This is a genomic window from Micromonospora sp. Utrum1, assembly GCF_057197805.1.
Genome location: NZ_CM170071.1, coordinates 6271587 through 6381065, shown reverse-complemented (window position 1 = coordinate 6381065; position 109479 = coordinate 6271587). Strand labels below are relative to the sequence as shown.

103 protein-coding genes, 3 tRNA genes, 3 rRNA genes and 4 pseudogenes (2 of these 113 running past the window's edge) are annotated in these 109479 nt (G+C 72.5%); 71 read left to right on the top strand and 42 right to left on the bottom strand.

What is annotated here, in order from left to right; translation table 11 throughout:
- A protein-coding gene (locus AC0OLQ_RS29970; protein WP_484529011.1) for an isochorismatase family protein crosses the window boundary here: on the top strand, positions 1-61 show its 3' end. 596 nt of this gene lie to the left of the window's left edge; the window shows 61 of its 657 coding nt (coding positions 597-657); its start codon lies beyond the left edge, outside the window; it ends in the stop codon at positions 59-61.
- 4 nt (positions 62-65) lie between these two features.
- Positions 66-1052 carry a GlxA family transcriptional regulator gene (locus AC0OLQ_RS29965; RefSeq protein ID WP_484529010.1) on the top strand — a complete coding sequence of 329 codons (987 nt, stop codon included), beginning with the start codon at positions 66-68 and terminating at the stop codon, positions 1050-1052.
- Positions 1053-1061: 9 nt separating this feature from the next.
- Here the strand turns inward: AC0OLQ_RS29965 and AC0OLQ_RS29960 are convergent, their stop codons facing one another.
- The 5 genes from AC0OLQ_RS29960 to AC0OLQ_RS29940 all read right to left on the bottom strand — a co-directional run bounded on the left by AC0OLQ_RS29960 (position 1062) and on the right by AC0OLQ_RS29940 (position 5889).
- Positions 1062-1805 carry a hypothetical protein gene (locus tag AC0OLQ_RS29960; protein WP_484532467.1) on the bottom strand — a complete coding sequence of 248 codons (744 nt, stop codon included), beginning with the start codon at positions 1803-1805 and terminating at the stop codon, positions 1062-1064.
- A gap of 73 nt (positions 1806-1878) precedes the next feature.
- Positions 1879-2595 (bottom strand): response regulator, encoded by a 717-nt coding sequence (locus AC0OLQ_RS29955; RefSeq protein ID WP_357341570.1) that lies wholly within the window; start codon positions 2593-2595, stop codon positions 1879-1881.
- Positions 2565-3767, bottom strand: coding sequence for a hypothetical protein (locus AC0OLQ_RS29950; protein ID WP_484529009.1), 1203 nt, complete (start codon positions 3765-3767; stop codon positions 2565-2567). Before AC0OLQ_RS29950 ends, AC0OLQ_RS29955 begins: the two co-directional genes overlap by 31 nt.
- Positions 3757-4935 carry a sensor histidine kinase gene (locus AC0OLQ_RS29945; protein ID WP_484529008.1) on the bottom strand — a complete coding sequence of 393 codons (1179 nt, stop codon included), beginning with the start codon at positions 4933-4935 and terminating at the stop codon, positions 3757-3759. Before AC0OLQ_RS29945 ends, AC0OLQ_RS29950 begins: the two co-directional genes overlap by 11 nt.
- A gap of 153 nt (positions 4936-5088) precedes the next feature.
- Complete coding sequence (locus tag AC0OLQ_RS29940) at positions 5089-5889, bottom strand: class I SAM-dependent methyltransferase (protein ID WP_484529007.1); 801 nt, start codon at positions 5887-5889, stop codon at positions 5089-5091.
- Positions 5890-5971: 82 nt separating this feature from the next.
- Here AC0OLQ_RS29940 and AC0OLQ_RS29935 point away from each other — a divergent pair, with 82 nt between their 5' ends.
- A complete protein-coding gene (locus AC0OLQ_RS29935; RefSeq protein WP_357341566.1) occupies positions 5972-6418 on the top strand; it encodes an Rv0361 family membrane protein in 447 nt (148 codons plus the stop codon).
- A gap of 316 nt (positions 6419-6734) precedes the next feature.
- On the opposite strand, the gene AC0OLQ_RS29930 is transcribed toward AC0OLQ_RS29935, so the two are convergent.
- Entirely contained in the window at positions 6735-7586 is an 852-nt protein-coding gene (locus AC0OLQ_RS29930) for an alpha/beta fold hydrolase (protein WP_484529006.1), read from the bottom strand.
- Between AC0OLQ_RS29930 and AC0OLQ_RS29925 the strand changes: the two genes are divergently transcribed.
- The 5 genes and pseudogenes from AC0OLQ_RS29925 to AC0OLQ_RS29905 all read left to right on the top strand — a co-directional run bounded on the left by AC0OLQ_RS29925 (position 7585) and on the right by AC0OLQ_RS29905 (position 9245).
- Complete coding sequence (locus AC0OLQ_RS29925) at positions 7585-7707, top strand: hypothetical protein (RefSeq protein WP_484529005.1); 123 nt, start codon at positions 7585-7587, stop codon at positions 7705-7707. The two genes, AC0OLQ_RS29930 and AC0OLQ_RS29925, sit on opposite strands and share 2 nt — an antisense overlap.
- A pseudogene (locus tag AC0OLQ_RS29920) lies at positions 7704-8105 on the top strand (class I SAM-dependent methyltransferase); the annotation flags it as partial. The gene AC0OLQ_RS29925 and the pseudogene AC0OLQ_RS29920, both read left to right, overlap by 4 nt.
- A gap of 58 nt (positions 8106-8163) precedes the next feature.
- Entirely contained in the window at positions 8164-8301 is a 138-nt protein-coding gene (locus tag AC0OLQ_RS29915; protein ID WP_484532536.1) for a hypothetical protein, read from the top strand.
- A gap of 9 nt (positions 8302-8310) precedes the next feature.
- The gene (locus tag AC0OLQ_RS29910; protein WP_484532466.1) at positions 8311-8538 is read left to right on the top strand and encodes a hypothetical protein; all 228 of its coding nucleotides are present in this window, start codon (positions 8311-8313) and stop codon (positions 8536-8538) included.
- Between the two features lie 98 nt (positions 8539-8636).
- Positions 8637-9245 carry a dihydrofolate reductase family protein gene (locus AC0OLQ_RS29905; RefSeq protein WP_484532465.1) on the top strand — a complete coding sequence of 203 codons (609 nt, stop codon included), beginning with the start codon at positions 8637-8639 and terminating at the stop codon, positions 9243-9245.
- Between the two features lie 44 nt (positions 9246-9289).
- On the opposite strand, the gene AC0OLQ_RS29900 is transcribed toward AC0OLQ_RS29905, so the two are convergent.
- The 4 genes and pseudogenes from AC0OLQ_RS29900 to AC0OLQ_RS29885 form a co-directional block, all read right to left on the bottom strand.
- Positions 9290-9679: a hypothetical protein gene (locus tag AC0OLQ_RS29900; protein WP_484529004.1), complete on the bottom strand. Its 390-nt coding sequence runs from the start codon at positions 9677-9679 to the stop codon at positions 9290-9292.
- A 62-nt stretch (positions 9680-9741) separates the two neighbouring features.
- Positions 9742-10236 (bottom strand): SRPBCC family protein, encoded by a 495-nt coding sequence (locus AC0OLQ_RS29895; protein WP_484529003.1) that lies wholly within the window; start codon positions 10234-10236, stop codon positions 9742-9744.
- A 149-nt stretch (positions 10237-10385) separates the two neighbouring features.
- Positions 10386-10862, bottom strand: a complete 477-nt coding sequence (locus AC0OLQ_RS29890) for a hypothetical protein (protein ID WP_484529002.1) — start codon at positions 10860-10862, stop codon at positions 10386-10388.
- Between the two features lie 274 nt (positions 10863-11136).
- Positions 11137-12371: pseudogene (locus AC0OLQ_RS29885) on the bottom strand (IS3 family transposase).
- Positions 12372-12539: 168 nt separating this feature from the next.
- Between AC0OLQ_RS29885 and AC0OLQ_RS29880 the strand changes: the two are divergent.
- Together AC0OLQ_RS29880 and AC0OLQ_RS29875 are read left to right on the top strand one after the other, a co-directional pair.
- Positions 12540-12965, top strand: a complete 426-nt coding sequence (locus AC0OLQ_RS29880; RefSeq protein ID WP_484529001.1) for a DUF4259 domain-containing protein — start codon at positions 12540-12542, stop codon at positions 12963-12965.
- A gap of 560 nt (positions 12966-13525) precedes the next feature.
- On the top strand, positions 13526-13942 hold the full coding sequence (locus AC0OLQ_RS29875; RefSeq protein ID WP_484529000.1) for an NUDIX domain-containing protein: 417 nt from the start codon (positions 13526-13528) through the stop codon (positions 13940-13942).
- Positions 13943-14152: 210 nt separating this feature from the next.
- Here AC0OLQ_RS29875 and AC0OLQ_RS29870 read toward each other — a convergent pair.
- The 3 genes from AC0OLQ_RS29870 to AC0OLQ_RS29860 all read right to left on the bottom strand — a co-directional run bounded on the left by AC0OLQ_RS29870 (position 14153) and on the right by AC0OLQ_RS29860 (position 16669).
- Positions 14153-14228 (bottom strand) — tRNA-Arg (locus AC0OLQ_RS29870).
- A gap of 916 nt (positions 14229-15144) precedes the next feature.
- A complete protein-coding gene (locus tag AC0OLQ_RS29865; RefSeq protein ID WP_484528999.1) occupies positions 15145-16170 on the bottom strand; it encodes an alpha/beta hydrolase in 1026 nt (341 codons plus the stop codon).
- A gap of 88 nt (positions 16171-16258) precedes the next feature.
- Positions 16259-16669, bottom strand: coding sequence for an HPF/RaiA family ribosome-associated protein (locus AC0OLQ_RS29860; RefSeq protein ID WP_484528998.1), 411 nt, complete (start codon positions 16667-16669; stop codon positions 16259-16261).
- 287 nt (positions 16670-16956) lie between these two features.
- On the opposite strand from AC0OLQ_RS29860, the gene ssb reads away from it, so the two are divergent.
- The 3 genes from ssb (at position 16957) to AC0OLQ_RS29845 (ending at position 20348) form a co-directional block, all read left to right on the top strand.
- Complete coding sequence (gene ssb / locus AC0OLQ_RS29855; protein WP_484528997.1) at positions 16957-17694, top strand: single-stranded DNA-binding protein; 738 nt, start codon at positions 16957-16959, stop codon at positions 17692-17694.
- Between the two features lie 93 nt (positions 17695-17787).
- Positions 17788-18801, top strand: a complete 1014-nt coding sequence (locus AC0OLQ_RS29850) for a cobalamin biosynthesis protein (protein WP_484528996.1) — start codon at positions 17788-17790, stop codon at positions 18799-18801.
- Positions 18798-20348, top strand: coding sequence for a cobyric acid synthase (locus tag AC0OLQ_RS29845; RefSeq protein ID WP_484528995.1), 1551 nt, complete (start codon positions 18798-18800; stop codon positions 20346-20348). The genes AC0OLQ_RS29850 and AC0OLQ_RS29845 overlap by 4 nt, the downstream gene beginning before the upstream one ends.
- A 175-nt stretch (positions 20349-20523) precedes the next feature.
- Here the strand turns inward: AC0OLQ_RS29845 and AC0OLQ_RS29840 are convergent, their stop codons facing one another.
- Positions 20524-20925, bottom strand: coding sequence for a rhodanese-like domain-containing protein (locus AC0OLQ_RS29840; protein ID WP_484532464.1), 402 nt, complete (start codon positions 20923-20925; stop codon positions 20524-20526).
- 115 nt (positions 20926-21040) lie between these two features.
- On the opposite strand from AC0OLQ_RS29840, the pseudogene AC0OLQ_RS29835 reads away from it, so the two are divergent.
- The 4 genes and pseudogenes from AC0OLQ_RS29835 to AC0OLQ_RS29820 form a co-directional block, all read left to right on the top strand.
- A pseudogene (locus tag AC0OLQ_RS29835) lies at positions 21041-21742 on the top strand (uridine kinase family protein); the annotation flags it as partial.
- Positions 21732-23084: a M20/M25/M40 family metallo-hydrolase gene (locus tag AC0OLQ_RS29830; protein ID WP_484532463.1), complete on the top strand. Its 1353-nt coding sequence runs from the start codon at positions 21732-21734 to the stop codon at positions 23082-23084. The pseudogene AC0OLQ_RS29835 and the gene AC0OLQ_RS29830, both read left to right, overlap by 11 nt.
- Positions 23085-23162: 78 nt before the next feature.
- Positions 23163-23369, top strand: a complete 207-nt coding sequence (locus AC0OLQ_RS29825) for a hypothetical protein (protein WP_091269681.1) — start codon at positions 23163-23165, stop codon at positions 23367-23369.
- Positions 23370-23480: 111 nt separating this feature from the next.
- Complete coding sequence (locus AC0OLQ_RS29820) at positions 23481-25064, top strand: ATP-dependent DNA ligase (protein ID WP_484528994.1); 1584 nt, start codon at positions 23481-23483, stop codon at positions 25062-25064.
- A 40-nt stretch (positions 25065-25104) separates the two neighbouring features.
- Here the strand turns inward: AC0OLQ_RS29820 and AC0OLQ_RS29815 are convergent, their stop codons facing one another.
- A complete protein-coding gene (locus AC0OLQ_RS29815; RefSeq protein WP_484528993.1) occupies positions 25105-25797 on the bottom strand; it encodes a hypothetical protein in 693 nt (230 codons plus the stop codon).
- 87 nt (positions 25798-25884) lie between these two features.
- Positions 25885-26700 carry an SURF1 family cytochrome oxidase biogenesis protein gene (locus AC0OLQ_RS29810; RefSeq protein ID WP_484528992.1) on the bottom strand — a complete coding sequence of 272 codons (816 nt, stop codon included), beginning with the start codon at positions 26698-26700 and terminating at the stop codon, positions 25885-25887.
- Between the two features lie 136 nt (positions 26701-26836).
- Between AC0OLQ_RS29810 and AC0OLQ_RS29805 the strand changes: the two genes are divergently transcribed.
- Together AC0OLQ_RS29805 and AC0OLQ_RS29800 are read left to right on the top strand one after the other, a co-directional pair.
- Complete coding sequence (locus tag AC0OLQ_RS29805; RefSeq protein WP_484532462.1) at positions 26837-28204, top strand: cobyrinic acid a,c-diamide synthase CobB; 1368 nt, start codon at positions 26837-26839, stop codon at positions 28202-28204.
- Positions 28201-28770 (top strand): GNAT family N-acetyltransferase, encoded by a 570-nt coding sequence (locus AC0OLQ_RS29800; protein ID WP_357343952.1) that lies wholly within the window; start codon positions 28201-28203, stop codon positions 28768-28770. The genes AC0OLQ_RS29805 and AC0OLQ_RS29800 overlap by 4 nt, the downstream gene beginning before the upstream one ends.
- Before the next feature lie 109 nt (positions 28771-28879).
- On the opposite strand, the gene AC0OLQ_RS29795 is transcribed toward AC0OLQ_RS29800, so the two are convergent.
- Positions 28880-31015: a transglycosylase domain-containing protein gene (locus tag AC0OLQ_RS29795; protein ID WP_484528991.1), complete on the bottom strand. Its 2136-nt coding sequence runs from the start codon at positions 31013-31015 to the stop codon at positions 28880-28882.
- Between the two features lie 133 nt (positions 31016-31148).
- On the opposite strand from AC0OLQ_RS29795, the gene cobC reads away from it, so the two are divergent.
- From cobC to cobA, 3 genes are read left to right on the top strand one after another with little or no spacing between them, the layout of a single operon-like run.
- Complete coding sequence (gene cobC, locus AC0OLQ_RS29790; RefSeq protein WP_484528990.1) at positions 31149-32231, top strand: Rv2231c family histidinol phosphate aminotransferase CobC; 1083 nt, start codon at positions 31149-31151, stop codon at positions 32229-32231.
- On the top strand, positions 32231-33301 hold the full coding sequence (cobT, locus tag AC0OLQ_RS29785) for a nicotinate-nucleotide--dimethylbenzimidazole phosphoribosyltransferase (protein WP_484532461.1): 1071 nt from the start codon (positions 32231-32233) through the stop codon (positions 33299-33301). Before cobC ends, cobT begins: the two co-directional genes overlap by 1 nt.
- A complete protein-coding gene (gene cobA / locus AC0OLQ_RS29780; RefSeq protein ID WP_484528989.1) occupies positions 33298-34587 on the top strand; it encodes a uroporphyrinogen-III C-methyltransferase in 1290 nt (429 codons plus the stop codon). Before cobT ends, cobA begins: the two co-directional genes overlap by 4 nt.
- Before the next feature lie 60 nt (positions 34588-34647).
- On the opposite strand, the gene otsB is transcribed toward cobA, so the two are convergent.
- Together otsB and AC0OLQ_RS29770 are read right to left on the bottom strand one after the other, a co-directional pair.
- Positions 34648-37209, bottom strand: coding sequence for a trehalose-phosphatase (otsB, locus tag AC0OLQ_RS29775; RefSeq protein ID WP_484532460.1), 2562 nt, complete (start codon positions 37207-37209; stop codon positions 34648-34650).
- A gap of 94 nt (positions 37210-37303) precedes the next feature.
- Positions 37304-38704 carry an alpha,alpha-trehalose-phosphate synthase (UDP-forming) gene (locus AC0OLQ_RS29770; RefSeq protein ID WP_484528988.1) on the bottom strand — a complete coding sequence of 467 codons (1401 nt, stop codon included), beginning with the start codon at positions 38702-38704 and terminating at the stop codon, positions 37304-37306.
- A gap of 318 nt (positions 38705-39022) precedes the next feature.
- On the opposite strand from AC0OLQ_RS29770, the gene ettA reads away from it, so the two are divergent.
- The 4 genes from ettA to AC0OLQ_RS29750 all read left to right on the top strand — a co-directional run bounded on the left by ettA (position 39023) and on the right by AC0OLQ_RS29750 (position 42516).
- Positions 39023-40699, top strand: a complete 1677-nt coding sequence (ettA, locus tag AC0OLQ_RS29765) for an energy-dependent translational throttle protein EttA (protein WP_484528987.1) — start codon at positions 39023-39025, stop codon at positions 40697-40699.
- Entirely contained in the window at positions 40692-41135 is a 444-nt protein-coding gene (locus AC0OLQ_RS29760) for an acyl-CoA thioesterase (protein ID WP_484528986.1), read from the top strand. Before ettA ends, AC0OLQ_RS29760 begins: the two co-directional genes overlap by 8 nt.
- Positions 41132-41800 (top strand): DUF8185 domain-containing protein, encoded by a 669-nt coding sequence (locus tag AC0OLQ_RS29755; RefSeq protein WP_484528985.1) that lies wholly within the window; start codon positions 41132-41134, stop codon positions 41798-41800. The genes AC0OLQ_RS29760 and AC0OLQ_RS29755 overlap by 4 nt, the downstream gene beginning before the upstream one ends.
- 131 nt (positions 41801-41931) lie before the next feature.
- Positions 41932-42516, top strand: coding sequence for a type III secretion system chaperone family protein (locus tag AC0OLQ_RS29750; RefSeq protein WP_484528984.1), 585 nt, complete (start codon positions 41932-41934; stop codon positions 42514-42516).
- Between the two features lie 37 nt (positions 42517-42553).
- Here the strand turns inward: AC0OLQ_RS29750 and AC0OLQ_RS29745 are convergent, their stop codons facing one another.
- From AC0OLQ_RS29745 to AC0OLQ_RS29735, 3 genes are all read right to left on the bottom strand, one after another.
- Positions 42554-42943: a globin gene (locus AC0OLQ_RS29745; RefSeq protein ID WP_484532459.1), complete on the bottom strand. Its 390-nt coding sequence runs from the start codon at positions 42941-42943 to the stop codon at positions 42554-42556.
- Between the two features lie 79 nt (positions 42944-43022).
- The gene (locus tag AC0OLQ_RS29740; protein WP_484528983.1) at positions 43023-44408 is read right to left on the bottom strand and encodes an MFS transporter; all 1386 of its coding nucleotides are present in this window, start codon (positions 44406-44408) and stop codon (positions 43023-43025) included.
- A 248-nt stretch (positions 44409-44656) separates the two neighbouring features.
- Positions 44657-45712, bottom strand: a complete 1056-nt coding sequence (locus AC0OLQ_RS29735; protein ID WP_484528982.1) for a mechanosensitive ion channel family protein — start codon at positions 45710-45712, stop codon at positions 44657-44659.
- A gap of 287 nt (positions 45713-45999) precedes the next feature.
- Here AC0OLQ_RS29735 and AC0OLQ_RS29730 point away from each other — a divergent pair, with 287 nt between their 5' ends.
- On the top strand, positions 46000-46539 hold the full coding sequence (locus AC0OLQ_RS29730; protein ID WP_357343930.1) for an HNH endonuclease: 540 nt from the start codon (positions 46000-46002) through the stop codon (positions 46537-46539).
- A gap of 7 nt (positions 46540-46546) precedes the next feature.
- On the opposite strand, the gene AC0OLQ_RS29725 is transcribed toward AC0OLQ_RS29730, so the two are convergent.
- The 3 genes from AC0OLQ_RS29725 to AC0OLQ_RS29715 all read right to left on the bottom strand — a co-directional run bounded on the left by AC0OLQ_RS29725 (position 46547) and on the right by AC0OLQ_RS29715 (position 48526).
- The gene (locus tag AC0OLQ_RS29725; RefSeq protein ID WP_484528981.1) at positions 46547-47419 is read right to left on the bottom strand and encodes a class F sortase; all 873 of its coding nucleotides are present in this window, start codon (positions 47417-47419) and stop codon (positions 46547-46549) included.
- Between the two features lie 12 nt (positions 47420-47431).
- Positions 47432-47941, bottom strand: coding sequence for a hypothetical protein (locus AC0OLQ_RS29720; RefSeq protein WP_484528980.1), 510 nt, complete (start codon positions 47939-47941; stop codon positions 47432-47434).
- 114 nt (positions 47942-48055) lie between these two features.
- Positions 48056-48526, bottom strand: coding sequence for an Lrp/AsnC family transcriptional regulator (locus tag AC0OLQ_RS29715; protein ID WP_484528979.1), 471 nt, complete (start codon positions 48524-48526; stop codon positions 48056-48058).
- Positions 48527-48668: 142 nt separating this feature from the next.
- Here AC0OLQ_RS29715 and AC0OLQ_RS29710 point away from each other — a divergent pair, with 142 nt between their 5' ends.
- From AC0OLQ_RS29710 to AC0OLQ_RS29645, 14 genes are all read left to right on the top strand, one after another.
- Positions 48669-49553, top strand: a complete 885-nt coding sequence (locus AC0OLQ_RS29710; protein ID WP_357343971.1) for a tryptophan 2,3-dioxygenase — start codon at positions 48669-48671, stop codon at positions 49551-49553.
- A gap of 11 nt (positions 49554-49564) precedes the next feature.
- Entirely contained in the window at positions 49565-50929 is a 1365-nt protein-coding gene (kynU, locus tag AC0OLQ_RS29705; RefSeq protein ID WP_484528978.1) for a kynureninase, read from the top strand.
- Complete coding sequence (locus AC0OLQ_RS29700) at positions 50926-52260, top strand: FAD-dependent oxidoreductase (RefSeq protein WP_484528977.1); 1335 nt, start codon at positions 50926-50928, stop codon at positions 52258-52260. Before kynU ends, AC0OLQ_RS29700 begins: the two co-directional genes overlap by 4 nt.
- Before the next feature lie 20 nt (positions 52261-52280).
- The gene (locus AC0OLQ_RS29695) at positions 52281-53762 is read left to right on the top strand and encodes a 2-hydroxymuconic semialdehyde dehydrogenase (protein ID WP_484532458.1); all 1482 of its coding nucleotides are present in this window, start codon (positions 52281-52283) and stop codon (positions 53760-53762) included.
- Positions 53763-53827: 65 nt separating this feature from the next.
- Positions 53828-54622, top strand: coding sequence for a 2-keto-4-pentenoate hydratase (locus tag AC0OLQ_RS29690; protein ID WP_484528976.1), 795 nt, complete (start codon positions 53828-53830; stop codon positions 54620-54622).
- Between the two features lie 58 nt (positions 54623-54680).
- Positions 54681-55613 (top strand): acetaldehyde dehydrogenase (acetylating), encoded by a 933-nt coding sequence (locus AC0OLQ_RS29685; protein WP_357343916.1) that lies wholly within the window; start codon positions 54681-54683, stop codon positions 55611-55613.
- Positions 55610-56665 (top strand): 4-hydroxy-2-oxovalerate aldolase, encoded by a 1056-nt coding sequence (gene dmpG / locus AC0OLQ_RS29680; RefSeq protein ID WP_484528975.1) that lies wholly within the window; start codon positions 55610-55612, stop codon positions 56663-56665. The genes AC0OLQ_RS29685 and dmpG overlap by 4 nt, the downstream gene beginning before the upstream one ends.
- Positions 56662-57435, top strand: coding sequence for a 2-keto-4-pentenoate hydratase (locus tag AC0OLQ_RS29675; RefSeq protein WP_484528974.1), 774 nt, complete (start codon positions 56662-56664; stop codon positions 57433-57435). The genes dmpG and AC0OLQ_RS29675 overlap by 4 nt, the downstream gene beginning before the upstream one ends.
- Complete coding sequence (locus AC0OLQ_RS29670; protein WP_484528973.1) at positions 57432-57854, top strand: RidA family protein; 423 nt, start codon at positions 57432-57434, stop codon at positions 57852-57854. The genes AC0OLQ_RS29675 and AC0OLQ_RS29670 overlap by 4 nt, the downstream gene beginning before the upstream one ends.
- A complete protein-coding gene (locus tag AC0OLQ_RS29665; protein WP_484528972.1) occupies positions 57851-58375 on the top strand; it encodes a 3-hydroxyanthranilate 3,4-dioxygenase in 525 nt (174 codons plus the stop codon). The genes AC0OLQ_RS29670 and AC0OLQ_RS29665 overlap by 4 nt, the downstream gene beginning before the upstream one ends.
- Entirely contained in the window at positions 58375-59376 is a 1002-nt protein-coding gene (locus tag AC0OLQ_RS29660) for an amidohydrolase family protein (protein ID WP_484528971.1), read from the top strand. Before AC0OLQ_RS29665 ends, AC0OLQ_RS29660 begins: the two co-directional genes overlap by 1 nt.
- A gap of 182 nt (positions 59377-59558) precedes the next feature.
- The gene (locus AC0OLQ_RS29655) at positions 59559-61022 is read left to right on the top strand and encodes an amidase (RefSeq protein ID WP_484528970.1); all 1464 of its coding nucleotides are present in this window, start codon (positions 59559-59561) and stop codon (positions 61020-61022) included.
- 50 nt (positions 61023-61072) lie between these two features.
- On the top strand, positions 61073-61384 hold the full coding sequence (gene ctaJ / locus AC0OLQ_RS29650; RefSeq protein WP_484528969.1) for an aa3-type cytochrome oxidase subunit CtaJ: 312 nt from the start codon (positions 61073-61075) through the stop codon (positions 61382-61384).
- Entirely contained in the window at positions 61371-61784 is a 414-nt protein-coding gene (locus AC0OLQ_RS29645; RefSeq protein ID WP_357343903.1) for a DUF5130 family protein, read from the top strand. Before ctaJ ends, AC0OLQ_RS29645 begins: the two co-directional genes overlap by 14 nt.
- A gap of 153 nt (positions 61785-61937) precedes the next feature.
- Here the strand turns inward: AC0OLQ_RS29645 and pepN are convergent, their stop codons facing one another.
- On the bottom strand, positions 61938-64484 hold the full coding sequence (pepN, locus tag AC0OLQ_RS29640; RefSeq protein ID WP_484528968.1) for an aminopeptidase N: 2547 nt from the start codon (positions 64482-64484) through the stop codon (positions 61938-61940).
- A 225-nt stretch (positions 64485-64709) separates the two neighbouring features.
- Here pepN and AC0OLQ_RS29635 point away from each other — a divergent pair, with 225 nt between their 5' ends.
- From AC0OLQ_RS29635 to AC0OLQ_RS29620, 4 genes are all read left to right on the top strand, one after another.
- Positions 64710-65333: a mycothiol-dependent nitroreductase Rv2466c family protein gene (locus tag AC0OLQ_RS29635; RefSeq protein WP_484528967.1), complete on the top strand. Its 624-nt coding sequence runs from the start codon at positions 64710-64712 to the stop codon at positions 65331-65333.
- A 120-nt stretch (positions 65334-65453) separates the two neighbouring features.
- Positions 65454-65813, top strand: a complete 360-nt coding sequence (locus AC0OLQ_RS29630; protein ID WP_484528966.1) for a hypothetical protein — start codon at positions 65454-65456, stop codon at positions 65811-65813.
- Between the two features lie 77 nt (positions 65814-65890).
- Positions 65891-67090 (top strand): DUF1015 family protein, encoded by a 1200-nt coding sequence (locus AC0OLQ_RS29625; protein WP_484528965.1) that lies wholly within the window; start codon positions 65891-65893, stop codon positions 67088-67090.
- A 72-nt stretch (positions 67091-67162) separates the two neighbouring features.
- On the top strand, positions 67163-67633 hold the full coding sequence (locus AC0OLQ_RS29620; RefSeq protein WP_357343893.1) for a ribose-5-phosphate isomerase: 471 nt from the start codon (positions 67163-67165) through the stop codon (positions 67631-67633).
- A gap of 37 nt (positions 67634-67670) precedes the next feature.
- Here AC0OLQ_RS29620 and AC0OLQ_RS29615 read toward each other — a convergent pair whose 3' ends face one another.
- Both AC0OLQ_RS29615 and AC0OLQ_RS29610 read right to left on the bottom strand, forming a co-directional pair.
- The gene (locus AC0OLQ_RS29615; protein ID WP_484528964.1) at positions 67671-68045 is read right to left on the bottom strand and encodes a hypothetical protein; all 375 of its coding nucleotides are present in this window, start codon (positions 68043-68045) and stop codon (positions 67671-67673) included.
- A gap of 37 nt (positions 68046-68082) precedes the next feature.
- Complete coding sequence (locus AC0OLQ_RS29610; RefSeq protein WP_484528963.1) at positions 68083-69303, bottom strand: GNAT family N-acetyltransferase; 1221 nt, start codon at positions 69301-69303, stop codon at positions 68083-68085.
- Positions 69304-69402: 99 nt separating this feature from the next.
- On the opposite strand from AC0OLQ_RS29610, the gene AC0OLQ_RS29605 reads away from it, so the two are divergent.
- Positions 69403-69933, top strand: coding sequence for a hypothetical protein (locus AC0OLQ_RS29605; protein ID WP_484528962.1), 531 nt, complete (start codon positions 69403-69405; stop codon positions 69931-69933).
- A gap of 144 nt (positions 69934-70077) precedes the next feature.
- Here the strand turns inward: AC0OLQ_RS29605 and AC0OLQ_RS29600 are convergent, their stop codons facing one another.
- Entirely contained in the window at positions 70078-70332 is a 255-nt protein-coding gene (locus AC0OLQ_RS29600) for a hypothetical protein (protein WP_357343885.1), read from the bottom strand.
- Between the two features lie 145 nt (positions 70333-70477).
- On the opposite strand from AC0OLQ_RS29600, the gene AC0OLQ_RS29595 reads away from it, so the two are divergent.
- Entirely contained in the window at positions 70478-72376 is a 1899-nt protein-coding gene (locus AC0OLQ_RS29595; protein ID WP_484528961.1) for a propionyl-CoA synthetase, read from the top strand.
- Here AC0OLQ_RS29595 and AC0OLQ_RS29590 read toward each other — a convergent pair.
- On the bottom strand, positions 72366-75323 hold the full coding sequence (locus tag AC0OLQ_RS29590) for an Hsp70 family protein (protein ID WP_484528960.1): 2958 nt from the start codon (positions 75321-75323) through the stop codon (positions 72366-72368). The genes AC0OLQ_RS29595 and AC0OLQ_RS29590 overlap by 11 nt on opposite strands.
- Before the next feature lie 467 nt (positions 75324-75790).
- On the opposite strand from AC0OLQ_RS29590, the gene AC0OLQ_RS29585 reads away from it, so the two are divergent.
- Positions 75791-76327, top strand: coding sequence for an alpha/beta fold hydrolase (locus AC0OLQ_RS29585; protein ID WP_484528959.1), 537 nt, complete (start codon positions 75791-75793; stop codon positions 76325-76327).
- Positions 76328-77055: 728 nt separating this feature from the next.
- Here AC0OLQ_RS29585 and AC0OLQ_RS29580 read toward each other — a convergent pair.
- From AC0OLQ_RS29580 to AC0OLQ_RS29570, 3 genes are all read right to left on the bottom strand, one after another.
- Positions 77056-77418, bottom strand: coding sequence for a hypothetical protein (locus tag AC0OLQ_RS29580; protein ID WP_484528958.1), 363 nt, complete (start codon positions 77416-77418; stop codon positions 77056-77058).
- A 371-nt stretch (positions 77419-77789) separates the two neighbouring features.
- On the bottom strand, positions 77790-78500 hold the full coding sequence (locus AC0OLQ_RS29575) for an HAD family hydrolase (RefSeq protein WP_484528957.1): 711 nt from the start codon (positions 78498-78500) through the stop codon (positions 77790-77792).
- Positions 78497-79363, bottom strand: a complete 867-nt coding sequence (locus tag AC0OLQ_RS29570) for a GntR family transcriptional regulator (protein WP_484528956.1) — start codon at positions 79361-79363, stop codon at positions 78497-78499. The genes AC0OLQ_RS29575 and AC0OLQ_RS29570 overlap by 4 nt, the downstream gene beginning before the upstream one ends.
- A gap of 161 nt (positions 79364-79524) precedes the next feature.
- Between AC0OLQ_RS29570 and AC0OLQ_RS29565 the strand changes: the two genes are divergently transcribed.
- The 5 genes from AC0OLQ_RS29565 to AC0OLQ_RS29545 all read left to right on the top strand — a co-directional run bounded on the left by AC0OLQ_RS29565 (position 79525) and on the right by AC0OLQ_RS29545 (position 83217).
- Positions 79525-79956, top strand: a complete 432-nt coding sequence (locus AC0OLQ_RS29565; protein ID WP_484528955.1) for a hypothetical protein — start codon at positions 79525-79527, stop codon at positions 79954-79956.
- Between the two features lie 89 nt (positions 79957-80045).
- Entirely contained in the window at positions 80046-80510 is a 465-nt protein-coding gene (locus AC0OLQ_RS29560; RefSeq protein WP_484528954.1) for a hypothetical protein, read from the top strand.
- A 3-nt stretch (positions 80511-80513) separates the two neighbouring features.
- Positions 80514-81944: an FtsK/SpoIIIE domain-containing protein gene (locus tag AC0OLQ_RS29555; RefSeq protein ID WP_484528953.1), complete on the top strand. Its 1431-nt coding sequence runs from the start codon at positions 80514-80516 to the stop codon at positions 81942-81944.
- Entirely contained in the window at positions 81941-82579 is a 639-nt protein-coding gene (locus tag AC0OLQ_RS29550) for a DUF2637 domain-containing protein (RefSeq protein WP_484528952.1), read from the top strand. The genes AC0OLQ_RS29555 and AC0OLQ_RS29550 overlap by 4 nt, the downstream gene beginning before the upstream one ends.
- Complete coding sequence (locus AC0OLQ_RS29545; RefSeq protein WP_484528951.1) at positions 82576-83217, top strand: GGDEF domain-containing protein; 642 nt, start codon at positions 82576-82578, stop codon at positions 83215-83217. The genes AC0OLQ_RS29550 and AC0OLQ_RS29545 overlap by 4 nt, the downstream gene beginning before the upstream one ends.
- Positions 83218-83234: 17 nt before the next feature.
- Here AC0OLQ_RS29545 and AC0OLQ_RS29540 read toward each other — a convergent pair whose 3' ends face one another.
- On the bottom strand, positions 83235-83522 hold the full coding sequence (locus tag AC0OLQ_RS29540; protein ID WP_484528950.1) for a CPCC family cysteine-rich protein: 288 nt from the start codon (positions 83520-83522) through the stop codon (positions 83235-83237).
- Between the two features lie 38 nt (positions 83523-83560).
- Here AC0OLQ_RS29540 and AC0OLQ_RS29535 point away from each other — a divergent pair, with 38 nt between their 5' ends.
- Genes AC0OLQ_RS29535 through AC0OLQ_RS29525 form a run of 3 tightly spaced genes read left to right on the top strand, consistent with a single transcriptional unit; the run spans position 83561 to position 86654 of the window.
- Positions 83561-85303, top strand: coding sequence for a replication initiator (locus tag AC0OLQ_RS29535; protein WP_484528949.1), 1743 nt, complete (start codon positions 83561-83563; stop codon positions 85301-85303).
- Positions 85300-85518: a helix-turn-helix domain-containing protein gene (locus AC0OLQ_RS29530; protein WP_484528948.1), complete on the top strand. Its 219-nt coding sequence runs from the start codon at positions 85300-85302 to the stop codon at positions 85516-85518. Before AC0OLQ_RS29535 ends, AC0OLQ_RS29530 begins: the two co-directional genes overlap by 4 nt.
- On the top strand, positions 85518-86654 hold the full coding sequence (locus AC0OLQ_RS29525) for a tyrosine-type recombinase/integrase (RefSeq protein WP_484528947.1): 1137 nt from the start codon (positions 85518-85520) through the stop codon (positions 86652-86654). The genes AC0OLQ_RS29530 and AC0OLQ_RS29525 overlap by 1 nt, the downstream gene beginning before the upstream one ends.
- Before the next feature lie 92 nt (positions 86655-86746).
- Here the strand turns inward: AC0OLQ_RS29525 and AC0OLQ_RS29520 are convergent.
- Positions 86747-86820 (bottom strand) — tRNA-Gly (locus AC0OLQ_RS29520).
- A gap of 147 nt (positions 86821-86967) precedes the next feature.
- Here AC0OLQ_RS29520 and AC0OLQ_RS29515 point away from each other — a divergent pair.
- From AC0OLQ_RS29515 to clpX, 5 genes are all read left to right on the top strand, one after another.
- Positions 86968-87041, top strand: a tRNA-Pro gene (locus AC0OLQ_RS29515).
- Between the two features lie 144 nt (positions 87042-87185).
- Positions 87186-88532 carry a trigger factor gene (gene tig, locus AC0OLQ_RS29510; protein WP_484528946.1) on the top strand — a complete coding sequence of 449 codons (1347 nt, stop codon included), beginning with the start codon at positions 87186-87188 and terminating at the stop codon, positions 88530-88532.
- A 174-nt stretch (positions 88533-88706) separates the two neighbouring features.
- The gene (locus AC0OLQ_RS29505; protein WP_088960728.1) at positions 88707-89348 is read left to right on the top strand and encodes an ATP-dependent Clp protease proteolytic subunit; all 642 of its coding nucleotides are present in this window, start codon (positions 88707-88709) and stop codon (positions 89346-89348) included.
- A 10-nt stretch (positions 89349-89358) separates the two neighbouring features.
- The gene (locus tag AC0OLQ_RS29500; protein WP_013288034.1) at positions 89359-90021 is read left to right on the top strand and encodes an ATP-dependent Clp protease proteolytic subunit; all 663 of its coding nucleotides are present in this window, start codon (positions 89359-89361) and stop codon (positions 90019-90021) included.
- A 213-nt stretch (positions 90022-90234) separates the two neighbouring features.
- Positions 90235-91530: an ATP-dependent Clp protease ATP-binding subunit ClpX gene (gene clpX / locus AC0OLQ_RS29495; protein ID WP_357343875.1), complete on the top strand. Its 1296-nt coding sequence runs from the start codon at positions 90235-90237 to the stop codon at positions 91528-91530.
- A 23-nt stretch (positions 91531-91553) separates the two neighbouring features.
- Here the strand turns inward: clpX and AC0OLQ_RS29490 are convergent, their stop codons facing one another.
- Entirely contained in the window at positions 91554-92177 is a 624-nt protein-coding gene (locus tag AC0OLQ_RS29490) for a helix-turn-helix domain-containing protein (protein ID WP_484528945.1), read from the bottom strand.
- Positions 92178-92218: 41 nt separating this feature from the next.
- On the opposite strand from AC0OLQ_RS29490, the gene AC0OLQ_RS29485 reads away from it, so the two are divergent.
- Both AC0OLQ_RS29485 and AC0OLQ_RS29480 read left to right on the top strand, forming a co-directional pair.
- Positions 92219-93052: an EamA family transporter gene (locus tag AC0OLQ_RS29485; protein WP_357343871.1), complete on the top strand. Its 834-nt coding sequence runs from the start codon at positions 92219-92221 to the stop codon at positions 93050-93052.
- 40 nt (positions 93053-93092) lie between these two features.
- Positions 93093-93890 carry a carbon-nitrogen hydrolase family protein gene (locus AC0OLQ_RS29480; RefSeq protein ID WP_484528944.1) on the top strand — a complete coding sequence of 266 codons (798 nt, stop codon included), beginning with the start codon at positions 93093-93095 and terminating at the stop codon, positions 93888-93890.
- 8 nt (positions 93891-93898) lie between these two features.
- On the opposite strand, the gene AC0OLQ_RS29475 is transcribed toward AC0OLQ_RS29480, so the two are convergent.
- On the bottom strand, positions 93899-94126 hold the full coding sequence (locus tag AC0OLQ_RS29475) for a hypothetical protein (RefSeq protein WP_357343867.1): 228 nt from the start codon (positions 94124-94126) through the stop codon (positions 93899-93901).
- A gap of 655 nt (positions 94127-94781) precedes the next feature.
- On the opposite strand from AC0OLQ_RS29475, the gene AC0OLQ_RS29470 reads away from it, so the two are divergent.
- The 3 genes from AC0OLQ_RS29470 to rrf all read left to right on the top strand — a co-directional run bounded on the left by AC0OLQ_RS29470 (position 94782) and on the right by rrf (position 99979).
- A 16S ribosomal RNA gene (locus AC0OLQ_RS29470) occupies positions 94782-96296 on the top strand.
- A gap of 370 nt (positions 96297-96666) precedes the next feature.
- A 23S ribosomal RNA gene (locus tag AC0OLQ_RS29465) occupies positions 96667-99774 on the top strand.
- Positions 99775-99862: 88 nt separating this feature from the next.
- Positions 99863-99979: ribosomal RNA gene (gene rrf / locus AC0OLQ_RS29460) — 5S ribosomal RNA — on the top strand.
- Together the 16S, 23S and 5S rRNA genes form the textbook arrangement of a ribosomal RNA operon.
- An 89-nt stretch (positions 99980-100068) precedes the next feature.
- On the opposite strand, the gene AC0OLQ_RS29455 is transcribed toward rrf, so the two are convergent.
- Positions 100069-100746 carry a hypothetical protein gene (locus tag AC0OLQ_RS29455; protein WP_484528943.1) on the bottom strand — a complete coding sequence of 226 codons (678 nt, stop codon included), beginning with the start codon at positions 100744-100746 and terminating at the stop codon, positions 100069-100071.
- Between the two features lie 70 nt (positions 100747-100816).
- On the opposite strand from AC0OLQ_RS29455, the gene AC0OLQ_RS29450 reads away from it, so the two are divergent.
- From AC0OLQ_RS29450 to AC0OLQ_RS29440, 3 genes are read left to right on the top strand one after another with little or no spacing between them, the layout of a single operon-like run.
- On the top strand, positions 100817-103435 hold the full coding sequence (locus AC0OLQ_RS29450; protein WP_484528942.1) for a valine--tRNA ligase: 2619 nt from the start codon (positions 100817-100819) through the stop codon (positions 103433-103435).
- Positions 103432-104766, top strand: coding sequence for a bifunctional folylpolyglutamate synthase/dihydrofolate synthase (locus AC0OLQ_RS29445; protein WP_484528941.1), 1335 nt, complete (start codon positions 103432-103434; stop codon positions 104764-104766). Before AC0OLQ_RS29450 ends, AC0OLQ_RS29445 begins: the two co-directional genes overlap by 4 nt.
- Positions 104763-105206: a DUF4233 domain-containing protein gene (locus AC0OLQ_RS29440; RefSeq protein ID WP_484528940.1), complete on the top strand. Its 444-nt coding sequence runs from the start codon at positions 104763-104765 to the stop codon at positions 105204-105206. Before AC0OLQ_RS29445 ends, AC0OLQ_RS29440 begins: the two co-directional genes overlap by 4 nt.
- Positions 105207-105231: 25 nt before the next feature.
- Here the strand turns inward: AC0OLQ_RS29440 and AC0OLQ_RS29435 are convergent, their stop codons facing one another.
- A complete protein-coding gene (locus AC0OLQ_RS29435) occupies positions 105232-106479 on the bottom strand; it encodes a VOC family protein (protein ID WP_484528939.1) in 1248 nt (415 codons plus the stop codon).
- Between the two features lie 144 nt (positions 106480-106623).
- On the opposite strand from AC0OLQ_RS29435, the gene ndk reads away from it, so the two are divergent.
- The gene (ndk, locus tag AC0OLQ_RS29430) at positions 106624-107049 is read left to right on the top strand and encodes a nucleoside-diphosphate kinase (protein ID WP_355638731.1); all 426 of its coding nucleotides are present in this window, start codon (positions 106624-106626) and stop codon (positions 107047-107049) included.
- A 109-nt stretch (positions 107050-107158) separates the two neighbouring features.
- Here the strand turns inward: ndk and AC0OLQ_RS29425 are convergent, their stop codons facing one another.
- Positions 107159-107599 (bottom strand): carboxymuconolactone decarboxylase family protein, encoded by a 441-nt coding sequence (locus AC0OLQ_RS29425; RefSeq protein ID WP_357341540.1) that lies wholly within the window; start codon positions 107597-107599, stop codon positions 107159-107161.
- Positions 107600-107894: 295 nt separating this feature from the next.
- Between AC0OLQ_RS29425 and AC0OLQ_RS29420 the strand changes: the two are divergent.
- A pseudogene (locus AC0OLQ_RS29420) lies at positions 107895-108080 on the top strand (hypothetical protein); the annotation flags it as partial.
- 41 nt (positions 108081-108121) lie between these two features.
- Here AC0OLQ_RS29420 and AC0OLQ_RS29415 read toward each other — a convergent pair.
- Positions 108122-108907 (bottom strand): ABC transporter permease, encoded by a 786-nt coding sequence (locus AC0OLQ_RS29415; protein WP_484528938.1) that lies wholly within the window; start codon positions 108905-108907, stop codon positions 108122-108124.
- Positions 108908-108918: 11 nt separating this feature from the next.
- Positions 108919-109479: the 3' portion of an ABC transporter permease gene (locus AC0OLQ_RS29410; protein WP_484528937.1), read on the bottom strand. It continues 210 nt past the right edge of the window; only the last 561 of its 771 coding nucleotides appear in the window; its start codon lies off the right edge, out of view; its stop codon occupies positions 108919-108921.

Below are 109479 nucleotides of genomic sequence, written 5' to 3'. Positions count from 1 at the left end.
CGCGTCTGGCGCCGCGCCGCGACCTGGAGCCGTCGCCGGCGCGGTCCCGGTCGGCGCCTGATCCGATGGCCCGGGTCGACCGACGGCTCCAGCTCGGCGCGTCCGGCGCCGCGCCCCGACCCGGCGCCGTCGTGTTTCTCCTGGTCCCGCAGCTGCACCTGCTGGACCTCGCCGGGCCGGCCCAGGTCTTCTCCACCGCCGCCGACCTCGGGTACGACTACCGCCTGCACTACGTCGCCGCCATGTCCGAGGTGTCGACCGTGCAGGGGGTGTCGCTGCGGGCCACGCCGGACTGGCCTGCGCTGGGCCCCGACGACCTCGTGGTCGTACCCGGGTGGCGGTTGTCGGCGCACGGCCCGGCGGGGCCGGTCGGCCCGGACGAGCTGCGGCGGCTGGCCGACCACCACGCGGCCGGCGGCACCGTGGCGAGCGTCTGCGCCGGCGCCTTCGCGCTGGCCCGGGCCGGCCTGCTCGACGGGCGGCGCTGCACCACCCACCACGACGTGCAGGACGAGCTGGCCCGGCGGCACCCGGCGGCCCGGGTGGTCCGGGACGTGCTCTACGTGGTCGACGACAGGGTGGTCAGCTCGGCCGGCATCGCCAGCGGCATCGACGTGACGCTGCACCTGATCGCCACCCGGCACGGCCCGGCGGTGGCCGCCCGGATCGCCCGCACGCTCGTCGTGTACGCCCGGCGCAACGGCCACGAGCAGCAGGCCAGCGCGATGATGCGGCACCGGTCGCACCTCTCCGACGTGGTGCACCGGGCGCAGGACCTGATCGACGCGCACTACGCCGAGCCGCTGCCGCTGGCGGAGCTGGCCGCCGCCTGCGGGGTGGCCGAACGCAGCCTGAGCCGGCTGTTCCGCCAGGCCACCGGGCTGACCCCGCTCGGCTACCAGCAACTCCTGCGGGTGGAACGCGCCGAGCACCTCATCGGGCACGGCGGCACGGTGGAGGCCGCCGCCCGGGCCGTCGGCTTCACCGACGCCCGGATGCTGCGCCGGCTGCGCGCCCGGGGTCGCCCAGCCGCGCTGCGGCTGGTCGGCTGAGCCCTCGCGTCAGCAGGCGGAGCCGGGGCGGTCCCGCGCCGGGACGTCCTGGCGGGGCCAGGCCGCGGGCTCCGCCACCGCCGGGCGGTAGTAGTCGTCGCGGGACAGGAACTCGACCGGCAGCGAACCGGGCAGGGTCACCGCGCCCCGGGCCGGGCCGGGCGCCGGGCCCATCCGGACCCGCAGGGTGTCCCGCTCCGGCGGCGAGAGGTCCACCAGCTCGGGGCGGGCCAGCCGGTACGCGGCAACCGAGCGGCGTACCTGCCGGGCCAGCGCGGTGACCAGGCCGATCGGGCCGGCGAGCGCCAGCGCGGGCTGCCGGATGGTGCGCAGCGCGTCGCAGACCACCCGCAGCTCGCCGGTGCCGTCCGGGCCCTCGGCCAGCTCCAGCCGGGACGGCCACTGCCAGCGGATCTGGCCGCTGACCAGGCGGGACAGCCGGACCGGGCGCCGGTGCCGGGCGTCCGTCCGGCTGTCCCGCCCGGAGACCAGGGACAGCTCGGAGCCGGTGCAGACGTACGCCAGCCGCCGGTCGGTGAGCGTGACCGTCGCCGGGGTGGGCAGCGCCCAGGACCGGACGTCGTCGGTGGGGCCGAGCAGGTGACCGGCCACCGGCAGCAGATGCTGCCCGAGCAGGTGTTCGCCCGGCTCCGGGATCAGCGCGTGCCGCCGGTCGAACACGGGGCGGGTGGGATCGTCATCGACGTCGAAGCGGTGCGGCCCGATGAAGAAGGGTGCGGCGTCCTCCGGCACGGTCACGACCTCCCGGTCCCGGTCTGCGATACGTCGAGCCTGGCCCACCCGGGTGCGGCTGTCATGACAGCCGTTAGGGGGTCGGCCGGTCGGCGGACGCCTGTGACCGGTAGATGCCGATATCTTCCGGCCGGACGAGGCCGTCCTCGATCGCCCGGGCGAGCAGCGCCGCCTTCGTGGCGGCCGGCCGCCCCGCCCGGGTGTACTTGATCCGCGCCCGGTCCACGTACTGCTTCACGGTGTGCTCGCTGATCCGCATCCGGCGCGCCACCGACGCCTTCGACATCGACTGGAACCACAGCAGCAGGGCCTCGCGCTCCTTGTCCGACAGGGCCGGCCGGTCCGGCCGGGGGTCGCCCACGAGCGCCCCGGCCAGCGCGGGCGGCACGTACGGGCGGTCGTTCGCGGCGGCGAGCACGGTGGCCACGCAGTGCTCCCGCCCCTCGTGCTTGGCCAGGAACGCCACCGCGCCGGCGTCCAGCGCGGCCAGCATGGTCTCCGGGTCGGTGTGCTCGGAGTAGACCACCACCCGGCGACCGGCGGCGCTCAGCTCGGCCAGCTTGTCGAGCACCATCCGCCCGTGCAGCCGCAGGTCGAGCAGGACCACCTCGGCGTCCGGGGCGGCGCGCAGCACCACGTCCGGGTCGTCCCCGGTGGCCAGCACCCGCAGCCCGGGCTCGCCGGCCAGCCAGGCGCGTACCCCGTCGATCACGACCGGATGGTCGTCCACGATCGCCACGCCGACCGGCTGCGCGCCGGTCACGTCCTCCGCCACCGGGTCTGCGTCCATCTGATCTCCCCGTCCCGCTCGTGCAGGTGTTCCACCGGCCCGTCCCCACTCCCGTCGGGCGGGCCGGTCGCGTCCGGCCCGTCGTGGTCGGGCGTGACCAGGCTGACCACCACCTCGTCGGGGCCGGCCACCACGGTCAGCCGGGCCCACCCCCGGGCGCCGGCGAGCGCCGCGGTCGGCGGGTCGGCCAGCCGCCGGCGGACCTCGACCGGCAGCTCCGGCGGCGCCCCGAGCGCGACCAACTCGATCGGCAGGCCGTTCCGTTCCGCCAGGTCGGCGGCGGCGCGCAGCTCGTGCAGCAGCGGATCCGGCACGTCGTCCGACTCGGCGATCAGCCGGCGCAGCCGGGCCGCCGCCAGCAGGGCCCGGTGGCGTACCGCCGGGTCGGCCGGGTCGGCGTCGCCGGCCGCGAGGGCGGCCAGCACCTCCTCCGCCGTGCCGCTGACCAGGGCGAGCCGCGCCTGCCGGTCCCGCCGGGCCCGTTCCGCCGCGTCGCGCTCCGCCGCCACGACCAGGGCCGCCGCGGCGGTGCCGGCCCGGTCCCGGGCCAGCGCGGCGATCGCCGCCGCGCCGGCGAAGACCGCCACCGGCAGTGACGAGGTGCCGTAGACGTACATCGCGTAGCGGCTGAGGTCGGCCGGGGCGGTGGCGTCGTGCAGGACCACCGCGGCCAGGGCGATCGCCGCGTGCGCGCCGAGCAGCGCGAGCAGCCAGCCCAGTGGCCGCCGCCAGAGCACCACCAGGAAGAACCAGGCCAGCCCGCCCCACACCCAGTTGGCCGTCGTGAACAGTTGCCGCTCACCGGCCGCCGCGAAGACCGTCCCGTCGACCACGAGCAGCGCCGCCGCCAGCGGCCGGGCGGGTGGCAGCCCGCCGCGCAGCAGGCGTACGCCGGCCGCGCCGCCGATCGCCGCGGTCACCAGCCAGCCGGCGGCGACCACCGGCGGGGCGGCCAGCCGGGACCAGGCGCCGAGCAGCGCCGGCAGCCCGATCGCCAGGTGCCAGGCCAGCGCGATCACCACCGCCACGATCCGCGCACCCCGGTCCGAGGCGTCGGACACCGCGTGCGCCGCGGCCGCGGCCGCCCCCGGATCGGCGCGCTCCGGCCTCCGCTGCCGTACGGCCGGCCGGGTCGCCGTGCCGGTCCCGGCCGTTCCCGACTCAGTGGACACCCGGCCACTCCAGTCGGATCCGGGTGCCGGCGCCAGGGGCGGAGGTCACCTCTGCGCGGCCACCCACCGTGGCCATCCGGCCGTGGATGGACTCGCGCAGCCCGTACCGGTGGGCCGGGACGGTGGCCGGGTCGAAGCCGGGGCCGTCGTCGGCCACCTCGACCACCACAGCGCCGGCGTCCCGGGCCAAGCGCAGCGTGGCCGCGGCGCCCGGCGCGTGCCGGACCACGTTGGCCAGCGCGGCGGCGGCGCTGTCGGCGAGCGCCGCGGCGACACCCGCCGGCACCCGGCACGGCATCAGCGTCGCGGCCACGGTCAGCTCGGGCAGCCGGGCGAGGACCGTCCGCAGCCGCTCGTCCAGGGCCACCGCGCCGGCCGCCGGCGCCGAGCGCGCGTCGGCCAGGTCGGTGAGGGTACGCAGGTCGGCCGCGCACCGCTCGCGCAGCGCGGCGGACCGGCCGGACACCGCGCCGAGCCCGACCATGGTGAGCGTGGCGAGGACGGTGTCGTGCAGGTCCCGGTTCTGCCGCCGCTCCGCCTCCCGGGCGGCCCGCCCCACCACCGCCTCGTGGGACAGCCGCTGGAAGTCCGTGAAGGCGGCGTCGGCGTGCCCGATCCGGCGGCGCATCACCGCGGTCATCATCGCCGTGCATCCGGTCTGCACCAGCAGCGTCCCGGCGTGCGCCCGCGCCTCCACCGGGTTGCCGGCCAGGGTGGCGCCGGCCGCGTAGCCGGCGGTGACCAGCAGACCGGCCGGGACCGACCAGCGGGTCGGGGCGGTGGCCTGCGCGTTGATCACGGTGGTGCTGGCGAGCACCGCGACCCAGCTCCCCTCGCCGGGCAGCACCTCCGGCGCGACCAGCCAGGGGATGGCCAGCCCGGTCGCGGTGGTCAGCGCCACGTCACCCGACACCAGCGCGCCGGCGATCCCGTACCGGAGCGCGCGTACGGCGTACCAGACGGACCAGGCGGTGAGCGCGACGATCGCCGGGACCAGCAGGGCCACCCGGACCGGCGGGGTGCGCACCGCCAGCGCGACCACCGCGGCGACCACGCCGCAGGTGACCCGGAGCAGCGCCGGCAGGGTGGTGAAGACCAGGGTGAACGCCCCGCCCGCCGGCCGGTCCAGTGGGGACGGCGGCAGGGTCGTGGCGGCAACGACCGGCATCGGGGGAGGTGTCCTTCCGGCAGCGACCCGGTCGGGTCCGCACGGCCTAGATCGACGCCGGAGAATAGCATGCTCGCAGGCAACTGGTCACCCACGGTACGCGGCGCGTCGCTCTACCGGTTCCCGGCCAGTGATGGGCCGGCTCCGAACTGCTCAGACGCGGGCCACCGCGAGCAGGTGCGAGCTGGCACCGAGCACCGCCGGGTCGCGTTCGAACACCTCGGCACAGGCCACCGCGTCGGCGAAGAGTCGCTCGGCCGGGCCGGTGCCGAGCGCGTTCAGCAGCGGCCAGAGCGGACCCTCCAGCCCGTACAGCGCGGGGGCCGGCAGGCCGGCCGCGACGAATTCGTCCACGACCTGCTCCGGGCGGTGGAAGTAGGCCGTGGTGAAGCCGGTCCGGGGGTCGTTCACCCCGGTGGCGTACGCCTCGCGCAGCAGCGAGCGGCTGCGCTCGTCCACCAGGCCCTGCGCGGTCAGGTCGATCAGGGCCGCGTTGCGGCTGATCACCGCCGCGAGCACCGGACCGCCGGGCCGGGTCACCCGGGCCGCCTCGCGCAGCGTGGCCACCCGGTCCGCCCGGTCGGGCAGGTGATAGAGCGGGCCGAGCAGCAGGGTCGCGTCGGCCGAACCGTCGGGCAGCGGCAGCTCCCGGGCATCGCCCACGGTCGCGGTGATCCCCGGGTGTGCCGCCTGGGCCGCCGCCACGTGCGCCGGCACCAGATCGATCAGGTGCACCCGGTGCCCGGCCGCGGCGAGCCAGCCCGCGTACGCGCCGGGGCCACCGCCGACGTCCAGCACCTCGGCTGGCGGGGCGGGAAGCAAGCGGCTGAGCAGGTCGCGGGTGCGGCGTGCCTCCAGCCGTCCCTCGGGCGTCCGGTCGAGCCGGTCCGCCTCGTCGAAGACCTCGGTGTAGTAGCGCCGGATGTCCGGCTCGGCGGGTCGGTGCTGTGGCATGCGTCGATGGTGGACGACGGGTCCCGGGCGGTCACCCGGTTTACCGGGCAGACCGCTGGCGCGGCGCTCCTACCCTGCGACTATGACGTACCAACCGGCCATGGTGCCGCCCAGGAAGTCGAACACGACCCGGGTCGTGCTCACCGTCGTCGGTGTGGTGCTCGCGCTCTGCTGCGTGGGCGGCGTCGTCGGCGGCTTCGCCCTCTACCGCGCGGTGCAGGACGCCACCGGCCCGGCCCGGACCACCGTGGACACGTTCGCCGGCGCGCTGGTCGCCCGCGACTACCCGACCGCGTACGACCAGCTCTGCGGGCGGGTGCGTGACCGGGTCAGCCGGGAGGACTTCGTCCGGCAGCAGTCCGCCCAGCCCGCGCTGACCGGCTACCGCATCGTCGGGTTGAACGTCACGAACAGCAACGGGCGGGTCCGCGGGTCGGCGGACGTGCGCTTCACCCCGCAGAGCGGCACCACCGTGACGCAGGCATTCGTCCTCGTCAAGGAGGACGGCGGGTGGCGGATCTGCGAGTGACGGTGGCGCGACGATCCGCCGTCGTCGCGATCGCCCGGGGGTGACGGTGTGACATCCCACGGGGGACCGGCGCTGAGGGGACGGGACGAAAACACAGGACTCGTGACCAGCGTGTCCGTGTTCACACCCCACAACGGAGTCCATTGGTCTCCGGCGCCGGGCGGGCCACTTCACCCCCCTCCGCCCTCCGGCGTCGGTACCGCGGCTCGCACGGACGACCTGCCCCCCGGTTTCTCCGTGCGAGGTCGCGATCCGCGCTCGATCCGGCGCGGCGAGGCGGCGGCCGCCCCCCGGCCGCCGCCTCACTCATCTCCGCCTACCGGGCGGACGCCTCGTCGGCGCGCCGGCGCAGCCACTCCAGCGCCGACCCGGCGTGGCGCAGCACCGAGATGTGCCCGTCGTCCGGGTAGCGGCGCAGCTCCGCTGCGGGACAGTGCCGGGCCAGCCACTCGGCGTGAGCCACCGGCGCGATCCCGTCCCGCTCGCCGTGCAGCAGCAGCACCGGCGGCGTCACCTGGGCGGGGTCGAAGCCCCACGGGTGCACGTAGGCCAGGTCGTCGTCAATCAGCCCGCCCGGACCGGACCGCGTCGCCGGGCCCACCACGCTGTCGAACCAGGACCACTCGGCGTGCAGCGCGGCCAGGTCGGCCGGGGTGAACTCCGGGTCGTACACGGCGCCCGAGTTCTCGTGCGCCTCCTTGGCCGCCCGTCCCGCGGCGGCCGCCCGGAGCGACGCCACCCCGGCGGGCACCATGCCGACGAACCAGTCCAGGCCGGCCGCGCCGTACGGCGCCAGGGCGGCGCCGCACACCACCGCGACCACCCGGTCGGGCAGGAGCGCCCCGCAGGCCAGGGCGTGCGGACCGCCGCCGGAGTGGCCCATCACCGCGAACCGGTCGAGGCCCAGCGCGTCGGCCACTGCGGCGACGTCGGCGGCCGCGGAGGCGATGTCCCGCCCCGGCAGCGGCGTCGATCCGCCGTAGCCGGGACGGTCGTGGGAGACCCAGCGGAGGCCGAGCCGGTCGGCCGCGGCGAACAGCGGCGCGGGCGGCGCGCCGATGTTCGGCGTGCCGTGGTGCCAGAAGACGGCGAGACGGTCCGACCCGCCGGTGTCGTAGACGTGCAGAGTGCGGCCGTCGCTCAGGCCGAGGTCCGTCTCGGTCACCATGGCCGGAGCGTACGTCGACCCCGCCCCGGCCGCCGACCGGGACCGCACGCCGTTCACCGCCGACAGCCGCCACCACGTCTCGGTGTACGAGCGGGTCGGCGCCGGTACGGTCGGGGCGTGACCGAGGCCGCCCACCTGACCGAGACCCGGTCCGCGTACGACACCGTCGCCGTCGACTACGCCGCGCTGGTCAGCGCCAAGCTGCCCGAGCTGCCGCTGGACCGGGCACTGCTCGGGGCCTTCGCCGAGCTGGTCCGCGCCGCCGGCGGGCCGGTGGCCGACCTCGGCTGCGGTCCGGGCCACGTCACCGCCCACCTGGCGGCCCTGGGCGTCGAGGCGTTCGGCCTCGACCTGTCGCCGCGGATGGTCGCGCTGGCCCGGCGGGCGTACCCGGGGCTGCGCTTCGAGGTCGGCTCGATGACCGGGCTGGACCTACCCGACGGGCGGCTCGGCGGGGTGCTCAGCTGGTGGTCCATCGTGCACACCCCGCGCGAGCTGCTGCCCCGGGTGTTCGCCGAGTTCCAGCGGGTACTCGCCCCCGGCGGGCACGCGCTGCTCGGCTTCCACGGCGCTCGACGTGCACTTCGCCCGGCCCGACGGGATCGCCGGGCTGCTCGCGGAGGCGGGTCTCGTGGTCACCGCGAGCATGTGGGCGGCGCCGGAGCAGGGGCGGCGCCGCCCGTCGGCGTACCTGTTCGCCCGCAAGCCTGGGTAGGGTCGACGCGTGGCGGTGTTCGGGGCGGTTCTGCTGGTCGTCGGCTGTCTCGCCGGGGTCCTCGCGCTCCTGGCCTGGCTGGGGTCGCGGGTGCGGCGCCGCGGCGTCGGCGGCGACGTGATGGGGCCGTTCGACGAGATCTGGCATCCCGCCGCGCACCGGTTCCGCGCCGAGATCAAGGTGTACGAGGAGCGGGTGGTGCCGCCCCGCTCCGGCGAACCGGAGGATGTGGTCTAGGTCACATCCTTGGTTCGGCGGGGCTGTCGAATCGGTTGTTCCTCGGCCGTCGACAGGGTGGAAACCGGCGCGAGGCCGGCCACGAAGGAGGCACCATCATGCGACTCACCATCACCACGTTCCTGACCCTCGACGGCGTCATGCAGGCCCCGGGCGGCGTGGAGGAGGACCGCTCCGGCGGGTTCGACCTGGGCGGCTGGCTGCCGCCGCACTTCGACGAGACGGTCGGCGGATGGATGGGCGAGACCTTCGAGCGGGCCGAGGCCCTGCTGCTCGGCCGCCGCACCTACGACATCATGGCCGCCTACTGGCCGCACGTGACCGACCCGGCCGAGGGCGGGCCGGACAACCCGCTCAACCGGCTGCCGAAGTACGTCGCCACCAACCGGGACGACGAGCTGACCTGGTCGGGTTCGCACCGTCTCGGCAGCGACCTGGCCGCCGCGGTCACCGAACTCAAGAACCGCCCCGGCGGCGAACTCCAGGTGCACGGCAGCGGCGCGCTCGCCCGGTCGCTGATGCGGGAAGGGCTCATCGACACGTACCAGCTGTTGGTCTTTCCGGTCGTGCTGGGGCGCGGACAGCGACTCTTCGCCGACGGCGTGCCCCCGGCGGGCCTGCGGCTGACCGGCACCCGCACCTCCGGCACCGGGGTGACAATGCTGACCTACGACAGCACGGGCGCGCCGAGCTTCGGCAACCTCTGAGGGGCGCGGGCTCCTGGAGGTGGTCGTGTCTCCACTGGGGAGTATCACTCCTGTGGGACGGGATCTCCGGTGAAGGCGTCCAGTACCTGTCGGTCACCGAGTGGCCGATGGATCCTGACCCGCACCCATCGGCCCTCCGCGTAGTCACCGCCCGACCACCACAACGTCGGTTGGCGCGCGGACACGTGCAGGATGAGGTGATCACCCTCGTCATCGGCGTCCGCGCGCACGATCGTGAAGTCGGGATGCACGTCGACGTGTGCGTCAAGGAGCCGAGGGTCGCTGGTGGTGCGGTAGGAATCCACGCGCAGCTCGACATCCTGTGCGCGGCGCAGTTGGTTCACCATCACGGGCAGGCAGAGCAAGAAGATCGCAGCGACGGCGACTGCGCGGACGGCTCTCCGCCTCGAGATGCGCGTCCGGTCGCCGGTCATGCGGCCTCCCTTCGACCTGCTCGCGGTGGTATTGGCTGTACGAATGGCTGTACGGCTGCGCGCTAGGCCGGGTCTTCAAGCGACGCCGGCGCGGCAAGCTCGGCCAGGTGGTGCAGTGAGTTGGCGAGGTGCTCGGGCCCGAACGGCGGGAACTGGAGGTATTCCCGAATGAACTGCGGCACCGCCGACCAGTCGTAGGTGAGCGTCACCTCGGTCTCCGACGGACCGAGCGGCGCAAGCTCATAACGCCAGATCCAGCCGCCGAACTCCAGGCGACCGTCGCCCTTCTCCTCCCCGGTCAGCCAGCCGATGGCGCGCGGCGGGTCGAACACCTGGACCTTGTTGACCACCTGGTAGTCCCCGTCCGGATGGTTGGCGTGATACATGTCCATCCGGAAGATCTGCCCCACCTCGGTCAGCGGCGCCCGGTCGACAGGTTCCTGAACCCAGCCGGTGCCATCGATCGCGGAGTGGGTCGTCGGGTCTGCCAGCACCGCGAACACCTTTGTGGCAGGCGCGGCGACAGTCAGGGTGGCGCTCACGTTCTCCTGGTCCACCGTGTGCAACCTCCTCGTCATCTCGTCTCGAACCTCCCACAGGTGCGGAGGGAAGGTTCCCAACATGCCGACGACGCGGCGAGGCGGAACTCATCGGTCGTCTTGGGGGACCGAACCGACCGTCCACCGGTCGTACGTGGGCACTCTGCTCATCGGGGTGCTCGGTCCGCTGGGTCGGGGTGCCCGCCGGACTGCTCAGCAGCACGCGCCAGAATGGGGCGGGACCGCCAGATCCGCAAGGACAGGCGCAGCAGGTAGAGATGCACCGCTGCCACGACGGCCGTCACCGCAAGCCCGGTCAGCCCGTCGATGGTGCCAATATCCGCCACCAAGACCATGGCCAGTACCACGAGGCTGACGAGATAGATCGCCGTCGCCACCAGGAAGACGAGGCCCAGGGCCGGGACGATCCTCGCGGCCCTCGCCGATCCCTGCCTGAGGAGCTGGGCCACCTTGAGCGCCACCACGACGGCGACGGCCGGGGCCGCCCACATGACGATGGTGACCGGCCGCTGGCCGGTACCCCGCGAGGCATCCCACGCCAGGTAGTCGAAGAACCCGAACAACGGGCCGATGAACCCGAAGGTCAGCACCCAGGTCACGGGCCTAAACACCAGGGTCAGCACGGCGCCGATGCAGAGAAGGCGGCTGACACAGCTCCCCGATGCCGGCGTCCTCACAGCATGGAGTGTGCCGGGCTCAACGCCGCTGCGCTGTCCCGCCACGATCAAGCCTCGACAGGCCGTCTGTTGTACTTCAAACGGGAACGGTAAAGCCGCTGACCTGGGGTGACGGTAGTGCGCCCCGGCAGGATTCGAACCTGCGGCCTTGGGAGTAGAAGAAGATCGCGGTTGGCTGATCAGGTGCCTGTGTCAAGCCCCGGGTTTGATGGAGAGTTGGTTAGCTGGTTTTCAGGGGTGCGGTGACCGGCTGGGTCATCGCGTGTAGTGCCTCGTGTTCGGCGGGCGGGATGTGCCCGAGCTCGCCGTGCAGCCTGCGGTTGTTGTACCAGTCGATGTACTCGACGGTGGCCATCTCCAGGTCGTCGAGCCCGCGCCACGGGCCGGTGTTGCGGACGAGTTCGGCCTTGTAGAGGGAGTTGAACGCCTCGGCCATCGCGTTGTCGTACGAGTCGCCCTTGGACCCGACCGAGGCGACGGCGCCGGCCTCGGCGAGCCGCTGGGTGTAGCGAATCGCTCGATACTGGACTCCCCGGTCCGAGTGGTGGACCAGTTTACGCAGGTCAGCACCCTGACTCTCGCGGCGCCAGATCGCCATCTTCAGCGCGTCGAGAGCCAGATCCGTGTAGAGGCTGGTGGCGACCTGCCAGCCGACGATCATGCGGGAGTGCACGTCGAGAATGAACGCGGCGTACACCCAGCCCACACTCGTGCGCACGTAGGTCAGGTCCGCGACCCACAGCTGGTTCGGATGTTCCGCGGTGAAGTCCCGTTTGACCAGGTCACCGGGGCGTCCGGTCTCGGCTGCGGGCCGGGTCGTGCGCGGCGACTTGTCGCGCAGCAGCCCGCGCAGCCCAGACTCACGCATCAGCCGCTCCACGGTGCACCGGGCCACCGGCACGCCCTGGCGGCGCAGCTCGTGCCACACCTTGCGAGCGCCGTAGACACCGTAGTTGGCCGCGTGGATCCGCTCGATCATCGCGGTCAGCTCCTCATCGCGCCGCGACCGGGCCGAGGCCGGGCGGGTCTTGGCGGCGTAGTAGGTCGACGGTGCGATCTGTGCCGGCGTGTCTTCGAGCGCCTGCAGGACCGGCTGGACACCGTGTTCGACCCGCTGGGAGTCGACGAAGTCGACCTTCATCGCGACGGACGGTCCAACTCCGCCGCGAAGAAAGACGCCGCGGACTTCAAAATCTGATTCGCCCGCCGCAGCTCACGATTCTCCCGTTCCAACACGGCGAGGCGTTCCGCGTCGCTGCTGGTGATGCCCGACCGCTCACCGGCGTCGGTCTCGGCCTTCTTCACCCACGTCCGCAACGCCTCCGGATGAACCCCGAGCTGACCGGCGATCCGACGGATCGCTCCAACCGCGGACGCCGGATCCCGGCGAGCCTCGACCGCCAACCGCGTCGCACGCTCACGCAGCTCATCGTTGTACTTCTTCGGTGCGGGCATCGCTGGTGTTCCTCCCAGGTTTCGATGTCTCCATCAAACCCGGTGCGGGACACTGCTTCCCTGGTCGGCCCGTCTGGCATTGTCGGGTGGCGTCGGCGTCAGCGGGTGGTCTTGGCTGTACGGCTGGCTGTACCGATCCCCTAGCCTGGCATCGTCTGAGGGAGGCGTATGGGTACGTGGGGCGAGGGCCCGTTCGATAGCGATGGGGCGGAGGACTTCCTGGACTCGCTTGAGGAGTTGACGCCGGATGCCCGCCTCGTCGTGGTGGCCCGGCTTCTCCGGTCCGCCGCCGTTCCGCTCTCCAAGTGGCCGCGCGATCTTTGGGACACCGAGGTCATCGCGGCCGCAGCCGTCTTGGCCGTCAACGTGTCCGGCGATGATCCGTTCGGTGCAGAGCAGGAAGTGACGGAGTGGCTTCCGAAGCCACTGCCAGCAGAGCTACTGAGCCTTGGACTGCGCGCGATCGATGAAGCAACCGCACTGGGTGGTCCTTGGGCGCAGAGTTGGACGACCGATCAAAGCCGCGCGGACGCCCTGGACGCCATCGCGCGCATCCGCGGCGTCCTTGCCAGCGCGATGCGGCTGGGCGGGTAGTTACCCATCCTCTCCGGCAAAGTGGTGGCCGCCAGTCTGTCCCCATCCCCCGGATAGGTGCCAAGTACTGCGGCGCGCGGTCGGGGTCAAGGGTGGCCGTAGGCCATCGGCGTGCCGACGCGTAGCGCCCTTGACGCCGGCCGGGTGACGTAGAGGATCGGGTATCCGGGGGATGGGTCACACCCTGGTCCTCGTCGTCATCGAATCGCGGGCAGTTCCCACGGGACTCGTGGGCAAGCAGCTCTGCTGCGCGGCAGCGATCGCCCCGCCCTCGATGGAGAGCAGTCCCGATGGCGATCGTCCCGCCTCAGCCCTTCACACTGGGTCCCCGCCAGCGTGGCCGGCCGGCCCGGCCGATGCCGGCCGGAGGTCGGCAGTAGGCCGGGGCCGGGCCGGCGCGGCCCGCTTGTGGGCCGCCTTGATCTGATAGAGCGGAATTCGGCAGTGCTCGGGCTTGCGTCAGTGTCCTCCGTCGACTGATGCGCGACGCTCGTCCGCCAACTGATCTGCGACACAGTCGGCGCGGTAGGCGGCAGATCCGCATGGGTCAGAATGTGCCGATGACGATCTCCGCTGACGACTCCGGTCGGGTCCGGATTGTGACGGCCGTTCTTCGCGACGGCGATCGGGTGTTGCTGTGTCATCGAAGCGCCGGACGCCGTTGGTATCCCGACGTGTGGGACCTGCCGGGCGGTCATGTTGAGGAGGGGGAGGATCCGAAAGAGAGCCTTGTCCGCGAGCTTCGGGAGGAGTTGGGAATCACGGCATCGGAGCCGTCCAGCCCGCCGATGCATGAGATCCGGACCGCGACGTTCGACATGCAGATCTGGTTGGTCGACAGGTGGACCGGAACACCCGTCAACGCCGCGCCGGACGAGCACGACGCTGTGGCGTGGTTCGAGACGTCCGACCTTGACAGCCTGCGTCTCGCCCATGAGTCGTATCTCTCGATGCTCACCGCCGTGCTCGTCACCTGACGTCGCTCCGGAAGCCAGGGTTGCGTGCTGCGGGGCAGGTCCGGGACGTCCTGCCGGCGCTCCTACGCCCACGTCCTGCCGGAGATCGAGCGGGCTGCCGTGGACGAGGCCCGCGAAGCACCTCTTCGGGTGACTTGGCTGTACGAATGGCTGTACGAGGCCGTGGTGATCGTCGACCGGGAGCGGAAAGCTGCTGACCTGCGGTGACGGTGGTGCGCCCGGCAGGATTCGAACCTGCGGCCTTGGGATTAGAAGTCCCCTGCTCTATCCGCTGAGCTACGGGCGCGCGTCGACGATGTCGCGCCAAGAGGGTACCGCCGACCCGGGCCTCGCCGGGGGAACGGGTGGGCGCGGCCACGTCGCTGCTCAGGGTCCCACGGCCCGGCTCCCGCGGGCACCCCGATAACCGGGTCACGGGCCACCGGCCCCGGGTCGGTCCGTACCCTCGGCGTCGTGCTGCTCGACCAGGAAACCGAGAACGAGATCGCGTATGAGCTGTGCCAGCTCCTCGGCCGCGCCATCCTGCCTGTCGTCGGGTCCGACGGCCCCGGCGCGCCGGCCGGGACCTTCGGCACCGCCTTCTTCTACAGCGAGCTGATCGGCGCGACCGACGACGGCGAGGTGGTGCAGGAGTGGCTGCTCACCGCCGCCGCGACCACCCGGACGCCGTACGGGGAGATCGGGCTGCGGCCGAGCGTCACCGAGCCGGCGGACGGGGCTGCGGAGCCGATCGAGCTGCCCGACTTCGCGAGCCGGTGGCTGCAACTGCCGGAGATCGGCCTGGCCGCCATGCCCACCGGCGGGCTGCACGGGTACGCCGAGGATCGGGGCTGGAGCTGGCGTACCCAGCAGGTGACCGACGCCGTGGCCGCGCCGGCCGACGCGGTCGCCCGGGTCGGCGCGGAGCCCGGCTCGGCGTTCGTGCTGGCGCTCGGCGTCAGTGCCGACGGGTCGCGGCCGCTGGAGGCGGTGATCGAGCGGGTGGCGCGCGACGGCGACGAGGTGCGGGTCAGCCCCGAACTGCCGGCGGGGTACGTGGGCGCGCCGGTGTTCGGCGTCGAGGTGCCCGACGGGGACCTCTCGTTGCGCTGCCTGGGCCTCCTGCTGCCGGCGAACGACGGCGGTCACCCGGTCGCGACGTTCGACCGGATCCGGTCGGCCCTGGCGGCGGCGACCGCCGGCGACCGGCTGACCCGCCCGGCTCAGCTCTCGGTGGTCGCGCCGGCCGGCTCGTCGGCCGGCCGCCGCGGCGCCGGCGTCGCGGGTTCCGGCTCGGTCGGTCCGACGCCGAGGAAGCCGTCCGCCCACCGTCCGACCTCCGCGAACACCTTTTCGCGTACGGCGGGGCCGGAGAGGGTCAGGTCGTGCAGCCCGCCGTCGAAGCGGGCCAGGGTGACGTGCCGGCCGAGCCGGGGCGCCCAGCGCACCATGTGCTCCACGTCGAGCACCGCGTCGGCGAGGGTGGCGGAGTCGTGCCACTTGGTGCCCCGGTAGCTGCGGGTGGAGCAGGCCAGCAGCACCGGCACCGGGATGTCCAGGCCGGCCCGGAGCTGACGCTGGCCGGCGCGGATCGCGTTGATCCAGCCGGCCCGCACCGGGAACCCGGCGAGCGGCTTCCAGGCCAGGTCGTAGCGCCACTCGCCGCGGTGGTCGGCGTGCAGGCTCTCGCCGTACACGGTGCCCAGCCCGAACGGGAGGATGCGCTGCGGCGCCCGGCGGCCCAGCCGGGAGACGGCGGCCGCGAGGGGTCGGCGGACCAGCCAGGGCGCGTTGATGTCGAAGAACGGGCTGTTCAGGAAGATCCCGTCGACCAGGCCGGCCTCGCGGCGGGCGTGTGCCCAGAGCGAGATGATCAGGCCGCCGGTGGAGTGGCCCATGGCGAGCAGGGTGTCGTGCCCCTCGTCATCGCGGATGATCTTCGCGGCGGCGTCCAGCTCGGGGAAGTAGTCGCTCAGGTCGCGGCAGAAGTTCGGGGTCTGGTGCGGTTGCAGGCTGCGGCCGTACTTGCGCAGGTCGAGGGCGTAGAAGTCCCAGCCGCGCTCGGCGAAGAAGTCGGCGACGTGGGTCTGGAAGAAGTAGTCGACGAAGCCGTGCACGTAGAGGACGGCCCGGCCGGTGGGGCGCTCCGCCCGCCGGCGGACCAGGGTCGCGACGACCGGTCCCTCGTCGTCGGTGCCCAGGTCGATCGTCTGCCGCTCGTACGGCGGTCCCAGCACGTCCGGTTCCACGACCGCGACGGTACGCCGCCACGCTACCCGGCGGTAGCCCCCCGCCCCCGTCCCGCCGGCACCGGGCACGGGCGGGGGCGGGGCGGCCTCAGACGGTTTCCGCGTCGGCCCGCTCGGCGGCCTGTGCGGGGATGCCCTCCGGCTGGTCGGTCTCGCGCAGGTGCTTGTTGTGGCGCGGCTCCTGCCGGGTCTTCGCGTCGTTGAGCCGGCGGCGCAGGTCGTCCCGGACGTCGTTGAGCGCGGCGTGCAGGTCCTCCTCGGCGGAGGTGGTGACGATCTTCTGCCGGCCCGCGACCCAGCACTCCAGGGTGACCTTCTGGCCCCGGGCGTTCCGGTCCTTGACCGACACCTCCAGCTCGGTGGCGTCGGCGTGGAACCCGGCGAGCCGGGCGTCGAGGGTCGCGAACTGCTCCGCGATCCAGTTCCGGTCGCCCTGGGAGAACCCGGCGCCGACCCGGAGGCACTCGGCCACGGTCGCGGGGTTCGCCACGGCGCTCATCGGCGGGCCTCGCAGACGTCTCGGAGAAGCATCGTCGCTCCCTTTCTCTCGGTTGATCAAGTTCATACCCAGTCGGTGCGCGTCCGGAACCGCCTCATCGGGTGACCTTCGGATCAGGTTCCGCCGCAGGTCAGGGCGTAGGTCCGGCGGTGCCTAGCAGGTCGGGCCCTGATCAGGTGGTTGTCCACAGGGCGGTCCGTCGTCCACAGCCCGGCCGGGACGGCTGGCCCGGGGCCCGTCGTCGGCCGAGGCTCAGCCGGACAAGCCGAGTTCCCCTGGGAGGGGCGATGTTCGATACGTACGTCACGGTCGTCGGCAACGTGCTGACGGCGCCGGAGTGGCGCCGGACGACCCAGAGCAACACCCTGGTGGCCAACTTCAAGGTCGCCTCGACTGCCCGCCGCCTCGATCGGGAGAGCGGCCGCTGGGTCGACGGCAACAGCCTGCGGGTGCGGGTGAACTGCTGGCGGAAGCTGGCCGAGGGGGTGGCCGCGTCGGTGGCGGTCGGCGACCCGGTGGTCGTCGCCGGCCGCCTCTACACCCGTGACTGGACCGACGACGCCGGCAACCACCGCACCCTCTACGAGTTGGAGGCGGTCGCCGTCGGGCACGACCTGTCCCGGGGTCGCGCCCGGTTTCTGCGCAACCGGCCGAGCATGACGACCAGCACCGTGGAGGACGCCGAGGCGGAGCGCCGGGTGCACGGCGAGGCCACCGAGCCGGTGCCGGACGCGCAGGCCCCGGCGTCGCTCGACGACCGGCCGTTCGACGACGAGTTCCCGCCGCCGGAGTTCGACGCCCCGCTGGTCGGGCTGTCCGGCCGGGTGGAGGCGACGGCGGGTGACCTCGACGAGCTGGCCGACCCCTTCGACGACCGGCCCGACGGCCCGGCCGCCGAGGAGGAGGACGACGAGTTGGCCGCCGAGCCGGCCGCCGGTGAGCCGGACCCGTCCGACGGCGTCGAGGGGGTGACCGGGACCGGACGTGCCCGGCGGGGCCGGCGACAGACGCCGGTGCCCGCCTGAGCCGTCCGGATCGTGCAACGGGGGAGCGGGGTGGCGACGCCGGCGTGGCCACCCCGCCGTACGACTAGGCTGGCCGGCCGGAGGTGGTGACGGGTGCGGCAGGCGACCGCCATGGCGAAGGCGGCGGGACTGGTGGCGGGCTACGCGCTGGACTCGCTGCTCGGCGATCCCCGACGGTGGCATCCGGTGGCCGGCTTCGGCCGGGCGGCCGGCGCCCTGGAGCGGCGGGTCTACCGACCCGAACGGTCGGCCGGCACGGCGTTCACCGCGCTCGCGGTCGGCGCGCCGGTGCTGCTCGGGGTGGCCGCCGGCCTCGCCACGCGGCGTCACCCGGTGGCCCGGGCCGCGCTGGTGGCCGCCGGCACCTGGACGGTGCTGGGCGGGCGCACCCTGCGGCACGAGTCGCGGCTGATGGCCCGGGCGTTGCAGGCGGGCGACCTGCCCGCCGCCCGGGGGCGGCTCAACCACCTCTGCGGGCGGGACCCGTCCGCCCTCGACGAGCCGGAACTGGCCCGGGCCACCGTCGAGTCGGTCGCCGAGAACACCTCCGACGCGGTGGTCGCCCCGCTGGTCTGGGGTGCCGTCGCCGGGCTGCCCGGCCTGCTCGGCTACCGGGCGGCGAACACGCTCGACGCCATGGTGGGTCACCGCTCACCCCGCTACGCCCGCTTCGGCACCCCGGCCGCCCGCCTGGACGACCTGCTCAACCTGGTCCCCGCCCGGCTGACCGGGCTGCTCACCGTGGCCGTGGCGCCGGCCGCGCACGGGGACCGCGCGACCGCCTGGCGGGTCTGGCGACGGGACCGCAACGACCACCCGAGCCCGAACGCGGGACAGTGCGAGGCCGCGATGGCCGGCGCGCTCGGCGTCCGGCTGGGCGGGCGCAACGTCTACTTCGGACGCGAGGAGACCCGGCCCTTCCTCGGGGACGGGCCGCGGCCCGAGGCGCGGCACCTGAAGCGGGCCGCCCGGATCTCGGGCGCGGTCGGGCTGGCCGCGCTCGGCCTCGCGGCGGCGTACCCGGTGACGGTCGGTCGCCTGGTCGGCGCGACCGGCCGCGCCGCGCTGCGCGCCCTCGGCGGGGCGCGTCCGGGGAGCGGGCGGTGAGCGGCGGGCTGCTGGTCGCGGGGACCACCTCCGACGCCGGCAAGAGCGTGCTCACCGCCGGCATCTGCCGCTGGCTGCGCCGCCGCGGCGTCCGGGTCGCCCCGTACAAGGCGCAGAACATGTCCAACAACTCGGCCGTGGTGGTCGGGCCGGAGGGGCGCGGCGGCGAGATCGGCCGCGCCCAGGCCATGCAGGCCGCCGCCTGCGGGCTCGCCCCGGACCTGCGCTTCAACCCGGTCCTGCTCAAGCCGGGCAGCGACCACGCCAGCCAGGTGGTGCTGCTCGGCGAGGCGGTCGACACGGTCACCGCCGGCAACTACCGCGAACTGCGTCCCCGGCTCGCCGAGACGGCGTACGCGGCGCTGGCCGAGCTGCGGGCCGAGTACGACGTGGTGATCTGCGAGGGCGCGGGCAGCCCGGCCGAGATCAACCTGCGGGCCGGCGACTACGTGAACATGGGGCTGGCCCGGCACGCCGGCCTGCCCGCCATCGTGGTCGGCGACATCGACCGGGGCGGGGTGTTCGCCTCGATGTTCGGCACGGTCGCGCTGCTCGACCCGGCCGACCAGGCCCTGGTCGCCGGTTTCGTGATCAACAAGTTCCGGGGCGACCTGGGGCTGCTCCGGCCGGGGCTGGACATGCTGCACCGGGTCACCGGCCGCCCCACCCTCGGCGTGCTGCCCTGGGCGCTCGACCTCTGGCTGGACGCGGAGGACTCGCTCGCGTACGGGCGGGTGCTCGGCCGGCCGGCGGCGCCCCGGGGCACCGAGTGGCTCGACGTGGCGGTGGTCCGGCTGCCCCGGATCAGCAACGCCACCGACGTCGAGGCGCTGGCCACCGAGCCCGGCGTCCGGGTGCGACTGACCATCGAGCCCGCCGAGCTGGCCGCCGCCGACCTGGTGGTGCTCCCCGGCTCCAAGTCGACGGTGGCCGACCTGGCCTGGCTGCGGGAGACCGGCCTGGCCGATGCCGTCCTGGCGCACGCCGCCGCCGGCAAGCCGCTGCTCGGCATCTGCGGCGGGTTCCAGATGCTCTCCCGGGCCATCCACGACCCCGTGGAGAGCCGCCAGGGCAGCGTGCCCGGCCTGGGGCTGCTCCCCGTCGAGATCACCTTCGACCCCCGCAAGACGGTCCGGCGCGCCGCCGGCACGGCCGCCGGGGACGTGCCGGTCCACGGCTACGAGATTCACCACGGCCAGGTCTCGGCCGCCGACCCGGGTCTGCCGCCGCTGCTCCGCTACGCGGACGGCACCGGGGAGGGGGCCCGGTTGGGCGCGTTGCACGCCACCCACTGGCACGGGGCCTTCGAGTCCGACGCCTTCCGCCGCCGCTTCCTCACCGAGGTCGCCGCACAGGCCGGGCGGACCGGGTTCAAGGTCGCCCCGGACACCGCGTTCGCCGCCGCCCGGGAACGCACCCTGGACCTGCTCGGCGACCTGGTCGAGGAGCACCTCGACACCGACGCGCTGTGGCGGCTGATCGAGTCCGGCCCGACCGCGGGCCTGCCGTTCATCCCGCCCGGCGCGCCGACCGCGCCGAGCGTCTGAGCGGCTGATCGAGTCCGGCCCGACCGCGGGCCTGCCGTTCATCCCGCCCGGCGCGCCGACCGCACCTAAAGTCTGAGCCGCGCGGGCGCGCCGGCCGCCTGAGCCGGCCGCGGGCGCCGACGAGCGCGCCAAGACGATCGCCGCCGGGTTGCACCTGAGCCGGCCGGGTGAGCCGTCAGTAGCGGACGTCGGCGGGGCGGTCGGACATCGGCAGCCCTGCCTCCCGCCAGCCCTGCACGCCGCCGATCATGTCGGTGGCCCGGCGCAGGCCGAGCGCCTGGAGGCTGGCCGCGGCGAGGCTGGAGCTGTAGCCCTCGCGGCACACCAGGACGATCTCGCGGTCGTAGCTGGTCGACTCGGGGATGCGCCAGGCGCTGGCCGGGTCCAGCCGCCACTCCAGGACGGTCCGGTCGATGACGATCGCGCCGGGCAGTTCGCCCTGCTCGCGGCGCTGCGCCTCGGTGCGCGTGTCGACCAGCAGGGCCCCGGTGCGGACGGCCTCGACGGTGTCGTGCGGGGTCAGCCGGCGGAGGCCAGCCCGGGCCTGTTCGAGCAGGGCTTCGACGCCCGGGCTCATCACGTCATGGAGCACCCCCCGATGATGCCCACGGCGAAGCCGGCCCGCCCGGCGAACGGCCTGCTGGCCCGCAGGATCCAGCGGACGGGGGACCGCTAGCGTCGGTCGGGTGACGGTGGCGGTGGCGGTGTTCGAGGCGTACGCCGGGTTGGCCCGGCGGGTGCTGGCCGGGCCGGCGCGGTTGGGGCGTACCCGGCTGGTGGCGGTCGACGGGCCGAGCGGCGCGGGCAAGAGCGTCTTTGCGACGCGCCTCGCGGAGGCCGTCGCGGCGCTGCCCGGTGGCGCCCGGCCGCCGGTGGTCCGCACCGACGACCTGCTCGACGGCTGGGACGACCAGCTCACCTTCTGGTCCCGGCTGGAGGAGTGGGTGCTCGGGCCGGTGCGCGCGGGCCGGCCCGGGGCCTACCGCCGCTACAGCTGGGTGCGCCGGAGCTTCCTGGACCGGGCGGTGCCGGTGCCGGCCGGGCCGGTGCTGATCGTGGAGGGGGTGAGCGCCGCGCGGGCGGCGATCCGGCCGGAGCTGACCCTGTCGGTCCTCGTCACCGCGCCGGCCGGGTTGCGGCTGTCCCGGGCGCTCGCGCGGGACGGCGCGGAGATCCTGCCCGAGCTGCGCCGCTGGCACGCCGGGGAGCGGGCGCACTTCGCCGCCGACGGCACCGAGGCCGCGGCGGACCTGGTGGTCGACGGCGCCCCCGACCTGCCGCACGACGCCGACCGCTACTACGTCCGCCGGCTCTGACGCGGCGGGCTCGGACGGCGGGGCCAGGTAAGGGCGGCATACCATTCCGGTCATGACCACACCGATCATGTCCGAGTCCGAGGTGCGGGCCGCCATCGAGCGGGAACTGCCCGGCGTCCGCGCCGACCTCGAGCGACTCGTCCGCATTCCCGGCATCGCCTTCGCGGGCTTCGACCACTCGCACGTGGAGCGTTCCGCCGAGGCGGTGGCGGAGCTGCTGCGCGGCTGCGGCCTCGACACGAAGATCGTGCGCTCCGGCGGCCAGCCGGCGGTGATCGGGACGAAGCCGGCCCCGCCCGGCGCGCCCACCGTGCTCCTGTACGCCCACCACGACGTCCAGCCCGTCGGCGACCTCTCGCTCTGGGAGTCCGACCCGTTCGAGCCGGTGGAGCGGGACGGCCGCCTCTACGGCCGCGGCGCGGCCGACGACAAGGCCGGCATCATGGCCCACGTCGCCGCGCTGCGCGCGTTCGGCGACCAGCTTCCGGTCGGCGTGGTCCTCTTCATCGAGGGCGAGGAGGAGTACGGCTCGGACTCGCTGGAGCGGCTGCTCGCCGAGCACCGCGACGAGCTGGCCTCGGACGTCATCGTGATCGCCGACTCCGGCAACTGGGACATCGGGGTGCCCGCGCTGACCACCTCGCTGCGCGGCATCGTCAACTGCTTCGTCGAGGTGCGCACCCTCGACCACGCCGTCCACAGCGGCATGTTCGGCGGTGCCGTGCCGGACGCGCTCACCGCCCTGGTGAAGCTGCTCGGCACGCTGCACGACGACGCCGGAAACGTGGCCGTCGAGGGCCTGGTGGGCCGGGAGGGCGCCACCGTCGACTACCCGGAGGACCGGTTCCGCGCGGAGGCCGGCCTGATCGAGGGCGCGCAACTCTTCGGCAGCGGCCGGATCACCGACCGGCTCTGGACCAAGCCCGCCCTGGCCATCCTCGGTGTCGACGCCCCGGCCACCGGGGAGGCGCCGAACGCGCTGGTCCCGGCCGCCAAGGCGAAGCTGAGCGTCCGGCTGGCGCCGGGCGACGACCCGAAGCAGGCGTACGCGGCGCTGACCGCACACCTGGAGAAGCACGCGCCGTGGGGCGCGCGGGTGACGGTGACCTTCGAGCACGACGGCGCGCCCTGCGTCATCGACGCCACCGGGCCGATGTTCGAGGCGGCGCGGGCGGCGTTCCGGGGCGCCTGGGACGGCACCGACCCGGTCGACATCGGCGTGGGCGGCTCGATCCCGTTCATCGCCACCTTCCAGGAGATGTTCCCCGCGGCGGCGATCCTGGTGACCGGCGTGGAGGACCCGCACGCCCGGGCGCACGGGCCCAACGAGAGCCTGCACCTGGGCGAGTTCGCGCGGGTCTGCGTGGCCGAGGCGCTGCTGCTGGCGAAGGTCGCCGAGGCGGGCGCGAACCGCCCTTGAGGTGTCGAAACCGTAACTTCGGGGCCGATGTCGGAGTTTGCGGTGTGTCGGGCGACGGGGTGTTATAGCCTCTCGAACATGCGTACGAACGACGAGATGTCGCGGCTCCAGGCCGCCGTCAGTGCTCTGGGGGACGTCGACGTCTCCGCGTGGCCCGAGGACGCGCTCAAGGAACAGCTCGGCGAGCTCTCCGCCGTGCTGGTCACGCTCGACACGCTGCTCACCCGGGTCGCCGACGAGGTGCGCGCCCGCGGCCTGCGGATCGAGGAGCCGGTCTCGGCCTGAGCCAGCCCGCCGATACGGGATCTTGGAGAGTTGACGTTCCTGGGGGACGCCAACTCTCCAAGATCGCTCCGGAAACGCCCCGGTGTCGGGGGTGGCTGGCAGGATGAGGGCGTGCGGTTCCTTGAGCTGGCGGCCACGTCGGCGGCGGTGGGCGCCACCAGCGGCCGGCGGGCCAAGGTGGAGCTGCTGGCCGCCGCGCTGCGCTCGCTCGACCCCGACGAGATTCCGGCGGGCGCCGGCTACCTCGCCGGCGAGCTGCGGCAACGGCAGACCGGGGTGGGCTGGGCGAGCCTGCGTGACCTGCCGCCGCCGGCCGCCGAACCGAGCCTGACCGTGGGCGGCGTCGACGCCGCGATCGAGGAGATCGCGGCGGTCGGCGGCGCCGGTTCGCAGGCCCGGCGGCGGGAGCTGGTCGGCCGGCTCTTCGCCACGGCCACCGCCGACGAGCAGCGGCTGCTGGTCGGCCTGTTCCGCGGCGAGCTGCGGCAGGGCGCCCAGGCCGGCCTGCTCACCGAGGCGGTGGCCCGGGCCGCCGACGTGCCCGTCGCGGCCGTCCGGCGGGCCCTGCTGCTCGCCGGCGACCTGCGGGCGGTGGCGGTCGCGGCGCTCACCGGCGGGGCAGCCGCGCTGGCCGGGTTCGGGCTCCAGGTGGGCCGCCCGCTCGCCCCCATGCTGGCGCAGAGCGCGCCCTCGGTCGACGAGGCGCTCACCGCCACCGGCACCCCTGCGGTGGTGGACGTCAAGCTCGACGGCATCCGCATCCAGGTGCACCGGTCCGGCCAGGACATCGCGGTCTTCACCCGCAGCCTCGACGAGATCACCGGCCGGCTGCCCGAGGTGGTGGCCGCCGTCCGCGCGCTGCCCGCCCGCGAGCTGGTGCTCGACGGCGAGGCGATCGGGCTGGACGCCGAGGGGCGCCCGCTGCCCTTCCAGGAGACCTCCAGCCGGGCCGCCCGGCGCACCACCCCCAGCACCACCGGGCGTACGCCGGTGGCGCCCGCCGTGCTCGCCGCGGCCGAGCGCACCGGCGAGACGGTGCTGACGCCGTACTTCTTCGACCTGCTGCACCTCGACGGCACGGATCTGATCGACCTGCCCGGCCGGGAGCGGTGGGCCGCGCTGGCCGGTGCGGTCGACCCGACGCTGCTGGTCGGCCGGGTGGAGGTGGACGGCCCCGAGCAGGCCGGCGCGGCCTTCGCGGCGGCGGTCGACGCCGGCCAGGAGGGGGTGGTGGTCAAGGACCCGGCCGCACCCTACGACGCCGGCCGGCGCGGCGCGGCCTGGGTCAAGGTCAAGCCCCGGCACACCCTCGACCTCGTGGTGCTGGCGGTCGAGTGGGGCAGCGGCCGGCGGCAGGGCTGGCTCTCCAACCTGCACCTGGGCGCCCGCGATCCGCGCACCGGTGAGTTCGTCATGCTCGGCAAGACGTTCAAGGGGCTCACCGACGAGCTGCTGCGCTGGCAGACCGAGCGCTTCCTCACGCTGGCCGTGGAGAAGGGCGACTGGGTGGTCCGGGTCCGGCCCGAACAGGTGGTCGAGATCGCCTTCGACGGGGTGCAGGCCAGCAGCCGCTACCCGGGCGGGATGGCGCTGCGCTTCGCCCGGGTGGTGCGCTACCGGGACGACAAGACCGCCGCCGAGGCGGACACCATCGACGCGGTCCGGGCCATCCACGCCGGTCGGATCACCGGCTGAGCCGGCCGGAGGCGGCGCGGCACCGCCTCCGGCGCGCGACTCAGCCGATCGAGAGCGATCGGGCGTAGTTGACCTGGTTGTTGATCTGCTGCACCTGGAAGTGGTCGGCCACCGGGATCCGGGCCACGTACTGGTGGTAGCCGTTGGTCACCGTCACCTGCACGGTGCCGTGGTGCCGGGTCTCCTTGATCAGCAGGAAGAGGAGGCTGAACACGGTCAGGCAGAAGAAGCCGAGGACCGCGGCGACGATCGCCCAGGTGGCCACCTTCTCCTCCTTCTGCCAGTGGTCCATCACGTGCCAGGAGGAGCCGGCGAGCGGCAGGACACCGGCCGGGGTACGGATCACCGGCGGCGTCACCATGATCTCGCCGATCTGGACGGCCACCACGGACTGCGCCGGCAGCAGCGGCCCCGGCGGCGCGGAGAACTGCGCCGGGGGCGCGGAGAACTGCGCGGTCGCGGGCAGGGCGGGGAACTGCGCGGGCGCGGCCGGGAACTGGGCGGTGGCCGGCGGGGCGGGCAACGGCGGGGTCACCGGCGGCGCCGGGATCGCGGGCGGCGCCGGGAACTGCGCGGTGGGCGCGGCCGTGACCGGGGGACCCGCCGGTGGCGCGGCCAGCACCGGGAACCGCTCGGTGGGCGGCGCGACGGCCGGCGGCATGGCGGCCCACGGGTCGTACTCCGCCTGGGTTGGCGGCTCGGCGGGCAGTGGCGTCGTGGGATCAGGGGTCACCGCGACCCCCCGCGGTTGACGATCATGCGCGGACCCTACCGCGTCCCCACCGCCCGGTGTGCCCGCCGAATGTCCGGTTCGGCGAGGTCAGGCGGAGGCCGGCTCGGCGGCCCGGTCCACCGGCTTGCCCGGCCCGTCCAGCCCGGCCAGCCGCCGTGCTTCCCGGCGGGCGACCCAGCCGTAGCCGACCAGGCTCATCGCGGCGAAGAGCCACCACTGCACCACGTAGCCGAAGTTCTGCCAGTTGTTGGTGTGCCCGATGGGCACCGCCTGGAAGGCCGGGTCGGCGGCCGGCGTCTGCTGGTCGAGCAGCACGTAGCCGCCGGACACCGGGTAGGGCAGCTGCTTCGCCAGGCGGGGGATGCTGATCCGCCGGGTCTCCAGCTTGCCGTCGCGCCGGTCGACCGCGCCGCCGCCGCTCTCGCTGGACACCAGCCGGCCGGAGACGGTCACCTCGCCGGTCGGCGCGGCCGGCACCGGCGGCTGGGCGGTGGCGTTGCCGCCGGGGACGGGCGGGATCCAGCCCCGGTCGACCAGCACCGCGCTGCCGTCGGCGAGGACCAGCGGGGTGAGCACCTCGAAGCCGACCGTGTTGTCGGCGGTCCGCCCGCGGACCAGGACGATGTTCGCGCTGTCGTACCGGCCGGTGGCGGTGACCCTGGTCCAGGTGAGCCGGTCGGCCGGGGCGGGCCCGGTGGTGCCGGGACCACCGGTCGGGGCGGGCAGGGCGTCGCGCAGCGGCGCGGGCGTCATGGTGGCGCCGGCGTCGATCCGCTCGTTGATCGCCGTCCGGCCCCGGTAGCGGTCGAGCTGCCAGTTGCCGAGGAACACCATCACCGCGGCGGCGACCAGGGTCAACGCGAGATAGCCGAGCCAGCGCGGGGTCAGCAGGAACCGGTACACGTTGGCCAAGGCTACCCGTATGAGCGGTGCCACTGGCCCGCGCCGGGCCCGAACGCGCGGTCGCCGGCCGCCGCACGTCGGTACGGGCGGGTATGGTCACGCGGGCGGAAACCACCCCCCGGACCAGGAGTCGATGATGACCGTCGTGCCGCGCGCCGTGCTGAGCGCGCCCTCCTCGGGGCACGGCACCGGTGCCCTCTCGCTCGGCCTGCTGGCGGCCCTCGCCGACCAGGGGCTGGACGTGGCCGGTTTCAAGATCGGGCCGGACCAGGTGGACGCGGCGTACCTGGGGCTGGCCGCCGGGCGGCCCGGGCGCAACCTGGACCCGCGGCTGGTCGGCCCGGAGCGGGTCGCCCCGCTCTTCGCGCACGGCGCGGCCGGGGCCGGGTTCGCGCTGGTCCAGGGCACCATGGGGCTCTACGACTCGATCGCGGGCCGGCCCGAGACCGAGTCCACCGCGGCCGTGGCGACCGCGCTGCGCAGCCCGGTGGTGCTGGTGGTGGACGTGGCCGCGATGGGCCAGTCGGTGGCCGCCCTGGTGCACGGCTTCCGGGCGTACGACGAGCAGCTCTGGCTGGGCGGCGTGATCCTCAACCGGGTGGCCTCGCCCCGCCACGAGGCGATGCTGCGCGAGGCGCTCGACGACGTGGGGGTGCCGGTCTACGGCGCGCTGCGCCGGCACGAGCTGCCGCCGGTGCTGCCCGCCCGCCGGCACGGGATGGTGCCGGTGGTCCAACGCGACGCCGAGGCGCAGCGGGCGGTCCGCCGGCTCGGCGAGGCGGTTGCCGCCACGGTCGACCTCGACCGGCTGCTGGGGCTGGCCCGGTCCGCCCCGGAGCTGACCGGCACGCCGTGGTCGCCGGAGGCGGCGGCGGGCGCGCCCGCCGGGGAGCGGCCGGTGGTCGCGCTGGCCGGCGGCCCGGGCGGCAGCTACAGCCACCCGGAGACCGCCGAGCTGCTGCGCGCCGCCGGCGCCGAGGTGGTCACCGTCGACCCGCTGCGCGACGAGGCGCTTCCCGCCGGGACCCGCGCGCTGGTCGTCGGCGGCGGGCTCCCGGAGGCGTACGCGGAGCAGCTCTCCACCAACCGCCGGCTCTGCATCGCGGTGGCCGAGTTGGCCCGCACCGGCCGCCCGGTGATCGCCGAGGGGGCCGGCCTGCTCTGGCTGGCCCGCGAGCTGGACGGCCTGCCGATGTGCGGGGTGCTCGACGCGGTCGGGGCCAGCCGGGACGGCCTCGTGGTCGGCTACCGGGAGGCGACCGCGGCCGGCGACAGCGTGGTGGCCCGGGCCGGCGGCACGGTGGTGGGGCACAAGCAGCACGCCGCGGTGCTCACCCCGCGGGCCGGCGAGCGGGCGGCCTGGCACTGGGAGGGCGGCGCCCCGGAGGGCTTCGTCTGGCGGGGCGTGCACGCCTCGCAGCTCGTGCCGCACTGGGCCGCGTACCCGGAGATCGCGGCCCGGCTGGTCGCGGCGGCCCTGGCTCCCGCGGAGGCCCCGGCGTGATCGGGCAGGTGGCGGTGCGCCGCTTCCCGGCGCTGACCGTCTCCACCCCGCGCACCGAGGTACGCCGGCTGGTCGCGGCGGACGCCGAGGCGGTCGACGAGGTGTTCGCGGACCGGCAGACCCAGCGCTGGCTGCCGCTGGTCGACGCGGCGGGGCAGATCGACGGGCGGGCCTGGTGCACCGAGCTGGCCCGGCAGCGCCGCGACAGCGGCGACGGTGACCACTGGGCGGTGGTCCGCCGCGAGGACCGGCGGGTGGTCGGCTGCCTCTGGACCCGCCGCACCGACTGGGGCGCCCGGCTGACCGAGGTGTCCTACGCGATCGCCCCGCACGCCCGCGGCTTCGGCCTGGCCGCCGAGGCGGTCGACGCGGTCGCCATCGCGCTGATCCTGGAGCACGGCTTCCAGCGCGTCGAGCTGCGCGTCGCCCCCGGCAACGTCGCCTCCCGCCGGGTGGCTGAGAAGGCCGGCTTCGGCTACGAGGGCCTCCTCCGCAACGCCGGCTTCGTCCGCGGTGCCCGAGTGGACCTGGAACTCTGGTCCTTCGTCTCCGCCGACCTCCGCTGACCCCCAACGAAAGTTGATCAAGAGGTTTACGTGCGGAATCGCCTGATTCCTGACGCAAACCTCTTGATCAACTAGCCCGGGCGCACCCCCGGACGGTTCGGGGCCGGGGTCAGCCGACGATCTGGTCGGACGGTGGGGTGAACTGGCGGGTGGGCTTGCCCTTGAGCGCGTCGCGCAGGGTCATGGCCACCGCGTCGACGGGCACCTGGGACAACCCGTCACCCACCGCGTTGAACGGGTTGTCCGGGTCGGCGATGAAGCTCGCCGCGGCCAGCTCCGGGGTGTAGCCGGCGAACCAGGCGGACCGGGTGCTGTCGGTGGTACCCGTCTTGCCGGCGACCGGGCGGCCGACCGTGCCCCGCACGCTGTCCGCGGTCGACCAGCCGCCGCAGCCCCCCTTGGCCGGAGTGTCGCCGGTCGGGCAGCGGGCCGCGTCGGTGGCCGCCCGGGCTGCGTCGGCGCTCACGACCTGTCGGCACCGGGGCTTGGCGACCTCCCGCTGCACCCCGCCCGGCGTGCGGTACGTGGCCGGCGTGCCGTCCCGGTTCATGATCGAGTTGACCGGGATGGCCTCGCAGTACCGGCCGTCGGCCGCGACCGCGGCGTACGCGTTCGCCACCTCCAGTGGGGTGGCGTCGGAGACGCCCAGGGTGAACGCACCCCACTTGTTCGCCTTGTCCGGCGCGGCGTGCTCGCGGTCCACGTCGGTACGCCAGCGCAGCCCGAGCTGCTCGGCCAGCCGCACCCCCTTCTCCGCGCCGACCCTCTCCTCCAGCTGCACGAAGAAGGTGTTCACCGACTTGCCGAAGCCGGACCACATGGTCTGCACGCCGGTCATCGCGCCGCTGGCGTTGACCGGGGCCCACCCGTCGTAGACGGACGACTGATACTTGAAGGGCGAGTTGATGGTGTCGGAGAGCTTCGTCCCGGAGTTGAGCGCGGCGAGCATCGTGAACATCTTGAACGTCGATCCGGCCTGGTAGCCCGGAAGCGTGCCCCCGCCGAGCAGCGGCGCGACCGTGTTCGGATAGTTCGCCTTGACCGTCGGTCCGGCCTCCGGGTTGGAGCTGTTCGGGTTCTCGCTCAGGTCGAGCGAGTAGGTCCGGTTCACCGCCATGGCCTTGATCCGCCCGGTGCCCGGCTCGGCGACCACGATGCCATTGGCGAACGCGCTGCCCGTGCCGTCCTTGGCACCCACGTTCTTCTCCGCCGCCTCCTGGATCTTCGGGTCGAGGGCGAGCACGATCCGGTAGCCGCCCCGGCGCAGCTTGTCCATCCGCTCCAGCCGGTTCTCCCCGAACGCGGGCTGCGAGCTCCACCAGTTCTTCAGGTAGTCGCAGTAGAAGCCCCATGTCGCCCGGTACTTCTCGAGGAGCGCGGCGCAGTCATTCGGCGGGTTGGTGAGCCGCAGCTTGATCGGCTCCGCCTTGGCCGCCGCCGCGGCGTCCGGCGAGAGGTAGCCCAGACGGGTCATGTTGTCGAGCACGTAGTTGCGCCGGGCGGTGGCGTCCTTCTGGTCGGAGGTGATCGGGTCGTACTCCGAGGGGGACTTGACCAGGCCGGCCAGGGTGGCCGCCTCGACCGGGCTGAGGGTGGCCGGGGTCTTGGAGAAGAAGATCTGCGAGGCCGCGTAGATCCCGTACGCCCGGTGGCCGAAGTAGGCCGAGTTGAGGTAGCGCTCGAGGATCTGCTCCTTGCTGACGTGCTTCTCGATGTCCAGCGCCATGCGCATCTCCTTGACCTTGCGCAGGCTGGTCTGCTGGGTGGCCTCCTGGACCTCCTTCGGCGTCTTCGCGCTGTCCCGCAGGGCCATCCGGACGTACTGCATGGTGATCGTCGAGGCGCCCTGGGAGACGCCGCCGGACCGGGCGTTGGACACGAAGGCGCGGGCCACGCCCTTCGGGTCGACGCCGTGGTGCTGGTAGAAGCGGTTGTCCTCGGCGGCGACGATCGCCTGCTGGATGTTCGGCGACATCTCCTCGATCTTGGTGTACTGCCGGTACTCCTCGTAGAACATCGTCAGCACGGTCTTGCCGTCCGGCGCGTACAGGTATGAGGTCTCGGCGGGCAGCGCGGTCTTCAGGATGCTCGTCTTCTGCTCCACTGCGTGTGCGGTGGCCTTGGCGCCGAGGCCGGTGACGGCGGCCAGCGGATAGGCCGCGGCGGCGACCACGATGCCGGCGATGAGCCCGGCGCGGAGAAGGGGCACGGCACGACCAGCGGAGGCAAGGGGTCGGTTGCTCACATGGTCAAGCTATGACATTTCCGATTCGGAAATGAGAAGAATTCATAAACGGGCGAGGGGGTCCAGCAGTGGTGACGCGGCCCACGCCGGGATCCGCTGTCCCGCGCGGCGGCTTCCCGGCAGGATCGCGGACATGCGTGCTCAGCTGATCGGGACCGACGCTCCGGCGGGTGAGCCCGACCTCGGCCACCACGGGGACGCCGAGGCCACCCCCGGCCTGGTCGACCTGGCGGTCAACGTCCGCCGCGCCCCGATGCCGGAGTGGCTGGCCGACCCGCTGGTCGCCGCCCTGGGCGCGCTGGCCGCGTACCCCGACCCCGGCCCGGCCCGGGCCGCCGTCGCCGCCCGGCACGGGCGTCCCCCGGAGGAGGTACTCCTCACCGCCGGCGCCGCCGAGGGCTTCGTGCTGATCGCCCGGGCGCTGCGCGACGCCCGGCGACCGGTGGTGGTGCACCCGCAGTTCACCGAGCCGGAGGCCGCCCTGCGGGCCGCCGGCCACTCCGTCGAACGGGTGCTGCTCGACCCCGCCGACGAGTTCCGCCTCGACCCGGCCCGGGTGCCCGCCGACGCCGACCTGGTGCTGCTCGGCAACCCCACCAACCCCACCTCCGTGCTGCACCCCGCCGAGGCGCTCGCCGCGCTGGCCCGCCCCGGCCGGGTGCTGGTGGTCGACGAGGCCTTCGCCGACACCACCGCGACCCCCGGCGTCGACGGCGAGCCCGAGTCCCTCGCCGCCCGGCGCGACCTGCCCGGCCTCGTGGTGGTCCGCAGCCTCACCAAGACCTGGGGGCTGGCCGGGCTCCGGATCGGCTACCTGCTCGGCGACCCGGGTCTGCTCGCCCGGTTCGCCGCCGCCCAGCCGCTCTGGGCGGTGTCCACCCCGGCGCTCGCCGCAGCCACCGCCTGCGCGTCCCCGGCCGCCGTCGCGGCCGAGCGCGCCATCGCCGCCGGGCTCGCCGCCGACCGCGACCACCTGGTGGCCCGCCTGTCTCGCCTGCCCGGGGTACGCGTCGTCGGCCGCCCCGCCAGCGCCTTCGTCCTGGTCCACCTGGCCGGCGCCGCCGCGGTACGGGAGCGGCTGCGCGAGCGCGGCTGGGCGGTCCGCCGCGGCGACACCTTCCCCGGGCTGGGCCCGGACTGGCTCCGGATCGCGGTGCGCGATCCGGCGACGACCGACGCCTTCACCGACGTGCTGGCGGAGATCCTGGAGGCATGATGTTGGAGTCCACCGTCGCGGCGATCCGGCCGCTCGACGAGACCGCCATGGCGGCGGCCCGCGAACTCCAGGGCCGGCTGACCAAGCCCGCCGGCTCCCTCGGCGCCCTGGAGCCGCTCTCCGTACGCCTCGCCGGCCTGGCCGGGACCTGCCCGCCGCCGCTGCCCGAACCGGCCGCGGTGGCGATCTTCGCGGGTGACCACGGCGTGCACGCCCAGGGCGTCACCCCGTGGCCGCAGGAGGTCACCGCCCAGATGATCGCCAACTTCCTGGCCGGCGGCGCGGTGGTCAACGCGTTCGCCCGGCAGGCCGGCGCCTCGGTCACCGTGGTGGACGTCGGCGTGGCCACCCCGCTCCCGGTCGAGCCGTCCGCCGACCCGTCCGCCCCCCGGCTGGTTGCGGCGAACGTGCGGCCCGGCACCCGGGACATGACGGTGACCGCGGCGCTAACCCGCGACGAGGCCCGGGCGGCGGTGGAGACCGGCATCCGGGTCGCCGGGGAACTGGTCGACGCCGGGGCGGGCATCCTGCTCACCGGGGACATGGGCATCGGCAACACCACGCCGGCCGCCGCGCTGATCGCCGCGTTCACCGGGGTCGACCCGGCGGCGGCGACCGGTCGGGGCACCGGGGTGGACGACGAGACGTACGCCCGCAAGGTCGGCGTGGTGCGGGCCGCGCTCGACCGGCACGCGCCCGACCCGGCCGACCCGCTCGGGGTGCTGGCCGCGGTCGGCGGGCTGGAGCACGCCGCGCTGGCCGGGCTGATCCTCGGCGCCGCCGCGCGCCGGGTGCCGGTGCTGCTGGACGGCGTCATCGCGGTCAGCGCCGCGCTGGCGGCCGCCGCGTTCGCGCCGGACGCGGTCGGGGCCATGGTCGCCGGGCACCGCTCGGCCGAGCCGGGCGCCACGGCGGCGCTGCGGCACCTGGGCCTGGACCCGCTGATCGACCTCGGGCTGCGGCTCGGCGAGGGCACCGGCGCGCTGCTCGCGCTCCCCGTCGTCACCGGCGCGGTCCGGGTGCTGCACGAGGTCGCCACCTTCGACTCGGCGGGTGTGGCCGAGAAGTGACCGGAAATCCGTACCCCCTCGGGTTGCGGCTGGCCGGCCGGCGGGTGGTCGTGGTCGGCGGGGGAGCGGTGGCCACCCGGCGGGTGCCCGCGCTGCTCGACGCCGGCGCGGACGTCCTGCTGGTGGCGCCGGAGCTGACCCCGGCGCTGCGGGCGCACGTCGACGCCGGCCGGCTGCGCTGGGAGCCGCGCCGGTTCGCCCCCGACGACCTGGACGGCGCCTGGCTCGTCCAGGTGGCCGTGGACGACCGGCTCGCCGCAGCCGCGGTCAGCGCCGCCGCCGCCGAGCGGCGGATCTTCTGCGTCCGCGCCGACGACCGGGCCGCCGCCACCGCGTGGACGCCGGCGGTGACCCGGCACGGCCCGGTCACCGTGGCCGTGCTCGGTGGCGGCGACCCCCGCCGCGCCATGAGCGTCCGGGACGCGGTGCGGGAACTGCTGGCCGCCCGCACCGGCCTGCCGACCACCGCCGGGTCCGGTCCCGGCCAGCCGGCCGCCGCTGAGCAGGGTGCCGCGCTGGGGTCGGCGTCCGTTGAGCCCGGGGCGGCGGGGGCGCCGTCGGTGGGCCGGGTGGCGCTGGTGGGCGCGGGGCCGGGCGATCCCGAGCTGATCACCCTGAAGGGCTGGCGGCTGCTCACCGAGGCGGACGTCGTGGTCGCCGACCGGCTCGTCCCCGGGCTGCTCCTCGACGAGCTGCGCCCGGACGTCGAGCTGGTGGACGCCTCCAAGATCCCGTACGGGCCGTCGCGGACCCAGGAGGAGATCAACCGGATCCTGGTCGACCGGGCCCGGGCCGGCAAGGTCGTGGTCCGCCTCAAGGGCGGCGACCCGTACGTCTTCGGCCGCGGCGGCGAGGAGTTGCTGGCCTGCGCCGAGGCGGGCGTCCCGGTGACCGTGGTGCCGGGGGTGACCAGCGCGATCTCGGTGCCCGCGGCGGCCGGGGTGCCGGTCACCCACCGGGCCGTGGCGCACGAGTTCACCGTGGTCTCCGGGCACGTGGCGCCCGACTCACCGGCCTCCCTGGTCCGCTGGGAGTCCCTCGCCGGCCTGCGCGGCACCCTGGTGATCCTGATGGGCCTGAAGAACCTGGCGGCGATCAGCGCCACCCTCGTCGCGCACGGCAGGCCCGCCGGGACCCCGACCGCGGTGATCCAGGAGGGCACCACCAGCGGGCAGCGGACCCTCCGCTCGACGCTCGGCACGGTGGCCGCCGACGTGGCGGCCGCCGGCCTCCGCCCACCTGCAATCGTCGTCATCGGCGACGTGGTCGGCACCCTCGACACCTGACCCGAAGCGGCGGACGGCCCGGGACCACATGGTCCCGGGCCGCCGCCGTGGCCGCTCAGGTCACTGCTTGAGCATGTTGTCCAGCATCAGGGCGGAGCGGATCAGCCCGAGGTGGCTGTAGGCCTGCGGGTGGTTGCCCAGCCCGCGCTCGGCGAGCGGGTCGTACTGCTCGGGGAGCAGCCCGGTCGGCCCGGCCGTGTCGATCATCTGGGCGAACAGCTCCTCCGCGTCGGAGCGCCGACCGGTGCGCAGGTACGCCTCGATCAGCCACGCCGTGCAGATGTGGAAGCCGCCCTCCCGGCCGGGCAGGCCGTCGTCCCAGTGGTACCGGTAGACGACCGGGCCGCTGCGCAGGTCCGCCTCGATCTTCAGCACGGTGGAGAGGAAGCGCGGGTCGTCCCCGGCGAGCAGTCCGGAGATGCCGATCCAGAGCGACGAGGCGTCCATCTCCTCGTACCCGTAGGCGACGCTGTACGCCTCCGCCTCCGGGTGCCAGCCGTGCTCCAGCACGTTGTCGGCGATCCGGTCGCGCAGCTCGACCCACTCCGGCCGGTCCTCGCCGCCGTGCTGCCGCACCACGTGCAGCGCCCGGTCGACGGTCATCCAGAGCATGACCTTGGAGAAGACGTGGTGCCGGGGCGGGAGGCGGGCCTCCCAGATGCCGTGGTCGGGCTCGTGCCAGCGGCGGCGGACCGCCTCGACCATGTTCTCCAGCACCCGCCATTCGTCGTCCCGGACCGAGCCCCGGGCGTCTGCCACGGCGGCGATCAGGTCGGCGACCGGACCGAAGACGTCGAGCTGGAGCTGGTGGTTGGCGAGGTTGCCGACCCGGACCGGCCGGGAGCCGGCGTAGCCGGGCAGGGTGTCGATGACCGCCTCGGCGCCCAGCTCGTAGCCGTCGACCGTGTAGAGCGGGTGCAGCCGCTCCGGGTGCCCACCGGTGCGGTCGATGACGCCGTCGACCCAGCGCAGCAGGCCCTCCGCCTCCTCGGTGGAGCCGAGGTCGACCAGCGCGCGGGCGGTCATCGCCGCGTCGCGCAGCCAGCAGTAGCGGTAGTCCCAGTTCCGGACGCCGCCCAGCTCCTCGGGGAGTGAGGTGGTCGCCGCGGCGAGGATCGAGCCGGTCGGCTCGTGGCAGAGCCCGCGCAGGGTGAGCGCGCTGCGGGCGACCAGGTCCCGGGCGGTGGCGGGCAGCCGCAGCGAGGCCACCCAGTCCTTCCAGGGCTGCTCGGCGGCGGCCTGCCGCTCGTGGATCGGCACCCGGTGGTGTTCCAGGCTGTGCGTGCCGAAGCGCAGCTCCAGCACGATCTGACCGCCGGCGGCCGAGAGGTCCACCACGGCACGGGCACTCTCGAACCCGGCGTCGTTGGTCACCTCCCACTCGACCCCGGGGGAGTAGAGCGCGGCCGGCTCGTTGGAGCCGAGCACCAGCAGCCCGTCGTCCAGCGGCTGGAGCTGCACGGCGACCTGACCGAACTCGGGACGCGGCGCGAAGTCGATCCGGGCCCGCCCGGTGCCGCTGAGCACCCGGACCAGCGTCGAGTCGCCGGTGACGATCGCCGGGCCGTCCGGCGTGGTCTCCTTCGCCGGCAGGTCGAGCCAGTCGGTCACGGTCAGGCCGGACCAGCGGGTCTCCACCGTCATGGTGTTGCTGCGGTAGCGCTGGCCGAGCGGGATGCCGCCCCGCTGCGGGCCGACGGTGAAGTGCCCGGCCGGGCTGCCGCCGACCAGGTCGGCGAAGATCGCCGCCGAGTCGGGCTTCGGGTGACACAGCCAGGTGATCTTGGCTTCCGGGGTGACCAGCGCGACCGTGCGGCCGTTGGCCAGCATCGAGTGCCGCTCGATCGGGACGGCCCGCTCGCCGAAGAGCCAGTGCCGCCGGGTCTCCAGCAGCAGGCCCAGCGCCCGGGCCGCCTCGATCGGCTCGGCCACCCGGTACTCGGCCTGGGTGTCGCCCGGGCCGATCTTGATGCCGACGTCCGGGCCGTGCAGGTTGCCGAAGGCGTTCTCGTCGGTGACGTCGTCGCCGATGAACAGCACCGCGCTGGCCGCGAGCTGGGTGCGGAGCTGGTCGACCGCGGTGCCCTTGTGGGTCGCCACCACCGACAGCTCGATGACCTCCTTGCCCTGGGTGACGGTGACGTCCTCCCAGGTGGCGGGGCCGCTGCGGACCGCCTCGATGGCCGCGGCGGCGACCTGCGGGTCCACCCCGCGGGTGTGCACGGCGACGCTGGCCGGCTTGCGCTCCAGGCGTACGCCCGGGTGGGCCGCGGCGATCTCGCGCAGCTCGTCGCGGAGCCGGGTGCGGACCGCGATCAGCTCCGGGGTGAGCCGCTCGACGAAGCCGATGTCGAACTCCGAGCCGTGGCTGCCGACCAGGTGTACCTCGCTGGGCAGCCGGGAGAGCGTGGCCAGGTCCCGCAGCGCCCGGCCGGAGACCACCGCGACGCTGGTCTGCGGCAGGGACGCGAGGGCGCGGACCGCGGCCACCGACTCGGGCAGCGGCACGGCCTTGCTCGGGTCCTCGACGATCGGAGCGAGAGTGCCGTCGTAGTCGCAGGCGACCAGGAGTTGGGGGACCCGGGCGATCCGGCCGATCGCGGCGCGCAGCTCGGGATCCATCACTCCGCCGTGAGCAGTGGTCGGGGCAGGGGCGTTCACGGCATCACCTTTGCTTGCGACTGCGGGGCTCGCAGAATCGGCTCACTCCTCGCGCTCACGCAACCTCCGTATCGGGCACGCCCAGTTCGGTCAGGAAGGACTTGGCCCAGTGGCCCACGTCGTGGCTGCGCAGGTGGCGTTGCATTATCCGCATCCGGCGCCGGGCCTCGGGTTTCTCGACGTGCACGGCGCGCAGCAGCGCGTCCTTGACGGCGTCCGGGTCGTGCGGGTTGCACAGGAAGGCCTGGCGCAGCTCGGTGGCGGCGCCGGCGAACTCACTGAGCACGAGCGCGCCGCCCTGGTCGGCGCGCGATGCGACGTACTCCTTGGCCACCAGATTCATTCCGTCTCGCAGCGGGGTCACCATCATCACGTCTGCCGCGACGTACATCGCGGCCAGTTCGGAGCGACTGTACGACTGATGCAGATAATGCACCGCCGGCACGCCGACCCGTCCGAATTCGCCATTAATCCGGCCAACCTCGCGTTCCACCTTCACCCGAAGTGCCTGGTAGTGCTCCACGCGCTCGCGGCTCGGCGTGGCGACCTGCACCATGACGGCGTCCGGGACTATCAGCTTTCCGTCAGCGAGGAGTTCGCGGAAGGCCTTCAGCCGCAGCTCGATGCCCTTGGTGTAGTCGAGCCGGTCGACGCCCAGGATGATCGTCTTCGGGTTGCCCAGCTCCTCGCGGATCTGCTTGGCCCGCGCCTGGATCGCCGGGTCCTCGGCCAGTCGCTCCATCTCCCGGGTGTCGATCGAGATGGGGAACGCGCCGGCCTTCACCTGGCGGCCGTCGACCTGGATCATCTGCCCCTCGTAGCGGAGGCCGAGCAGGTGCCGGGCCAGTCGGACGAAGTTCTGCGCCGCCAGCCGCTGCTGGAAGCCGACCAGGTCGGCGCCGAGCAGGCCGCGCAGGATCTCGGTGCGGAACGGCATCTGCATGAACAGCTCGATCGGCGGGAACGGGATGTGCAGGAAGAACCCGATCCGCAGGTCCGGCCGCAGCTCGCGGAGCATCGCCGGGACGAGCTGGAGCTGGTAGTCCTGCACCCAGACCGTGGCGCCCTCGGCCGCGACGTCCGCCGCGGCCTCCGCGAACCGGGCGTTGACCAGGCGGTACGCCTCGCGCCAGCGCCGCTTGTAGGCCGGGGTCTCGACCGCGTCGTGGTAGAGCGGCCAGATCGTCGCGTTCGACTGTCCCTCGTAGTAGCGCTCCAGCTCCTCGGCGCTCAGCGGCACCGGGTGCAGCCGGATCCCCTCCAGGTCGAAGGGCTCGGGGGCGGCGCCCGTGCCGCCGGCCCAGCCCACCCAGGTGCCCTGCTGCTCGGCGAGCACCGGGTGCAGCGCGGTCACCAGCCCGCCCGGGCTGCGTCGCCACTGCCGCCCTTCGGGTGTGCTCACCTCGTCGACCGGCAGTCGGTTCGCCACAACGACAAAGGAGCTACGGACGGTCACGATCGGCCACCTCCGGGTGCTGACGGGTCCACCGCGATGAGCGTACTGAGCGTAGCTGCGGCCTCTGTTGCCCCGTGCCGGAGTTCCCTACCCGTCCCACGGTGGTCGAACCCCCTTCGTGATCTTGTCGACAGTCGGGCCGTCGCAGCGCGCCACGTGCGCCCCGGGGCGGGGTGATGTGGGCGGAGCGGGGCGTACCTGTCAGGATTGACGATGGCGTGCGCGCGGCCGGCCCCGGCCGGCGGCGGCCGGGGGACCTCGCAGCCCGCGCCCGCGCCCGCAAGCTCGCGATCGCAACCGACGGAGGTAGCCCGCACCGTGGCCCAGTTCATCTACGTCCTGGAAAAGGCGCGCAAGGCGCACGGCGACAAGGTCGTGCTCGACAACGTGACGCTGAACTTCCTGCCGGGGGCCAAGATCGGTGTGGTCGGTCCGAACGGCGCCGGTAAGTCCAGCCTCCTCAAGATCATGGCAGGTTGGGACCAGCCGAGCAACGGCGAGGCCCGGCTCATGCCCGGCTACACCGTCGGCATGCTGGCCCAGGAGCCGCCGCTCAACGACAGCAAGACCGTCCTCGGCAACATCGAGGAGGCGGTCGCCGAGACCAAGAACAAGCTGGAGCGGTTCAACAAGATCGCCGAGCAGATGGCGACCGACTACTCCGACGAGCTGATGGAGGAGATGGGCAAGCTCCAGGAGGAGCTTGACCACGCCGACGCGTGGGACATCGACTCCAAGCTCGAGCTGGCCATGGACGCGCTGCGCTGCCCCGCGCCGGACGCCGACGTGACCCAGCTCTCCGGTGGTGAGCGCCGCCGGGTGGCGCTGTGCAAGCTGCTCCTGGAGGCGCCGGACCTGCTGCTGCTCGACGAGCCCACCAACCACCTGGACGCGGAGAGCGTGCAGTGGCTGGAGCAGCACCTGGCCAAGTACGCCGGCACGGTGATCGCGATCACCCACGACCGGTACTTCCTCGACAACGTGGCCGGCTGGATCCTGGAGCTGGACCGCGGCCGGGCCATCGGCTACGAGGGCAACTACTCCACCTACCTGGAGAAGAAGGCCGCGCGGATGGCGGTCGAGGGTCGCCGCGACGCCAAGATGAAGAAGCGCCTCGACGACGAGCTGGAGTGGGTCCGCTCCAACGCGAAGGCCCGGCAGACCAAGTCCAAGGCCCGTCTCGACCGCTACGAGGAGATGGCCACCGCGGCGGAGCAGACCCGCAAGCTGGACTTCGAGGAGATCCAGATCCCGCCGGGCCCGCGCCTGGGCAACACGGTGATCGAGGTCAGCCACCTCGTGAAGGCGTTCGGCGAGCGGGTGCTGATCGACGACCTGAGCTTCTCCCTGCCGCGCAACGGCATCGTCGGCGTGATCGGCCCGAACGGCGTCGGCAAGACCACCCTGTTCAAGACCATCGTGGGCCTGGAGGAGCCGTCCGACGGCTCGGTCCGGGTCGGCGAGACGGTCTCCCTGTCGTACGTCGACCAGAGCCGGGCCGGCCTCGCGGGGGACAAGACGGTCTGGGAGACGGTCTCCGACGGGCTGGACCACCTCCTCGTGGGCAAGGTCGAGATGCCGTCCCGGGCGTACATCGCCGCGTTCGGCTTCAAGGGTCCGGACCAGCAGAAGCCGACCAAGGTGCTCTCCGGTGGCGAGCGGAACCGGCTCAACCTGGCGCTGACCCTCAAGATCGGCGGCAACGTGATCCTGCTCGACGAGCCGACCAACGACCTCGACGTCGAGACGCTCGGCAGCCTGGAGAACGCGCTGCTGGAGTTCCCCGGCTGCGCCGTGGTCATCTCCCACGACCGGATGTTCCTGGACCGGGTCGCCACGCACATCCTGGCCTGGGAGGGCGACGACCAGAACCCGGCCCGGTGGTTCTGGTTCGAGGGCAACTTCGAGGCGTACGAGAAGAACAAGATCGATCGACTCGGCGCCGAGGCCGCCCGGCCGCACCGGGTGACGTACCGCAAGCTCACCCGTGACTGACAAGTTCGTCTACGACTGCGCGCTGCGCTGGTCCGACCTGGACGCGTACGGCCACGTCAACAACGCCCGCTTCCTCACCCTCTACGAGGAGGCGCGGGTGGCGATGATGTTCGCCGGCGGCCGGGCGTGGGGAGTGGGCTCGTTCGTCGACGGGGTGGTCATCCGCCGGCACGAGGTCGACTACCTGCGCCCGGTCGACTACGCGCTGGGCCGGGCCAGCGCGGAGGCGGCCCCGACGGTCCGGATCGAGCTCTGGGTCGAGGAGATCAAGGCGGGCTCGTTCACGGTCGCCTACGAGCTCTACGACCGGGACGTGCTGGCCAGCCGGGCGCGTTCGGTGCTGGTCCCGTTCGACCTGGCCGCGCAGCGGCCGCGCCGGATCTCCGCCGACGAGCGGGCCTTCCTGCTCCGGTACGCGCCCGGGCTGCCGGCGTGACCACGCCGACCACCGGGCACGGGCTGGACGGGGTGGCCGACGCTGGTGCCTTCCTGGCGCGGCTGGTCCGGCTGGACCCGGCCGTCCTGGTCCGGCTCCGGCCGGTGCCGGGGGCCGGGCGTACCGCCCTCTGGGCCCGGCTGCCGTGGGACGTGCTCGTGGTCCGGACCGTCCCCGGCACGGCGCCGGGCGACGTCACGGTCGCGGCGGGCGAGTTGCTGGCGGAGCTGTCGGCCGGCGGCGAGGCGCTGCCCCGGCGCCGGGACGACGGGTGGCGCTGGCCGCTGCCGCCGCCGGCCAGCCGGGCGGTGGAGGCGCTGCCCGCCGGGGAGGTCCGGCGGATCGCCACCGCGGCGGCCGGGACGCTGCGCGAGGCGGCCGCCCACGGGGTGGCGGGCCGGGCCGTGGGCCAGCGGGCGCTGCGGGACGCGTTGCTGGACCACGTCGCGGTGGTGGTGACCCCGGACGACGCGCCGGACGGCCCGGTGGAGGTCCCGCAGCGGTTGGTGCAGGGGCTGGTCCGGATGGGCTTCGTCGGCACCGGCGACGTTCAGGTACGCGTGGCCGGCCGTTGGGTGGGCCTCGTCGGACCGTACGGAGCAGCCTGGTCGCGTAAGGTCGCGGACCTCGCCCTGACGCCCACCCGAGTTCATCCGAACGGATGACCCCGAGTCGTTCTTCCGGTTTGGGGCAGCCGTTGGGGGGATGCCTCAACCCGGCTGTCCGGGTACCGTCCATCCTCGGATCCAACGCACCGTAGGCGATTGGATCCGCTGGGGAGTGAGGTGCGCGAGCGATGCCGTGGTGGTCATGGCGCCCAGGTCCCGCCGGTAGCGGCGACCCGGAAACTCGAAGCGGGATCACAGTGGATGACACCGTCCGGGTCGGGCCACCGACCCCCCGACAGCCGGCGGACGACGCGGCAGCCGCCGAGCGGCCCGTGATCGCCGACATGCCGGCAACCGTCGCCCCGGTCACCCTCCGCCGGGTCTGCGACGCGCTCGACCTGCTCGACGTGCGCTACCTGGCCGACGGCGACGGCAACCTGCTGGCCATGTGGGAGCGGCACGCCGTGCTGGTCACCCTGGAGGGCCCCGAGGACGAGATCCTGGTGATGCGGGCCCGCCCGCACGCGACGGTCCCGCCGGACTGGGCCGACCGCGCCTACCGGGTGGTCAACGAGTGGAACCACACCCGGCGGTTCTGCAAGGCGTACATCGGCGACCCGACCGAGCGCGGCCAGTTGCCCATCTACGCCGAACTCCAGGTCCCGCTCGGTGCCGGCACCCACGACGCGCTGCTGGTCGAGATGCTCGACTGCGGCGCCGCGGTGGCCACCACCTTCGTCGACTGGCTGCACGACGAGGGCGCCCTGCTCTGACGGTCCGGGGGTGTCCGGCGGCCCTGCCGGCCGCCGGTCAGCCCTCGGCCGCCGGGTCCTCCATCACGTTCACCATGAAGTACGCGGCCCGCTCCAGGTAGTCCCAGAGCGCGGCGGCGAGCTGCGGCGGCAGGTCCAGCCGGTCGACCGCCCGGCGCATGTGGCGCAGCCAGGCGTCCCGCTCGACCGCGCCGATCCGGAACGGGGCGTGCCGCATCCGCAGCCGCGGGTGGCCGCGCTGCTCCGAGTAGGTGTGCGGGCCACCCCAGTACTGGACGAGGAAGAGGGTCAGCCGGTCCGCCGCGGGGCCGAGGTCCTCCTCCGGGTACATCGGCCGCAGCAGCGGGTCGGTGGCGACACCGGCGTAGAACTCGTCCACCAGCTTGCGGAAGGTGGGTTCGCCGCCGATCGCCTCGAAGAGGGTCATCGACTCGCCTGGGGAAGTCACGGCACCCATCCTGCCAGGTGCCATTCGGGGGCGGCTCGTGCCCACCTTCCGGCGGGAGTCAGGTCACCGCGTGCCGGCGCCGGCCGCGCTCGCCGGACCGGTCGCCCACCGGTGCGCCCCGGCCCGGGATGTGGGCGCCCCGCCCCGCCGGGGCGGCCGTCGCCGCCGACTCCGCCCGGGCGGCCTCGACGGCGGCCTCGATGGTCGCCGGGCGCGGCCAGGTGAGCACCGCGAGGAGCATCAGCAGCACGCCGGCGGCGCTCCACACACCGACCACCGAGGGGATGCTGAACCGCTCGGCGAGCGCCCCGGTGGCCAGCACGGCGGCGCCCTGGATGATCTGTGTCCCGCTGGCCATCACGCCGAACGCCCGGGCCCGGTAGCCGTCTGGCAGCGCCTGGACGAAGAGGCCGTTGGCGACCGGGATGAGCCCGGCCACCGCGAAGCCGCACGCGGCGGCGAGGAGTGCCACCACGATCGGCGGCGGGTCGAGCAGCGCGGGGACGAGCACCGCCGGGGCGATCACCGCCAGCGGGCGCATCAGCGTCAGCCGGCGGGCCGGGGCGACGAGCCGCCCGACGAGCAGCCCGCCGAGGACGTATCCGACCGGGTTGGCGGCCATGATGACCGCCTGGGCGGTGCCGGTGTCCATGCCGTTCCCGGTCCGCTCGGCGGCCCAGGCCGCGGCGAGCCCCTCGGGAACGATCGAGAAGACCATCGCGCTGAACACCAGTACGGCGATGGCGCGCAGCACCGGCCGGCCGAAGACGAGCCGGAACCCCTCGGCGGTCTCCCGCAGCAGGTGGCTGCGGTGCGCCTCGGTCATGGCGGGCGGCCGGTTGCGCAGGCCGAAGCGGACCAGCGCCGCGGAGAGGCCGAAGGTGGCCGCGTTGATCAGCAGCGCGGCGGCCGGGCTGACCGCGGCCACCGCCGCGCCGAGCAGGTAGCCGAGGACCTGGGCGGCCTGTCCGCTGCTCGCCGAGACCGACAGGCCGACCACCAGCCGGTCGCCGGCGAGGATCTGGGGCATCAGCGCGGACCGGGCGGCCTGGCTCGGGGGATTGGCCAGCGTGGCCGCGAAGATCAGGGCGAGGATCGCCCAGGGTGGCATCCCGGGCAGGGCGACCAGCACCATCAGTGCCATCCGGACCAGGTCGCAGGCCATCATGACCTGCCGGTACCGGTACCGCTCGGCGAGCGCGGAGAGCAGCGGGCCGCCCAACAGCCAGGGCAGGTAGCTGGCCGCGAAGGCGGCGGCGGAGAGCGCCACCGAGTCGGTCTGCCGGTAGACCAGGACGGTGACCGCGGCCTTCGCGACGTAGTCACCGATCCAGGACAGAGCGCTTGCCGTGAAGAGGACTCGGAACTCCGCGAGGCCGAACACGTCGCGGAAGGTGGCCGGGCCATCCTGGGCGGGTCGCTCGTCGGACACCGTCGCCTCCATCGTTCCCGGGTCGGCCACTCGTGATGGCCTGACCTGGAACCGTCGTCAGATCTACGGATCAGCGAGGACACGAGCACGCTCCCCTGGGGAGCGTGTTCACCGGATTCTGCCCGATCGTCTGACAACTGGCTAGGGTGAACGGATTGATCGTCGCATCTCCGACTGAACGAACGGACGATACCCGAGGGGCCGCGCGGTGCGCGACCCCGGAAAATCGTCCGGCCCGCCGGTCCGACCGGCCGCCCAGGTCAGGTGGGCCCGCCGGTGCCCGTCTCGCCCACGGCCGGGGCGCGGGTAGGCAGCCCGGGATAGAGCCGGGCCGCCGCGATCCGCGCGGTGATGCCCGAGTTCTCCAGCGCCTCGGCGAGCCGCCGGCGCAGCTCGCGGCCCACCGCGAACTGCCCGTCGGCGGTGGTCTTGACGACGGTACGGATCACCGCGCCGTCGACCGTCATCTGCTCGACGCCGAGCACCTCCGGCTCCTCGACGATCTCCTTCGCCAGCTCCGGGTCCAGCGCGACCGAGGCGGCCGCCGTACGGAGCACCGCGGTGGCCTCCTCGGTGCCGGCGAAGCCGATCGGCAGGTCCACCACGACCAGGGCCCAGCCCTGGCTCTTGTTGCCGACCCGGACGATCTCGCCGTTGCGGATGTACCAGAGCACGCCCCGGCCGTCCCGGACCGTGGTGACCCGCAGGCCCACCGCCTCCACCACGCCGGTCGCCTCGCCCAGGTCGACGGTGTCGCCGACGCCGTACTGGTCCTCGATCAGCATGAACAGGCCGGCGATCAGGTCCTTGACCAGGCTCTGCGCGCCGAAGCCGAGGGCCACCCCGGCGATGCCGGCGCTGGCCAGCAGCGGGGCCAGGTCGAAGCTGAACTCCTTGAGCACCATGAGCAGCGCGATGCCGAAGATGAACGCGGTGACCATGCTGCGCAGCACCGAGCCGATCGCCTCGGCGCGCTGCCGCCGCCGCTCCGGCACGAACTGCTCCGGGTCGAGCGTGGCGCTGGGGATCCGCTCCCGCAGCGGGCGGAGCATGGTGGGCACCGCACCCTCGGTGGTGGTCCGGACCAGCCGGTTGATGGTCCGGTGCAGCGCCCAGCGGGCGGCCACGGCGAGCAGCAGGATCAGCACGACGCGCAGCGGCTTCAGGATGATCCAGTAGCTGCCCTCGGCGAACCAGGCCGAGTTGGTGATCTCGTAGACGTTCTTGCACCAGGGGTCGGTGCGGCAGTCGACGGACGGCGACGGGCTCGGCTCGGCGGCGGACAGGGCGTGGAGCAGCAGGTTGGCGGGACTCACCCTGCTTTCGTACCGCAACGCCGCTGGGCGCCCGCTGGCGACCCGCCCGGCTCCCGCCGGCGGGGCGGCCCGACCGATCATGCGGGGCGGAACCGGTCATCCTGGCACGGGCGGACCAGGCTTCACGGGGGTACCCCGGATTAGTGCGTGCAATCCGGGGCGCGATCAGGGACTATTGGCGCAACGGACGTCGGTGATCCGGCCGGCGTCGGTGTCGTTCCCCGCTGCCCGCGGGGCGGTCCCGGCGCGGCGGCGGCAGGAGCGGCTGGACCGGGAGGGTGAGCGCGATGCCTGACATACGACCCACGGCGGGCTCCGGTGCACTCGTTCTCAACGCCACCTACGAGCCCCTGTGTGTCGTGTCGGTACGGCGCGCCGCGATCCTCGTGCTCTCCGCCAAGGCCGTCTGCGTGGCCGACGGCGAGGGCATCCTGCACAGCGCGCGCAACGCGCTCCCGGTCCCCTCGGTGGTCCGGCTGACCCGCTTCGTCCGGGTCCCCTACCGCACCCACGTCGGGCTCTCCCGCCGGGCGATCTTCGCCCGGGACGGCTGGCGCTGCGCCTACTGCCGCGGTCCGGCGGAGACCATCGACCACGTCTTCCCGCGCAGCCGGGGTGGCCGGCACGCCTGGGAGAACGTGGTCGCCGCCTGCGCCCGCTGCAACCACACCAAGGGCGACAAGACGCCCGCCGAGCTGGGCTGGCGGCTGCACAACCTGCCGGCGGCCCCGAAGGGCACGGCCTGGCGGGTGCTCGGCCACCGCGCGCCCGACCCGCGCTGGGCCGACTGGCTCGACCTGCGCGAGCCGGAGACCGAGGCGGCCTGAGCGGCGGTCACCGCGCCTTCACCAGCGAGGCGTAGACCACCAGGTTGTCGGCGTACCCGGTCTCGCCGCCCACCCACCGGCCGCCGCAGGTGATCAGCCGCAGGTTCGGGCGGCTGAAGTCGCCGTAGACCTCCCGCACCGGCAGCCGATCCTTGCCGTACCGCTCGATCGAGGTCACCTCGAAGACGGCCACCGAGCGGTCCTCCCTGGTCACCTCGATCCGGTCGCCGTCGTCGAGGTCCCTGAGGTCGTGGAAGACGGCCGGACCGGTGGTGGTGTCGACGTGCCCGACGATGACCGCCGGGCCGTACTGGCCGGGGGTGGGCCCCTGGTCGTACCAGCCGACCTCGCCGGCCCGGCCGACGTCCGGCACGTCGATGCTGCCGTCCGGGGCGATGCCGACCCGGTGCACCGGCGCCCGCAGGTCGATCTTGCCGATCGCGAGGTCCGTCGGCGGGCTGCCGGACAGCACCGGGAACTTCTTCGGCGGCGGGCGCAGCCCTGCGGTGAGCTGCTCCGGCAGCACACTGATGCCGGTCACCCGTTCCACCCCGAGCATGGCCACGATGATCGCCATCAGCGCCGCGACCACCAGCACCGGAGCACCGGGGCCGCGCTGGACGGCGTACCGCCAGCGGCCGGCGGCCGGGGCGGACCGCGCCGGCGGGACCGGGCGGGCCTGCGGGTCGGCGGTGGTGACGCTGGCCGAGAAGGCGTGCCCGGCGGCGCGGGCGAACCGCCGCGAGGCGCGGGACACCAGCCGCAGTCCGGTCCCGACCCGGGAGCCGGTCCGGTGCCGGCCCGGGCGGGCGGCGCCGGCGTCCCGGCGCGGGTCGGGCCCGGGGCCGGTGCGGTCGTGGCGGCGCGATGAGCGGGCCATGGCCGCACCTCGTCAGACGCGGCTACCGGTCTTGCGGCGGGCGCTCACCCCGGCCACCACCGCCACCGCGACCAGGCCGCCGACCAGCAGCAGTGAACCGGGGCCCCGGCCGCCCGCGGTGCCGCCACCGCCGGTCGCCGGGCCCTTGCTCGGCTGGGCCATGTTCAGCACGGTGAGCATGGTGGAGGCCCGCTGGCCGTTGGAGCACTCCAGGTTCACCGGGTAGTCGCCGGGCGCCTTGTTGCCGGGAATGGTGACCGCCCCGGTGAGGAAGCCGTTGTCCGGCCGGAGCATCACCCGGCCGAAGGCGTCCGAGGTGACCTGGGCCTGCCGGTCGTTGTTGTTGTCGCAGCTGGCCCGGATGCTCACCCGGGTGCCGGCCTGGGCGCTGTTCGGCGTCACCTCGACGAAGACGTTCTCCCCGGCGCGGACCGGTGAGGCCGTGGTCAGGACGATCGCCGCGACCAGGCCGAGCAGGCCCAGAAGGGCCCAGAGCGCGCGGTGTGACAGGAGCCCTCGCATGATTCCCCCCTTCCGGTGCGGCGCACCGGAATCCTGCTGACGGGCAGTGCGGGCTGCATTCCCCCTGACGTGGGGGCAAACCCGGGGCGGATCAGGGGGCGAACCCGGGGCGGATCAGCGACGCCGGCCGGCGGGGGGCGCTCCGGCGGGCGGGAGCGGGGTGACCGGGTGCCAGTCCAGCGGGGTGGAGAGGACCATGGTGCTCGACGGCTGGCCGTACGGGGCGAGCCGGTCGATGACCGCCTCGAACTCGCCCATCGTGCCGGCGGCCACCTTGAGCATGCTGCACGCGTCGCCGGTGATCCGGTGGATCTCCATGATCTCGGGCCAGTCGGCCACGTCGGGGTCGTTGAGGATGCAGCGCGACCCGTAACAGGACATCCGGATCAGCGCGAGCGCGGTCCGGCCGGCCCGGGTCAGGTCCACGTGCGCGTGGTAGCCGGTGATCACCCCGGACTCCTCCAGCCGGCGCACCCGCTCGGCCACCGCGGGCGGGGACAGGTGCACCCGGCGGGACAGCTCGCTGTAGGAGAGCCGGGCGTCGGCCTGAAGTTCGCGCAGCAGCGCCCAGTCCATGTCGTCCACGCGGTGACCTTTCTTCCGTGAAGTCGAGGGCCGCAGACGCCTTCGACGTGAGAGGTGAGACCACCGTACCGCCGTTGAACAGGCATTCCATCTGCGGATGGACCAGCGGCATCATGTCGTCTACCCCGGCGTACGGAGGGAGATGACGGTGGAACAGACGACGGCGGTGCGGCCGGCGACCTCGCAACAGCGGGCGGTCCGCGCGGCGCGCAACGGCGGCGAGCCGACCCTGGAGTTCGCCGACCGGGTGCCTTACGACGCGTACGTGCGGGCCAGCACCCTGCACCAGCTCCAGCAGCCGCTGAGCGACGACCCGGGCGAGATGTCCTTCCTGATGGTCAGCCAGATCATGGAGCTGTACTTCAAGCTGACCTGCCACGAGCTGCGGCACGCGCAGCGCGAGCTGCGGGCCAACCGGATCTGGGACGCGCTGCCCCCGCTGCGCCGCGCCGCCCTGCACCTGGAGGGGCTCAACGCCGCCTGGCAGGGGCTGCGCTGGATGACCCCGGCCGACTTCAACCGGTTCCGCGACCGGCTCGGCGAGGGCTCCGGCTTCCAGTCGGCCATGTATCGCCAGCTGGAGTTCCTGCTCGGCCTGCGCGACCCGGCGCTGATCCGCCCGTTCCGCCGGCAGGCCGAGGTGCACGCCGAGCTGACCGCCGCCCTGACCACGCCGAGCCTCTGGGACGACGTGGTGGCGCTGCTCGCCCGACGCGGCTTCGAGCTGCCCGCCGATCTGCTGGAGCGGGACGTGGCGACCGAACACGAGTCGCACCCCGCCGTCGAGGCGGCCTGGGTGCGGATCTACGCCGACGGCGGCCCCGACAACCACCTGCGCCTGCTCGGCGAGGCGCTGACCGAGGTGGCCGAAGGGTTCAGCGACTGGCGCTGGCACCACATCAAGGCGGTGCAGCGCTCGATGGGCGCCAAGGTCGGCAGCGGCGGCTCCGCCGGGCTGGCCTGGTTGCAGCGGAGCATGGCCCGGGTGGTCTTCCCGGAGCTCTGGTCGGCCCGGACCGCGATGTGACCGGAGGAATCGTGCGGAACACCGAAACTGAGTCGCTGGGCTTCGGCGGTGCCGAAGCCGAAGCCCGGAAGCTCGACGCCGCCGACCCCGGTCACCGGCACCTGTTCCTCGTGCCGCCGGCCGAGGGCGGGCGCTACCCGGAGGTGGCGTACCTGGCCGGCAACTCGCTGGGCCTGCAACCCCGGGCCACCCGGGAGGAACTCCTCGGCGACCTGGACGCGTGGCGGCGGCTGGGCGTGGAGGGGCACCTGGAGGCGGAGCGGCCCTGGCTGCCGTACCACGAACTGCTGACCGCGCCGGCCGCGCGACTGGTCGGCGCCCGGCCCGCGGAGACCGTGGTGATGAACTCCCTCACGGTCAACCTGCACCTGCTGATGGTGAGCTTCTACCGGCCGGCGGGGGAGCGGACCCGGATCGTCATCGAGGACAGCGCCTTCCCCTCGGACAGCTACGCGGTGGGCAGCCAGGCCCGCTTCCACGGCCTCGACCCGGACACCGCCGTCGTCCGGCTCAAGCCGCGCGCGGGCGAGGACACCCTGCGGACCGGGGATGTCCTCGACTTCCTGGCCGCCGAGGGGCACACCGTGGCGCTGCTGCTGCTCGGCGGGGTCAACTACCTGACCGGTGAGCTGATGGACATCCCGGCGATCACCGCCGCCGGGCGGGCCGCCGGCGCAATGGTCGGCTGGGACCTGGCGCACGCGGCCGGCAACGTGCCGCTGGCGCTGCACGACTGGGACGTCGACTTCGCCGCCTGGTGCTCCTACAAGTACCTGAACTCCGGCCCCGGCGCCCTGGCCGGCGTGTTCGTCCACGAGCGCCACCTCGGCGACCCGGACCTCCCGCGCTTCGAGGGCTGGTGGAGCACCGAGGCGGCCACCCGGTTCGAGATGACCCCAATCTCCCGGCCGCCGGCCACCGCCGAGGCGTGGCAGATCTCGAATCCGCCGATCTTCGCGATGGGCCCGGTGCGCACCTCGCTGGAGCTGTTCGACTCGGTCGGCATGCCCGCGCTGCGCGAGCGCAGCCTCCGGCTCACCGGCTACCTGGAGCGGCTGCTCGACGAGGTGACCGCCGACCGGCCGCTGACCGTGATCACCCCGCGCGACCCGGCTAGCCGGGGCTGCCAGCTCTCGGTCCGGATCGGTGCCGGCAGCGCCAACGAGTTGACCAAGCGGCTGCGGCACGAGCACGGTGTGATCGCGGACGCCCGGGAGCCGGACGTGGTCCGGTTCGCCCCGGTGCCGCTCTACTCGACGTACCACGACTGCTGGCGGGTCGCCGACGCGCTGGCCGAGGCCGTGCCGGTGAGCGCGAGGAGTGAGCCGGGTCTGCGAGCCCCGCAGTCGCGAACGAAAGGCGGGCATTCCTCATGAGTACGGAACGCGAGGAGATCGCCGTCGTCGGCGCCGGGCTGGCCGGCTGCCTGCTGGCCTGCTTCCTGGCCCGGCGCGGCTACCCGGTCGCCCTCTACGAGCGGCGGCCGGACCCGCGCACCGGCCGGGTCGAGCGGGGCCGCTCGATCAACCTGGCGCTCTCCGAGCGCGGCCTGGACGCGCTGCGCCGGATCGGGTTGGACCAGCAGGTGATGACGGACGCGCTGCCGATGCGCGGCCGGATGATCCACCCGGTGGAGGGGGAGCCGCAGTTCCAGTCGTACAGCGTCTCCGGCGACCGGGCGATCAACTCGATCAGCCGGGGCGCGCTGAACAACGCGCTGCTCGACGCCGCCACCGCGCTGCCCGGCGTGCGGATCGCCTTCGACCACCGGCTCGTCGGGCTCGACCCGGCCACCGGCGAGATGACCTTCGAGACCCCGCAGGGCAAGGTCACCGAGACCGCGTCGGTCGTGCTCGGCGCCGACGGGGCCGGCTCCGCGGTGCGCGGGCAGCTGCTGGCGTACGGGGCGGTGACCGAGAGCCTGGACTTCCTCGACTACGGCTACAAGGAACTCACCATCCCGCCGATCGGCGGCGAGTTCGCCCTGGACCCGGGCGCGCTGCACATCTGGCCGCGGGGCACCTCGATGATGATCGCGCTGCCCAACCCGGACCGCTCCTTCACCTGCACGCTGTTCTGGCCGACCCACGGCACGCAGAGCTTCGCCTCGCTGGGCAGCCCGGCCGCCATCGAGACGTACTTCGCCACCCACTACCCGGACCTGGTGCCGCTCGCGCCGAACCTGGTCGACGACTACCAGCACAACCCGGTCGGGGTGCTGGGCACGGTCCGCTGCACGCCGTGGCAGGTGGCCGGCACGGTCGGCCTGCTCGGCGACGCGGCGCACGCCATCGTGCCGTTCTACGGCCAGGGCGCGAACTGCGCGTTCGAGGACGTGGTCGAGCTGGACCGCTGCCTGGACGAGTGCGGCGACCAGTGGGCGTCCGCGCTGCCGCTGTTCCAGCACCGCCGGCAGACCAACGCCGAGGCGATCGCCCGGATGGCGCTGACCAACTTCGTGGAGATGCGGGACAAGGTCGCCTCCCCGGTGTTCCAGACCCGCAAGAAGATCGAGCACGCGCTGGAGCGCGTCCTGCCCGGCCGCTACGTCTCGCAGTACGAGCTGGTCTCCTTCTCCACCACCCCGTACGCCGATGTGCGCCGCCGGGTGCGCCGGCAGTACGCGGTGGTGGGGGCGGTGGCGGCCGGTGCGGTGGCCGCGCTGGCCGGGGCGGCGGTGGCGCTCGGCCGAGGGAGGCGAGGATGACGCTCTGGGATCCCCGGCTGATGGCCGGGCACGCGCCGGACGGCCCCGGCCTGCTGCGCAACTTCGTGGGAGGCTCCTTCGTGGACGCCGGACCGAGGTTCACCAAGCGCAGCCCGGTCACCGGCGAGCCGGTCTTCGAGGTGGTCGAGGCGGGCGAGTCCGTCGTGGACGACGCGGTGACCGCGGCCCGGGCGGCCCTGCGCGGCCCGTGGGGCCGGATGGGCGAGCGGGAGCGCGCCGAGGTGCTCCGCCGGGTCGCCGACGAGCTGGAACGCCGCTTCGACGACCTGGTCGCCGCCGAGGTGGCCGACACCGGTAAGGCCATCTCCCAGGCCCGCACGCTGGACATCCCGCGCGGGGCGGCCAACTTCCGGGCGTTCGCCGAGATCGTGGCGACCGCGCCGACGGAGTCCTTCACCACGGTGACCCCGACCGGTGGCCGGGCGCTGAACTACGCGGTCCGCAAGCCGGTCGGCGTGGTGGCGATCATCGTGCCGTGGAACCTGCCGCTGCTCCTGCTCACCTGGAAGGTCGGCCCGGCCCTGGCCTGCGGCAACGCCGTGGTGGTCAAGCCCAGCGAGGAGACCCCGGCGTCGGCGACCCTGCTCGCCGAGGTGATGGCCGCGGCGGGCGTGCCCGAGGGCGTGTTCAACCTGGTGCACGGGTTCGGGCCCGGCTCGGCCGGCGAGCACCTCACCCGGCACCCGGGCGTCGACGCGATCACCTTCACCGGTGAGTCGGCCACCGGCAGCGCCATCATGCGCGCCGCCGCCGACGGGGTGAAGGCGGTCAGCTTCGAGCTGGGCGGCAAGAACGCCGGCCTGGTCTTCGCCGACGCCGACCTGGACGCGGCGGTCGCCGGCTCGGTCCGGTCCAGCTTCACCAACGGCGGCCAGGTGTGCCTCTGCACCGAGCGGATCTACGTGCAGCGGCCGGTCTTCGACGAGTTCACCGCCCGGCTGGCCAAGCGCGCCGACGAGCTGGCGTACGGCTGGCCGGCCGACGAGGCCACGGTGAACATGCCGCTGATCTCGCACGGCCACCGGGACAAGGTGCTCGGCCATTACGAGCTGGCCCGCACCGAGGGTGCCGAGGTGCGCGCCGGGGGCGGGACGCCGCGCTTCGGCGACGCCCGCGACGGCGGCGCGTACGTGCAGCCGACCGTGCTCACCGGGCTGGGTCCGGACGCCCGCACCAACCGGGAGGAGATCTTCGGCCCGGTGGTGCACGTCGCCCCGTTCGACGACGAGGACGAGGCGTACGCCCTGGCCAACGGCACCGACTACGGCCTGGCGGCGACGGTCTGGACCCGGGACGTGGGCCGGGCGCACCGGGCCGGGTCCCGGCTGGACGCCGGCATCGTCTGGGTGAACACCTGGTTCCTGCGCGACCTGCGGACCCCGTTCGGCGGGGTGAAGGCCTCCGGCATCGGCCGGGAGGGCGGGGTGCACTCGCTCGACTTCTACTCCGAACTCACCAACGTCTGCGTGGACCTCTCATGACCGAGCGGAGTGCGCGCCCCGGGCAGAATGGCCGGCGTCCCAAGCGAACGCAGCGAGGAGCCGGCATGACCGTTGACATCGAAGCCGCCAACCGGGAACTGGCCGTGGCCCGGCAGGACGAGAAGCCGTGCCCGCCGCTGCGCGGACGGCTGCTGCCGGAGGGCGACATCGAGGCGGCCTACCAGGTGCAGCAGGTCTACACCCGGCAGCGGCTCGGCAAGGGCCACCGCCGGGTGGGCGCGAAGATCGGCCTCACCTCCCGCGCCGTGCAGGAGAACTTCGGCGTCTTCCAGCCCGACTTCGGGGTGCTCTTCGACGACATGGCGGTCGGCGACGGCGTCGAGGTGCCGATGAGCCGGCTGCTCCAGCCCCGGGTGGAGGCGGAGATCGCCTTCGTGCTCGGCGCCGACCTGCCCGACGAGCGGGTCACCACCGTCGACCTGATCCGGGCCGTCGACCACGTGCTGCCGGCCATCGAGATCGTCGACTCGCGGATCGCCGGCTGGGACATCTCCATCGTGGACACCGTGGCGGACAACGCCTCCAGCGGGCTCTTCGTGCTCGGCACCGCGCCCCGCCGGCTGGCCGACGTGGACCTGCGGCTTTGCGGCATGGTACTGGAGCACGCCGGCGAGCCGGTCTCGGTCGGCGCCGGGGCGGCCTGCCTCGGCAACCCGTTGCACGCGCTGGAATGGCTGGCCGGCACCATGGCCCGCGCCGGCGACCGGCTGAAGGCCGGGGACGTGGTGCTGTCCGGGGCGCTCGGCCCGATGGTGCCCGTGACCCCGGGCGCCGCGTACGAGGCGCGCATCTCCGGGCTCGGCTCGGTGCGGACCTGCTTCTCGAAGGAGACTCCGTGAGCGCGAGGAGTGAGCCGGTTCTGCGAGCCCCGCAGGTGCGAACGAAAGGCGGCACAGCATGACCGTCGGCGTGGCGGTGCTCGGGTCGGGCAACATCGGCACCGACCTGATGATCAAGGTGCTGCGGCTCAGCACCGAGCTGCGGATGGTGGCGATGGCCGGCATCGACCCGGCGTCCGACGGTCTCGCCCGGGCCCGGCGGCTCGGCGTGGCGACCACCGCCGAGGGCGTCGACGGGCTGGTGGCGCTGCCCGAGTTCGCCGACGTCGAGCTGGTCTTCGACGCCACTTCGGCCGGCGCGCACCGGCACCACGACGCGGTGCTGCGGGCGCACGGCCGGACCGTGGTCGACCTGACCCCGGCCGCGATTGGCCCGTACGTGGTGCCGCCGGTCAACCTCGACGAGCACCTGGACCGGCCCAACGTGAACATGGTGACCTGCGGCGGGCAGGCCACCGTGCCGATCGTGCACGCGGTCGGCCGGGTCACCCCGGTCGCGTACGGGGAAATCGTCGCCTCGATCGCCTCGAAGTCGGCCGGGCCGGGCACCCGCGCCAACATCGACGAGTTCACCGAGACCACCGCCCGGGCCATCGAGGTGGTCGGCGGCGCCGAGCGCGGCAAGGCCATCATCGTGCTGAACCCGGCCGACCCGCCGCTGCTCATGCGGGACACGGTCTACTGCCTCTGCCCGGACGCCGACGCCGACCGTTCCGCCATCGCCGCCTCGGTCTCGGAGATGGTGAAGACCGTGCAGGAGTACGTCCCGGGCTACCGGCTCAAGCAGGACGTGCAGTTCGACCGGGTGGACACCTACGCGCCGGTGCTGGGCCGGCACTTCACCGGGCTCCAGGTCTCGGTCTTCCTGGAGGTCTCCGGCGCCGGGCACTACCTGCCCGCGTACGCCGGGAACCTGGACATCATGACGTCGGCCGCGCTGCGCACCGCCGAGCGACTGGTCGCCCTGCGCACCAAGGGGGTCCCGGCATGACCGACCTCTACATCCAGGACGTGACGCTGCGCGACGGCATGCACGCCATCGCGCACCGGTACACCGTGGACCAGGTGCGGACCATCGCCGCCGCGCTCGACGCGGCCGGAGTGGCCGCCATCGAGGTGGCGCACGGCGACGGGCTGGCCGGCTCCAGCGTCAACTACGGCCATGGCGCGGCCGGCGACGCCGACTGGATCTCCGCCGCCGCCGAGGTGCTGACCAGCGCTCGGCTCACCACCCTGCTGCTGCCCGGCATCGGCACCATCGCCGACCTGAAAGCGGCCAAGGCGCTCGGGGTGACCAGCGTCCGGATCGCCACCCACTGCACCGAGGCGGACATCTCCGCCCAGCACATCTCCTGGGCCCGGGAGAACGGCATGGACGTCTCCGGGTTCCTGATGATGTCGCACATGAACGACCCGGCCGGGCTGGCCGCGCAGGCCAAGCTCATGGAGTCGTACGGGGCGCACTGCGTCTACGTCACCGACTCCGGCGGGCGGCTGCTCATGTCCGACGTGTCCGAGCGGGTCGACGCGTACCGGCAGGTGCTCGATCCGGAGACGCAGATCGGCATCCACGCCCACCACAACCTGTCGCTCGGCGTGGCCAACAGCGTGCTGGCCGTCGAGCACGGCCGGATCCTCGGCGCCGGGCCGCTCGGCTCGCCGCACGGCCGGACCGTCCGGGTGGACGCCTCCCTGGCCGGCATGGGCGCGGGCGCCGGCAACGCCCCGCTGGAGGTCTTCGTCGCGGTCGCCGAACTGCACGGCTGGAAGCACGGCTGCGACGTGTTCGCGCTGATGGACGCGGCCGACGACCTGGTCCGCCCGCTCCAGGACCGGCCGGTCCAGGTCGACCGGGAGACGCTCTCCCTCGGCTACGCGGGCGTCTACTCCAGCTTCCTCCGCCACGCCGAACGCGCCTCCGCGAAGTACGGGGTGGACGTCCGCTCGATCCTGGTCGAGCTGGGCCGGCGCCGGATGGTCGGCGGCCAGGAGGACATGATCGTGGACGTGGCACTCGACCTGGCGAGCAAGGAGCACCCATGATCGGACCGGACATCGCGGGGATCGCCGAGAAGCTGGGCGCGGCCGCCGACACCGCCAGCGCGATCCCCCAACTCGCCGCCGAGGCTGGCCTCGACGTCGACGCCGCGTACGCGGTGCAGACCGCGCTGCTCCAGCGCCGCCTCGACCGGGGCGAGCGGCTGGTCGGGCTGAAGATGGGGCTGACCAGCAAGGCCAAGATGGCCCAGGTCGGCGTCGACGAGGTGATCTGGGGCCGGCTCACCGACGTGATGCGGGTGCCCGACGGCGGCACGGTCGAAGTGGCCGACTTCATCCACCCCCGGGTCGAGCCGGAGGTGGCGTTCCTGCTTGACCGCCTCCCCGAGCCCGGTGCGCCGGTCGGCGCGTTCACCGAGGCGGTCCGCGCGGTCGCCCCGGCGATCGAGCTGATCGACTCCCGGTACGCCAACTTCACCTTTTCCCTGCCGGACGTCATCGCCGACAACACCTCGGCCGCGGCCTTCGTGGTCGGGCCCTGGTCGCCGGTGCCGGACGGGCTGGACAACCTCGGCGTGCTGCTGGAGATCGACGGGCGGGTGGCGCAGGTCGGCTCCACGGCCGCGATCCTCGGCGACCCGCGCCGGGCGCTGGACGAGGGCATCCGGCTGGCCGCCCGGCACGGCGTCCGGCTCCGCGAGGGCTGGGTCTTCCTGGCCGGGGCGGCCACCGCCGCCGTGCCGCTGCGCCCCGGCGCGCACGTCCGGGCCGTGGTGGAGAAGCTCGGCACCGCCTCGCTGCGGGCGGGGTCATGACGGCCCGGGTGGTGGCCGGGAAGGCCGTGCCGCGCGGCGCCTTCCCGCACGTCAAGGTCGCCGGCGGGTTCGTCTACGTCTCGGGTACGTCGTCGCGCCGGCCGGACAACACCTTCGCCGGTGTCTCGGTGGACGAGTTCGGCACCACCGACCTCGACATCCGGGCGCAGACCCGGGCCGTGATCGGGAACATCCGCGACCTGCTCCGCTCGGTCGGCGCGGACCTGAGCGACCTGGTGCAGGTCACCAGCTACCTGGTCAACATGAACGACTTCGGTGGCTACAACGAGGTGTGGGCGGAGTTCTTCGACGCCACCGGGCCGACCCGGACCACGGTGGCCGTGCACCAGCTTCCGCATCCGCACCTGCTGATCGAGATGCAGGCCGTGGCCCTACTTCCGTCGGGAGGTCAGTCGTGAGTGAGATCGCCGAGCCGTTCAGCTTCCAGGGTTGGATCGGGGACAACCAGCACCTGCTCAAGCCGCCGGTGGGCAACAAGGAGATGCTGCCGGGCAGCGACGACTTCATCGTCATGGTGGTGGGCGGCCCGAACCAGCGGACCGACTTCCACGTCGACCCGTACGAGGAGTTCTTCTACCAGGTCAAGGGCAACATGCACATCAACCTGATGCTCCCCGAGGGGCCGCGTACGGTGCACGTGCGCGAGGGTCAGATGTGGATGCTGCCGCGCAACACTCCGCACTCGCCGCAGCGCCCGGAGGCCGGCTCGATCGGCATGGTGATCGAGCGGGTCCGCGAGGAGGGCACGCTGGAGAAGTTCCAGTGGTACTGCCCCGAGTGCCACCACAAGGTGCACGAGGTGGAGCTCCAGGTCCGCGACATCGCCGCCGACCTGCCGCCGGTCTTCGCGGCGTTCTACGCCGACGAGAAGGCCCGCACCTGCACCGCCTGCGGCGCGCTGCACCCGGGCAAGGGCTGATGCCCCGACCCGTCGTCGACGTGCACACGCACGTCGTACCCAAGGGGTGGCCGGACCTCGCCGCAGCCTGCGGCGGGTCCGGCTGGCCATGGCTGCGGGTGGACTCCGAGCGCGCCGCCATGATCATGGTGGGGGAGACGGAGTTCCGGCCGGTCGGCGCGGAGTGCTGGGACCCGGAGACCCGGCTCGCCGACATGGCCGCCGACGGCGTCGACGTGCAGGTCGTCTCGCCCACCCCGGTCTTCTTCAGCTACGACCGCCCCGCCGACCAGGCGGTCAAGGTGGCCCGCATCTTCAACGACCTCACCCTGGAGGTCACCGCGGCCGGGGGCGACCGGCTGGTGCCCTTCTGCCAGGTGCCGTTGCAGGACCCGGACGCCGCCTGCGCCGAGCTGGACCGCTGCCTGGCCGCCGGGCACGCCGGGGTGGAGATCGGCAACCACGTCGGCGACCGCGACCTCGACGACGCCGGCATCGTGCAGTTCCTGACCCACTGCGCCGAGGTGGGCGCGCCGGTCTTCGTGCACCCGTGGGACATGCCGGGCGGCCCCCGGCTGGACCGGTGGATGGCCCGCTGGCTGACCGGGATGCCGGCCGAGACGCACCTGTCGGTGCTGGCGCTGATTCTCGGCGGGGTCTTCGACCGGGTGCCGGAGACGCTGCGGATCTGCTTCGCGCACGGCGGCGGCAGCTTCCCGTTCTGGCTGGGCCGTGCCGACAACGCCTGGCACCGCCGCGGCGACCTGGTCCGCGGCGCGTCCAGCGCCCCGCCCAGCGCCTACGTCGACCGGTTCTCCGTCGATTCCGTGGTCTTCGAGCCGGCGGCGCTGCGGCTGCTGGTCGACACCATGGGGGAGGACCGGGTGCTGGTCGGCAGCGACTACCCGTACCCGCTGGGGGAGCGGCCGGTCGGGCAGGTGGTCCGCAAGGCCGACTTCCTCACCACCGACCAGCGCGACAAGCTCCTGTCCCGCAACGCCCTGCGCTTCCTGCACGGCTGACCCCCCGGCAACCGCGGCACCACCTCGCGCCGCCTTTGCTCTGCACCCGTCGGCGCAGCACCTCGGCGACACGGTGTTGCGTGGGTGGCGGCAGAGCAAACTGACGGGTCACCCCCGGTTGGCCGACGGGCACGCGGCGGGTGATGAGTGCGAGGGCCGCTGTGACCAGGCAGGATGGCGGTATGGCCGAGCCGCACGACCTGACCGCGCTGGAGCAGGCCGCCGCGATCCGCCGGGGTGAGCTGTCCAGCGTGGAACTGGTCGAGCACCACCTGCTCCGGGTGGACGCGCTCGGCGACACCCTCGGCGCGTTCGTCACGGTCACCCCGGAACCCGCGCGGGCCGCGGCGGCCGCCGCCGACGCCGCCCCGGCGGAGCGGCGGGGCCCGCTGCACGGGGTGCCGACCGCGATCAAGGACCTGACCCTCACCGCCGGGGTGCGTACCACCTTCGGCTCGGCCGCCTTCGCCGACTTCGTGCCGCCGGTCGACGCCGACGTGGTCCGTCTCATGTCCGCCGCCGGGCTGGTCAGCCTCGGCAAGACCACCACCTCCGAGCTGGGCTGCTCGCTCTACTCCGAGGGGCTCGTCGCGCCACCGGCCCGCAACCCGTGGGGCCTCGGCTACACGGCGGGCGGCTCCAGCGGCGGGGCGGCGGCCGCGGTGGCCGGCGGGCTGGTGCCGGTGGCGCAGGGGTCCGACGGCGGCGGCTCGCTACGCATCCCGGCGGCGCTCTGCGGCCTGGTCGGCTACAAGCCCAGCCGAGGGCTGGTCTCCGGCGGCCCGCTCGGTTTCGGGGCGTTCGGGCTGCCCATCAACGGCCCGCTCGGCCGCACCGTGCCCGACGTGGCCGCGCTCCTCGACGTGCTGGCGCAACCGGTGCCCGGCGAGCCGTACCTGCCGCCCGTCGCGCCCACCGGCGGCTATCTGGGCGCCGCCCGGGAGGCCGCGCCGGGCCGGCTGCGGATCGGCCGGTTCACCACTCCGATGCTCGCCGACGAACCGGTCCACCCGGACTGCGTGGCCGCCGTCGACCGGGCCGCCGGGCTGCTCGCCGCGGCCGGCCACGAGGTGGTCGACGTCCCCGCGCCGCTCGGCCCCGAGGCGTGGCCGCTCTTCGAGACCATCTGGTACGTGCTGGCGCTCGCTCCCGTGCCGCCCGAGCGGGAGAGCGACCTGCTGCCGCTGACCCGGTTCCTGCGGGCCCGGGGCACGGCCGTCGGCGCCGGTCCGCTGATGGCCGCGCTCGGCGAACTCCAGGCTCAGGTGCGCCGGGGCGTGCGCCGTACCGCCGGCTGCGACCTGTTGCTCTGCCCCACCCTGGCCGCCCCGCAGGCGTCGGTGGGCGCGTTCGCCAGCCTGGACCCGGCCGAGGATTTCGACCGGCAGCGCCGGTTTTCGCCGTACTGCGCCATCTTCAACGTCACCGGCGACCCGTCCGTTTCCCTGCCGGTCGGCCGTACGGGCGACGGGCTGCCGGTCGGGGTGCTGCTCACCGGCCGGTACGGCGACGACGCGACATTGATAGCCACTGCCGCGCAACTGGAGCACGGCTGTGGCGGGTGGGATCACCACCCCGCAATCTGGCGGGCGGTCGACTCCGCTAACGTGAACAGCACAAGCGGAGTCGGGCGCGCGTCGTCATGACCGTCCACCCGACCCGGAACATTCCTGGTCTCTCTTTCCGCCTGGGGGCGTTGGGATTGTCTGTTACCGAGACGTTGCTGGTCTTCGTCGGCATCCCGGCGGCCGCCGTGCTGGTGATCGCCGGGCTGGTGGCCGCGGGCAGCCGTGGTGGCGGCGGTGGCGGCGCCAAGCGCTACCGGCCGGGCCGGCCCTTCGACTTCACTCCGGTCTGGTTCCTGGGCCGTCCGGAGCAGCTGGCCGACTCGGCCGGCACCGCACTGACGGCCGGGGCGCAGGCGCCGGCGCTGACCAGCCGCAAGCAGGAGCAGGCCGGCCGGGAGGCACCGGCCGGTGGAACCGGAGGCGCAAGTGACCGTTGGTGAGAAGCAGGCCGCGACGGGGACCGGTAACCCGCCGGAGGTCCTGGACGGGCCGTTCTCGACCCGTCAGCTGCTCCGCATCGACGAGGCGCTCCGCTTGGCCGACAAGGGCACCGGGCTGGTCTTCTCGGTCTATGTGGGCGGCCTCGACGAGCCGATCCGGGAGCACGCCGAGCGGCTGCACCGGCAGCTCGCCGAGCCGGACAAGTCGGTGCTGATCGCCGTGTCGCCCAACCAGCGGCAGCTCGAGATCGTCACCGGCCGATACTCGCGCAAGCGCATCCCGGACACGTACGCCAAGCTGGCCGCGCTCTCCATGGTGGCCTCGTTCGGCGGCGGCGATCTGGCCGGCGGCATCATCCAGGGCCTCGACCAGCTCGCCAGCCACGCCGGCAAGGGCTGAGCCCACCCACTCACGACGAAGCCCGGCCCGAGCAACGCGGGCCGGGCTTTCTCGTGTGCGCCGCCCAGGTGGCGGCGTCCGGGCCGGTCTCACTCCGCCGCCCCACCGACCTGGTGCGGGCGGCCCGGGCCGGGCCCGGGCCGCCCGTGAGGATCAGGCGGTCTGCGCGTCCCGGGCGCGGGCCTTGAGGGCGCGGGACACGCCGTCGCGGCCCTCGGCCACCAGCCGGCGCAGCGGGGCCGGGTGGCCCTCCTGCGCCAGCCACGCGTCGGTGGCCGCCACCGTGTCGTCCTCGACCAGGTACGCCGGGTAGGCGAGCTGGACGAACTCCTGCGCCGGCTCGCTGTCCCGCTGCGCCCACACCTGCGCCACGGCGGCGAAGTACTTCTCCCGGTAGGGCGCGGTGAGTTCCACCTGCGCCGGGTGGGTGAAGCCCTGCAGCAGCGCCCGGTTGCGCCAGTTCGGCAGCGCCTCCGGGCCGGTGAGCTGCGCCCACACCGTCGCCTTGTTCTCCGCGGTCGGCACCAGCGCGTGCGCGTACGCGGCCTCCCGCTCGCCGCTGGCGGTCCGGTCACCGGCCAGCTCGGCCTCCACGTCGGCGGCCCCGGCCGCGCCGTTGGCCACCAGCGCCTGGAGGACGGTCCAGCGCAGCTCGGTGTCCACGGTCAGCCCGGTCGGCACCTCGGCGCCGTCCAGCCAGCCGCGCAGCGTGGCCAGGTCCTCGCCGGAGCGGGCCGCGGAGGTGTACGCCCGGGCCCAGGCGAGCTGGAAGCCGCTGCCCGGCTCGGCCGCGGCGAGCGCCGTCCTGGCGGTCCGCGCCAGCTCGGCCCAGCCGGTCGGCGCCCAGGCCGGGTCGGCGTAGAAGGTGAGCGTGGTGGTCGCCTGACGCAGGGTGGCGGTGACCAGGTTGATGTCGGTCTCCGCCGGCAGCCCGGCCAGCACCAGCGCCACGTAGTCCCGGGCCGACAGCTCGGCGTCGCGGGTCATGTCCCAGGCGGCGGTCCAGCAGAGCGCCCGGGCCAGCGACGAGTCGAAGCCGGCGATGTGCTGCACCACGTTGGCCATTGACTGCGCGTCCAGCCGCAGCTTGGTGTACGTCAGGTCGTCGTCGTTGAGCAGCAGCACGTCGGCGGCCGGCTTGCCGTGCAGCACGGACAGCTCGGTCAGCTCGCCGGTCACGTCGACCTCGACCCGCTCCCGGCGGACCAGTCGCCCGTCGGTCAGGTCGTAGAGGCCCACCCCGATCCGGTGGGTCCGCAGGGTGGGGTGCCCGGCCGGCGCCTCCTGCCGGACCAGCACCCGCTCGTACGAGCCGTCGGCGCCGGTGGTCACCTCGGGGCGCAGCGTGTTGACCTGCGCGGTCTCCAGCCACTGCGCGGCGAACTTGCGCAGCTCCCGGCCGGAGGCCGCCTCCAGCTCGGAGAGCAGGTCGTCGAAGGTGGCGTTGCCCCAGGCGTGCTTGCCGAAGTAGGCCCGCAGGCCGGCCACGAACGGCTCCTCGCCCACGTACGCGACGAGCTGCTTGAGCACGCTGGCGCCCTTGGCGTAGGTGATGCCGTCGAAGTTGACCTCGACCGCCTCCAGGTCCGGCATCTCGCAGTAGACCGGGTGGGTGGAGGAGAGCTGGTCCTGCCGGTAGCCCCAGTTCTTCCGGATGGACAGGAAGGTCGTCCAGGCGTCGGAGAAGCGGGTGGCGTGGGTGTTGCACCAGTGGCTGGCCCACTCGGCGAACGACTCGTTCAACCACAGGTCGTTCCACCAGCGCATGGTGACCAGGTCACCGAACCACATGTGCGCCAGCTCGTGCAGGATCGTGTTGGCGCGCTGCTCGTACTCGAAGTCGGTGACCTGCGAGCGGAAGATGTAGTGCGACTCGGCGTGCGTGACGCAGCCGAAGTTCTCCATCGCGCCGGCGTTGAAGTCCGGCACCCAGAGCTGGTCGTACTTGGGCAGCGGGTAGCGCACCTGGAACTTCTCGTGGAAGAAGTCGAACCCCTGCTTGGTGATCAGGAAGAGGTCGTCCGCGTCCATGTACCGCGCCATCGAGGCCCGGCAGTAGACGCCCAGGTCGATGCCGTCGTGGGTGTCCCGCACCTCGTGGTACGGGCCGGCGCAGAGCGCGGTGATGTAGGTGCTCATCCGGGCCGACTCGGCGAAGTGGACGGTCTTCAGCGCCTCGCCGGCCGGCTCCTCGCGCGCCACCGGCATGTTGGACACCACCCGCCAGTGCTCCGGGACGGTGGCGTGCCAGGTGTAGACGCTCTTCAGGTCGGGCTGGTCGAAGCAGGCGAACACCCGCTGCGCGTCGGCCGTCTCGAACTGGCTGTAGAGGTAGGTCTCGCCGTCCACCGGGTCGACGGTGCGGTGCAGGCCCTGCCCGCTGTTGGAGTAGCCGAAGTCGGCGTCGACCACGAGGACGTTCTCGGCGGCCAGGCCGGTGAGGGTGAGGCCCTTCTCGGCGGACCAGCCGGCGACGTCGACCGGCGTGCCGTTCAGCGTCGCCGACCGCACCGACTCGGCGGCCGTCTCGATGAAGGTGCTCGCGCCCGGCTCGGCGCAGCGGAACCGGACCTCGGTCACCGACCGGAAGGTACGGCCGTCGGCCTGCACCGCGGTCGACAGGTCAAGCTTGATGTCGTACCCGGTGACGTCGAGCAGGCGGGCCCGCTCGGTGGCCTCGACCTGGGTCAGGTTGCGCACTCCCGGCACTGTTCGTCTCCATCCCACTCGTCTCGCCGCGCCCCGCGGCACCGGTCTCCCGGCCCGCTCGTGACGGCCGGTCCGAAACCGAGTCTTCCATGCACGGTCACCCTTCGGTGGCCGAGGTCACGCTCTCATTCCGCTACCGGTCGATGCCGCGTGGGGTGAGGATCGGAGGGGAAGGCGCCGGAGCTCCGGCGCGTGGAGTCGTGAAGGGATGACACCGTGACCGAACGTGTCGCTGTGGACATGTGGTTCGACCCGCTGTGCCCGTGGGCGTGGATCACCTCCCGCTGGCTGCTGGAGGTCGAGCAGGTTCGGGACGTGGACATCCGGTTCCACGTGATGAGCCTCGCCGTGCTCAACGAGGGCCGGGACCTGCCGGAGCAGTACCAGGAGCTGATGCAGATGGGCTGGGGCCCGGTGCGGGTCTGCATCGCGGTGGAGCAGGCGCACGGCGGGGAGACGCTGGCGAAGCTCTACACCGCGATGGGCACCCGGATCCACCTCGGCAAGGAGGAGCTGGGCCGGGAGATGCTGACCGGCGCGTTGACCGACGTCGGCCTCGACCCGGCGTTCGCCGACGCCGCCGAGTCGACCGAGTACGACGAGGCGCTGCGGGCCAGCCACGAGGCGGGCATGCGGCCGGTGGGCACCGACGTGGGCACCCCGGTGATCCACGCCCCGGGCCCGGACGGCGGGCAGGTCGCCTTCTTCGGCCCGGTGATCACCCCGGCGCCGAAGGGCGAGGCGGCCGGCCGGCTCTGGGACGGCGTCCTGCTGGTGGCCGGCACGCCCGGCTTCTACGAGCTGAAGCGCACCCGGGAGCAGGGCCCGATCTTCGACTGAGGCGTGCCCGACGAGCCCCGCACCGCCCCGTCACCGGGCCGGTGCGGGGCTCGTTTCACCGGGTGTCCCAGCCGGCGGCCCGCCCCGGGCCGCAGCCCGGCAGCTCCTGGAGGCGTTCCCATGGGTAAGCACCGCCGCCTGTCCGACAACGCGCCGGTGACGGCGACCGAGGACTCCGGTGCGACGTACTGGTCGGTGGCCGAGGGCGACTGGCCGGCCGTCCCGGCCGAGATGGCCGACCTGCTGGCCCCGCCGATCGTGGTCGGGGTCGCCCGGGTGGTGGCCACCTCGCGGATGACCCCACCCACCGACGCGGGCCTGCCGGCCCTGCCCCCCGGCGCGGTCCGCACCAGCGCCGCGGCCGGCCGCCCGGCCCCCGCCGGGACGACCACGGTACGGCTCGGCGCGTCCGGCGGCTCCCGTCCGGCCGCCCCGGCGCCGGGTGGGAGCCCGGCCCCCGGCCGGCACCGCAACGGCTGACCGGCGCCCTTTCATCTGGTGGACGGCGTGCGGGTCCGCCACCGGGGCTCCGCACGGCGCGGGTAGCGTCAGCGGGCATGACGGTCGTGCATCCGATCGCCCGGGCCTGGATCACCACTGGCGGCACCGGCGCGCAGAACTACGACGAGTTCGCCGACGACGCGGAGATCACCGCCATCGTCGAGGCGAATCCGCACAGTGCCCTCGGCATCGAGATGCCCCACCGGGCCCCGGAGAGCCTCGGGAAGTCCTTCCTCGACGCGCTCCCCGACGCGGTGGCCCGCCTCGCCGAGGCCAAGGCGGACGGCAGCTACACGCCGGCCGAGCAGGTCGTGGTCCTCTACCGGATCAGCGCGCCGGGCGAGGAGAGCGCATACGGGCTGTTCGCCATGGTCGACACCGACCAGATCTCCACCCGGGCCGACGAGCCCGGTCTGGTGATCCGCAACGAGGACGTGTTCATTGCCAAGGTGCGGGAGCGGGTCGCCCTGGCCGAGGCGCTGGGTCACCTGCTCTCACCCGTACTCCTGCTCCAGACCGGGCGCGGCGACGAGCTGCACGCGGCGCTCGCGGCGGCGACCGAGTCGGCCGGCGCGCCCGCCGCGACCGACGTGGACCAGGCCGGCCGCACGCACGCCATCTGGCTGCTCGGGCCGGGCCCGGCGCAGGACGAGCTGACCGCCCTGGCGGGCGGCGGCGAGCTGGTGGTCGCCGACGGCAACCACCGCAGCCTGGCCGCGCAGACCGGCGGCTTCCCGCGCTTCCTGTCGGTGATCACCACGCCGGCCTCGGTGGCCATCCAGCCCTACAACCGGCTGGTCAGCGAGCTGACCACCACCCCGGGGGAACTGCTCGACCGGCTCCGCGCCGCTGGCGCGGAGGTCACCCCGACCGCCGGCCCGGTCGACGTCCCGGCGACCGGCGGCACCGTGCACCTCCACCTCGCCGGCCAGGGGTACGCGGTGCGCCTGCCGCACGTCGGCGGCGGCCGGCTGGAGAACCTCGACCACGCGCTGGTGGAGCGGCTGCTGCTGCGCGACGCGCTCGGCCTCGACCCGGGCGACAAGCGGATCACCTACGTGGGCGGCGACTACCCGGCGAGCTGGCTCACCGGTGAGGTCGACGCGGGCCGGGCCGAGCTGGCCGTCCTCGTCGCCCCGGTGACCGTGGACGACTTCGTCGCGGTGAACCTGGCCCGGGAGAAGATGCCGCGCAAGAGCACCTGGTTCACGCCGAAGGCGCGGGCCGGTCTGGTCGTCGCCGAACTTCCCCGCTGAGCGTGTGACGAATCCGCCTCCGTGCCGCCGCCCGCGCGCCGGCGCGGGGGCGGGCCTGTCAGACTGCGCGGTATGCGCGTCTACCTGGGATCCGATCACGCCGGTTTCGAGCTGAAGGTGCACCTCGCCAACCACCTGGCCAAGCAGGGGTACGAGGTGGTCGACGTGGGTCCGCACGCCTTCGACCCGGACGACGACTACCCGGCGTTCTGCCTGCACACCGGGGAGCGCGTGGTCGACGACCAGGGCAGCCTCGGGGTCGTGATCGGCGGGTCCGGCAACGGCGAGCAGATCGCCGCCAACAAGATCGCCGGGGTCCGGGCGGCGCTCGCCTGGAACATCGACACCGCTCAGCTCTCCCGCCAGCACAACGACGCCAACATCGTCGCGATCGGCGCCCGGCAGCACACCCTGGACGAGGCGACCGCCCTGGTCGAGGCGTTCCTCACCACCCCGTTCTCGGGCAACCCGCGGCACGCCCGGCGGATCGCCCAGGTCGCCGACTACGAGCAGAGCCGGGAGCTTCCCGAACTGCCCGCCTGACGCGCCGACGGGCGCGGCCCGCCGGGTCACGCCCGTGTCACCGCCCGGTGCGGGGCAGGTCCTCCCGGGGCACCCAGTTGCGGCGGACGATCACCACCCGGGCCTCGGCCTCGGCCAGGTCCTCGTCGGTCGGCCGGGCGGCGTCCCGCGCCCGCAGCGCGGCGGTCACGCTCACCTGCGACGAGCCCGAGCCGACCAGGCCGCGCAACCCCCGCTCGCCCTCGTCGGCCGACGGGCCCGGGCGCCGGCCCCGGGGCTCCGACGACTCCAGCTCGGCGCGTCTGACGCCGCGCGGCGACCTGGAGCCGTCGTCGTGCACCCCGGCCGTGCTCGCGCTCTGGCCCTCGGCCTCCGGTGTTCCGCCGTCGCCGTGGTGCCGCAGCCGTCGTCGCCGGCGCTCCGCATCACCCATCACCCGACCGTACCGGTCAGGGCGCGGCGCCGGGGAGTCAGAAGACCTCCATGGGGGCCGGGGCGCGGTGCCAGCCGAAGGCGGCGGCCGTGGCCGCCACCGTGCCCGGGACCACCTCCCGGACCCGGCCGGCGGCGGCGAGCGCGGCCAGGCCGGCGCCGCCCAGGTAGAGCTCACCGAGGGCGCGGACGTCGCAGGCCAGCCCGGCCGGCGCCGAGGTGGCCTTGCACTCCGCCCCGGACGGGCCGCCGACCAGCCGCCACCGGCCACTGTTCTCCGGCAGCAGGTCGTCGGTGACCTCCACCACCACGTCGACGTCGGTGGCGTAGCGGCGGGCGGCCAGCGCGGCCGGCACGTCGACGACGCGGACCCAGAGGGCGTCGGCCAGCTGGGGGCCGAGCTGCCGCGGCTCGTCCACCAGCCGGAAGAGCGGCTCGTCCACCGCGGCGATCGGGAAGGACACCCGGCGGGTCAGGTCGATCGAGAGCAGCAGCCGCCACAGCGCCAGGTACGCCTCCGGCCGGGCGGCGACCACCTCGCCCACCTGCACCTCGGCCCGCGGCATCGTGCCGGCCCACTCCTCCTTCGTCCGGTAGAGCGCGTACCCGTCGAGGCCGTCCGGCCCCTCGTGCAGCAGCACCCGGCGCTCGGTGGCGCCGCCCCGCAGCCCCTTCACGTCGGCGAGCACGTACGCCCACCAGCGCTCGTCCCGGTGCGACCAGCCGGGGCGGTCGGCGCGCACCCGCTCGTACAGCCGGGCCAGCTCGGCCCGGTGCGGCGCCGGCCGGTCCACGCGGAGGGTGCCCTCGGCGGGCGTCGGGTCCGGCAGGCGCAGCCCGAGGGTGTCGCCGGCCAGGACGAGCCGCTGCGCGGCCAGGCCGTAGCCGAACCGGGGATAGATCCGGCCCTCGCTGGCCCAGAGCACCGCCAGCGGCTCCCGCCCGGCGTCGCGGACCTTGCGGAGCTGCCGGCGCATCAGCCCGGTGAGCAGCCCGCGCCGGCGGTGGGTCGGGGCGACCGACACCATGGTCACGTGCGCCGCCGGCACGCTGGCCCCGGGCACGGCCAACTCGCGGGTGAACGCCCCGGCGTGCGCGACGGCGGTCCCGCCGTCGCGCACCAGCAGCGACCGGTCCGGTTCGAAGACCTGGCGCTCGACCTCCAGCAGTTCGGGGTCGAAACCGTCGTGGAAGGCCAGCGCCAGCAACGCGGCGATCTCGTCGAAGTCCTCGGCCCGGGGCACCAGCGCATCGGTCATCGGATGTGTCTAACCCATCACGTTCGGAGTCGGCACCCTATTTGCCGGCTCGCTACCCTCGGAACCGTCGTCGGCGTCGGTCGAGGGGGAGGACACGAGATGGCGGACCAGACACAGCCGTGGGCCGAGCGGACGGTCGAGGTGCCGCCGCAGCCCGGCGTCGTGCCCCCGCAGCGGGACGCGTTCCGGCGCGGGGTGGCCGCGGTCGGCCAGCCGCGCACGCCCCGGACCGAGCAGTTCCCCGCCGTGGACACGAGCGACTGGACCGCCGATTCGGCACCCCGACGCCCGATGGGCTGGCACCTCGCCCAGCTCCGCCGGGGCGGGGAGTGGAGCGCGGCCGGCGCGCTGTTCGCCTTCGTCTGCTGGGGCATCTGGGCGATCTCCGGCCGGGGCGACCTGGGCGCCCCGCTGCTCACGTTCGTGCTCAGCCTGCTCACCGCCGTGGGGCTGTTCGCCCTGGCCCGCCTGGTCGGCCAGCTGGTCCTGGAGCGGCAGCTCTGCCGGGTGCGGCGCAGCGCCCGCGGGGCGCACCTGGTGACCGCGCTGTTCCTGGTCGGCGTGGGGGTGGCCTACCTGCAGCAGACCGAGTGGGTGGTCTCCGCCTGGAACTGGGTGACCGGCAACTGACCGTGGCCGCGGGCGGGGCGGCCCCCCGCCGCCCGCCCGCGCGCCCGGTCGCGGAACGCCGCGACGCCGGTCGTCACTCCACCAGGACGGCGCTCGCATTACCCGGCCGGGCCCGGTTCATCCGTCGCCCGGTCGGCTGAGCGGTCACCGCCCCTCGGCGTCGGCCTTCGGGGAGGCGACCCGCGCCGCCGGGTCCTCGACGCCCGGCTCGCCGCCGCCCGGGGCCACCATCCCGTCGTAGTTGTAGACGACGCCCCCGTCGCCGTGCTGTTTCGTGGTCCGGATGTAGCGGTGGATCATGCCGTCGATCTCGATCTCCAACAGGGCCTGGTCACCCGCGTCCTGGCTGTTGCCGTCCCGGGGACCGCCCACCAGGTACGCCTTCGTGTTCGTCTCCATGCGCCAGCCGTACCCCTGGCGGGCCGGACGGAAACGGCGACCACCCGTCGGTGGGACGGGCCGTTCACCGAGCGGGGGCGCCCTTCCGGCGCACCGGTCCCCGCCGGCCGTCGTGCCGGCCCGGGCCGGCGGCCAGCATGACGGCATGGGCGCGTATCGATCAGCGTACGAGCGGAGCATCGCCGACCCGGCCGGATTCTGGCGGGAGGCGGCGGCGGACCTCGACTGGCACCGGGCGCCGGAGCGGATCCTCGACGACAGGGCCGCGCCGCTGTACCGCTGGTTCCCCGACGGCGTGCTGAACACCTGCCACAACGCGCTCGACCGGCACGTGGCCGCCGGCCGGGGCGACCAGCCGGCGCTGATCCACGACAGCCCGGTCACCGGCACGCTCCGCACCCTCAGCTACGCCGAGCTGCTCGCCGAGACCGCCCGGTTCGCCGGTGCGCTGCGCCGGCTCGGCGTCGGCCAGGGCGACCGGGTGCTGCTCTACCTGGCCATGGTGCCGGAGGCGGTGATCGCCATGCTGGCCTGCGCCCGGATCGGCGCGGTGCACTCGGTGGTCTTCGGCGGCTTCGCCGCCCACGAGCTGGCCGTCCGCATCGACGACGCCCGGCCGGCCGTGGTCGTCGCCACCTCCTGCGGCATCGAGGTGGACCGGGTGGTGCCCTACCACCCGATCCTCGCCGCCGCGCTTGACGAGGCGACCCACTCCCCGGCGCACTGCGTGATCGTGCAGCGCCCCCAGGAGCCCGCTCCGCTGCTCGCCGGTCGGGACCTGACCTGGGACGAGGTGATGGCCGACGCCGAGCCGGTGGAGTGCGTGCCGGTCGCCGCCACCGACCCGCTCTACATCCTCTACACCTCCGGCACCACCGGCCGCCCGAAGGGCGTGGTCCGGGACAACGGCGGGCACGCCGTAGCGCTGCGCTGGTCGATGCGGAACGTCTACGGCATCGAGCCGGGCGAGGTCTTCTGGGCCGCCTCCGACGTGGGCTGGGTGGTCGGCCACTCCTACATCGTGTACGCGCCGCTGCTCACCGGCGCGACCACCGTGCTCTACGAGGGCAAGCCGGTCGGCACGCCGGACGCCGGGGCGTTCTGGCGGGTGGTCGCCCAGCACCGGGTGGCCGCCCTGTTCACCGCGCCCACCGCGATCCGGGCGATCCGCCGGCAGGACCCGGACGGCGCGCTCGTGGCCGGGCACGACCTGAGCAGCCTGCGCACCCTCTTCCTGGCCGGTGAGCGGCTCGACCCGGACACCTGGGCGTGGGCGGGGGAGCGGCTCGGCGTGCCGGTGGTGGACAACTGGTGGCAGACCGAGACCGGCTGGCCGGTGGCCGCGAACCCGCGCGGCCTGGAGCCGCTTCCCATCAAGCCCGGCTCCCCGTCGGTGCCCGTCCCCGGCTACGACGTCCGGGTGGTCGACGGCGATGGCCGGGAGGTGCCGCCGGGCACCGACGGCTCGATCGTCATCCGCCTGCCGCTGCCGCCGGGCTGCCTGCCCACCCTCTGGGGCGACGACGAGCGCTACGTCCGCTCCTACCTCGCGGCCTTCCCCGGCTACTACCTGACCGGCGACGGCGGCCGGTTCGACGACGACGGCTACCTCTACGTGATGGGCCGCACCGACGACGTGATCAACGTGGCCGGGCACCGCCTCTCCACCGGCGCCATGGAGGAGGTGCTGGCGGCGCACCCGGCGGTGGCCGAGTGTGCGGTGATCGGCGTGACCGACCCGCTCAAGGGCCAGGTGCCCAGCGGGTACGTGGTGCTCAAGGCCGGCGCCGAGGTGGACCCGGACGCGCTCACCGGTGAGCTGGTCGCCCTGGTCCGGCAGCGGATCGGGCCGGTGGCCGCGTTCCGCCGGGTGACCGTGGTGCCGGCGCTGCCCAAGACCCGCTCCGGCAAGATCCTCCGCCGGACCATGCGGGGGCTGGTCGAGGGGCGGGACGAGGCGGTGCCGCCGACCATCGAGGATCCGGCGGCGCTGGCCGTGTTCCGCGACCTCGGCGCCGGCTCAAGCTCGGGGGCTACTCCTTGACGAACCGGTGGAGCACGAAGTCCCCCTCGGAGCCGCAGGCGATGACCTCGGTGTTCCACGAGCAGGAGTCGCCCCGGACGTCCTTCAGCTCGCCGAGCTGGGCCACCTTGCCCGACCCGGCGCCCACTCCGGCCACGCTGCGGTCGTCGACCGCGCTGCCCAGCGGGTCGGCGAAGAGCAGCAGGTTGCCGGCGTCCACCCGGACGGCCACCCCCTCCTCGTCGTCGAGCACGCGCTCGCCGTCCGGCCCGAAGAGCGTCGCCGCCGGCTCGGGATAGATCCGCCGGGCCAGCACCCGCTCGCCGACCGGCACCAGCTCCGTCATCCCCGGCGCCGCCCACCGCTTGACGCCCTGGCCCTCCCGTGCGGCCACCACCGCGGCGGTCTGGTCGTCGGAGTCGGTCACCTCCAGCAGGCAGGCCCGGTGCTCCCCGCACGGCGCCAGCGCCTTGGCCCGCCGGTCGTCGTCCTCGGCGGTGTAGAGCACGCTCGGCTGCGCCTGCTTCCCCAGGTCGTAGGCGAGCAGCCGGCCGTCGTCGCCGGCCACGTAGAGCCGGTCCCCGTGGGCGGCGACCAGGTCGTCCGGCTCGGCCACGGCCTTCCAGCGGCGGACCTCACGGCCGGTGCCGAGGTCGATCAGCCGGACCGACTTGTCCGCGCTCACCTGCACGAGCTGCTCGACCGGACCCTGCTCCGGGTCGCGGGGCGAACCGTCGCCGTAGCCCGGGCCGGACACCGCCTCGTCGGTGGTCACCGGGTGCACGCTGTCGCGCGCGTTGCCGTACTCGTCGGTCAGGTCGGCCAGCGACCAGCGCTCGTCCCCGTTGCTCAGCTCGAGCCCGACCAACCGCTTCCGCTCGTGGTCGGTGAGCGCCACCACGTCCTTGCCGACGAACATCTCGTCGTCCCCGTGCACCGTGTGCCGCCAGCGCGGCAAGCCGGATCCGCCGTCGAGTACCTCAAGCTGGCGCGGGGTGCTGCTGCCCGCGGCGTCGGCGAGCAGCGCCACCGCGCCGGGCAGCGCGACCACGCCGGCCCACTGGTCGGCCGTGGTGGCGCTCTCCTTGCGCCACAGCACGTCGCCGGTGCCCGCCTCGACGGCCACCACCGCGAGCCGGTCGTCCTCGCGTGGATAGGCCAGGTAGGCCCGGTCACCCGCGACCGCCGTGAACATCTCCACCGGCCGCTCTCCGCCCGCCGCGACCCGGACGCCCTTGCCGAACGACTGGAAGTCCAGCTCCGGGTGGCGGTCCCGGGTCAGGTAGAGCAGGGTCGCGGTGGCCACCCCGGCCAGGGCCACCACCGCGCCGACCGAGATCCACAACGCCCGCCGCCGGTGGCCGCCCGGCGCGGTCGGCGACCCGGGCGTCCCATTCCCGGGTACGCCCGGCCAGCCCGGCCAGGCGCCCGGCTGGTGCGGGATTCCAGGAGCCTGCGGGGGCACGCCGCCGAGCGGCGAGCCGTGCGGGGGCAGCGCATGCGCTGGCGTACCCGGGGCGGGTGAATGCGGGGCCACGGCGGTGCCGTGCGGTCCGGCGGCGAGCCGCGTGCCGTTCGCTCCCGCGGCGACCGTCGTGCCGTCGGCTCCGGCGGCGACGGTCGTGCCGTCCGGGCCCGTGGCGGTGCCGGCCGGGAGGACGGGGGTCCTCGGATCGGCGGCGGTGGTCGGCAGCTCGGCGGGAAGCGGTGGCGTGCCGGGGTCGAGCAGCGTGCCGGCCGGGCCGGCGCCCGGGGTCGCGGCGGCCGGCGAATCGGCGGGGGCCGCCCCGACCGGGGCCAGCGGCAGCGGTGGGGCGGCCGGCCGGTTGCGCCGCAGCGGCAGGTCCGTCAGCGCGCCCTCGGCGACCGGCAGCTCGGGCTGCTCCAGCACGGTCGGCGCGATCCCCAGCTCGGCGTGGAGCAGCCGCGCCACCAGCGGGATCCGGGACGAGCCGCCCACCAGGAACAACCCGGCGAGCCGCTCCGGGGTCAGCCCGGCCACGGAGATGACCCGCCGGGTCTCGGCGACCGCCCGCCGCAGGAGCGGGGTGGCCACCTCCTCCAGTTCCGCCCGGGCCAGCGACACGGCGGCCGGCACCCCCGGCACCGCCACCGGCGCCGCCGTGGTGCGGGACAGCATCTCCTTCGCGCCCCGGACGTGCTCGACGAACTGGAGCCGCTCCCGCCACTGCGTGGTGTCGGCCGGCTCGTTCAGCCGCGCCCACTGCGCGGGGTGGGTGGCGGCGATCCGGGCGCCGACCAGCGCCAGCAGGGCAGCGTCGAGGTCCAGCCCGCCCAGGTCGTCGAGACCGCCGCAGGAGATCACCCGGAAACCGGAGTCACCCCACGGATCCGCGCCCTCGTTACGCACCACGGCGACGTCCAGGGTCCCGCCGCCGAAGTCGAAGACCGCCACCGACTCGCCGACCGGGACCGGCCGGCGCAGCACCTCGGTGTAGTAGCGGGCCGCCGCGACCGGCTCGCGCAGCAGCCGGGTGCCGGGCGGGGTCGGGCCGGAGAGGGTGTGCTCGGCCGCCGACGGCCAGCCGGCCAGGGCGAGCGCCTCGGCGAGCACCTGCCGTCGGTGGGCGTCCCAGGTGGCCGGGCAGGTGACCACCGCGGGCGGCAGGAACCCGAGCGCGCCCACCGCGGTCTCGCCCACCGCGCGCAGCACCGCGCCGAGCAGTTCGGCCGGGGTGTGCCGGCGGTCGCCGAGCGGCACCTCCGGCTCGTCGACGCGGCGCTTCGGGTTCGGCTCGTAGCGGTCGGGATCGGCGTGGGCCAGCCGCAGCGCGTCCCGCCCGACGTGCAGGCGCCCCTCGGTGTCGGCGTACACACCGGACGGCAGGATGGGCTCGCCCTCCACCAGCAACGGGCGGGTACGCCCGTCCGGCCAGCGCAGCACCGCCACGGTGTTCGAGGTGCCGAGGTCCACGCCGAGGGCGAAACCGTCCTGCTGGCCTGACATCCTTCGCTACCTCCACCCGACGAGGGGATGTCCGGCCCCGCATCGTACGCAGCCCCCGCCGCCCGCCGATCCCCGGCGCGGCCGTCACCGGACCGCCGGGATGAACGACCGGGGCCGCGGTCAGCCGCCGCTGCGCGCCACCGCATGCTCGCCGCGCTCCGAGTGACCCTCCTGCCCTGCCTACCGCCCGGGAAGCCGGCTACTGACGTGGTTGGCACGCCCCGATCTGGCAGCTACGGCATCACTAAGATCAGGAGCGTGACCTCCGGCAGATCGCCCTGGCCGGGGTGTGCGTTCGGCATACCTGCGTCATCCTGAGGGCAACCTCGTCGAGGTGCAGACCTGCTAGGCGGTTCTCCGGTACGGATCTCGCCGGAAACGGAACCTACCTGGCGCCGCATCGCGTTCGACCGCGTGTCCTCGCCGGCGTCATCCTAGGCGCACAGCGTCTGGGTAAGGTCGGCCGCATGGCTGACGCTGTCGTGATTCCCGGCGGTTGGTTCGGACCGAGCGCTCCCCTGCTGATGTATGCCGGCGATGCGGCGGAGCGGCGGGGCGCAACGGTGCATCGATACTCGTGGTCCCAGGAGTTTCCGAAGCCTGATCAGCCGGAGATCGAGAGCTGGGTCGGCGGTGAGATCACTCCACTGATCGACACCATCAGCGGGCGCCCACTGCTGATCGGCAAGTCGCTCGGCACGAACGCGGCAGCGATCGCCGCCGACAGATCCTTGCCCGCCGTGTGGCTCACGCCCCTGCTCACCCTGCCGTGGGTGGCTGACGCGTTGGGCCGCGCAACCGCGCCGTTCCTGCTCGTGGGTGGCACCGGCGATAAGCTCTGGGACGGTGACATCGCCCGCCGGCTGTCACCCCACGTGCTGGAGGTGGAAGGCGCGGACCACGGCATGTACCTACCCGGCCCGCTCACCGAGTCCATCGGAGTGCTCGGTCGAGTCGTGGTCGCCGTGGAGGAGTTCCTCGATGCGATTGGCTGGCCGAGCTAGGCACCTGGCCCGCACGGCTGGTACCGCCGGTGAATTGCCGGCCTTCGGACTACAAGAAGATCGCGGATGGCAGGTCAGGCCCGCAAACTCCGTACGAGGAAGACCGCCGGCGCGACCAGCACCACGACCACCCATTGCAGGGCTACGCATATCGCAACCAAGATCTGAATGAGAACGTAGTCGAGTGCCAGCGGAACGTCCGGGCTGGCCGTAGGCCCGGCGATCGGTACCCAGCGGGGCAATCCCGGCCGCCACAGGAGCCAGCGAGACGAACCGTTGCGCCTGGTGTCCGCCTCATCCCCAGATCCTTCGCCCACAGGGTGATTGTCTCTGACTTGCATGACAACGTTGGATGGGCGCTAGCGGATCTCCTCGTCGGGCAGTCGTAGACCTTCCAGCCCGAACGGGGACAAGGTGGAGCGCGCGCCAGCCGAACGACCTCGGCCCCGTCCGGGGAGGCTGGTAGCGGCTAATAGCCCACGGATTGCCCGCAAGATCGAAGCGGGGGAGTGGCCGACCGGCCCAGGATCCGGGGGATGCAGCCTCTGGCCTGGGCCGGAGGCCGTTGGAGCGGGCGACGGGAATCGAACCCGCACCGTCAGTTTGGAAGAGCGTGCTCAACGGGTCGTGATGCCCGAAACGCCTGCGGCCGGCGGCAAAGCTGAATGCCGCTCGTGCCCGCTCATGACCGCTGCGCGCCATGGTTACTGGCCCGTGGATGGCCCGGCCTACAGCTCCTCAGGAGCGGGCCGAAGCAGACCTAGCTGCGGGTCGAAGCAGACAAGGCCGTGCTCGGCCGCGATTCGTGCAGCACCGGCCGACACTTCTTCACAGCGGCTGTAGACCATCGGGAAATAAAGGATGGGTCCCGATGCCTCCCTGATCAGTGGCCCGGTCGACCACGGACTCCGCTCGTCCTCAGTAAGGTCGACCCATCTCTCAAGAAGGGCCTCGACGTAGGCTCGGATACGCGGGGTCGGCGGCGTTCGTCCCTCGCCGGTGTACCGCTCGCGGAGCGCCTTGAAAGTCGCCAGCGCTGCGGCGTTGTCAGCGGGCCTGTCACCTTCCCACACCGCCAAGTCGTAACTCATGAGCGGAGTGTGCCAGTCAGCGCTGACCATGTCGCGCAGTGGCTACGGGGTGAGCGATGGAAAGCGGATCTCCTCGTCGGGCAGTCGCCAGACCGTCCAGCCTCCCCGGACGGGGACAAGGTGGAGCGCCCTACCGGACGAACGACCTTGGCCCCGTCCGGGGAGGGTGGTAGCCCTCGTGGTGCCCGTCGAGGTGATCCGCGGCGGCATCTCTGAGGAGGGTCGGGGTTCGGGGCGGAGCCCCGAGGTCTTCAAGCTCTTGTCGTCCGTCAGCGTGGCCGGCCGGCCCGGCCGATGCCGGCCGGAGGTCGCCAGCAGGCCGGGGCCGGGCCGGCGCGGCCCGCTTGCGGGCCGCCTTGATCCTTAAGAGGCTAATTCGGCAGTTCGTGGTGTAGAGCCCTGGCCAGCTCGGCCATCCCGTTCGTGCCTTCGGTGATGGCGTCCGCTCCTGCCCTCAGTAGGCGAGCGCGCTTGCCGGGCTTGTTGGCGAACCCGATCGTGCGAACATCGGCAGCGCGTCCGCCTTCGATGTCAGAGGTGGAGTCGCCTACGAGGACGCACCTGGTCGGGTCGGCATCGACCGCCAGGGCGGCGCGGCGGATCGGTGCTGGGTTCGGCTTCATGAGGCTTGGGTCGGCGTGTGCTCGGCCAACGGTGGTCGTGATGTACCGGGTGAGTCGGTGAGCGGTCAGGTAACGCTCGATGGCGAGGGCTGAGTTGTTGCTGACGATGGCTATTGGCCGCCCGGCTTCATGGGCTGCGACGATGACCTCCCTCGCGTAGGGCGTCGGTGCGGCGCCGTCGACCGCGGTTAGTTCGGCTCGGCACAACGCGTTCTCAACTCGTACGACCAGCGATGGCGCGCCGGTGGTCGCGGTGAAGCGGAGCACTTCGAGCGGGTCGTCGCTGGCTCGGATGTGCGCCGGCATCTCGACGTCGTGCTCCTCGATGACGCGGCGCAGCTCGGCCGTGACGGTGGAGTCCGCGAGGGTGGCGAAGACGGCGCAGATCGGCCCGTCGAAGTCGAGCAGGATCGGCCCGGTGTCGCTGAGGACCTGGGCGACGCTGTATCGCGGCTTCATGGCGTGTAGTCGTGCGCGATGGTTGACCACATGGAGTCGAACCAGGTCCGGGCCTGGTCGACGTACTGGGACGCGTCGGAAGCCTCGTCGTCGCTCAAGGCCCGGTGGAAGAGGATCGCGTCCTTGCCCATCGGGTCGTAGATGGCCGTGGGTTGGCCTTTGATCATGACGGTGTGCTCTACGACCGGGTAGAAGCCGAAGAAGGCTTCCTCGCCGTTGAGGATGTAGAGCTTGAACAGCGGCGCTGCGCGGTGCACACGCACTTCTGCTACGGCGTCTTTGACCAAGCCAAGGTCTCCGAGTTCGCGCACCGCCTCGACAATGGCGTCCGTGTGCCGACGCGTGATCCGCTCGGCGCGCTCGCGCACGCCGGGATCGTCGGCCTGCGTCTCAGCCAGGCACGGCAGGGCCATGGGCTCTCCCGTGTCCGGGAGCAGGATGCGAACGGTAACGGACTCGGGCGTGAGTAGCCCGGCACGGATCTTGTCGAGCGGCTCGGTCAGTACTCCGTGGAGGGTCTCACCGGAGAAGCCGGCGAATTCGATCGTGACGTGTGCGCGCTCGAAGGCCGCCTCGACGTGGGGCCGGAGTCCTACCGGCCGCTCGGTCTGTGCGCGAACGAATGCGCCGCTGCCCTGACGGGTGACGATCAGGCGCTCGTCGCGCAGGATGCGCAGCGCGGTCTTGACCGTCTCTCGGGCGACGTTGTAGCGCTCGGCTAGGTCGTTCTGCGACGGCAGTCGCTCGCCTGGCTCGAACTTGCGGGTACGAATCGCAGCTCGCAGAACATTGGCGATCTGCTGCGACGGGGGCCTGGGGTCGTCCGGGTCCAGCCCGGCCAGGTTTTCCAGCTCGCTGGTCATGCAGGTCAGGGTAGCTGCTGGCTAGCCAAGCTAGACCAATCAGCGTCCAACTCTTGACCTGACTAGCCAGGCTGGCCTACCTTCAGTCGTACGCGATTTGGCTAGCCAAGTCGCATCCCGAAGCCGGCGGAGTGCCGGCGGGCAGAGCTGGAGGTAGGGCAATGGCTGTCCCGAACACGATCAAGGTCCCCGTTCCGTTCGACTACGTCTTCCCAGCGGGTGCGCTGTGTCTGGGTGTGGAGCCGGTGACGGACTTCGACAAGCGCGGCCAGGGCGACGACCAGGCCCGCGACAAGGACACGGGCGAGCGCCTGTGGGTGGTCAAGGTCCTGGACCTGGACCCGGAGGCCGGGAAGTTCGGCGGGTCCAAGGAGGTCAAGGTGAAGATCGCCGCTCCGGTGCAGCCGGTTCCGCCGGCGTCGAAGATCCCGGGTTACCCGCCGGCGGTGATGTTCACCGACGTGACGCTGACGCCGTACGTGGACTCGCAGCGGTGCAAGGGGGCGGGGAAGTGCCGGGCGCGTCAGGCGTGGTCGATCCGCGCCGGGCAGATGACCGAGCCGACCGCCGCCGCGACGAAGCAGGCGGCCTGACCAGAACTGGACGCGCGGGGCGGGCCTCATCCGCCAAGACCAAGCCCGCCCCGCGCTCTGACCCGTTCTCCCTGGAAGGAGTTGGGCTGATGCCCACGGTATCGAACGCTGCCCGGATCGCCGGGAACCCGCGCCTCGCCCCGAACCGCCGCACCCACCGTCGCACCGTGATGCGCCTCGCCGGCCCTGGTATCCGGGCCGTCCGCGAGGTCTACACCACCGTTCCCTCCGACGCCGTCCGCGTCGCCGCGCTGGTCGAGATCTCCGCCGCCGCTGCCGCTCTGGCGCGGACGGTGGTGAAGCTGCGCCACCTCGACCCGGACCTCATCGCCCCGCACGTGGCCGACCGCGTCGACCTGCGGGCGGTGCTCGGTCGGGGCCGGTGGCTGCCGACGATGACCCGCCACGTCCCGGCTCCGGACTGCGGGCCGGTGGACCTGGCTGCCCTCGCTCCTGCTCGGTCGGCTGTGCGTCGTCGGGTGGTGCGCCGTCGTCCCGGTGCGCCGGGGCAGGGCTCGCTGTTCGCCGCCGCCGCGTCGGTCGGGGAGGGCTGAGCGATGCCGCTGGTCAACGTGATCCGGGGCGACCGGATCGAGGGTGCTCCGATCAACGTGCGTACCCCGTTTGTGCGTATCCCGATGTGGCTGGCCCTGTCGTGGTGGACCGCCAAGGCGCTCGGCCGCTTGGCCGTGGTCCTGGTCCGCTTCTGGTACGTCACCGCCCCGGCCGTGTTCTTCGCCTGGCTGTTCCTGCGGTTCGGGTGGGCCGGGCCGGTCGGCGTCGTCGTCCTGGTCGCCGTCGTCTCTACCGGTTGGGCGTTCGGGCACCGGTCGTCGTGGCTGCGGTTCGGGTGGTGGCCGGTCCTGTCCCGCTACCGCCGGATGGTCTACCGCCGGAACTGGCACGCCGCGATGGTCACCGCCAAGCTCGCCGTCTCCTTCGACGCGCACACCGTCCTGCCTGTGCTGCGTCGGGTCCGCTGCTCCTCGGGGGTGGACGTGGTGACGGTGCGGATGGTCACCGGGCAGATCCCCGACGACTTTGCCCGCGTCGCCGAGAGGTTGGCGCACACCTTCGGCGTCCGCCAGGTCAAGGCCGCACCCGGTCCGCGTCCGGACGTGGTGCTGCTGCACCTGTTCCGCGGTGACCCCCTCTCCAAGCTCGTCCGCCCCCTGCCCGTGCCGGCAGTCCCGGAGTTCACCGCCCTGCCCGTGGGCAAGTGCGAGGACGGCGACGGCTACGACCTGCGACTGTTCGGCACGCAGGTCCTCGTGGTGGGCGCCACGGGTTCGGGCAAGGGCTCGGTCATCTGGTCCGTCGTCCGCTCCCTCGCCGCCGGGGTCACGTCCGGCCTCGTTCAGGTGTGGGGCCTGGACCCAAAGGGCGGCATGGAACTCGGAATGGGTGCGCCGATGTTCACCCGCTTCGCCCGCAAGGACTACACGGCCATGTGTGAGCTGATCGAGGAAGCCGCCACCGAGGCCAAGCAGCGGGCCGGGAAGCTCTACGGCCGGACCCGCCAGCACACCCCGACGCCGGATGAGCCGCTGATCGTCCTGGTCATCGATGAGCTGGCGAACCTGACCGCGTACCTCACCGACCGGCAGCTCAAGGACCGCATCAAGGCGGCGCTGTCGATCCTGCTCTCGCAGGGCCGGGCGGTCGGCGTCCACGTGGTCGCCGCCATCCAGGACCCGCGCAAGGAAGTCCTGCCGTTCCGCGACCTGTTCCCCACCCGCATCGGGCTCCGGCTCGCGGAAGCCGCGCAAGTCGACCTGGTGCTGGGTGAGGGGATGCGCGACCGGGGCGCGCTGTGCGACCGCATACCGCAGTCCCTGCCCGGCGTCGGCTTCGTGGTGATCGACGGTGATCCGACCCCGATGCGGGTGCGGTTCTCCTACCTGACCGATGACGAGATCCGCGACATGGCCCACACCTACGGCCGCCTCCGCGTCATCGACGGCGAAGTCCTGGACGGTGCCGCATGAAGCCCCACCCCAGCCACACCCGCACCGACCGCGCTGAGGGCCTGGTCCTCGTCGTCATCCTCCTGCTCGTCGCCGGCTTCGCCGGGGCCGCCTCGTTCACCCACGTCAAAGACTGGACCCTCGACAACAGCCCCGCCGGCACGGGCGAGTGGTTCGGCTGGGCCAACGCCGTCATCTCCGAACTGGTGCCCGTCGCCGCGCTGCTGACCATCCGCCGCCGACGCCGCGCCGGTGGCTCGATCCGGTACCCGCTGTTCCTGCTCGTCGCCGCCGTCGCCCTGTCCCTCGCCGCCCAGCTCGCCGTCGCCAAGCCCGGCCTGTCCGGCTGGCTCCTATCCGCCGTCCCGGCCCTGGCGTTCATGGGCCTCTCCAAGCTCGTCCTCACCACCGCCCCGGCCCTGGCGCCGGCCAACCCCGCGCCGGTCCGGCCGGTCGAGCAACCCACCGCGCCGACGCGCCCAGTCACGACCCCGGCTCCGCCCGTCCAGACGGCTCCGGTCGTCGCGCCGGCTGTGCCTGAGCCCGTCGCCCTGGTCGACGTCGAGCCGACCCGGCCGGATCCGGTCGCTCCGGTGCCGGCGACCGCCTTCGTCCGCCGCAATGGTGCCCCGCTGATCGGAGAGGTGACCCGATGACCGACGCACTCCTGTCCGGCCTGCTGCTCGTCGCCGGCTTCGCCGTCTTCTGCTGGGATCAGTACCGGCTCTACGCCGTCCGCTACGAGCTGGCCGCGCTGCAACGCGCCACCCTCCGCGACCCACTCACCGGCCTTGCCAACCGCGCCGGCCTCGCCGACGCCTGGACCCAACTCGCGCCGCTGCGCCCGTGGGTGGTCGTGATCGACCTGGACGGCTTCAAGCCGGTCAACGACACACACGGCCACGCCGCCGGGGACCTGGTCCTCACCGCCGTCGCCTCCCGGCTGCGCGCCGTCCACGGCATCGCCGCCCGCCTCGGTGGCGACGAGTTCGCCGCCCTGCTTCTCGATACCAACCCGGCCGCGGCTGCCCGGCAGCTCGCCGCCGCCATCGCCGCACCCGTCCGGCTGCCCTCCGGCGTGGCGGTGTCGGTGACCGCCAGCATCGGCCTCGCCCCGGCCAGTCCGTCCGGGCTCGCCGCCGCCCTGGCCGACGCCGACGCGGCCATGTATCGGGCCAAGACGACCCGGGCCGGGGTGGTCGCTTTCGACCCGCTGCGGGATGACCACGCCACCGCCGACCCCCGCCCAGCCCTGCGGGTTCGCGACCTCACCACGATGTCGGGGGCCGCGTGATGGGCGTGCGGATCGGTTCAGTCGAGCGGGTGCTCGTCGTCGCGGGGCGGCCGCACGTGCCGCAGGTTCCTCGGGTCTGCCGCGCTGAACTCAGCGAAGTTGCGGCGCGCCGCCCTCAGGCTCAGGTCGCGGTTCGGTCCGCCCCGTACGCGGTCGGCGTCGTGGTCGTCCTGCCCGTCGTCCTCCCAGAAGCACACCGGGCAAATTTCGTAGCTGCCCCGTTCATCGAGGGTCAGGTAGCCGCAGCACGGGCAGGCGTACGGGCCACCACCCTGCCGGAAGACGTTGACGAACGGTCCCTCCACGGCACGAATGCTGCCACCGCTGCGAAGGAGGTGGGCCAATGACCCTCACCCCGACGCTGCCCGGCCTCGAACCCGCCGCCTCTACCTCCCGTTCGGAGGACCCGAGGCCGGGTTCCCGGGCTGCCCGCCTGCTCATGCCCCGCTCCGTCGACGTCGTCAAGGACCTGGCCGCTGACTACGGCGTCTGCACCCGGCCCGTCAGCCTGCGCCGCACCGACCTCGACAGCGGGCAGACGGAAGTCATCGACATGCCGTGCGGGGCCACCCAAGAGGCCAAGTGCCCGGCCTGCGCCACCCGCGCGCGGAAGCTGCGGCAGCAGCAGATCCGCGAGGGATGGCATCGTACCGACGAACCCGACCCCGGCCCCGAACCGGCCACCGAGGCGCAACGCGGTCTGATCGTCGCCCGCGCGCATCTGGAATTCGCCCGCGACGAAGCCGCCCGCGCGTCGCAGTGGGATCAGGTAGTCGACCTGGACGACGCGATCGCGGAACTGGAAGGCCAGATCACCACCGAAGGCATGCGCGGTCGACCCGCCCCACCGCACGCCACCGACGACGACCAGGAGGGCGACGGCAGGCGGCGGGTCCGCTCCACCAAGCGGCGGCAGGACGCCCCCGACCTGCCCCGCCTGCCCGTCGAGAACCGCACCATCGGGCGGACCTTCGAGGGGTACGCCGGGATGGTGTTCCGGCCCTCGCTGTTCCTGACCCTCACCCTCGGCTCCTACGGGCGCGTCCACTCCGACGGCACCCCCGTCGACCCCGACGCCTACGACTACCGGCGGGCCGCCTGGGACGCGGTGCACTTCCCCCGCCTCCTCGACCGGTTCTGGCAGAACCTGCGCCGCGCGGTCGGCTGGAACGTGCAATACGCCGGAGCCGTCGAGCCGCAACGCCGGCTGGCCCCGCACGCGCACTTCGCCATACGGGGCACCATCCCTCGCGCGCTCATCCGGCAGGTCGCCGCCGCTACCTATCACCAGGTGTGGTGGCCCTCGGTCGAGCAGCGGGTCTACGAGCCGGGAAGGGCGCCGCAATGGGACGCCGACGCGGGTGGCTACACCGACCCCGACACCGGCGAGCTGCTGCCGTCGTGGGATGACGCCCTGGACCTGGTCGACGCCGACCCCGACGCCCAACCGGTCCACGTCGTCCGCTTCGGCGTCCAGGTCGACGCCAAGGGCGTCCTCGCCGGGACCAAGGACGCCGATCGGTGCGTCGGCTACATCACCAAGTACCTGACCAAGCAGGCCGCCGACTGCCACGACGTGACCACCGGCCGACAGCGAGCGCACCTGGAACGGCTCTGGCAGGAACTGCGGCACACGCCGTGCTCGGAGCGGTGCGCCAACTGGCTGCTCTACGGCGTCCAGCCCAAGAAGGTCCGACCGGGGTTGAAGCCGGGCAACTGCAAGAACAAGGTCCACAAGCGGGACACCCTCGGCATCGGCGGCCGGCGCGTCCTCATCAGCCGCCAGTGGTCCGGCAAGACCCTCGCAGACCACCGGGCAGACCGCCGGGAGTGGGTCAAGGCACTGCTCGGCGTCACCACCGACGCCGACACCGCCCCGGCCGGCTCCGACACCGTGCGGCACGCCTGGGAACTCGCCAAGCCAACTGACCCCGACGTCCCGCCCCTGGGCCACCGGGTTCTCCGGGCGATCTCCGAACGCATCCAATGGCGCGCACAACTCGACGCCGCAAGACGGGCCGCCGACCCGCCCGACGTTTCGGCAACTGACCCCAGCCCCAGGAGTGGAGAGGAGTCCCGACCGTGACAGATGACCTGCTGACCGCTGGTGAGGTGGCGACCCGCCTCCGCGCGACACCTCGCTTCGTGCGCCGGCTGGTGGCTGAGCGGCGCATCGCCTACGTCAAGGTCGGGCGCTTCGTGCGATTCGAGCCTGCTGCCGTAGCCGCCTACATCGAGGCCAACCGGGTCGTGCCCATGACTCGTGCGCAGCTGCGGCGGCAATTCGCGGAGGTGGCTTGATGCCCGCGCGCGGTGGTCGCCGTCGCTTCGGCAACGTCCGTCAGCGGTCGTCAGGTCGATGGCAGGCCCGGTACGTCGGCCCGGACGGATTGACCCGGACCGCGCCGCACACCTTCGCCACGGAGAAGCAGGCAGAGAAGTGGCTCACCCTGGTCGAGTCGGAGATCATCCGGGGGGAGTGGGTAGCCCCAGAAGCGGGCGAGATTGAGCTCTCCGCCTACGGGCAGCGGTGGATCGCTGAACGCAAGCTCGCCCCAAGGACGCGGCAGGGTTACGAGTTCCTGTTCACGCGGCAAGTCGTGCCGTACCTCGGGCACCTGACGCTTGGGGGGATCAAGCCGGCGACGATCCGGGCGTGGCGTAAGAAGCTCTTGGATGCCGGCGTGCCGGAGCCCCAGGCGGTCAAGGCGTACGCGCTGCTGCGGGCCATCCTCAACACGGCGGTGCGTGAGGATGAAATCCTTCGGCAGAACCCATGCCGGATCAAGGGTTACGACCAGTACCACACCCCGGAACGACCGACCGCCACGATCGCCCAGGTCTACGCCCTGGCCGATGCGATGCCTGCTCGGTTCTCGGCGCTCGTCGTGGTCGCGGCGCTTTCGGGACTGCGGTGGGGCGAGCTGGTCGCGCTGCGCCGCCGGGACATCGACCTCGACGCCGGCACCGTCCGGGTCACCCGCAAGCTCGCCGCCCTCCGGAGTCATCTGGAATTCGGGCCGCCCAAGTCGGCGGCCGGGGTCCGTGTCGTCGCCCTGCCGGCCGCCGCCGTGGAAGCCTTGCGGGCGCATCTGGCCGAGTTCACTGCCGTCGACGCTGACGCCCTGGTCTTCACCGGCGACAAGGGTGCGCTGCTGCGATCCGGCAACTTCGGCCGTGCGGTCAAGTGGACGCGGACGGTCGCCTCGGTGGGCCTTCCTGGCTTCCACTTCCATGACCTGCGGCACACAGGGAACACCCTCGCCGCAGCCTCTGGCGCGAGCACTCGCGAGCTGATGCAGCGGATGGGGCACGCGAGCATGCGAGCGGCGTTGATCTATCAGCACGCGACCAGCGAGCGGGACCGCGAGATCGCCTCGGCCATGGACCGGCGGATCGTCCGGCAGGCCCGGCGCAAGGGCGGCCGGAGCAGCTAGTGGCCCACGGATGGCCCACAAGATCGAAGCGGGGGAGTGGCCGACCGGCCCAGGATCGGGGGATGCATCCTCTGACCTGGGCCGGAGGCTGTTGGAGCGGGCGACGGGAATCGAACCCGCACCGTCAGTTTGGAAGACTGAAGCTCTGCCATTGAGCTACGCCCGCGTCCGCCCCGCTCTCGCGGGACGCGCCCGACAGCCTACCCAATCCCGGAACCGGACGCGCAGCCCCGTACGGCGCGGCGCGCCGAGCCAGGTCGCATGCCCCGGTGACCCTCCGGTGGGCCCGGACGGCATACACTCTTCGTCGCCACGGGGTGTGGCGCAGCTTGGTAGCGCACTCGCTTTGGGAGCGAGGGGCCGTGGGTTCAAATCCCGCCACCCCGACTGTCGTTCGCGCCGGGTCGTCCGGGAACCGCCGATTTTTTCCGCGCGGTACCCGGGCGCTGCCGATGCCGCAGGCCGGCTCGCCTACACTCGATGCGCGCAAACACGCCCAGACTCAACTGAGATCCGTCAAGGAGTACGCCTGTGAAGAGCACCGTCGAGACTCTGAGCCCGACGCGCGTGCGGCTCGCCATCGAGGTGCCGTTCGTCGAGCTCGAGCCGAGCCTCAGGAAGGCGTACCGGGAGATCGGCCAGCAGGTCCAGGTTCCCGGCTTCCGCCGGGGCAAGGTTCCCGCCGCCGTGATCGACCAGCGGGTGGGCCGGGGCACCGTCCTCAACGAGGCGGTGCAGGAGGCCATCCCGCAGAACATCCTGGCCGCGGTCCGCGAGCACGACCTGAAGACGCTCGGCCGCCCGGAGGTCGAGATCACCGAGTTCAACGACGGTGACTCGCTCAACTTCACCGCCGAGGTGGACGTCCGCCCGGAGATCATCCTGCCGGACCCGGCCACCATCGAGGTGACCGTGGACGAGATCCAGATCGCCGACAGCGAGATCGACGAGCAGGTCAACAGCCTGCGCGAGCGGTTCGCCACGCTGAAGACCGTGGAGCGGGCCGCCCAGGAGGGCGACTACGTCCAGATCGACCTGAACGCCACCGTCGACGGCGAGGACGTGCCGGGCGGGCAGGCGAGCAACATCTCGCACGAGGTCGGCAGCAAGCAGCTCCTGCCGGGCCTGGACGAGGCGCTGGTCGGCCTGGCCGCCGGCGACAGCACCACCTTCTCCACGCAGCTGGTCGGCGGCGACTACGCCGGCCGGGACGCCGACGTGGCGGTGACCGTCCGCACGGTCAAGGAGAAGGAGTTGCCCGAGCTCAACGACGACTTCGCCCAGCTCGCCAGCGAGTTCGACACCATCGAGGAGCTCCGCGCCGACCTGCGTGAGCGGGTCACCCGGGGCAAGCAGGTCGAGCAGATCTACGCCGCCCGGGACAAGGCTCTCGAGCAGATGGTCGCCGCCGCCGAGGTGCCGGCGCCGGAGGGTGTCGTCAAGGAGGAGGTCGAGAGCCGCAAGGCCGCGATGGTCGACCAGCTCGAGCGCATCGGCGCCTCCCTGGAGGAGTACCTCGCCGCGGAGGAGAAGACCGAGGAGCAGATCGACACCGAGCTGACCGAGGCCGCCACCGAGGGCGTCAAGGTCCAGCTCCTGCTGGACACTCTCGCCGACGCCGAGGACGTCCAGGTCTCCGACGACGAGTTCGGTCACGAGATCGTCCACCGCGCCCAGCGCGCCGGGATGGCCCCGCAGCAGTACTACGACCAGCTGGTCCGCTCCGGCGCCGCCCAGGCCGTCTTCGGTGACGTCCGCCGGGGCAAGGCGCTCGCCTCGGTGATGGAGAAGATCAAGATCAAGGACGCGGCGGGCAACGAGGTCACCCTCGACGCGCTGCGGGCCCAGAACGAGGCCGAGCACGACCACCAGCACTGATCGTCGGGTGTCGGCCGCCCGTCCCGCGCTGTGCGCCGGGCGGCGGCCGAAACCCTTATCCGGGTACGCCCCGCGGGTGACTGCGCTGAGAGCGAACAGTGCCCCGACCGGGAGTACGGCCCCCGGCTGAGCGGTTAGTGTCGGGTAGGACGGTACGGAGAGCGAAGGGCTGCCATGACCGACATGCACATCCCCAAGAAGTCGCTCCGGGCGATCGAGGCCCGTGGTGGCGACTCCATTGGCAACCTCGACGACTCGGTCTACAACCGGTTGCTCAAGGAGCGGATCATCTTCCTGGGCAGTGAGGTGACCGACCAGGTCGCCAACCGCATCTGCGCGCAGCTGCTGCTGCTCGCGGCGGAGGACCCGGACCGCGACATCAACCTCTGGATCAACTCGCCGGGTGGCTCGGTCTACTCCGGCATGGCGATCTACGACACCATGCAGTTCATCGACAACGACGTGTCGACGGTGGCCATGGGCATGGCCGCGTCGATGGGCCAGCTCCTGCTCTGCGCCGGCACCAAGGGCAAGCGCTACGCGCTGCCGCACGCGCGGATCATGATGCACCAGCCCTCCGGTGGCCTCGGCGGCACCGCGTCGGACATCGCGATCCAGGCCGAGCAGATGCTCTACACCAAGCGGATGTTCCAGGAGCGGGTCGCGCACCACACCGGCCAGAGCCAGGCGCAGATCGAGGCGGACTCGGACCGGGACCGCTGGTTCACCGCCCAGGAGGCCATGGACTACGGCTTCATCGACAAGGTGATCATCGGGGCCGCGCAGGTTCCGGATGGCGCCGGGACCCTGAGCTGAGGAGCTGACGATGACCGACCTGAGCCTGCCGCCCCAGTTCGCGGCCGTGCACAACCGTTACGTCCTGCCGTCGTTCGTCGAGCGCACGTCGTACGGGATGAAGGAGTCCAACCCGTACAACAAGCTCTTCGAGGACCGGATCATCTTCCTCGGCGTCCAGGTGGACGACGCGTCGGCCAACGACGTGATGGCCCAGCTGCTGACGCTGGAGGGCACCGACCCGGACCGCGACATCATCATGTACATCAACTCGCCGGGTGGTTCGTTCACCGCCATGACGGCGATCTACGACACCATGCAGTACGTCCGCCCGGACATCCAGACCGTCTGCCTCGGCCAGGCGGCCAGCGCGGCGGCGGTGCTGCTCTCGGCGGGCACCCCGGGCAAGCGGATGGCGCTGCCCAACTCCCGGATCATCATCCACCAGCCGGCCACCGAGGGCGGCTACGGCCAGGGGTCGGACATCGAGATCCAGGCCCGGGAGATCCTGCGGATGCGGACGCAGCTGGAGGACATGCTGTCCCGGCACTGCAACCGCCCCATCGAGCAGGTTCGCAAGGACATCGACCGTGACAAGATCATGACGGCCGAGGAGTCCAAGGAGTACGGGCTGGTCGACACGATCCTGACCAGCCGTAAGAAGGGTCTGCTGGCTTCTCACGCCGCAGGCTGAGCAGTGCGAGTTCGGAGGTCGGTCGGGGCGGTGGTCCCGGCCGACCTCTGACACACCCGTTTTGGGGGTCGGAGAAACCTCCGGCAGCGGGTAACGTCGGGTCTGTGCCGCTTCGCTGGCTCGGACCGGCGAGTGGGACGACAGGACGGACGGGCGCGCGGCGCTCGCAGGTCAGGGCCGGCGTACCGGCCGACGAGTGCAGGGAGAACGTAGGTGGCACGGATCGGTGACGGCGGCGACCTACTCAAGTGCTCCTTCTGCGGCAAGTCGCAGAAGCAGGTCAAGAAACTCATTGCGGGCCCAGGGGTCTACATCTGCGACGAGTGCATCGATCTCTGCAACGAGATCATCGAGGAGGAGCTGGCCGAGTCCGGCGAGGTGAAGTGGGAAGAGCTTCCCAAGCCGATGGAGATCTGCCAGTTCCTCGACAACTACGTCGTCGGTCAGGAGCAGGCCAAGAAGGCGCTCGCCGTCGCGGTCTACAACCACTACAAGCGGATCCAGGCCGAGGCCGCGGGCGCGCCGGGCTCCGGCAGCGACGGCGTCGAGCTGGCCAAGTCCAACATCCTGCTGCTCGGCCCGACCGGGTGCGGCAAGACCCACCTGGCGCAGACGCTGGCCCGGATGCTCAACGTCCCGTTCGCGATCGCCGACGCCACCGCGCTCACCGAGGCGGGCTACGTCGGCGAGGACGTGGAGAACATCCTCCTCAAGCTGATCCAGGCCGCCGACTACGACATCAAGCGCGCCGAGACCGGGATCATCTACATCGACGAGGTCGACAAGATCGCCCGGAAGTCGGAGAACCCGTCGATCACCCGGGACGTCTCCGGTGAGGGCGTGCAGCAGGCGCTGCTGAAGATGCTCGAGGGCACGGTGGCCAACGTGCCGCCGCAGGGCGGGCGGAAGCACCCGCACCAGGAGTTCATCCAGATCGACACCACCAACGTGCTGTTCATCTGCGGTGGCGCGTTCGCCGGCCTCGACCAGATCATCGAGGCCCGCACCGGCTCCGGCGGCACCGGCTTCGGCGCCCGGCTCCGGTCGGTCTCCGAGCGGTCGACCGATGACATCTTCAGCCAGGTCATGCCGGAGGACATGCTCAAGTTCGGGCTGATCCCCGAGTTCATCGGCCGGCTCCCGGTGATCACCAACGTGCGCAGCCTCGACCGCAGCGCGCTGGTCCGCATCCTCACCGAGCCGCGCAACGCCCTGGTCCGGCAGTACCAGCGCCTCTTCGAGCTCGACGGCGTCGAGCTGGAGTTCGAGGAGCCCGCGCTGGAGGCCATCGCCGACCAGGCCATGCTCCGCGGCACCGGCGCCCGCGGCCTGCGGGCGATCATGGAAGAGGTCCTGCTCTCCGTGATGTACGAGGTGCCGAGCAACCCCGACGCCGCCCGGGTGCTCATCACCCGCGAGGTCGTCCTGGAGAACGTGAACCCGACCATCGTGCCCCGCGAGTTCACCGGCCGGCGCGCCCGCCGGGACCGCGAGGAGAAGTCGGCCTGACCGCCGTCGCGACCGCGCCCGGGTCAGCTCGGGCGCGGTCCGCGTGACCGGGTCCGCCGGTCCCACTCGCCCGACGGGGTGACCGCCACCATCACCAGCCGCGCCGGCTCGTCGCCCGCCGTGCGGTAGCCGTGCTCGCGGTCGGCGTGGAACTCCACCGTCTCGCCGGCGCGCACCTCGTGGTCGACGCCCTCGACGGTGACCGTGACGGTCCCGGCCAGCACGTGCAGCACCTCCCGGGTGCCGCGCGGGTGGTCGGGGGAGTGGTGCGCCTCGCCGGGCTGCAACCGCCACTCCCAGAGTTCGACCAGGTCCGGCTCGCCCAGCCCGCTGAGCAGCCGCGCGGTGCCGCCGTGCTCGCCCCGCCACAGCACCGGCGCGTCGCCCGCCCGGGAGACCCGTACGGTGCTCTCCTCCGCCGGTTCGAGCAGCCGGGCGATGTTGACGCCGAACGCGTCGGCGACCCGGCAGAGGGTGCCGACGCTCGGGTTGGTCCGTGCCCCCTCGATCTGCACGAGCATGCCCTTGCTCACCCCGGACCGGCCGGCCAGTTCCTCGAAGGACCAGCCGCGGGCGGCCCGCAGCTCGCGTACCTGTCGGGCCACCGCGGAGGTCACCGCGCCCACCCGCCCTCCGGCGTCGGTCATCACACTATCCTTCGCGGTCAATATTGTGGTACGACTGCCTGATGTTCCCCATTGTGCTCGCCGCGGTCTCCGCGGTCGCGTTCGGCACGGCCGACTTCTCCGGCGGTAAGGCGTCCCGGCACGCCGACCCCATCGCGGTGACCGTCGTGTCGCAACTGCTCAGCGTCCCGCTGCTGCTCGCCCTGGTGCTGATCGTGCCCGGCACGCCCGGGCCGCTCGACCTGGCCTGGGGGCTGCTCGCCGGGGTGGCCGGCGCGGCCGGCGTGATGCTGCTCTACAAGGCCCTCGCCGGCGGCGTGATGGCGGTCGTCGCACCGGTCACCGCGATCACCGCCGCGGTCGTGCCGATCGTCGCCGGGCTGGTCACCGCAAACTCCCCGGGCACGCTCGCGCTCGTCGGCGCCGGTCTCGCCGTGGTGGCCATCGCGCTGGTCAGCCTGGGGGAGGGCGGCGCCACGGGGCGGGTGTCCGGCCGGCTGATCGGCATGGCGCTCGGCGCCGGGCTGCTCTTCGGGATCTTCTTCGCGCTGCTCGGCCAGGCCGACGAGGGCGCCGGCATGTGGCCCGTCGTCGCGGTACGGGTCAGCTCCATCGCCTTCGGCCTCGCCCTCGCCGTGCGCACCGGCGTACGCCTGCGGCTCGAACCGCGGGTGCTCCGCTGGGCCGCGGCGGCCGGCCTGCTGGACTCGGCGGCCAACGCTCTCTTCCTGGCCGCCGCCGGCCGGGGCCACCTCAGCGTGGTGGCCGCCATCGCCGCGCTCTACCCGGCGAGCACCGTGCTGCTCGCGCTCGCGGTCGACCGGGAACGGCTCCGCCCGGTGCAACTGGCCGGGCTGGGCTTCGCCGCCGGCGCGCTCGTGCTGGCGAGCGTCTGAGCCCTGTCGCCACCCGCCGTCCGCCCGTACGCTGAGCGTCATGCGCGTTGCCGTCTGTCAGCTCAACGCCCGTGACGACCGGACCGCCAACCTCGCCGCCGCCGAGGCCCTGCTGGCCCGGGCCGCGGCGGCCGGCGCGGATCTCGCCGTCCTCCCGGAGTACGTCGACTACCTCGGCCTCGCCGCCGGCATGCCCCCCGCCGAACCGGTCGACGGCACGGTGGGGCGGTTCTTCGCCGACGCCGCCCGCCGGCTCGGCATGTGGGTGATCGCCGGCTCGTTCCACGAGGCCGGGCCGGACCCCGAGCACACCTGGAACACCTCGCTGGTCTTCGACCGCGACGGCGCGCTCGCCGCCAGCTACCGCAAGATCCACCTGTACGACGTCGAGATCCCCGGCCGCGTCTCCTACCAGGAGTCGGCCACCGTGGCGCCCGGTGAGAAGCCTGTGGTGGTCGACGTGGAAGGGCTCCGGGTCGGCCTGTCGATCTGCTACGACCTCCGGTTCCCCGAGCTCTACCGGCAGCTGGCCGGCGACGGCGGCGCGGAGCTTCTGGTCGTGCCGGCCGCGTTCATGATGCACACGGGGCGCGACCACTGGGAGGTGCTGCTCCGGGCCCGGGCGATCGAGAACCAGTGCTACGTGGCGGCCGCCGGCCAGACCGGAGACCACGAGCCGGGGCGGACCTGCTTCGGGCGCAGCATGGTGGTGGACCCGTGGGGGACCGTGGTCAGCCAGGTTCCCGACGGCCCGGGAGTCGCGGTCACCGAGCTGGACCTGGACCGGCTGCGGACCATCCGCGTCGAGGTGCCGAGCCTCGCCAACCGTCGGCTCTGAGCCCCCGCTCAGCTCTCCAGGAGCACGCCGATCACGGTGAAGCCGGCGATCGCCGCAGCGGTGACGAGCAGGGCCGTGGTCATCCGGGAGGGACCGCGCCGGACGAGGCGTCCCACCGACGCCAGGACGACGACGAGCACGAAGGCGCCGATGACCAGCTGCCAGAACGGCAGCAGGAGCCCGAGCAGGGCCTCCTCGGCGAGCGTCGCCGCCGGGAACCGGGACACGTCATCCATGCCAGCCACTCTGGCACGGATGAGCCCGTGGTGGCCCCGTCCGATCCCCGTTTTCCGCCGGCAGGGTCCCGCGGACACCCCGCTGGCGGGCACTGACGATCATTGATTTGCCTTCTCGGGGCCGCCCGCGTAACTTTCTCTCTGCACGCGGGAGGCCGGACAAACCGGCCGACAACGGGCGGCCAGGCTGGTGGCGGTGACGCCGAGCCAGACTGAGGATCTGGGCGGTGCGAGCGACTCCGGGAAACACGGGGTTGCGATCGCGAAGCCGACCGGGTAGAGTGCGAAAGCCGGCAGGGAGCCGGGCGGGTGGCCGCGAAAGCGGCGATCGGCCGGTCCGCCGGAACCCACGACAGCAACGACCGCCAGTTACGGCGTGCGTCAGCGTGGATCGGACCGAACCATTGATCACCTCAAACACGAGGTTGACAGCGAGGAACGGGCCGGGTAAGTTAGAGAGGTTGCCCCGGATGGGGGTCCTGCTGGTGCGGGGCTTTCGGATGGTGTGTGGTTGTTCTTTGAGAACTCAACAGGGTGCTTGTTAAGCCAGTGCCAAATTGATTTATACCCCGGACTGGTCAGGCCTTTTGGTTTGGCTGGTTGGGATTCCTTTGGCAACACTTTTGTTGTCAGGATGATTGTTCAACAAAGTTTTTTGTTGGAGAGTTTGATCCTGGCTCAGGACGAACGCTGGCGGCGTGCTTAACACATGCAAGTCGAGCGGAAAGGCCCTTCGGGGTACTCGAGCGGCGAACGGGTGAGTAACACGTGAGCAACCTGCCCTAGGCTTTGGGATAACCCCGGGAAACCGGGGCTAATACCGAATATGACCTGGCCTCGCATGAGGCTTGGTGGAAAGTTTTTCGGCCTGGGATGGGCTCGCGGCCTATCAGCTTGTTGGTGGGGTGATGGCCTACCAAGGCGACGACGGGTAGCCGGCCTGAGAGGGCGACCGGCCACACTGGGACTGAGACACGGCCCAGACTCCTACGGGAGGCAGCAGTGGGGAATATTGCACAATGGGCGGAAGCCTGATGCAGCGACGCCGCGTGAGGGATGACGGCCTTCGGGTTGTAAACCTCTTTCAGCAGGGACGAAGCGTAAGTGACGGTACCTGCAGAAGAAGCGCCGGCCAACTACGTGCCAGCAGCCGCGGTAAGACGTAGGGCGCGAGCGTTGTCCGGATTTATTGGGCGTAAAGAGCTCGTAGGCGGCTTGTCGCGTCGACTGTGAAAACCCGCAGCTCAACTGCGGGCCTGCAGTCGATACGGGCAGGCTAGAGTTCGGTAGGGGAGACTGGAATTCCTGGTGTAGCGGTGAAATGCGCAGATATCAGGAGGAACACCGGTGGCGAAGGCGGGTCTCTGGGCCGATACTGACGCTGAGGAGCGAAAGCGTGGGGAGCGAACAGGATTAGATACCCTGGTAGTCCACGCTGTAAACGTTGGGCGCTAGGTGTGGGGGGCCTCTCCGGTTCCCTGTGCCGCAGCTAACGCATTAAGCGCCCCGCCTGGGGAGTACGGCCGCAAGGCTAAAACTCAAAGGAATTGACGGGGGCCCGCACAAGCGGCGGAGCATGCGGATTAATTCGATGCAACGCGAAGAACCTTACCTGGGTTTGACATGGCCGCAAAACCGGCAGAGATGTCGGGTCCTTCGGGGGCGGTCACAGGTGGTGCATGGCTGTCGTCAGCTCGTGTCGTGAGATGTTGGGTTAAGTCCCGCAACGAGCGCAACCCTCGTTCGATGTTGCCAGCGCGTTATGGCGGGGACTCATCGAAGACTGCCGGGGTCAACTCGGAGGAAGGTGGGGATGACGTCAAGTCATCATGCCCCTTATGTCCAGGGCTTCACGCATGCTACAATGGCCGGTACAATGGGCTGCGATACCGTGAGGTGGAGCGAATCCCAAAAAGCCGGTCTCAGTTCGGATCGGGGTCTGCAACTCGACCCCGTGAAGTCGGAGTCGCTAGTAATCGCAGATCAGCAACGCTGCGGTGAATACGTTCCCGGGCCTTGTACACACCGCCCGTCACGTCACGAAAGTCGGCAACACCCGAAGCCGGTGGCCCAACCCTTGTGGAGGGAGCCGTCGAAGGTGGGGCTGGCGATTGGGACGAAGTCGTAACAAGGTAGCCGTACCGGAAGGTGCGGCTGGATCACCTCCTTTCTAAGGAGCACCTTCACCCGAAAGGGTGTAAGGAGCCCGCGGCCCGCGAATGTCGGGTCGGGGTGCTCAATGGCGGAGACACTGGTTAGTCGGATGCCGGCAACGGTTACGGATGTCTAGTAGACGCCCTTCGGGGTGCAGGAACGACGGATGTGATGCGGCTGGGTTCGGCGTAAAGCACCCTGTTGGGTCCTGAAGGAACAACCATTGGTTGTCTTTCAGAGCCTTGAGCGGAGCGTGAGCTCCGTAGGCTGCCAGGCATGACCTGGCCTCGCATACCGCCGGCGGAATTGCCGGGCTGGTGTGGGGCGCATCAGGTTGTGGGTTGGTCGTTTGTTGAGAATTGCACAGTGGACGCGAGCATCTTTGTGGTCAAGTTGTCAAGGGCGAACGGTGGATGCCTTGGCACCAGGAGCCGATGAAGGACGTGGGAGGCCGCGATAGGCCTGGGGGAGCTGTCAACCAAGCTGTGATCCCAGGGTGTCCGAATGGGGAAACCCGGCACCAGTCATGTGGTGTCACCCACACCTGAACACATAGGGTGTGTGGAGGGAACGCGGGGAAGTGAAACATCTCAGTACCCGTAGGAAGAGAAAACAACAAGTGATTCCGTGAGTAGTGGCGAGCGAAAGCGGATCTAGGCTAAACCGGCTGCGTGTGATACCTGTCAGGGGTTGCGTGGTCGGGGTTGTGGGATCCCGCTGAGTGTACTGACATGCACTCGAGGAGTTACAAAGTTAGTGGCTAGTCGAACAGTCTGGAATGGCTGACCGTAGACGGTGATAGTCCGGTAGGTGAAAGTTGCTGACCTTCTGTGGGTGTTCCCGAGTAGCGGCGGACCCCTGAAATCTGCCGTGAATCTGCCAGGACCACCTGGTAAGCCTAAATACTTCCTGGTGACCGATAGCGGACGAGTACCGTGAGGGAATGGTGAAAAGTACCCCGGGAGGGGAGTGAAATAGTACCTGAAACCGTTCGCCTACAATCCGTCGGAGCCTTGCGGGGTGACGGCGTGCCTTTTGAAGAATGAGCCTGCGAGTTAGTGGCATGTGGCGAGGTTAACCCGTGTGGGGGAGCCGTAGCGAAAGCGAGTCTGAATAGGGCGCTGTAGTCGCATGCTCTAGACCCGAAGCGGAGTGATCTAGCCATGGGCAGGCTGAAGCGCGGGTAAGACCGCGTGGAGGGCCGAACCCACCAACGTTGAAAAGTTGGGGGATGACCTGTGGTTAGGGGTGAAAGGCCAATCAAACTCCGTGATAGCTGGTTCTCCCCGAAATGCATTTAGGTGCAGCGTCGCGTGTTTCTTGCCGGAGGTAGAGCACTGGATGGTCTAGGGGGCCCACAAGCTTACCGAAATCAGCCAAACTCCGAATGCCGGTAAGTGAGAGCGCGGCAGTGAGACTGCGGGGGATAAGCTTCGTAGTCGAGAGGGAAACAGCCCAGATCACCAGCTAAGGCCCCTAAGCGTGTGCTAAGTGGAAAAGGATGTGGGGTCGCATAGACAACCAGGAGGTTGGCTTAGAAGCAGCCACCCTTTAAAGAGTGCGTAATAGCTCACTGGTCAAGTGGTTCCGCGCCGACAATGTAGCGGGGCTCAAGCACACCGCCGAAGCTGTGGCATTCACATTTCAACCTCGCTGGGACTTGATTCCTTGTGCAGGTGTGTGGATGGGTAGGGGAGCGTCGTGCCGCGAGTGAAGCAACGGGGTGACCCAGTTGTGGACGCGGCACGAGTGAGAATGCAGGCATGAGTAGCGAAAGAAGGGTGAGAAACCCTTCCGCCGGATGACCAAGGGTTCCAGGGCCAGGCTAATCCGCCCTGGGTGAGTCGGGACCTAAGGCGAGGCCGAGAGGCGTAGTCGATGGACAACGGGTTGATATTCCCGTACCCGCGAAAGAGCGACCCTGACGAACCTCGTTGTGCTAACCACCCGAACCATCCAAAGTCTTCGGACTGCGGATGGGGAGCGTGGGAACCTGGCGGGTAGTAGTCAAGCGATGGGGTGACGCAGGAAGGTAGCTGAGCCCGGCCGGTGGTTGTGCCGGGGTAAGCGTGTAGGCCGTGCCGTAGGCAAATCCGCGGCGCATATAGGCTGAGACGTGATGCCGAGCCGATTCAGGTGAAGTCAGTGATCCTATGCTGCCGAGAAAAGCCTCTAGCGAGTTCTTAGCGGCCCGTACCCCAAACCGACACAGGTGGTCAGGTAGAGAATACCGAGGCGATCGGGCGAACTGTGGTTAAGGAACTCGGCAAATTGCCCCCGTAACTTAGGGAGAAGGGGGGCCGGAGACGTGAAGCCCCGCGCGGGTGGAGCGTTGTATGGCCGCAGAGAGCAGGGGGAAGCGACTGTTTACTAAAAACACAGGTCCATGCGAAGAAGTAATTCGATGTATATGGACTGACGCCTGCCCGGTGCTGGAACGTTAAGGGGACCTGTTAGCTCTTCGGGGCGAAGCGGAGAACTTAAGCGCCAGTAAACGGCGGTGGTAACTATAACCATCCTAAGGTAGCGAAATTCCTTGTCGGGTAAGTTCCGACCTGCACGAATGGCGTAACGACTTCCCCACTGTCTCAACCACAGGCCCGGCGAAATTGCATTACGAGTAAAGATGCTCGTTACGCGCGGCAGGACGGAAAGACCCCGGGACCTTTACTATAGCTTGACATTGGTATCCGAATTAGCTTGTGTAGGATAGGTGGGAGCCGGTGAACCATCAACGCCAGTTGGTGGGGAGGCAATCTTGAAATACCACTCTGGTTGATTTGGGTATCTAACTTCGGACCGTTATCCGGTTCAGGGACAGTGTCTGGTGGGTAGTTTAACTGGGGCGGTTGCCTCCTAAAGGGTAACGGAGGCGCCCAAAGGTTCCCTCAGCCTGGTTGGCAATCAGGTGTTGAGTGCAAGTGCACAAGGGAGCTTGACTGTGAGACTGACAGGTCGAGCAGGGACGAAAGTCGGGACTAGTGATCCGGCACTGGCATGTGGAAGCGGTGTCGCTCAACGGATAAAAGGTACCCCGGGGATAACAGGCTGATCTTCCCCAAGAGTCCATATCGACGGGATGGTTTGGCACCTCGATGTCGGCTCGTCGCATCCTGGGGCTGTAGCAGGTCCCAAGGGTTGGGCTGTTCGCCCATTAAAGCGGTACGCGAGCTGGGTTTAGAACGTCGTGAGACAGTTCGGTCCCTATCCGCCGTGCGCGTAGGATACTTGAGAAGGGCTGTCCCTAGTACGAGAGGACCGGGACGGACGAACCTCTGGTGTGCCAGTTGTCCCGCCAGGGGCACGGCTGGTTAGCTACGTTCGGAAGGGATAACCGCTGAAAGCATCTAAGCGGGAAGCTCGCTTCAAGATGAGGTATCCCACCCACTTTGTGGGGTAAGGCCCCCAGCTAGACGACTGGGTTGATAGGCCGGAAATGTAAGCCCGGTAACGGGTTCAGTTGACCGGTACTAATAGGCCGAGGACTTGACTACCAAGCTGCTACGCGTCCACTGTGCAACTCCCGACAAACGAACAACACCCAGCAACGGCTGGTCGAGTTGTTTGATATGTCGATAGAGTTACGGCGGTCATGGCGGAGGGGAAACGCCCGGTCACATTCCGAACCCGGAAGCTAAGCCCTCCAGCGCCGATGGTACTGCACTCGGGAGGGTGTGGGAGAGTAGGACACCGCCGGACAACCTTTCCAGTCAGGGCCACCCTTCGGGGTGGCCCTGACTGCGTTTGCCAGGCTTTGTTGCGGCACCCAGAGGGGGCGCCGCAACCATTCAGCGGTGCTGGATGCCATGGCGGAGCCGGCGGAACAGCGCCGCGGAATCGTCCACGGACCGGCCCGGGAACATCGCCATCACCACGCTGCCGTGGTCGGCCCAGCCACAGACCGCGAAGTCCCCGCCGTCGCCGCTCGTCGTACCGCACTTCATCACGCCGCCCAGGCCGCCGGCGTCCACCTCGCGCACCCCGGTCACCTTGCCGGTCTCGTCGGCCATCAACCCGAAGAGGCTGTCCAGGTCGCGCTCCGGCTGCCACAGCAGGGTGGTGCCGCCGAAGAGGAGCACCGACCGCTTGGCGTCCGCCGGGTCGGTGTAGACCGTGCCGAAGCTGCGGTCCAGCTCGATGTCGGCGGCGAACCCGTCGCGCAGGTAGTCGGCCGTGCTGCGGGCCCGTTCGCTGTCGTCCCGGGTGAGCCCGGCCACCGTGGCCGGCGTGCTCAGCTCGGTGTCCTTCTCCGCGAACACCCGCCAGCCACCGAGGCCGAGTGCCCCGGCACCGGCCAGCCCGACGACGAGCGCGGCCGCCAGCGCGATCTTCCGCCGCCGGGAGGCGGGGCGTCGCTCGGGGTCCAGCGCCGGGTCGCGGCGGCTCAGCCGGATCGGCTCATCGGTCAGGTCGACCGGCTCGGGACCGCCGTCGACCGGCCGCTCGGTGAGGTGCGCGTCGGACATGTCCGCCACCGTACGCGAACTAACAGGTGGCGCACGCCGGGTCTCCGAAAGCGCTCCGTAGACTTTCAGGGTGACCGAGAGACTGGATGCCCGACGCCCCGACGCCCCGACCCTTGCCGGCCAGTACCAGCCCGGCGAGGTAGAGCAGCGACGGTACGAGCAGTGGGTAGCCGCCGGCCACTTCCGGGCGTCGGCGGAGAGCGACAAGCCGCCCTTCACCATCGTCATCCCGCCGCCGAACGTCACCGGCTCGCTGCACATGGGGCACGCCTTCGAGCACACCCTGATGGACGCGCTGAACCGGCGTAAGCGGATGCAGGGCTACGAGGCGCTCTGGCTGCCCGGCATGGACCACGCCGGCATCGCCACCCAGAACCTGGTCGAGCGGCAGCTCGCCGGCGAGGGGCTGTCCCGGCACGACCTGGGCCGGGAGAAGTTCGTCGAGCGGGTCTGGCAGTGGAAGGCCGAGTCCGGCGGCGCCATCCTGGGTCAGATGCGTCGCCTCGGCGACGCGGTCGACTGGGACCGCGAGCGCTTCACCATGGACGAGGGCCTGTCCCGGGCCGTCCAGACCATGTTCAAGAAGCTCTTCGACGACGGCCTCATCTACCGGGCCAACCGGATCATCAACTGGTGCCCGCGCTGCCTCACCGCGCTCTCCGACATCGAGGTCGAGCACACCGACGACGAGGGTGAGCTGATCTCGATCCGCTACAGCGACGACGTCGTGGTGGCCACCACCCGGGCCGAGACCATGCTCGGCGACACCGCGGTCGCGGTGCACCCCGACGACGAGCGCTACCGGCACCTGATCGGCACCGAGGTGTCCCTGCCGCTCACCGACCGGCGGATCCCGATCGTCGGCGACGAGCACGTCGACCCGAGCTTCGGCACCGGCATGGTGAAGGTGACGCCGGCGCACGACCCGAACGACTTCGAGATCGGCCAGCGGCACGACCTGCCGGCGCTGGCGATCATGGACGAGCGCGGCATCATCACCGCGCCGGGCCCGTTCCAGGGCCTCGACCGGTACGAGGCCCGCCCGGCGATCGTGGCGGCGCTGCGCGAGCAGGGCCTGATCGTCGCCGAGAAGCGGCCGTACGTGCACGCCGTGGGGCACTGCTCCCGGTGCAAGACCACGGTCGAGCCGCGGCTGTCGCTGCAGTGGTTCGTCAACACCGCCCCGCTGGCCAAGGCCGCCGGCGACGCGGTGCGCGACGGCCGGGTGAAGATCGAGCCGGCCGAGCTGGCCAAGCGCTACTTCGCCTGGGTCGACAACATGCACGACTGGTGCATCTCCCGCCAGCTCTGGTGGGGCCACCGCATCCCGGTCTGGTACGGCCCGAACGGCGAGATCGTCTGCGTCGGACCCGACGAGGAGCCGCCGACCGGCGACGGCTGGCGGCAGGACGAGGACGTCCTGGACACCTGGTTCTCCAGCGGCCTCTGGCCGTTCTCCACCCTCGGCTGGCCGGAGCGCACCCCGGACCTGGCGAAGTTCTACCCCACCAGCGTGCTGGTCACCGGCTACGACATCCTCTTCTTCTGGGTCGCCCGGATGATGATGTTCGGCCTCTACGCCATGGACGGCGTGCAGCCGTTCGACGTGGTCGCCCTGCACGGCATGGTCCGCGACGAGCACGGCAAGAAGATGTCGAAGTCGTTCGGCAACGTGGTGGACCCGCTGGACTGGATCGACCGGTTCGGCGCCGACGCCACCCGGTTCACCCTGGCCCGGGGCGCCAACTCCGGTCAGGACGTGCCGGTCAGCGAGGAGTGGTGCCAGGGCTCCCGCAACTTCTGCAACAAGCTCTGGAACGCCACCCGGTTCGCGCTGCTGAACGGCGCGCACACCGACGGGCCGCTGCCCGCCGTGGCCGAGCTGTCGACGGTCGACCGGTGGATCCTCTCCCGGCTGGCGCACGTCACCGCCGAGGTGGACGAGCAGTTCAAGGCGTACGAGTTCGCCAAGGTCTGCGACCTGCTCTACCACTTCGCCTGGGACGACGTCTGCGACTGGTACGTGGAGCTGAGCAAGCCGGTGCTCGCCGAGGGCGGGCCGGCCGCCGACGCCACCCGCCGGGTGCTGGGACACGTGCTGGACCAGCTGCTGCGGCTGCTGCACCCGGTGATCCCGTTCGTCACCGACGAGCTGTGGACCGCGCTGACCGGCGGCGAGACGGTGATGACCGCTGCCTGGCCGGCGGCGGACCGTACCCTCGTGGACGACGCCGCGGAGGTCGAGGTCGGCACCCTCCAGCGGGTGGTGACCGAGATCCGGCGGTTCCGCTCCGACCAGGGGCTGCGCCCGACGCAGCGGGTGGCGGCCCGGCTCGACGGCCTGGCCGGCGCCGGCATCGCGGCGCACGAGCCGCTGGTCCGCTCGCTGGTCCGGCTCGACGCGCCCGGCGACGACTTCCAGGCCAGCGCCACCCTCGCCATGCCGGGCGAGGTCAGCGTCGCGCTCGACACCCGGGGTTCGATCGACGTGGCCGCCGAGCGGGCCCGACTGACCAAGGACCGCGCGGCCGCCGAGAAGGAGGCCGCGCAGGCGCGGGCGAAGCTGGACAATCCGGCGTTCGTCGGCAAGGCGCCCGAGCCGGTGGTCGCCAAGATCCGCGAGCGGCTGGCGGTGGCCGAGGCGGATCTGGTCCGGATCAACGCCGCCCTGGAGGGGTTGTCCGCGTGACCGACCGCACCGAATTCGCCGAGGTGGAGGCCGCGCTCAACGCGCGCGGCTTCACCCGAATGCACTTCGAGCTGGAGAAGATCGAGAGCCTGCTCGACCTGCTCGGCAGCCCGCAGCGGGCGTACCCGTCGATCCACCTGACCGGCACCAACGGCAAGACCTCGACGGCCCGGATGATCGACTCGGTGCTGCGGGCGTTCGGGCTGCACACGGGCCGTTACACCAGCCCGCACCTGGAGACCGTGCGGGAGCGGATCAGCCTGGACGGCGAGCCGGTCAGCGAGGACCGCTTCGTGGCCATGTACCGCGAGGTGGCGCCGCTGGCGGAGCTGGTCGACCAGCGCTCGGCCGAGCCGCTGACCTACTTCGACCTGACCACCGCGCTGGCCTTCGCCACCTTCGCCGACGCCCCGGTGGACGTTGCCGTGGTGGAGGTGGGGCTCGGCGGTGCCGAGGACGCCACCAACGTCATCCAGGCCGGGGTCGCGGTGATCACCCCGATCGGGCTGGACCACACCGAGTGGCTCGGCGACACCATCGAGGACATCGCGCTGCACAAGGCGGGCATCATCCACTCCGGCGCCACCGTGATCGCAGCGGCCCAGGAGGAGGAGGCCGCCCGGCCGATCCTGGAACGCTGCGCCGAGGTGGGCGCCACCGTCGCCCGGGAGGGCGCCGAGTTCGGCGTGCTGCGCCGCGCGGTCGCCGTCGGCGGCCAGGTGCTCACCATCCAGGGCCTCGGCGGGGTGTACGAGGAGATCTTCATCCCGCTGCACGGCGCCCACCAGGCCCAGAACGCCGCCGTGGCGCTGGCCGCGGTGGAGGCGTTCCTCGGCGCGGGCGCGCGGCGGCAGCTCGACATCGAGGCGGTCCGGGAGGGCTTCGCCGCGACCAGCTCGCCGGGGCGGCTGGAGAAGGTGCGTACCGCCCCGACGGTCCTGCTCGACGGCGCGCACAACCCGCACGGGATGGCCGCCACCGTCACCGCGCTCCAGGAGGAGTTCGCGTTCAGCAAGCTGGTCGGCGTGCTGGCCGTGCTCGGCGACAAGGACGCGGCCAGCCTGCTGGAGCTGCTGGAGCCGGTGCTCGACTCGATCGTGGTCGCCGAGAACAGCTCGCCCCGGGCGATGCCCGTCGACGAGCTGGCCGCGCTGGCCCGGGAGGTCTTCGGGCCGGACCGGGTGCAGGTGGCCGAGGAGATGCCGGACGCCATCGAGGCGGCCGTCGCCGAGGCCGAGTCCGACGTGCCGGGCGAGCTGGCCGGGGTGGGCGTGCTGATCACCGGATCGGTGGTGACCGTGGCCGACGCCCGCCGGCTGCTCAAGCGATGACCGGCCCGGTCGACGAACGCCCCGGCGAGGGCGCCCCGACAGAGGGCGCCCCGACCAAGGGCGCCCCGACCGAGGGCGCCCCGACCGAGGGCGGGGAGCAGCGGCGCTCCGGGCTGCGCAACCCCGACAAGGCGGTCCGCGGCCTCGGCGCCGGCACGCTCGCGCTGGAGGCGCTGGTGCTGCTGCTGGCCATCCAGCCGATCCGGGTGGTCGGCGGCGACCTGAGCGGCGCGGCCATCGCCGCGATCGTCGCGCTGGCGGTCGCCTGCGTGCTGCTGGCGGGTCAGATGAAGCGGGCGTGGGCCTGGCCCGCCGGCACGGTCCTCCAGGGCCTGCTGCTGCTCTCCGGGCTGCTGCACTGGTCGCTGTTCGCGCTCGGCGTCATCTTCGCCCTGGTGTGGGCGTACGCGCTGCACGTGCGGCGGGTCATCCTCGGCTGAGCGGCCCCGCCGGCTGAGGCGGGGCTCAGGCGTCGGCGAGGGTGCGCCACTGGGTGAGCGCGACGCCGTGCCCGTCCGGGTCGCGGAAGGCGGCCGCCCACACCTCCAGCTTGGTGCCCCGGTTGACCACCCGCGGGGCGTACGTGAACCGGACGCCCGACCCGCGCAGCCGCTCGTACGCCGCCTGGATGTCGTCGACCTCCAGGTTGACGTGGACCAGCCGGCGGCTGATCGGGGCGGCCCCGGTCACCCGGCGCAGCACCAGGCGGGTCGGCCCGGAGGCGAGGACGGCGTTCCCCTCGCCCCGGTCCAGCTCGGTGAAGCCGAGATCCTCGTAGAAGTCCAGGGACCGGTCCAGGTCGGTGACGAGCAGGGTGATGCCGACCCCGCTGATCGGGCTCGCCACCTCGGCCGGCTCCTCGTCGCCGGCCGGGCCGAAGATGGCCTCGTCGAGCTCCTCCGGGGTGGGCGGCGCCTCGCCGGCCGGCTCGTCCAGCGGGACGTCGATCGGGTCCACCGCGACGGTGTCGAACCGCTCCTCGGCGGGTGGCCGGGGCGCCGGGGCCCGGCGGGGGAGCGGGCCGCCTGTGGTCGGCTCGACCAGCTGCCCCTCCAGCACGACCCCGCCGCCGGGGCGCTGGTGCAGCACCACCGGCTCGCGCTCCTCCGGCAGCACGGTGAGGTCGTCGAGGAGCGGCTCCGGCGCGGGCGGGAAGTCGTCGCGGAAGTCGTCCTCCGGGGCCCGGTCGGCCCACGGCGGGGCCTCCTGCCCGATCAGCACCTCGTCGACCGGGTCCGGGTCGGCGTACTCGGGCGGGAGGTCGGCGACCGCGGCGGCGGTCTCGGCGTGGGTGGGCACCTCGTCCCAGAGGACGCGGACGTGCCGCTGGTCGTCCAGGGCGACGCGGACCGGCAGCGCCTGGCCCAGCGACGGCCACTTGGCGACCGGGACCCGCGGCTCGATGATCTTCTTGGACCGGGGCGGCAGGCCGGGCGCGTCGATCACCAGTTGCAGCTCGCAGCGGCCGAAGGCGTACTGGGTGGGCGGCTCGGAGGCGCTGTGCACGTGACCCAGCCCGACCACCCAGGTGCGGCCGCCGCCGCGGACCGTGGCGAGGGCGATCGCCAGCACCAGCAGGGCGACGCCGAGCGCCACGATCGCCCAGCTCGTCATGCCCAGCCCGAACAGGATCACGAACGTGGCCACGGTGCCCAGCACGACGCCGATCAGCTTGCGCACCGGCGCGATGGGTCGGTTCCCGCCATTCGCCACAGTGGACCTCCCAGGGGTTCCAGGGCCAGGCTAGGCCGCCGCGGCGACCCAGGGAAGGAGCAGCCGCCGCGCCGGCGCCGGGACCGGGTCGCTACGCTGACCGTACCCAGCCCGACCCGGTTCCGCGCACAGGAGGAAACCAGCGTGTCCAGCAGCAGCCCGGACGAGCGGACGCTCGTACTGATCAAGCCCGACGCGGTCCGCCGCGGGCTGGTGGGGGAGATCCTTGCCCGTTTCGAGCGCAAGGGCCTGCGGATCGACGCGCTGGTGACCCGGACCATGGACGGCGACTTCGCCGACCAGCACTACGCCGAGCACGTGGACAAGCCGTTCTACCCGCCGCTGAAGGCGTTCATGACCGGCGGTCCGCTGGTCGCCCTGGTGCTCTCCGGCGACCAGGTGATCGAGGTGGTGCGCGGGATGATCGGCAGCACCGACGGCCGCAAGGCCGCGGCCGGCACCATCCGCGGCGACTTCTCCCTCTCCAACCGGGAGAACCTGGTGCACGCCTCCGACTCGGTGGACAGCGCCAAGCGCGAGATCGCCCTCTGGTTCCCCGAGCTGGGCTGACCCGGCTTCCCACGGCCCCGGTTCCGCACGTGCGGGCCGGGGCCGTGGCGAGTGCTCAGTCGGCCGGTACGCGGTGAGCGCACCGGCCGACTGCGTCGCCGCCGAGAGGTCACACCTGCGCCGGCGGCTCGGTGCGGGTGCTCACCGAGATCCGGTTCCACACGTTGATCGTGGCGATCGCGATCAGCAGATCGGCCAGTTCCTTCTCCGACCAGACCTTCGCGGCGGCGTCCCACACGTCGTCCGGCACGCCGTGCTCGCCGAGCCGGGTCACCGCGTCGGTCAGCGCCAGCGCGGCCCGCTCCCGCTCGTCGAAGAAGGGCGCCTCCCGCCACGCCGCCACGGCGAACAGCCGCCGGCTGGACTCGCCCGCCTTGAGCGCGTCCCGGCTGTGCATGTCCACGCAGAACGAGCAGCCGTTCAACATCGACGCCCGCAGCTTGACCAGCTCCAGCACGGTGTGGTCCACGTTCGTCTGGACGTACTTCTCCAGGCCGTACACCGCCCGGTACGCCTCCGGCGCCACCGCCGTCATGTCCATCCGGCTCATCGCCGCCTCCTTCATCTCGTCGTTACGCCAACAGGACGGATCTGGGCCGAGGCGGTGTGACGGTGCGGCGATGTGACGGTGGTCATGGAGGAGCGGTGACGGGTTTCGACAGCCGTCGTTGACGTGCCGGCCACATCGGTCGGCGCCCCCGGTCATGTCGGGTCGGTAAACCAGCCTGGTGACTTCTGAACCGGGAGGATCCATGACGCAATTCGACCGACGTACGCTGCTCCGCGCCGGCCTGGTCGCCGGGGCCGGCGTCGCCGGCGGGCGCTGCTCGGCGCGCCCGGCGCGCTCGCCGCCAAACACCTCCCCCGCCGAAGGCTTCCAGCACTTCGGCGAGGTCTCGATCGACGGCGAGTCGGCCGCGCTGACCGTCCACCTCCGGGACCGTACCGGCGCCTCCCCCTGGACCACCACCCCACCCCGCCCGGCCGATCATGAGGTTGACGGCGATGTGGATCTCCGATGGTGCCGCTAACCTCATGATCAACCGGCGGGCCGGCGGGGTGGGTCGGTCAGTCAGAGGGTGTCGAGGGAGGCGCGGCGGCGGGACTCGGCCTCGAAGACCTTGAGGAGGACCGCGGCCAGGACCGCGTACCCGAGTCCGACGGCGGCCTCGGCGGCGAGTGCCGGCGCGGCCGCCGCCAGGCCCTCGCCGGCCACCAGTTGGCGGGCGGCCCGGGCGGCGTGGGTGATCGGCAGGCCCTCGCCCACCACGCGCATCCAACCGGGCAGCCCGGCGGCTGGGACGTTCACGCCGGTGAGCAGGAGCAGCAGCGCCACCGAGACGTTGGAGACCACCCAGACGTCCCGGAACCGCAGCCCCAGCGCACCGAGGGTGAGGCCGAAGAAACCGCAGGACAGTGCCGCCACCGCCAGCGTGGCCAGCAGCGCCGGCAGGGCCTCCGGCGGCACCCGCAGGCCGAGCAGGAGCGCGCCGACGGTCAGCGTGCTCGCCGCGATGAGCAGCCCGTTCCCGGCGTACGGGAGGACCCGGCCGAGGAAGACGGCGGTGCGGCTGCGCGGGGAGAGCAGCACGTGCCCGAGGGTGCCGAAGCGCCGCTCGTTGGCGACCGCCATGGTGCCGCCGAAGACGCAGGAGAGCGAGGCGGCGAGCACCGCGTTGCCGACGATGTAGAAGCGGTCGTCGGCGACCCTGAGCTGCCGGCCCAGGTATGCGAAGAAGAGCAGCTGGAAGATCGGCCCCACGAGCAGCGAGCCGATGAACATCGCCGGGGTGGTCCAGTTGAACAGGGCCCGGTAGGCGATCACGCCGCCGGTGCCGATCAGCCGGAAGAGTGGCATCGTCGTCCTCCTCAGGCCAGCGCGAGGGTCGCCGCGGCGCGGGCCCGTCGCTCGACGTGGGTCATCATCAGGGCGCCGGCGGCCAGGCAGCCGAGGCTGATCGCCAGGCAGATGCCCAGGGACGGCCAGACCGGGCCGCCGGCGGCCGCCTCGTGCACGGCCCGCGCGCCCCAGGTGGTGGGCAGTGCGGCGGCGATCGGGCCGGTCCAGCCGGGCAGCGCCGTGAGCGGCACCAGCATCCCGGAGACCAGCCAGATCGGGTACTCCAGCGTGTTGGCCAGCGCGTTGGCGTTGCGCATCAGCACGAACGTGCTGGCGAGCAGCAGGCCGAACATGCCCAGGCCGAGCACGCAGCCGGGGGCCGCGACCAGGAAGAGCAGCGGGTGCGCGAAGGTCAGCGGCACGCCGTAGAGCAGCCGGCCCCAGAGCAGGGTGGCGAGCATGGCGTAGGTGCCGGTGACCGCGGTGGACAGGGTGATCGGGAAGATCACCAGGGCGGGCGGGCGGGGTGCCAGCATGAGCATCTCCAGGGTGCCCTGCCAGCGTTGGTTCTGGATGGCGCCGCCGGACCC

What these genes read in the sequence shown, in the direction of transcription:
- AC0OLQ_RS29965 (WP_484529010.1), top strand. Translation starts at nt 66, where the DNA reads ATGGCCCGGGTCGACCGACGGCTCCAGCTCGGCGCGTCCGGCGCCGCG.
- AC0OLQ_RS29955 (WP_357341570.1), bottom strand. Translation starts at nt 2,595, where the DNA reads ATGGACGCAGACCCGGTGGCGGAGGACGTGACCGGCGCGCAGCCGGTC.
- AC0OLQ_RS29945 (WP_484529008.1), bottom strand. Translation starts at nt 4,935, where the DNA reads ATGCCGGTCGTTGCCGCCACGACCCTGCCGCCGTCCCCACTGGACCGG.
- AC0OLQ_RS29940 (WP_484529007.1), bottom strand. Translation starts at nt 5,889, where the DNA reads ATGCCACAGCACCGACCCGCCGAGCCGGACATCCGGCGCTACTACACC.
- AC0OLQ_RS29935 (WP_357341566.1), top strand. Translation starts at nt 5,972, where the DNA reads ATGACGTACCAACCGGCCATGGTGCCGCCCAGGAAGTCGAACACGACC.
- AC0OLQ_RS29925 (WP_484529005.1), top strand. Translation starts at nt 7,585, where the DNA reads ATGGCCGGAGCGTACGTCGACCCCGCCCCGGCCGCCGACCGGGACCGC.
- AC0OLQ_RS29930 (WP_484529006.1), bottom strand. Translation starts at nt 7,586, where the DNA reads ATGGTGACCGAGACGGACCTCGGCCTGAGCGACGGCCGCACTCTGCAC.
- AC0OLQ_RS29905 (WP_484532465.1), top strand. Translation starts at nt 8,637, where the DNA reads ATGCGACTCACCATCACCACGTTCCTGACCCTCGACGGCGTCATGCAG.
- AC0OLQ_RS29900 (WP_484529004.1), bottom strand. Translation starts at nt 9,679, where the DNA reads ATGACCGGCGACCGGACGCGCATCTCGAGGCGGAGAGCCGTCCGCGCA.
- AC0OLQ_RS29880 (WP_484529001.1), top strand. Translation starts at nt 12,540, where the DNA reads ATGGGTACGTGGGGCGAGGGCCCGTTCGATAGCGATGGGGCGGAGGAC.
- AC0OLQ_RS29875 (WP_484529000.1), top strand. Translation starts at nt 13,526, where the DNA reads ATGACGATCTCCGCTGACGACTCCGGTCGGGTCCGGATTGTGACGGCC.
- AC0OLQ_RS29860 (WP_484528998.1), bottom strand. Translation starts at nt 16,669, where the DNA reads ATGAGCGCCGTGGCGAACCCCGCGACCGTGGCCGAGTGCCTCCGGGTC.
- ssb (WP_484528997.1), top strand. Translation starts at nt 16,957, where the DNA reads ATGTTCGATACGTACGTCACGGTCGTCGGCAACGTGCTGACGGCGCCG.
- AC0OLQ_RS29840 (WP_484532464.1), bottom strand. Translation starts at nt 20,925, where the DNA reads ATGAGCCCGGGCGTCGAAGCCCTGCTCGAACAGGCCCGGGCTGGCCTC.
- AC0OLQ_RS29830 (WP_484532463.1), top strand. Translation starts at nt 21,732, where the DNA reads ATGTCCGAGTCCGAGGTGCGGGCCGCCATCGAGCGGGAACTGCCCGGC.
- AC0OLQ_RS29825 (WP_091269681.1), top strand. Translation starts at nt 23,163, where the DNA reads ATGCGTACGAACGACGAGATGTCGCGGCTCCAGGCCGCCGTCAGTGCT.
- AC0OLQ_RS29805 (WP_484532462.1), top strand. Translation starts at nt 26,837, where the DNA reads ATGACCGTCGTGCCGCGCGCCGTGCTGAGCGCGCCCTCCTCGGGGCAC.
- cobC (WP_484528990.1), top strand. Translation starts at nt 31,149, where the DNA reads ATGCGTGCTCAGCTGATCGGGACCGACGCTCCGGCGGGTGAGCCCGAC.
- cobT (WP_484532461.1), top strand. Translation starts at nt 32,231, where the DNA reads ATGTTGGAGTCCACCGTCGCGGCGATCCGGCCGCTCGACGAGACCGCC.
- otsB (WP_484532460.1), bottom strand. Translation starts at nt 37,209, where the DNA reads ATGGATCCCGAGCTGCGCGCCGCGATCGGCCGGATCGCCCGGGTCCCC.
- AC0OLQ_RS29750 (WP_484528984.1), top strand. Translation starts at nt 41,932, where the DNA reads ATGCCGTGGTGGTCATGGCGCCCAGGTCCCGCCGGTAGCGGCGACCCG.
- AC0OLQ_RS29745 (WP_484532459.1), bottom strand. Translation starts at nt 42,943, where the DNA reads ATGACCCTCTTCGAGGCGATCGGCGGCGAACCCACCTTCCGCAAGCTG.
- AC0OLQ_RS29740 (WP_484528983.1), bottom strand. Translation starts at nt 44,408, where the DNA reads ATGGAGGCGACGGTGTCCGACGAGCGACCCGCCCAGGATGGCCCGGCC.
- AC0OLQ_RS29730 (WP_357343930.1), top strand. Translation starts at nt 46,000, where the DNA reads ATGCCTGACATACGACCCACGGCGGGCTCCGGTGCACTCGTTCTCAAC.
- AC0OLQ_RS29725 (WP_484528981.1), bottom strand. Translation starts at nt 47,419, where the DNA reads ATGGCCCGCTCATCGCGCCGCCACGACCGCACCGGCCCCGGGCCCGAC.
- AC0OLQ_RS29720 (WP_484528980.1), bottom strand. Translation starts at nt 47,941, where the DNA reads ATGCGAGGGCTCCTGTCACACCGCGCGCTCTGGGCCCTTCTGGGCCTG.
- AC0OLQ_RS29710 (WP_357343971.1), top strand. Translation starts at nt 48,669, where the DNA reads ATGACGGTGGAACAGACGACGGCGGTGCGGCCGGCGACCTCGCAACAG.
- AC0OLQ_RS29700 (WP_484528977.1), top strand. Translation starts at nt 50,926, where the DNA reads ATGAGTACGGAACGCGAGGAGATCGCCGTCGTCGGCGCCGGGCTGGCC.
- AC0OLQ_RS29695 (WP_484532458.1), top strand. Translation starts at nt 52,281, where the DNA reads ATGGCCGGGCACGCGCCGGACGGCCCCGGCCTGCTGCGCAACTTCGTG.
- AC0OLQ_RS29690 (WP_484528976.1), top strand. Translation starts at nt 53,828, where the DNA reads ATGACCGTTGACATCGAAGCCGCCAACCGGGAACTGGCCGTGGCCCGG.
- AC0OLQ_RS29685 (WP_357343916.1), top strand. Translation starts at nt 54,681, where the DNA reads ATGACCGTCGGCGTGGCGGTGCTCGGGTCGGGCAACATCGGCACCGAC.
- dmpG (WP_484528975.1), top strand. Translation starts at nt 55,610, where the DNA reads ATGACCGACCTCTACATCCAGGACGTGACGCTGCGCGACGGCATGCAC.
- AC0OLQ_RS29675 (WP_484528974.1), top strand. Translation starts at nt 56,662, where the DNA reads ATGATCGGACCGGACATCGCGGGGATCGCCGAGAAGCTGGGCGCGGCC.
- AC0OLQ_RS29670 (WP_484528973.1), top strand. Translation starts at nt 57,432, where the DNA reads ATGACGGCCCGGGTGGTGGCCGGGAAGGCCGTGCCGCGCGGCGCCTTC.
- AC0OLQ_RS29660 (WP_484528971.1), top strand. Translation starts at nt 58,375, where the DNA reads ATGCCCCGACCCGTCGTCGACGTGCACACGCACGTCGTACCCAAGGGG.
- AC0OLQ_RS29655 (WP_484528970.1), top strand. Translation starts at nt 59,559, where the DNA reads ATGGCCGAGCCGCACGACCTGACCGCGCTGGAGCAGGCCGCCGCGATC.
- AC0OLQ_RS29630 (WP_484528966.1), top strand. Translation starts at nt 65,454, where the DNA reads ATGGGTAAGCACCGCCGCCTGTCCGACAACGCGCCGGTGACGGCGACC.
- AC0OLQ_RS29625 (WP_484528965.1), top strand. Translation starts at nt 65,891, where the DNA reads ATGACGGTCGTGCATCCGATCGCCCGGGCCTGGATCACCACTGGCGGC.
- AC0OLQ_RS29620 (WP_357343893.1), top strand. Translation starts at nt 67,163, where the DNA reads ATGCGCGTCTACCTGGGATCCGATCACGCCGGTTTCGAGCTGAAGGTG.
- AC0OLQ_RS29615 (WP_484528964.1), bottom strand. Translation starts at nt 68,045, where the DNA reads ATGGGTGATGCGGAGCGCCGGCGACGACGGCTGCGGCACCACGGCGAC.
- AC0OLQ_RS29610 (WP_484528963.1), bottom strand. Translation starts at nt 69,303, where the DNA reads ATGACCGATGCGCTGGTGCCCCGGGCCGAGGACTTCGACGAGATCGCC.
- AC0OLQ_RS29605 (WP_484528962.1), top strand. Translation starts at nt 69,403, where the DNA reads ATGGCGGACCAGACACAGCCGTGGGCCGAGCGGACGGTCGAGGTGCCG.
- AC0OLQ_RS29600 (WP_357343885.1), bottom strand. Translation starts at nt 70,332, where the DNA reads ATGGAGACGAACACGAAGGCGTACCTGGTGGGCGGTCCCCGGGACGGC.
- AC0OLQ_RS29595 (WP_484528961.1), top strand. Translation starts at nt 70,478, where the DNA reads ATGGGCGCGTATCGATCAGCGTACGAGCGGAGCATCGCCGACCCGGCC.
- AC0OLQ_RS29590 (WP_484528960.1), bottom strand. Translation starts at nt 75,323, where the DNA reads ATGTCAGGCCAGCAGGACGGTTTCGCCCTCGGCGTGGACCTCGGCACC.
- AC0OLQ_RS29585 (WP_484528959.1), top strand. Translation starts at nt 75,791, where the DNA reads ATGGCTGACGCTGTCGTGATTCCCGGCGGTTGGTTCGGACCGAGCGCT.
- AC0OLQ_RS29580 (WP_484528958.1), bottom strand. Translation starts at nt 77,418, where the DNA reads ATGAGTTACGACTTGGCGGTGTGGGAAGGTGACAGGCCCGCTGACAAC.
- AC0OLQ_RS29575 (WP_484528957.1), bottom strand. Translation starts at nt 78,500, where the DNA reads ATGAAGCCGCGATACAGCGTCGCCCAGGTCCTCAGCGACACCGGGCCG.
- AC0OLQ_RS29570 (WP_484528956.1), bottom strand. Translation starts at nt 79,363, where the DNA reads ATGACCAGCGAGCTGGAAAACCTGGCCGGGCTGGACCCGGACGACCCC.
- AC0OLQ_RS29565 (WP_484528955.1), top strand. Translation starts at nt 79,525, where the DNA reads ATGGCTGTCCCGAACACGATCAAGGTCCCCGTTCCGTTCGACTACGTC.
- AC0OLQ_RS29560 (WP_484528954.1), top strand. Translation starts at nt 80,046, where the DNA reads ATGCCCACGGTATCGAACGCTGCCCGGATCGCCGGGAACCCGCGCCTC.
- AC0OLQ_RS29555 (WP_484528953.1), top strand. Translation starts at nt 80,514, where the DNA reads ATGCCGCTGGTCAACGTGATCCGGGGCGACCGGATCGAGGGTGCTCCG.
- AC0OLQ_RS29550 (WP_484528952.1), top strand. Translation starts at nt 81,941, where the DNA reads ATGAAGCCCCACCCCAGCCACACCCGCACCGACCGCGCTGAGGGCCTG.
- AC0OLQ_RS29545 (WP_484528951.1), top strand. Translation starts at nt 82,576, where the DNA reads ATGACCGACGCACTCCTGTCCGGCCTGCTGCTCGTCGCCGGCTTCGCC.
- AC0OLQ_RS29535 (WP_484528949.1), top strand. Translation starts at nt 83,561, where the DNA reads ATGACCCTCACCCCGACGCTGCCCGGCCTCGAACCCGCCGCCTCTACC.
- AC0OLQ_RS29525 (WP_484528947.1), top strand. Translation starts at nt 85,518, where the DNA reads ATGCCCGCGCGCGGTGGTCGCCGTCGCTTCGGCAACGTCCGTCAGCGG.
- AC0OLQ_RS29505 (WP_088960728.1), top strand. Translation starts at nt 88,707, where the DNA reads ATGACCGACATGCACATCCCCAAGAAGTCGCTCCGGGCGATCGAGGCC.
- AC0OLQ_RS29500 (WP_013288034.1), top strand. Translation starts at nt 89,359, where the DNA reads ATGACCGACCTGAGCCTGCCGCCCCAGTTCGCGGCCGTGCACAACCGT.
- AC0OLQ_RS29490 (WP_484528945.1), bottom strand. Translation starts at nt 92,177, where the DNA reads ATGACCGACGCCGGAGGGCGGGTGGGCGCGGTGACCTCCGCGGTGGCC.
- AC0OLQ_RS29485 (WP_357343871.1), top strand. Translation starts at nt 92,219, where the DNA reads ATGTTCCCCATTGTGCTCGCCGCGGTCTCCGCGGTCGCGTTCGGCACG.
- AC0OLQ_RS29480 (WP_484528944.1), top strand. Translation starts at nt 93,093, where the DNA reads ATGCGCGTTGCCGTCTGTCAGCTCAACGCCCGTGACGACCGGACCGCC.
- AC0OLQ_RS29475 (WP_357343867.1), bottom strand. Translation starts at nt 94,126, where the DNA reads ATGGATGACGTGTCCCGGTTCCCGGCGGCGACGCTCGCCGAGGAGGCC.
- AC0OLQ_RS29455 (WP_484528943.1), bottom strand. Translation starts at nt 100,746, where the DNA reads ATGTCCGACGCGCACCTCACCGAGCGGCCGGTCGACGGCGGTCCCGAG.
- AC0OLQ_RS29440 (WP_484528940.1), top strand. Translation starts at nt 104,763, where the DNA reads ATGACCGGCCCGGTCGACGAACGCCCCGGCGAGGGCGCCCCGACAGAG.
- AC0OLQ_RS29425 (WP_357341540.1), bottom strand. Translation starts at nt 107,599, where the DNA reads ATGAGCCGGATGGACATGACGGCGGTGGCGCCGGAGGCGTACCGGGCG.
- AC0OLQ_RS29415 (WP_484528938.1), bottom strand. Translation starts at nt 108,907, where the DNA reads ATGCCACTCTTCCGGCTGATCGGCACCGGCGGCGTGATCGCCTACCGG.